Annotated in this window: 91 protein-coding genes (2 of these 91 cut by a window edge); 34 read left to right on the forward strand and 57 right to left on the reverse strand. The window is 45.6% G+C overall.

Annotation, left to right across the window (positions count from 1 at the left end):
* The 8 genes from A3EU_RS0124750 to A3EU_RS0124785 form a co-directional block, all read right to left on the reverse strand.
* On the reverse strand, nucleotides 1–152 hold the 5' portion of the coding sequence (locus A3EU_RS0124750) for a DEAD/DEAH box helicase (protein WP_020538881.1). 994 nt of this gene lie to the left of the window's left edge; only the first 152 of its 1,146 coding nucleotides appear in the window; it begins with the start codon at nucleotides 150–152; its stop codon lies off the left edge, out of view.
* A 131-nt stretch (nucleotides 153–283) separates the two neighbouring features.
* Complete coding sequence (locus tag A3EU_RS0124755; RefSeq protein ID WP_020538882.1) at nucleotides 284–784, reverse strand: hypothetical protein; 501 nt, start codon at nucleotides 782–784, stop codon at nucleotides 284–286.
* A gap of 297 nt (nucleotides 785–1,081) precedes the next feature.
* Entirely contained in the window at nucleotides 1,082–1,579 is a 498-nt protein-coding gene (locus A3EU_RS0124760; protein WP_020538883.1) for a ClbS/DfsB family four-helix bundle protein, read from the reverse strand.
* Nucleotides 1,580–1,602: 23 nt separating this feature from the next.
* Entirely contained in the window at nucleotides 1,603–1,899 is a 297-nt protein-coding gene (locus A3EU_RS0124765) for a chaperone modulator CbpM (RefSeq protein WP_020538884.1), read from the reverse strand.
* Nucleotides 1,900–1,911: 12 nt separating this feature from the next.
* Nucleotides 1,912–2,826: a DnaJ C-terminal domain-containing protein gene (locus A3EU_RS0124770; protein ID WP_020538885.1), complete on the reverse strand. Its 915-nt coding sequence runs from the start codon at nucleotides 2,824–2,826 to the stop codon at nucleotides 1,912–1,914.
* A gap of 80 nt (nucleotides 2,827–2,906) precedes the next feature.
* Nucleotides 2,907–4,574, reverse strand: a complete 1,668-nt coding sequence (locus A3EU_RS0124775) for a hypothetical protein (RefSeq protein ID WP_026211574.1) — start codon at nucleotides 4,572–4,574, stop codon at nucleotides 2,907–2,909.
* Between the two features lie 18 nt (nucleotides 4,575–4,592).
* Nucleotides 4,593–6,275 (reverse strand): ABC1 kinase family protein, encoded by a 1,683-nt coding sequence (locus A3EU_RS0124780; protein ID WP_020538886.1) that lies wholly within the window; start codon nucleotides 6,273–6,275, stop codon nucleotides 4,593–4,595.
* A 5-nt stretch (nucleotides 6,276–6,280) separates the two neighbouring features.
* Nucleotides 6,281–6,886, reverse strand: a complete 606-nt coding sequence (locus A3EU_RS0124785; RefSeq protein WP_020538887.1) for a hypothetical protein — start codon at nucleotides 6,884–6,886, stop codon at nucleotides 6,281–6,283.
* A gap of 205 nt (nucleotides 6,887–7,091) precedes the next feature.
* Between A3EU_RS0124785 and A3EU_RS0124790 the strand changes: the two genes are divergently transcribed.
* Genes A3EU_RS0124790 through A3EU_RS0124800 form a run of 3 tightly spaced genes read left to right on the forward strand, consistent with a single transcriptional unit; the run spans nucleotide 7,092 to nucleotide 10,139 of the window.
* Entirely contained in the window at nucleotides 7,092–8,183 is a 1,092-nt protein-coding gene (locus A3EU_RS0124790) for an efflux RND transporter periplasmic adaptor subunit (RefSeq protein ID WP_020538888.1), read from the forward strand.
* A 1-nt stretch (nucleotide 8,184) separates the two neighbouring features.
* A complete protein-coding gene (locus A3EU_RS0124795) occupies nucleotides 8,185–9,444 on the forward strand; it encodes an ABC transporter permease (RefSeq protein WP_020538889.1) in 1,260 nt (419 codons plus the stop codon).
* Entirely contained in the window at nucleotides 9,444–10,139 is a 696-nt protein-coding gene (locus A3EU_RS0124800) for an ABC transporter ATP-binding protein (RefSeq protein WP_020538890.1), read from the forward strand. Before A3EU_RS0124795 ends, A3EU_RS0124800 begins: the two co-directional genes overlap by 1 nt.
* 26 nt (nucleotides 10,140–10,165) lie before the next feature.
* On the opposite strand, the gene A3EU_RS0124805 is transcribed toward A3EU_RS0124800, so the two are convergent.
* Complete coding sequence (locus A3EU_RS0124805; RefSeq protein ID WP_020538891.1) at nucleotides 10,166–10,600, reverse strand: acyl-CoA thioesterase; 435 nt, start codon at nucleotides 10,598–10,600, stop codon at nucleotides 10,166–10,168.
* A gap of 33 nt (nucleotides 10,601–10,633) precedes the next feature.
* A complete protein-coding gene (locus A3EU_RS0124810; RefSeq protein WP_020538892.1) occupies nucleotides 10,634–11,482 on the reverse strand; it encodes a hypothetical protein in 849 nt (282 codons plus the stop codon).
* 188 nt (nucleotides 11,483–11,670) lie between these two features.
* Here A3EU_RS0124810 and A3EU_RS31770 point away from each other — a divergent pair, with 188 nt between their 5' ends.
* Together A3EU_RS31770 and A3EU_RS0124820 are read left to right on the forward strand one after the other, a co-directional pair.
* The gene (locus tag A3EU_RS31770; RefSeq protein WP_020538893.1) at nucleotides 11,671–13,347 is read left to right on the forward strand and encodes a SulP family inorganic anion transporter; all 1,677 of its coding nucleotides are present in this window, start codon (nucleotides 11,671–11,673) and stop codon (nucleotides 13,345–13,347) included.
* A 78-nt stretch (nucleotides 13,348–13,425) separates the two neighbouring features.
* Complete coding sequence (locus tag A3EU_RS0124820; RefSeq protein ID WP_020538894.1) at nucleotides 13,426–14,433, forward strand: helix-turn-helix domain-containing protein; 1,008 nt, start codon at nucleotides 13,426–13,428, stop codon at nucleotides 14,431–14,433.
* A 122-nt stretch (nucleotides 14,434–14,555) separates the two neighbouring features.
* Here the strand turns inward: A3EU_RS0124820 and A3EU_RS33270 are convergent, their stop codons facing one another.
* Nucleotides 14,556–15,659: a DUF2911 domain-containing protein gene (locus A3EU_RS33270; protein WP_020538895.1), complete on the reverse strand. Its 1,104-nt coding sequence runs from the start codon at nucleotides 15,657–15,659 to the stop codon at nucleotides 14,556–14,558.
* 140 nt (nucleotides 15,660–15,799) lie between these two features.
* Between A3EU_RS33270 and A3EU_RS0124830 the strand changes: the two genes are divergently transcribed.
* The gene (locus A3EU_RS0124830) at nucleotides 15,800–16,684 is read left to right on the forward strand and encodes a phosphotransferase (RefSeq protein ID WP_020538896.1); all 885 of its coding nucleotides are present in this window, start codon (nucleotides 15,800–15,802) and stop codon (nucleotides 16,682–16,684) included.
* 541 nt (nucleotides 16,685–17,225) lie between these two features.
* On the opposite strand, the gene A3EU_RS0124845 is transcribed toward A3EU_RS0124830, so the two are convergent.
* Nucleotides 17,226–18,230: a zinc-dependent alcohol dehydrogenase family protein gene (locus A3EU_RS0124845; protein WP_020538899.1), complete on the reverse strand. Its 1,005-nt coding sequence runs from the start codon at nucleotides 18,228–18,230 to the stop codon at nucleotides 17,226–17,228.
* A 102-nt stretch (nucleotides 18,231–18,332) separates the two neighbouring features.
* Nucleotides 18,333–19,310: an NADPH:quinone oxidoreductase family protein gene (locus A3EU_RS0124850; protein ID WP_020538900.1), complete on the reverse strand. Its 978-nt coding sequence runs from the start codon at nucleotides 19,308–19,310 to the stop codon at nucleotides 18,333–18,335.
* A gap of 119 nt (nucleotides 19,311–19,429) precedes the next feature.
* Between A3EU_RS0124850 and A3EU_RS0124855 the strand changes: the two genes are divergently transcribed.
* From A3EU_RS0124855 to A3EU_RS0124890, 7 genes are all read left to right on the forward strand, one after another.
* Nucleotides 19,430–20,305, forward strand: coding sequence for a cyanophycinase (locus A3EU_RS0124855; protein ID WP_020538901.1), 876 nt, complete (start codon nucleotides 19,430–19,432; stop codon nucleotides 20,303–20,305).
* A 209-nt stretch (nucleotides 20,306–20,514) separates the two neighbouring features.
* Nucleotides 20,515–21,318: an SDR family oxidoreductase gene (locus A3EU_RS31780; protein ID WP_020538902.1), complete on the forward strand. Its 804-nt coding sequence runs from the start codon at nucleotides 20,515–20,517 to the stop codon at nucleotides 21,316–21,318.
* Nucleotides 21,319–21,412: 94 nt separating this feature from the next.
* Nucleotides 21,413–23,101, forward strand: a complete 1,689-nt coding sequence (locus tag A3EU_RS0124865; RefSeq protein WP_020538903.1) for an AMP-binding protein — start codon at nucleotides 21,413–21,415, stop codon at nucleotides 23,099–23,101.
* Nucleotides 23,102–23,254: 153 nt separating this feature from the next.
* A complete protein-coding gene (locus tag A3EU_RS31785; RefSeq protein ID WP_020538904.1) occupies nucleotides 23,255–24,685 on the forward strand; it encodes an aldehyde dehydrogenase family protein in 1,431 nt (476 codons plus the stop codon).
* A complete protein-coding gene (locus A3EU_RS31790) occupies nucleotides 24,658–25,476 on the forward strand; it encodes an SDR family NAD(P)-dependent oxidoreductase (protein WP_020538905.1) in 819 nt (272 codons plus the stop codon). The genes A3EU_RS31785 and A3EU_RS31790 overlap by 28 nt, the downstream gene beginning before the upstream one ends.
* Nucleotides 25,477–26,169: 693 nt before the next feature.
* Nucleotides 26,170–26,778, forward strand: coding sequence for a hypothetical protein (locus A3EU_RS31795; RefSeq protein ID WP_156825902.1), 609 nt, complete (start codon nucleotides 26,170–26,172; stop codon nucleotides 26,776–26,778).
* Entirely contained in the window at nucleotides 26,700–27,353 is a 654-nt protein-coding gene (locus A3EU_RS0124890) for a hypothetical protein (protein ID WP_026211576.1), read from the forward strand. Before A3EU_RS31795 ends, A3EU_RS0124890 begins: the two co-directional genes overlap by 79 nt.
* A 6-nt stretch (nucleotides 27,354–27,359) precedes the next feature.
* On the opposite strand, the gene A3EU_RS0124895 is transcribed toward A3EU_RS0124890, so the two are convergent.
* Complete coding sequence (locus A3EU_RS0124895) at nucleotides 27,360–27,929, reverse strand: Pycsar system effector family protein (RefSeq protein ID WP_156825903.1); 570 nt, start codon at nucleotides 27,927–27,929, stop codon at nucleotides 27,360–27,362.
* Nucleotides 27,930–28,198: 269 nt separating this feature from the next.
* Between A3EU_RS0124895 and A3EU_RS0124900 the strand changes: the two genes are divergently transcribed.
* A complete protein-coding gene (locus A3EU_RS0124900) occupies nucleotides 28,199–29,845 on the forward strand; it encodes a DUF1800 domain-containing protein (protein WP_020538910.1) in 1,647 nt (548 codons plus the stop codon).
* Nucleotides 29,846–29,885: 40 nt separating this feature from the next.
* Nucleotides 29,886–31,442: a DUF1501 domain-containing protein gene (locus A3EU_RS0124905; RefSeq protein ID WP_026211577.1), complete on the forward strand. Its 1,557-nt coding sequence runs from the start codon at nucleotides 29,886–29,888 to the stop codon at nucleotides 31,440–31,442.
* Nucleotides 31,443–31,786: 344 nt separating this feature from the next.
* On the opposite strand, the gene A3EU_RS0124910 is transcribed toward A3EU_RS0124905, so the two are convergent.
* The 19 genes from A3EU_RS0124910 to A3EU_RS0125000 all read right to left on the reverse strand — a co-directional run bounded on the left by A3EU_RS0124910 (nucleotide 31,787) and on the right by A3EU_RS0125000 (nucleotide 58,563).
* Nucleotides 31,787–33,277, reverse strand: coding sequence for a vanadium-dependent haloperoxidase (locus A3EU_RS0124910; RefSeq protein WP_020538912.1), 1,491 nt, complete (start codon nucleotides 33,275–33,277; stop codon nucleotides 31,787–31,789).
* A gap of 68 nt (nucleotides 33,278–33,345) precedes the next feature.
* On the reverse strand, nucleotides 33,346–34,545 hold the full coding sequence (locus tag A3EU_RS0124915; RefSeq protein ID WP_020538913.1) for a molybdopterin molybdotransferase MoeA: 1,200 nt from the start codon (nucleotides 34,543–34,545) through the stop codon (nucleotides 33,346–33,348).
* Between the two features lie 171 nt (nucleotides 34,546–34,716).
* Nucleotides 34,717–36,999 carry an NADP-dependent malic enzyme gene (locus A3EU_RS0124920; RefSeq protein ID WP_020538914.1) on the reverse strand — a complete coding sequence of 761 codons (2,283 nt, stop codon included), beginning with the start codon at nucleotides 36,997–36,999 and terminating at the stop codon, nucleotides 34,717–34,719.
* 192 nt (nucleotides 37,000–37,191) lie between these two features.
* Nucleotides 37,192–37,629 (reverse strand): GNAT family N-acetyltransferase, encoded by a 438-nt coding sequence (locus tag A3EU_RS0124925; RefSeq protein ID WP_020538915.1) that lies wholly within the window; start codon nucleotides 37,627–37,629, stop codon nucleotides 37,192–37,194.
* 337 nt (nucleotides 37,630–37,966) lie between these two features.
* Nucleotides 37,967–38,533, reverse strand: a complete 567-nt coding sequence (locus A3EU_RS0124930) for a carbohydrate binding domain-containing protein (protein ID WP_020538916.1) — start codon at nucleotides 38,531–38,533, stop codon at nucleotides 37,967–37,969.
* Between the two features lie 326 nt (nucleotides 38,534–38,859).
* Nucleotides 38,860–41,811 carry a T9SS type A sorting domain-containing protein gene (locus A3EU_RS0124935; RefSeq protein ID WP_020538917.1) on the reverse strand — a complete coding sequence of 984 codons (2,952 nt, stop codon included), beginning with the start codon at nucleotides 41,809–41,811 and terminating at the stop codon, nucleotides 38,860–38,862.
* A gap of 191 nt (nucleotides 41,812–42,002) precedes the next feature.
* The gene (locus A3EU_RS0124940; RefSeq protein WP_020538918.1) at nucleotides 42,003–42,464 is read right to left on the reverse strand and encodes a hypothetical protein; all 462 of its coding nucleotides are present in this window, start codon (nucleotides 42,462–42,464) and stop codon (nucleotides 42,003–42,005) included.
* 231 nt (nucleotides 42,465–42,695) lie between these two features.
* Nucleotides 42,696–45,545: a CHAT domain-containing protein gene (locus A3EU_RS0124945; protein WP_020538919.1), complete on the reverse strand. Its 2,850-nt coding sequence runs from the start codon at nucleotides 45,543–45,545 to the stop codon at nucleotides 42,696–42,698.
* 212 nt (nucleotides 45,546–45,757) lie between these two features.
* Complete coding sequence (locus A3EU_RS0124950; RefSeq protein ID WP_020538920.1) at nucleotides 45,758–46,327, reverse strand: hypothetical protein; 570 nt, start codon at nucleotides 46,325–46,327, stop codon at nucleotides 45,758–45,760.
* Nucleotides 46,328–46,527: 200 nt separating this feature from the next.
* On the reverse strand, nucleotides 46,528–49,386 hold the full coding sequence (locus tag A3EU_RS0124955; protein WP_044086699.1) for a CHAT domain-containing tetratricopeptide repeat protein: 2,859 nt from the start codon (nucleotides 49,384–49,386) through the stop codon (nucleotides 46,528–46,530).
* Nucleotides 49,387–49,459: 73 nt separating this feature from the next.
* Entirely contained in the window at nucleotides 49,460–50,335 is an 876-nt protein-coding gene (locus tag A3EU_RS0124960; protein WP_020538922.1) for a tetratricopeptide repeat protein, read from the reverse strand.
* The gene (locus A3EU_RS0124965) at nucleotides 50,311–50,835 is read right to left on the reverse strand and encodes an RNA polymerase sigma factor (protein ID WP_156825904.1); all 525 of its coding nucleotides are present in this window, start codon (nucleotides 50,833–50,835) and stop codon (nucleotides 50,311–50,313) included. Before A3EU_RS0124965 ends, A3EU_RS0124960 begins: the two co-directional genes overlap by 25 nt.
* A gap of 144 nt (nucleotides 50,836–50,979) precedes the next feature.
* Nucleotides 50,980–51,396, reverse strand: a complete 417-nt coding sequence (locus tag A3EU_RS0124970; RefSeq protein WP_020538924.1) for a RidA family protein — start codon at nucleotides 51,394–51,396, stop codon at nucleotides 50,980–50,982.
* 4 nt (nucleotides 51,397–51,400) lie between these two features.
* Entirely contained in the window at nucleotides 51,401–52,753 is a 1,353-nt protein-coding gene (locus A3EU_RS0124975) for an FAD-dependent oxidoreductase (protein WP_020538925.1), read from the reverse strand.
* Nucleotides 52,754–52,756: 3 nt separating this feature from the next.
* Nucleotides 52,757–54,025: a kynureninase gene (kynU, locus tag A3EU_RS0124980; protein ID WP_020538926.1), complete on the reverse strand. Its 1,269-nt coding sequence runs from the start codon at nucleotides 54,023–54,025 to the stop codon at nucleotides 52,757–52,759.
* Between the two features lie 99 nt (nucleotides 54,026–54,124).
* The gene (locus tag A3EU_RS0124985; protein ID WP_020538927.1) at nucleotides 54,125–55,207 is read right to left on the reverse strand and encodes an amidohydrolase family protein; all 1,083 of its coding nucleotides are present in this window, start codon (nucleotides 55,205–55,207) and stop codon (nucleotides 54,125–54,127) included.
* Between the two features lie 27 nt (nucleotides 55,208–55,234).
* On the reverse strand, nucleotides 55,235–55,765 hold the full coding sequence (locus tag A3EU_RS0124990) for a 3-hydroxyanthranilate 3,4-dioxygenase (RefSeq protein ID WP_020538928.1): 531 nt from the start codon (nucleotides 55,763–55,765) through the stop codon (nucleotides 55,235–55,237).
* Nucleotides 55,766–55,996: 231 nt separating this feature from the next.
* Nucleotides 55,997–57,445: an aldehyde dehydrogenase gene (locus A3EU_RS0124995; protein WP_020538929.1), complete on the reverse strand. Its 1,449-nt coding sequence runs from the start codon at nucleotides 57,443–57,445 to the stop codon at nucleotides 55,997–55,999.
* Between the two features lie 2 nt (nucleotides 57,446–57,447).
* Nucleotides 57,448–58,563, reverse strand: a complete 1,116-nt coding sequence (locus A3EU_RS0125000; RefSeq protein WP_020538930.1) for a tryptophan 2,3-dioxygenase family protein — start codon at nucleotides 58,561–58,563, stop codon at nucleotides 57,448–57,450.
* Between the two features lie 198 nt (nucleotides 58,564–58,761).
* Here A3EU_RS0125000 and A3EU_RS0125005 point away from each other — a divergent pair, with 198 nt between their 5' ends.
* Nucleotides 58,762–59,409 carry a DUF6089 family protein gene (locus A3EU_RS0125005; RefSeq protein ID WP_083937571.1) on the forward strand — a complete coding sequence of 216 codons (648 nt, stop codon included), beginning with the start codon at nucleotides 58,762–58,764 and terminating at the stop codon, nucleotides 59,407–59,409.
* A gap of 365 nt (nucleotides 59,410–59,774) precedes the next feature.
* On the opposite strand, the gene A3EU_RS0125010 is transcribed toward A3EU_RS0125005, so the two are convergent.
* The 11 genes from A3EU_RS0125010 to manA form a co-directional block, all read right to left on the reverse strand.
* Nucleotides 59,775–60,167, reverse strand: a complete 393-nt coding sequence (locus tag A3EU_RS0125010; RefSeq protein ID WP_020538932.1) for a hypothetical protein — start codon at nucleotides 60,165–60,167, stop codon at nucleotides 59,775–59,777.
* Between the two features lie 60 nt (nucleotides 60,168–60,227).
* Nucleotides 60,228–62,381 (reverse strand): T9SS type B sorting domain-containing protein, encoded by a 2,154-nt coding sequence (locus A3EU_RS0125015; RefSeq protein WP_020538933.1) that lies wholly within the window; start codon nucleotides 62,379–62,381, stop codon nucleotides 60,228–60,230.
* A gap of 43 nt (nucleotides 62,382–62,424) precedes the next feature.
* Entirely contained in the window at nucleotides 62,425–63,477 is a 1,053-nt protein-coding gene (locus A3EU_RS0125020) for an AI-2E family transporter (RefSeq protein WP_020538934.1), read from the reverse strand.
* Nucleotides 63,478–64,043: 566 nt separating this feature from the next.
* Nucleotides 64,044–64,595, reverse strand: coding sequence for a riboflavin biosynthesis intermediates N-glycosidase (locus tag A3EU_RS0125025; protein WP_020538935.1), 552 nt, complete (start codon nucleotides 64,593–64,595; stop codon nucleotides 64,044–64,046).
* Nucleotides 64,596–64,750: 155 nt separating this feature from the next.
* Complete coding sequence (locus tag A3EU_RS0125030) at nucleotides 64,751–65,671, reverse strand: diacylglycerol kinase catalytic domain-containing protein (RefSeq protein ID WP_020538936.1); 921 nt, start codon at nucleotides 65,669–65,671, stop codon at nucleotides 64,751–64,753.
* Nucleotides 65,671–66,681 carry an SPFH domain-containing protein gene (locus A3EU_RS0125035; RefSeq protein ID WP_020538937.1) on the reverse strand — a complete coding sequence of 337 codons (1,011 nt, stop codon included), beginning with the start codon at nucleotides 66,679–66,681 and terminating at the stop codon, nucleotides 65,671–65,673. The genes A3EU_RS0125030 and A3EU_RS0125035 overlap by 1 nt, the downstream gene beginning before the upstream one ends.
* Nucleotides 66,682–67,200: 519 nt before the next feature.
* On the reverse strand, nucleotides 67,201–68,523 hold the full coding sequence (locus tag A3EU_RS0125040) for a hypothetical protein (protein WP_020538938.1): 1,323 nt from the start codon (nucleotides 68,521–68,523) through the stop codon (nucleotides 67,201–67,203).
* A gap of 283 nt (nucleotides 68,524–68,806) precedes the next feature.
* Nucleotides 68,807–69,682, reverse strand: a complete 876-nt coding sequence (locus tag A3EU_RS0125045; protein ID WP_020538939.1) for an AAA family ATPase — start codon at nucleotides 69,680–69,682, stop codon at nucleotides 68,807–68,809.
* Nucleotides 69,683–69,715: 33 nt separating this feature from the next.
* Nucleotides 69,716–70,882: a hypothetical protein gene (locus tag A3EU_RS0125050; protein ID WP_044086702.1), complete on the reverse strand. Its 1,167-nt coding sequence runs from the start codon at nucleotides 70,880–70,882 to the stop codon at nucleotides 69,716–69,718.
* Nucleotides 70,883–70,939: 57 nt separating this feature from the next.
* Entirely contained in the window at nucleotides 70,940–72,241 is a 1,302-nt protein-coding gene (locus A3EU_RS0125055) for a sensor histidine kinase (protein ID WP_020538941.1), read from the reverse strand.
* An 84-nt stretch (nucleotides 72,242–72,325) separates the two neighbouring features.
* On the reverse strand, nucleotides 72,326–73,519 hold the full coding sequence (gene manA / locus A3EU_RS31800) for a mannose-6-phosphate isomerase, class I (protein WP_020538942.1): 1,194 nt from the start codon (nucleotides 73,517–73,519) through the stop codon (nucleotides 72,326–72,328).
* Nucleotides 73,520–73,626: 107 nt separating this feature from the next.
* On the opposite strand from manA, the gene A3EU_RS0125065 reads away from it, so the two are divergent.
* Nucleotides 73,627–74,622 carry a CHAT domain-containing protein gene (locus A3EU_RS0125065; protein ID WP_044086704.1) on the forward strand — a complete coding sequence of 332 codons (996 nt, stop codon included), beginning with the start codon at nucleotides 73,627–73,629 and terminating at the stop codon, nucleotides 74,620–74,622.
* A 47-nt stretch (nucleotides 74,623–74,669) separates the two neighbouring features.
* Here A3EU_RS0125065 and A3EU_RS0125070 read toward each other — a convergent pair whose 3' ends face one another.
* Entirely contained in the window at nucleotides 74,670–75,617 is a 948-nt protein-coding gene (locus tag A3EU_RS0125070) for a carboxypeptidase regulatory-like domain-containing protein (RefSeq protein ID WP_020538944.1), read from the reverse strand.
* Between the two features lie 176 nt (nucleotides 75,618–75,793).
* Between A3EU_RS0125070 and uvrC the strand changes: the two genes are divergently transcribed.
* Together uvrC and A3EU_RS31805 are read left to right on the forward strand one after the other, a co-directional pair.
* Nucleotides 75,794–77,599: an excinuclease ABC subunit UvrC gene (gene uvrC / locus A3EU_RS0125080; protein ID WP_020538946.1), complete on the forward strand. Its 1,806-nt coding sequence runs from the start codon at nucleotides 75,794–75,796 to the stop codon at nucleotides 77,597–77,599.
* 44 nt (nucleotides 77,600–77,643) lie between these two features.
* Nucleotides 77,644–78,402 (forward strand): hypothetical protein, encoded by a 759-nt coding sequence (locus tag A3EU_RS31805; RefSeq protein WP_020538947.1) that lies wholly within the window; start codon nucleotides 77,644–77,646, stop codon nucleotides 78,400–78,402.
* A gap of 15 nt (nucleotides 78,403–78,417) precedes the next feature.
* Here A3EU_RS31805 and A3EU_RS33275 read toward each other — a convergent pair whose 3' ends face one another.
* Nucleotides 78,418–79,125: a CPBP family intramembrane glutamic endopeptidase gene (locus A3EU_RS33275; protein ID WP_020538948.1), complete on the reverse strand. Its 708-nt coding sequence runs from the start codon at nucleotides 79,123–79,125 to the stop codon at nucleotides 78,418–78,420.
* 1,153 nt (nucleotides 79,126–80,278) lie between these two features.
* Here A3EU_RS33275 and A3EU_RS0125095 point away from each other — a divergent pair.
* The 7 genes from A3EU_RS0125095 to A3EU_RS31825 all read left to right on the forward strand — a co-directional run bounded on the left by A3EU_RS0125095 (nucleotide 80,279) and on the right by A3EU_RS31825 (nucleotide 96,135).
* Nucleotides 80,279–82,273 carry a DEAD/DEAH box helicase gene (locus tag A3EU_RS0125095; RefSeq protein WP_425412743.1) on the forward strand — a complete coding sequence of 665 codons (1,995 nt, stop codon included), beginning with the start codon at nucleotides 80,279–80,281 and terminating at the stop codon, nucleotides 82,271–82,273.
* Nucleotides 82,274–82,638: 365 nt separating this feature from the next.
* Entirely contained in the window at nucleotides 82,639–85,629 is a 2,991-nt protein-coding gene (locus tag A3EU_RS0125105; protein ID WP_020538951.1) for a SusC/RagA family TonB-linked outer membrane protein, read from the forward strand.
* A gap of 21 nt (nucleotides 85,630–85,650) precedes the next feature.
* On the forward strand, nucleotides 85,651–87,018 hold the full coding sequence (locus A3EU_RS0125110; RefSeq protein ID WP_020538952.1) for a RagB/SusD family nutrient uptake outer membrane protein: 1,368 nt from the start codon (nucleotides 85,651–85,653) through the stop codon (nucleotides 87,016–87,018).
* Between the two features lie 201 nt (nucleotides 87,019–87,219).
* Nucleotides 87,220–88,953 (forward strand): M28 family peptidase, encoded by a 1,734-nt coding sequence (locus tag A3EU_RS31815; RefSeq protein WP_020538953.1) that lies wholly within the window; start codon nucleotides 87,220–87,222, stop codon nucleotides 88,951–88,953.
* Between the two features lie 166 nt (nucleotides 88,954–89,119).
* Complete coding sequence (locus tag A3EU_RS33280) at nucleotides 89,120–92,563, forward strand: M6 family metalloprotease domain-containing protein (protein ID WP_020538954.1); 3,444 nt, start codon at nucleotides 89,120–89,122, stop codon at nucleotides 92,561–92,563.
* A 488-nt stretch (nucleotides 92,564–93,051) separates the two neighbouring features.
* The gene (locus A3EU_RS0125125; RefSeq protein WP_020538955.1) at nucleotides 93,052–94,815 is read left to right on the forward strand and encodes a PKD domain-containing protein; all 1,764 of its coding nucleotides are present in this window, start codon (nucleotides 93,052–93,054) and stop codon (nucleotides 94,813–94,815) included.
* A gap of 273 nt (nucleotides 94,816–95,088) precedes the next feature.
* The gene (locus A3EU_RS31825) at nucleotides 95,089–96,135 is read left to right on the forward strand and encodes a DUF547 domain-containing protein (RefSeq protein WP_020538956.1); all 1,047 of its coding nucleotides are present in this window, start codon (nucleotides 95,089–95,091) and stop codon (nucleotides 96,133–96,135) included.
* 11 nt (nucleotides 96,136–96,146) lie between these two features.
* Here A3EU_RS31825 and A3EU_RS0125135 read toward each other — a convergent pair whose 3' ends face one another.
* Both A3EU_RS0125135 and A3EU_RS0125140 read right to left on the reverse strand, forming a co-directional pair.
* A complete protein-coding gene (locus A3EU_RS0125135) occupies nucleotides 96,147–97,169 on the reverse strand; it encodes an agmatine deiminase family protein (RefSeq protein ID WP_026211579.1) in 1,023 nt (340 codons plus the stop codon).
* Between the two features lie 47 nt (nucleotides 97,170–97,216).
* A complete protein-coding gene (locus A3EU_RS0125140) occupies nucleotides 97,217–97,969 on the reverse strand; it encodes a hypothetical protein (protein WP_020538958.1) in 753 nt (250 codons plus the stop codon).
* Between the two features lie 110 nt (nucleotides 97,970–98,079).
* Between A3EU_RS0125140 and A3EU_RS0125145 the strand changes: the two genes are divergently transcribed.
* From A3EU_RS0125145 to A3EU_RS0125160, 4 genes are all read left to right on the forward strand, one after another.
* Nucleotides 98,080–101,193 carry a VPS10 domain-containing protein gene (locus A3EU_RS0125145; RefSeq protein WP_020538959.1) on the forward strand — a complete coding sequence of 1,038 codons (3,114 nt, stop codon included), beginning with the start codon at nucleotides 98,080–98,082 and terminating at the stop codon, nucleotides 101,191–101,193.
* A gap of 232 nt (nucleotides 101,194–101,425) precedes the next feature.
* Nucleotides 101,426–102,292, forward strand: a complete 867-nt coding sequence (locus tag A3EU_RS0125150; protein WP_044086764.1) for an AraC family transcriptional regulator — start codon at nucleotides 101,426–101,428, stop codon at nucleotides 102,290–102,292.
* Nucleotides 102,293–102,534: 242 nt separating this feature from the next.
* Complete coding sequence (locus A3EU_RS0125155; RefSeq protein ID WP_020538962.1) at nucleotides 102,535–104,505, forward strand: PQQ-binding-like beta-propeller repeat protein; 1,971 nt, start codon at nucleotides 102,535–102,537, stop codon at nucleotides 104,503–104,505.
* 310 nt (nucleotides 104,506–104,815) lie between these two features.
* Nucleotides 104,816–105,529 (forward strand): pirin family protein, encoded by a 714-nt coding sequence (locus A3EU_RS0125160; protein WP_044086769.1) that lies wholly within the window; start codon nucleotides 104,816–104,818, stop codon nucleotides 105,527–105,529.
* 288 nt (nucleotides 105,530–105,817) lie between these two features.
* Here A3EU_RS0125160 and A3EU_RS0125165 read toward each other — a convergent pair whose 3' ends face one another.
* Nucleotides 105,818–106,621: an MOSC domain-containing protein gene (locus A3EU_RS0125165; protein ID WP_020538964.1), complete on the reverse strand. Its 804-nt coding sequence runs from the start codon at nucleotides 106,619–106,621 to the stop codon at nucleotides 105,818–105,820.
* Nucleotides 106,622–106,674: 53 nt separating this feature from the next.
* On the opposite strand from A3EU_RS0125165, the gene A3EU_RS0125170 reads away from it, so the two are divergent.
* The 4 genes from A3EU_RS0125170 (at nucleotide 106,675) to A3EU_RS0125185 (ending at nucleotide 109,726) form a co-directional block, all read left to right on the forward strand.
* Nucleotides 106,675–107,691 carry a WG repeat-containing protein gene (locus A3EU_RS0125170; protein ID WP_020538965.1) on the forward strand — a complete coding sequence of 339 codons (1,017 nt, stop codon included), beginning with the start codon at nucleotides 106,675–106,677 and terminating at the stop codon, nucleotides 107,689–107,691.
* 251 nt (nucleotides 107,692–107,942) lie between these two features.
* Entirely contained in the window at nucleotides 107,943–108,818 is an 876-nt protein-coding gene (locus tag A3EU_RS0125175; RefSeq protein WP_083937573.1) for a T9SS type A sorting domain-containing protein, read from the forward strand.
* Between the two features lie 109 nt (nucleotides 108,819–108,927).
* A complete protein-coding gene (locus A3EU_RS0125180) occupies nucleotides 108,928–109,341 on the forward strand; it encodes a hypothetical protein (RefSeq protein WP_020538967.1) in 414 nt (137 codons plus the stop codon).
* On the forward strand, nucleotides 109,331–109,726 hold the full coding sequence (locus tag A3EU_RS0125185) for a hypothetical protein (protein WP_020538968.1): 396 nt from the start codon (nucleotides 109,331–109,333) through the stop codon (nucleotides 109,724–109,726). Before A3EU_RS0125180 ends, A3EU_RS0125185 begins: the two co-directional genes overlap by 11 nt.
* A gap of 54 nt (nucleotides 109,727–109,780) precedes the next feature.
* Here A3EU_RS0125185 and A3EU_RS0125190 read toward each other — a convergent pair whose 3' ends face one another.
* From A3EU_RS0125190 to A3EU_RS0125225, 8 genes are all read right to left on the reverse strand, one after another.
* The gene (locus tag A3EU_RS0125190) at nucleotides 109,781–110,356 is read right to left on the reverse strand and encodes a hypothetical protein (RefSeq protein WP_020538969.1); all 576 of its coding nucleotides are present in this window, start codon (nucleotides 110,354–110,356) and stop codon (nucleotides 109,781–109,783) included.
* A 43-nt stretch (nucleotides 110,357–110,399) separates the two neighbouring features.
* Complete coding sequence (locus tag A3EU_RS35320; RefSeq protein ID WP_020538970.1) at nucleotides 110,400–110,522, reverse strand: hypothetical protein; 123 nt, start codon at nucleotides 110,520–110,522, stop codon at nucleotides 110,400–110,402.
* The gene (locus A3EU_RS33285) at nucleotides 110,522–111,571 is read right to left on the reverse strand and encodes an OmpA family protein (protein WP_020538971.1); all 1,050 of its coding nucleotides are present in this window, start codon (nucleotides 111,569–111,571) and stop codon (nucleotides 110,522–110,524) included. The genes A3EU_RS35320 and A3EU_RS33285 overlap by 1 nt, the downstream gene beginning before the upstream one ends.
* A 49-nt stretch (nucleotides 111,572–111,620) precedes the next feature.
* A complete protein-coding gene (locus tag A3EU_RS0125205) occupies nucleotides 111,621–112,487 on the reverse strand; it encodes a hypothetical protein (protein WP_020538972.1) in 867 nt (288 codons plus the stop codon).
* Nucleotides 112,488–112,564: 77 nt separating this feature from the next.
* Entirely contained in the window at nucleotides 112,565–112,828 is a 264-nt protein-coding gene (locus tag A3EU_RS0125210; protein WP_020538973.1) for a hypothetical protein, read from the reverse strand.
* A gap of 123 nt (nucleotides 112,829–112,951) precedes the next feature.
* Complete coding sequence (locus A3EU_RS0125215) at nucleotides 112,952–113,545, reverse strand: tetratricopeptide repeat protein (RefSeq protein WP_020538974.1); 594 nt, start codon at nucleotides 113,543–113,545, stop codon at nucleotides 112,952–112,954.
* Between the two features lie 25 nt (nucleotides 113,546–113,570).
* A complete protein-coding gene (locus A3EU_RS0125220; protein ID WP_020538975.1) occupies nucleotides 113,571–115,163 on the reverse strand; it encodes a tetratricopeptide repeat protein in 1,593 nt (530 codons plus the stop codon).
* Nucleotides 115,164–115,206: 43 nt separating this feature from the next.
* Nucleotides 115,207–115,343, reverse strand: the 3' portion of a protein-coding gene (locus A3EU_RS0125225; protein ID WP_020538976.1) for a hypothetical protein. Its footprint extends 1,066 nt past the window's final position; the window shows 137 of its 1,203 coding nt (coding positions 1,067–1,203); its start codon lies beyond the right edge, outside the window; its stop codon occupies nucleotides 115,207–115,209.

Consider the following 115,343-nt stretch of genomic DNA (forward strand, 5'->3'; position numbering starts at 1 on the left):
TTCCCTGAGCCTGTCTGCGCGATTCCCAAGAGGTCTTTCCCCTCCAGGACAGCAGGAATGGCCATCTCCTGAATAGGATAAGCTTTCGTAAATTTCTGCTTTTCAAGCGTATCAAGTAAATAAGCGGGTAAACCTAGCGGAGAAAATGACATATAGTAGTAAACGATTTTTGCAAAGGTACGAGGAACGGCGGAACTGGAGGAGCTTATTGTGAGATTAGTAAGGTGTGGCTATATAGGATGGAACGCGGATTAGACGGGTTTACGCGGATTTTTTGGATGACTCAACATAACCTGTCATCTTCTGTGTCTACAAGGATTCTTTCCCTGATTAGCTCAGAAATATACGCTGGCCTTACATTACTGCTTCTTATTCCAATAATCGGCGGCCTAACAATCCCCATTTCACTCTCCGCAAATACTTGTCCTGAATGTTGGTCGAAGTAGTAATAAAATTGTCCCTGCCTATCACATAAATCATCTTCAACAAGGAAGGTTATTAACAATTCTACAACTCTGGGAATTATCTTCTGAATGTTATTTCGTGTTGGCTCAAGTGATTGTAACAATACTCTTACTTCGCTTACACCATACTTAGTCGTTGGAATCTCTTGCAGATCACTGGTGTTCATTGCTTCAATCCATAAGACAGGGATTTCGCCCTCAAGGTGCGTTACATTTTTTTCAAGCAAATTTGAAACGCACTTAAGCATTAGGTTTTTCGGAAAATAGGTAGCTTCAAGCAACTCTGCTTTTAATGATTCAAGTCGCTTATTGAAATTCATATTTTATTTTTCTGATCTCCTTTTTAAGAAACGTCAGGTAAAATTGTTTGGTCATAGATTCAACCGCGTAATACAAAGGTACGAGGAACGGCGGAACTGGAGGAGCTTATTGTGAGATTAGTAAGGTGTGGCTATATAGGATGGAACGCGGATTAGACGGATTGAACGGGTTTACGCGGATTTTTTTTGTTAAATCACACGGTGCGCTGCACCTTTTTCATGAGACGACTTCATTAGCTATAGATAGGAAGGTGCTCTGCACCAAGTTTTATAGTCTGTAGAGTCAGAAATCAGAAATCACTTTTTCGCCTTCCTAATCAGCTTAAAGGCCCAATCGTAGTGGCTTGAAGTTGCGGATATGAAGTAAGCTCCCATCGAAGTGGTGCCGGTCCACTTGTATCGTTTCTTTTCGAAAAGCTCCTCGTCGGAATGGCTATCGATTATTTCTCTTACTTGGTAATAGCTTGTGTTTAAATGCTTCTTGGCGCCTTCAAGACTGACCTGCTGGTAGTTTTCCAGAATCCATCTATTAAGGTCAGGAGTCGTTTTCCAGGTGTATCCTTTGGCGGGCATTTCCGGCTTTTCTCCTGCTGATCCTTTTCTATACCAATCCATCATCATGAGGTGCCAGTGGTGGAGGTGCATTAAAACATCGCGAATATTTCGATTCATTGTTCCTGGAGGAAAATCCTTGTTTTGTTCCAGGGCATCCATCTTTTCAATGAAGCCCTTTAGCTTCTCAAAATTCGCCTTGCCCAGGTCCAGTAATTCCGATTTAGATTTTGGCCGTGCCATGCTTTAGCGTTTATGGGTGCTTTTCAGAATATAGATAACCTGTTCATCTGTCGCTGCAAGCGGTTCAGTTCTTCGCGCAGTCTTTTGCGTTCTTCCAGGAGTTCATGTACGACGCAGAGGCCGGCTACATTGATGTCCAAATCCTGGTTGAGGCGGAGTAGGCGTTCCAGTTTGGCCAGTTCATCAATGCCGAGATACCCCTCTTGATTGGTGTATTCTATTTCGATCAGTTCATACTCTTCCAGTGCTACCAATAAAGATGGGCTGACTTGGTAGGAGTGGCAAATTTGCTGGATGCTGAGGTATTTTTTTTCGTCCATTACTTAGGTCTTTTATTGCGCTGTTCCTTTAGCAAGTTGACGGAATAATTCTTTGTCTTCTTCGGAGAGGTTCTTCGGAAGTACTACCTGATAAGTTAGATAAAGATCGCCGAAGCTTCCTTCTTTTTTATAAACAGGGAACCCCTTGCCTTTCAGCTTCACTTTTGCACCGTTATCGGTTTCCGGCTTTACTTTTAGGCGAACCTTGCCGTCCATTGTATCAATAGTGATTTCTCCGCCAAGAAGGGCGGTGTACAAATCGAGCGGCACCTCCAAATATAGGTCATCTCCCTCCCGGTGAAACGGTGTGTCATTGACAATATCGAAGCGGATGTACAAATCGCCAGCGGGGCCGCCATTGGCTCCTGAACCGCCCTGCCCTTTGATTTTAATTTCCTGTTGATCTTTTATACCCGCCGGGATGGTAAAGCGCAGGTTCTTTCCGTTGACCATCACGGTTTGCTTTTGCGTTTGGTAAACATCAGAAAGCTTTAAGCCAAGAGATGCCCGAAAATCTTGTCCGCGAAAACGAGGGCTTCTTCTGCCAAAATTATCGGCACCACCGGTAAAGGATTGCCCGCCAAACATGGACTCAAAGAAGTCAGAAAAATCAGCATTCCCTCCTCCGTTGCTCCTATGACCACGGCTGGAGGATTGATATTGCTGCTGTGCTCTCCGCTGCTTTTCAATTTCATCCGCGTGTTCCCAGTCTTTGCCGTACTTATCGTATTTTTTACGGTTTTCGGCATTACCCAAAACCTCATTGGCCTCATTGACTTCTTTGAATTTCTTCTCTGCTTCCTGGTCGCCAGGATTAAGGTCGGGATGATATTTCCGAGCGAGTTTGCGGTAAGCCTTTTTTATCGCTTTTTCGTCAGCATCCTTGCTAATTCCCAATATTTGGTAATAATCTATGAAAGCTGCCATTTTCTATCTATTGTTTGTCTTTCTTCTTTAGAGTCACTTTGACTTTTACGATCCACGGAGACAATACCAAGTTAGTCAAATTATCCACCACCACCTGATTTTCTGGGCTTATCCGTTGTCGTCGGCTTACGCACCGGAGCGGGTGATTGCTTCGTGGGTCTGGCTGGCGCTTGTTTGGTCGTGCGCGGTGCAGAAGGAACGGGACTTGGCCGTCTTTCGACACGCTCTGCTGGGGGTTGACTTGGCCGTGGTGCTTCCTTCTTGGGTTGTTCCCAGGTGTTCCGGTGGTATTCTTCGGCTTGCCTTGTAGGGGCCGTTCTAGCCGGAATAGAGCGATCTGATGTCGGTAGATTGGTCTTCGCGTCTACATTCCCAGGGCGTTGAGTCGTTGGCACAGGCCTTACTTGCTCATTCCCAATCGGAGATTTTGAAGGAGCTGTCTCCCTAAGCGTTTTGTAAGAACGGGTATTGTGAGCCAAGTACTTATCTGCCGTCAATTCTTTACCAGGATTACGTTGATTGTACCGTTGGAGGTCATATTCAAATTCACCGTATTCCTTGAAATTGGAAGGATTGCGCGTAGTCCCTTCTATCCATTCGTCAGAAATGACCGTCCTTCGGTTGTCTCGCCAAACTTTCACCCCTCCTACAACACCACTGTGATGATTTGGATGATGATAATAATGGTTAACAAAATGACTAGACAAGTGTGGCCACCAAATGTGATGTTCTGCTCTGTTAAAATACCAGTAAGTGAAGTGATAAGAAGGGAGACCTACGATCACCAGCACCTGACTATTCCAGGAAGAGAAACCCCAATCATACCAAAGCGGATAAGGTCGCCAGCAAGGGTAATCGTACCAACTCGGATATCCTAACCAATAAGGATAATGGTAATAATAATGAACATCTACCCGCTGTGGTTCTTCCGTTTGGTAATACACATCATCACCCTCATCGTAATAACTATCATCGTAAGCATACGTTTCTGCATAAGCAGATGCCGCAACTTCTAATTCCTCTGCTAGTTCTGGATTAGCTTCCAGCTCTTGTTTCCAGTCTTCCAACTCTTGGGCATTTTTTCTAGCAACTACAAGATTGAGACTATCCATTTGTGCCATCAGCCAGTCGGGATCACTACGGTACTGTTCTCCCACTAGCAGCGTCAGACTAATATTTTCCGTTAGCAAATCCAACACCTCAGGTAGGGCCAATAGCGCTTGCATTTGATCCTTGACCACATCGGGATAAACCGTCAATACTTGTTGAAAAGCGTTTGCGGCAGCCTCCTGTAAATCATCCGCATCGGCCAATAATCTTGGATAGTTAAGCAATGCCTGAAGTGCCTTTTCCTGAATTGCTTCGGGATAAGTTTTGAGTGCTTCGCGAACAGTGCGGTCATTCGCATTTGTAAGGGTAGCCAATTGGTGGATTAAATCCGGATAACGGGATAAATCCCAGATGACCTCCTGTACCTCACGTGACTGGTTGTTCATTAAATCCTGAAAGGTGGTACTGATTTTTTCCTGAATTCGCTGCAATTTCACGAGTACCTCAGGATAAAGAACAGCTTCCAGAATAATTGTCCGTGTAGTGGCTGGATACAGTACCAACGCTTCGATAGCTACTTGTTCCTCTTCCTGCAATTGGGCAAAAAAATCTTGATCGGTTTGCCCTTGTAGCAAAAATGACGAACAACCTGCAAATAGAAACAACACCAATAATTGACGCAGCAGATTATTTTTCATTTTCTTAATTTTAAAAGGTTATTTCTTCTTTCTCAAAGAAAAAATTGTTCTCAATGCGAGCAGCGCCGCTATCCCAAAACCCACGATTCCCCACAAAGCGAAACCATTGACCAAAGGCGGTATTTTGGCTACAACAATCAACGAGGAAGCAATAATGACAGCCACTACCAGCAGGGTATAGGAAAGGAGCTTGATACTATCGCTCAGTTTATCGGCAGTAGGTTGCAAGCCTTTGTGTTCAAACTCAATATGGAGTTTTCCTTCTTTTACTTTCCGTAAAATTTCGCGCAAATCTTCAGGAAGTTCACGCAAAAGGTTGGTAGTATCTTCGGCTGATCGCATTAGCTCACGCCGGAGCCGGAGGGGGCTGTATCTCTTTGACAACAAGCGTTGAACATAGGGGCCAATATTGGCAATGATATCGTAGTTGGGGTCGAGCTGTAAACCTACGCCTTCCATAATGACCAAAGCTTTCAGCAACAACAGTAAATTGGCCGGCAGTTTGATTTTATAATCAAAAAACAAGGCATTAAGACCCTGCATGACCTCCATCCCATCAATATCTTCCAAAGCGATACTGGCATATTGCCGTAAGACGTAGATGATATCATATTCCAGCTCGCGCTCTTTGTCTTTGCTCAGGCCCGTAGAGAATTTGAGGATCGCCTTTTTTAATCCCTGTACATCCTGATCATAAATAGCGAGGAGCAATTGAGCAAATAATAACTTGTCCCGATCACTCACAGTACCCACCATGCCATAATCGAGGAAGGCGATGCGGCCATCCTCCAGCACGAAAATGTTACCAGGGTGAGGGTCGGCGTGAAAGAAGCCGTGTTCAAACACCTGCTCAAAATACAACCCGATGCCTCGCAAGGCCAATTCTTCTCCCGTGATATTAAATTGAGATAATTGGTCGAGATCCGTGATTTTATAACCAGACACGTACTCCATACACAGCACCTTGTCGGTAGACAATTCCCGGTACACAGCAGGAATCAACACTTTCGAATGGTCGCGAAACATTTGCTGAAAATGCAGCAAATTGGCCGCTTCTCTCCGGAAGCTCAATTCCTCGGTAATGCTTTGTTCAAACATCTTGACCAGCTCACTGGGTTGATAAACCAACAAAGCGGGAAAGTAGCTTTCAATAATGCCCACCAATTGATTGAGGATCGTAATATCCGCAGCAACGACCTCGCGGATGCCTGGCCGCTGCACTTTCAAAACAACCTCTCTTCCTCCTACCAAACGTGCCCTATGCACTTGCGCCATAGAGGCAGATGCCAAGGGCTGGGGATCGAAATACTCGACCATTTCTTGCCAGGGGCGGGAAAATTCCTGCTCCAGGGTTGCATAAATCTCTTCTAGCGCTACGGGAGGTACTTGATCCTGCAATTTGGCCAGCTCCGTAATCAACTCATCGGGCAGTAAGTCCGGTCGATTACTCGCAATTTGAGCAAACTTGATGAAGGTCGTCCCCAATTCTTCACACACGAGGCGGATACGCTCGTAGCGGGTAAACTCACTCACCTTTCGCCCCGCTCGACTGGGCACAAACCGATTAGCCTGCGGTACCAGCTTATTGAGTGGTGGATGAGCGAGAAGGTCTTCGAACCCGTATTTCACAAAGGTTCCAAAAACCTTCTCATATCTCATCAAGGTAGAAGTGGTGGTAATATTTAGGGCTCCTCCCTTCATCGACATTAGTTTGACAAATTAGAAATCGCTCGTTTCAAGTAGTTGAAAGATTCGGAAATATCCTCTACGAAATGGTCCAATTTTGTTTGTTCCGTTTCGCGACGACCGAGGAGCTCGCGAACTTCGATCAACTTCTCTGTAAATTCGCGGCGAATACTAGCTACGCGAGCAGGATCATCTTTATCATGCAGCGCTAAATTGACGCGGAAAGCATCCATCTTGGCTTTGAAAGCATCGAGTGTCTCCTGCATTTGCGTACTCATATCCGGATAACTTACGCGCACCACTTCTTCGAGTTTGTAAACTTTCTCAAGAACCTCTTTCTTGTAGGCGTCATAAGCCTTCACATCAGTAGGCACTTCTTGGAACAAACTCGATTCCAGGTTTTCAATGTTCGTCAGGAAGTCACGACGATCATCAGCAGTATAAGCGGCTGATTTTTTCAATTCCGCTCTTTCCTTATTTATGAAATCCGCAAGCATTTTGCGTTCCCGTTCGATCAAATCCCTGGCTTCGGCCTTTCCTAATGCCATTTGCACTTGCAACTCATCCGATAAAGCCTGAAGGTTACGTGCTTCGTTCTTGATTCTTTCGATTATTGCATTTTCCATTAGTGTAAGATTTAAATGAACAATGTGGAGGGTAATTCTCGCGTCCAAATGACTTTGGGTATGCTCCCCCTCTCACCCGTAATAATCAATTAAAACGAGAAAAAATGTACTGATTAGGATCAGTAATCAAGATGAGAATTATCACTAAAACCAGCAGTTTTTCACTGGAACTTTAAGGTGGTATTTTATTAAACAGAGGAAGCAAATGCGTCTATTTCCAACAGGTTTTATTTTTGTAACGATAGGTTTATTATTAAACAACTGTAGCTCCCCGCCGCAAGAATTCAAAGCGCAATATCAATCACTTACGGAAGCGGTATACAGTACGGCTACCGTAGTGCCGGCGGAAATTTACACGGTGTATTCTCCCGTAAACGGTATTATAGAAAAAAGCTTTCTTGAAGAGGGACAGCTCGTTGAACAAGGGGCTTTGCTCTTTCAGGTCAACAACCGCCAGGGCAACCTCAACCAGGCCAATGCAGCCTTGAATGTACAGCTGGCACAGGATAGTTATCTAGGCGAAAGTGCCCTCTTGAGAGAGCTGGAAGAGCGTATTCGTTCCGCACAAATACGGGTCACCAATGATTCACTCAATTATGAACGTCAGGCGAAACTATGGTCACAGAATATCGGTTCGCAACAAAGTTATGATGCACAAAAATTGGCCTACGAGCTATCACAGAACGACCTAAGCAGCCTTCGCAGCAATTATCTGCGCACGCAAAAAGAACTCGCCCGCAAGCTCGAATTGGCACAAAACAGCCTACAGATCAGCGCCGCCAACAATGAAGAATTTACGATTACCAGTAGGCTTACCGGAACCATTTACGAAGTACTGAAGGAAGAAGGAGAATTTGTAAGTCCTCAATCAGCCGTGGCCGTAGTAGGGAGTACAGACAAGTTTGTCGTCCAGCTATTGATTGATGAAGTGGACATCACTCATGTATTCCCCGGACAGAAAACACTGGTCAACCTTGATGCTTTTGGAGAGCAGGTTTTTGAAGCTGAAATAACGCGCATATACCCTACCAAAGACGAGCGTTCCCAGACATTCAAAATAGAAGCCACCTTCAAAGCACAGCCCGACAGGCTATTTAACGGCCTTAGTGGAGAAGCCAACATCATTATTGCAGAAAAGGACCGGGTACTGTGCTTATCCAGTCAACTGATCAATGAGAACAATGAAGTCAATACGCCCCAAGGTTACGTCAAAGTCACCACTGGGCTAAAGAATCTGGCCTTTACTGAAATCCTTAGCGGTATTGATACTTCTACCGTTGTTTACCAAGCCGAATAAGATGGAATACAAGCTTCTCCTACAAATTGCGAAAACCCACATCACGACCCGCCTCAAACAATCGGCTATTGCGGCCTTGGGCGTAACCTTTGGTATTGCCACTTTTATCATTCTGGTGTCGTTTATGACGGGGCTCAATGGGTTGCTAGATGGCCTGATGCTAGATAGAACGCCTCACATCCACCTGTACAATGAGGTTGCCCCTTCTAAAAAACAGCCCCTTGATTTAGCAACTCCAACCCTTGGCGATTGGAACATTGTACGGTCGATAAAACCCCGCCAGCGGCCCAGCAGAATTCACAATGCCCTCCCACTCCTAAAGCTACTGAAAGACAATCCCGATATCCTTGGCGCCACCGCCCAAGTAAGCAGCCAGGCTTTTTACACCGCCGGTGCGCTAGAGCTCAATGGTCTGGTAAACGGTGTAAACATCCTCGAAGAAGCTCGTCTTTTCAATATCGATGATTACATCATTGAAGGAGATATCAAAGACCTTTATCAAAATGAAAACGCCATCATTATCGGGGCAGGTATCGCCCAAAAACTGAGTATCGGCATTGGTGATCGGATTCAACTGGTGAGTGCCCAGGGTAATCGAATTACTTTGAAAATCACGGGGATTTATCAGAGTGGATTGGCAGAGATTGATAACATTCAAAGTTATACCAATATCAAGACGGCTCAGCGACTGATGGGCGAGAAGGCTAATTTTATTACCGATATTAATATCAAACTGCACGACTTGGAAAAAGCCGCACCGATGGCCCAACAGTTTGCCCGGCTTTATGATGTCACAGCCATAGACATAGGTACTGCTAATGCTCAGTTTGATACGGGGACAACCATCCGAAACATCATCACTTATGCGGTTTCTATTACTTTGTTGATCGTTGCTGGCTTTGGAATTTACAACATCCTCAACATGTTTATCTACGAAAAGATGAACGACATTGCCATCCTGAAAGCAACAGGTTTTTCGGGCAACGATGTCATGTATATTTTTATCAGTCAAGCGCTGATCATTGGCACCCTTGGCGGTATTTTGGGCTTGGTTATTGGCTGGAGTTGTTCTGTTCTCATCAGTCACCTTCCTTTTGAGACGGATGCTTTACCCACCATTACGACCTACCCTGTCAACTTCGACTCATCGTTCTATATCATCGGGATCACTTTTGCTTTGGTCTCTACTTTTTTAGCTGGTTATTTGCCTGCCAAGAAAGCCAAAGGTATTGATCCTGTCACCATTTTAAGAGGCCAGTAATGAAAGATAACCAAGCCGTCATACGGGCAAAAAACATCAATAAGGTTTTCCATGAACCCGTGGATTTCCATGTCCTGAAGGACATCTCCTTCACGGTAAACCGAGGAGAATTTGTGTCCATCATGGGAAAATCTGGTTGCGGAAAATCTACCCTACTCTACATCCTCTCTACGATGGATACCGACTACAGCGGGGAATTGTATCTCAACAACCGCCTCATTACCGGTAATACACCGGAACAACTTGCCGCAGTGCGTAATGAACACATTGGATTTGTCTTTCAATTCCATTACTTATTACCAGAATTCTCTGTACTAGAAAATGTCATGCTGCCCGCCAAAAAGCTAGGCAAAAAAAGCGCGGAGGAGATCGAACACGACGCCATCAAAGTCCTAAAAATGTTAGATATTGATCATGTCGCTCGTAGTAAATCTTACCGTATCTCCGGTGGAGAAAAACAGAGAGTCGCCATCGCCCGCGCATTGATTAACGAACCAAGCATCATCATGGGTGATGAACCCACTGGCAATCTCGACAGCAAAAACTCTGATAATGTACTGGCTATCTTCAGAGAGCTGGCTGTTGAAAAAGGGCTTACCCTTTTAATTGTCACCCACGACCTGGATTTCGCCCATCAAACCGACCGTATTATCACCATGGAAGATGGACGGATAATAAAACACACAAATCAATAATAACCAACAACTTACCTTAATTTACCTCAAGTATTCAATTGATCAACCCCTTTGATCTTTGTCAACCACTCCTCGGGCAAAGCCGCTTTGCGCAAAGCAACATAATCATAAGGCACTATCGACTGTCGAGAGATGGCTGCTATCCGCTGATGCGCCTTCGAAAAAATGGCAGATTCCAGCATAAAGCGGTCTTCTTTTATTTCAATGGCCCTCACCCCTATTATCGCGGTATCTGGATACACCATTGGAAAAATGTATTTGCAGTCTTGCCAGCCTAGAATAGGGTCTACGCCTTCACTGAAGTTGCTATTGATACCCATGTGTTCAAAATAAGCCAATCGTGAAGACTCGGCCCAACGCAAGTACACCAGGTTATTGACATGCCTGGCAGCATCCATATCCCCCCATTGTACAGCGTATTCTATCCTGACTTTAAATTGATCTAGTGAAATTTTAGTCATAACATTATTGATTCTCCAACAAGTGATTGTCGTTTAACGATTCCACAAATAACTAATCCCAAAAGTTACCCGCAGGCCTCCCGTTGTAAACGGTAAAGATTCAAGAGGATCACCATTGTACGTGATAGTGAGGTTGTCATCATCCACTTTGACGGTGGAAGTAGTCGTATTTCCACTATCCGTTCCGATCCCATCTGGCACACTGAACTGAAGGATAGCATCACTGTTTCCCGCAGGAACATCATAAGCTGCTTTTAAGAAAACGTCCACCCTATCAGCAATGATATAGGTAAAATCCAGTCGTGGAGCAAAGGTCACACTCGTTGCTTGCAAGCGAATATCTAGCTCGTTTTCGTAGTACTGCGTTTCGCCAATTTGAATATAGGCAGCGTTGTTTTGAATTTGCCCGATTCGAAAACCACTGCCTGCCAACAAACCTTGGATAGCAGGGCGAATGACAAAGTCGTTCCCATTTAATTTAGTCAAAAAATTCCACCCCCAAGAGTAAGCAAACTTGGCTGTGTAATTCTTCCCTAGTGTTACATCCAGCAGATAATCATGAGAAGTACCTCGGTAATTCCCAGCTTTGTAGCCGATATTCAATGCAAATTGGGTATAACCATCTTTTACCTCAAAGGTAGAGTTGAAGCTATCCATCGAGGGGCTATCGTCCACAAAAGTCGTTTCGATGGTTCCCGGATCAGTATTCAAATACCGTGGCCCGATGCCCAAAAAGGCACTGCGATACCGTTGGAGATATAGACTTTCTTTTGGCGCGGGGATAAATACATCGGCTTCAGATGTCGTAACGACGGGTGTTGCCCATTGGCCAAAAACGAAGAAAGAGAAGAGGCTAAAAAACAAAGTGAGTAGCGCTTTCATAAACAGGAATTCAAGATTAATAATGAGTTGTTATCAAAGAGTAACTGATTGCGTCAAATCAGTTAGTGTACCCCTTGATTGCACAAACATAAGAAAGGAGAGCGTATCACAATATTTTTTGATGCACTGACAATTTTCTGTGCTTAATCATAATCTATATCTTTGCGGAACAACCACCCCTTTTCAGCATGCGTTGGCGAAAATACTTCCCCCTGGCGGAACAACTTAAAGATTACAGCAAAAATCGCTTTCGCTTCGATCTCATTGCCGGACTTACCGTTTGCATTATGCTTGTACCCCAAGGTATGGCTTATGCGTTACTGGCAGGTGTGCCTCCTATTTATGGGCTCTATGCTGGTGTAGTTCCTTTATTTATTTATGGTTTAATGAGCTCTACTCGCCAGGTTTCTATCGGCCCGGTAGCGGTATCGGCTTTACTTGTTTTGGCCGGCGTAAGCCAAATAGCCATTCCCGGCAGTCCTGAATATATCACATTGGTCATTCTGGCTGGCTTACTCATTGGTATTGCCCAATTTACGATGGGCTTATTTCGGCTTGGCTTCTTGGTCAACCTTCTTTCCAACCCCGTGATCATGGGCTTCACTTCGGCGGCAGCTATCATCATTGGAGTCAGTCAGTTAAAGTATCTTTTCGGCATCAAAGTACCTCGTTTCGAACAGCTTTATGAGACCGTCTACTATGTCTTTTCTCACCTTCAAGAGACCCACTGGCTCAGTTTTGCCATCTGTAGTGGCGCTATTCTTATCATGCTTGCCCTGAAAAAATGGGCACCAGCTGTACCAGGAGCTTTATTGGTCACGATCATTGGCATTGTCCTTTCAACTTACTTTATGCTGGAAAGCCGCGGCCTTATCATTGTAGGTGATATCCCGGCAGGTTTTCCTCCGTTCCAATTCCCGGAAATCACCTGGAGCAAAGTTCAACTACTGGGACCTACCATCCTCACGGTGACGATCATGAGTGTAGTAGAAACGATCAGTATAGGCAAAGCCCTGGAGATCAAAAATAAGCAATCAGGTATCCGCCCCAACCAGGAGCTATTTGCCTTGGGGGTCTCCAAAATGCTTGGTGCACTGTTTCAGGCCATCCCCTCTTCGGCCAGCTTTACGCGGTCGGCCGTCAACAATGACAGTGGTGCTAACACTGGATTGGCTTCCATCATTGCTGCTTTGGCAACCAGTCTTGTGCTGGTTTTCTTCACACCATTGTTTTATTACCTGCCCGAAGCCATCCTTGCTGCTATTGTTTTAGTAGCCATTAGGGGCTTGTTTGAGATCAAAGGCATTGCTCAATTATGGAATATTGACCGCAGAGATTTTTACATGGCGGTCATCACTTTTATTGCAACAATTGGACTGGGCATTGCAGAAGGGGTATTTACAGGGGTAGCCCTCTCGCTGTTATCAGTTCTTTTTCAATCATCGCGCCCACACATTGCCATACTTGGCCAACTGCCCAACAGTGATTATTTCCGGAATATCAAGCGCTATCCAGAGGCTATTCAGCACGAAGGAGTACTCATTATCCGCTTTGACGCCCCGCTTTTTTTCCTCAATGCCGCTTACTTTAAAGATAAAATTCAGAAAAGAGTAAACCACTATTCTGGCAACCTCGAAGTGCTAATTCTGGATACTTCCAGTATTATCAATGTCGACTCCAGTGGGCTTAGTGCCTTGCGTGACCTCCACCGTTGGTGTACCGATCAAAATATTACCCTTTACCTATCTGGTACCATGGGCCCCGTTCGAGATAGCCTTGCTCGCGCAGATCTACGATCGCTAATAGGGCCGGATCATTTTTTCCGGCATCCTATCGATGCAATAGAATTTGCACAAAAAGATTAAATGTTCTCGTTATAAAGCAAGTAAATCCCCACTAAGCATCGTTTTAACGTGGCTATTCTCAATGTATAACTATACTATATGGATATCACTGGACTTCTAGGTATTTTAGCAGGTATAGCGGTTGCTATTTGCCTTTTCTTTGCCAAGTATCTTTTTTCCAATAAAAAAGGAAACCGTTTAAATTCCATTTTACTAGGGTTACTGTTAATTGCGGTAGCACTACGAATAGGTAAATCTATCTGGTTCTTCATCTTTTTCGGAGCAGCTCCTTTTGGTCTAGGGGTTGGTTTTTTGGGTTTAGCGAGTATAGGGCCATTGCTATTTCTTTATATTCACAATAACCAGCACGACCGGCATCAAGTAAAGAAAAGTGAATTATTACATTTCGTTTTCCCTGTGCTCGGCACCTTTATCTGTTGGCTCAACACGATGCAAGTAGCCACGTATTTATACCAGCTAGCGACCGTAATATTATCTATTTACCTTCTTTTCTCTTGGCGTAACTATTTTACCAAACCAATTCAATATACAGACTTAAAAATATGGAATCGAAATGTGATTATTACTATCACAATCATATGGGCTGCTTTCGTTTACCAGCACCTTACAGGTTCTTTACTTGACTATGCAATTGGTGCCGGAATAGCAGCAATGCCTATTTACTATCTGTTTATTAAAGCAACCCGTACCCTGCTCGTTTTTTCCAACAAGCAACAAGATCTCCAATTGTCGGAATCACTTATGACCTCTGTAAAACAATTCTTTGAGGAAAAAGAAATATTCACACAACACCACTTAACCCTCAATCAATTTGCAAAAACAGCAGACCTTCCTGCTTATTTAATTACCAAAGCGGTTCAACAGCTTTACAACAGGTCTTTTCCGGAGACTGTAAACTATTTCCGAGTAAAAAAAGCACAACAACTGCTGCTCTCGCCAAAGACTGCCCAGCAAAAAATAACAACCCTCTCTTTTGACGTTGGTTTCCGTTCTACTTCTTCTTTTTACACCGCATTCAAAAAAGAAACAGCTATGACTCCAAAACAATTTCAGAAATCCGCTGCTAAGAAAGAGGCTAATTGCTAATCTTATTTCCGTCCCTCGCTATAACAGCAATTATATATCAACAAAGTGAGTTTAGGCAGACCCCAAACTCACTTCAAAACCGATAGCCTCGAGTACAAGAACTAATAATCACATAGCATAAATTACCGTCCAGGTAATTTGTATTCGCCATTCGTCATCTCTTCCACTATTTCTTCAATCCGATTATGAAAACGCTCTGGTGCTACTACCTTAGCATCCTTAATGGTTAGTAATGCACTAGCCGTATCTCCTAAGAAATAATCACTGATCCCCAAATTAAGCTGAATAAACCATGTGTTTGGAAACTTCTCTAAAGCTGTTTCACAAAAAGATTTCGCCTGTTTATACTGCTCTATATCTAACAAAAACCGAGAAAAGCTATTTGCTTCATATGCCGTATATTCAATATTTTGAACCTCACCAATTGTAAGCTCCAAAGCTTCATCTTGACCTAACTTATGATTAAGCCGTGCCTTAGTTGTTAGGTTTGTACTATTCTTATTAGCAGCAAAACCATAATACCCTCCATTGATTGACCGCTCAGCCCATTCCAGTGCTTCCTCCAAGTTGGTGTCGTGATTCAGGCACCAATTGGCTGCATCGTTCCAAGCTTCCCAGCGGTAGGTATTTATACCACGGAGTTCTTTTCGAAAAGAAGCCAATACTGTCTTTTCTAAATCTACTGAGACAGAAAAAGGAATACGCTTATCAGCCCATTCCAACCCTAAGATCATCTCATTTTCACTCACAGGATAAAACTCGTAATCTAGCTTTTCAGAAAAAGCACAGTCTACCGCATTGACCTCTACCTGCAAGCTTACATCCTGATCCACATCCAAATAATAGCTACCCCATTGCTGGCTGTTATGGGCAAATAACAGTCTAAACTGGTCATCATGTGGAATTACATGAAATCCATAAACCCCAGCAGCCAACGGTTGCCCCTCGATCAAAACATCAGTAGAAAATTCAATCGTTGTATTCATATTCGCTCCTGCTCTCCAAGCTATAGGGTCGCCATTCTGAGGTATAATTCCTGGGTCGTTCCAAACATCACGGTCTCTTACGGTAGGACTATGGTAGGTAACCGTAATGTCTGTGACAGCAAGTCGTTGCATCTCAACGACATAATTACTAGCCTGAGGAATTTTCAATGTATGGAACTGGCCATAAAGTGTGCTATAAGTCAGCATGAGGCTGAACAAAACTAAAACAACAGTACGCATGATTTCTTTTTTTTAACAGTCCTAAATTCCCTGCGAAGTAAGGCCCTCTTCCTTTTTTCCAATAAGAAGTATCTCTTTTTTATCTCCTGATTCGTCAAATCAGGAGAAGATTTTCCCTTTTCACGATTATATTTACAACTATGGAAACTCCCGCAGCAGAAATTATTATTGACGAGAAGCTCGTCCGCTCCTTATTAAAAGAGCAACATCCAGACCTCGCCCAGCTTGATCTTAAGTACGTGGCAGAGGGCTGGGACAATAAAATATACAAATTGGGTCAAGATTTTCTTATTCGTCTACCTCGGCGCCAGCAGGCACTTCCTTATATTATTCGTGAGCAAGAATGGCTCCCTCAATTGGCTCCAAGCCTGCCCATTCCTATACCTTCCCCTATACGTTTTGGTCAGGCCCAGGGTGAGTATCCGTGGCCTTGGAGCATTACGCCCTGGTTTCCCGGACGGCCAGCAGCAGAAGCTTTGCCTGAAGCAAAAGAAGCCCCTCGTTTTGCCCATTTCCTGAAAAAACTCCATCATCCGCCAGCACCTGCCAATGCTCCACACAACGCTTCCCGGGGGTGTACCCTCAACTCGCGGGCTGATAAAACCGAAGCGCGCATTGAACGCTTCATCAGCGAAGGACTCATTTCTGCCAACATTTCTGAAATTTGGGAGGAAGCGCTCCTTGCACTTGATGAGCAAGCCCCCAAGCACCTCATTCATGGTGACCTCCACCCCAAAAACATCATTACCCACCAGGGCAAATTTTCGGCTATTATCGACTGGGGAGATATAACCGCTGGCGATCCAGCCACCGATTTGGCCAGCTTCTGGATGCTGTTTAGCGATCAAAATGCACGCAACATTGGCCTTTCTGATTATGGCACACACCCGGCACTCTTGGCACGAGCGAAGGGTTGGGCCGTTTTTTTCGGAACCATCTTATTGGATATAGGTTTGGGTGGCGATCCCATTTTCCAGAAGGTGGGGCGCTTTACACTACAAAATTTGGAAGAGGGTTATCGTTAGTGATTGAGCTGAAGTTAGCATCAAATGATTTGGGCGCATCCCCTGACGGGGTCGCTCCCTTACAGGGTTCGCTTTGCTCCGCCCCGGCCACCGGCTCCTTCCGATGGTCGTAGCAGGCAGCCGGCACTGCTCACTTCGTTCCCACCTTCCAGGCAGCTTGCGCGGGGTAGCCCTAGAAAGAAAAACATTTTGTACTATATAAAAAAATAGCATTTTTTTTGTTTTATTACTTATCTTTTCTATCTTCGTCTCTCACTTTAGTGGGCTGACAACCACAAAGGTAATCATCGGTACTACCCCTAGCAGTCACTAGGAAATTCAGCGGTTTATTTTTGCGTATTGCTTGGCTGCTGCCGCTCTGGCAGCAGAGATAGACGCACGCCCCGTAGGGTCGTTTTGACCAAGGGCGTTTTTGGCGATCTGGCTGAGGGTGGGCCCTCCACTTGGGGCTCTTATGCCCAGTTTTCTCCCAATCATCCAGCCACATCACAGAATAGCCCTTCTTTCCGATTAGCGTAGTTGCGCCCAAAAACAGTTCCCCTTAATACGCCAAAACGATCTTCCCAAAGTGAGCACCACTGGCTTGATAACGAAATGCCTCTGCCAATTCCGTAAAACCAAAGCTACGATCAATAATTGGCCGCCAATTTGATAGCTCAATCGCACAAACCATGTCTTCCTGCATCATTCGGCTACCTACAGCAAGGCCCGTCATACGCAAATGCTTAAAGAACAGTTTAGGGAAAGTGATCTCCCCCTTGCGACCATTCCCCAATATTCCAATAGAAGAAATATGCCCTCCCATAGCTGCCGCTTCAATAGACTGCTGCATCGTAGAACCTCCACCAACATCGAGCACATGATCTACGCCACCACCACTGATCTTGAAAATGGCTCGACCCCAGCGTTCTTTTTCTCGGTAGTTCACCACTTCTTTTACGCCCATGCTTTTGAGGCGGTCTGCTTTTTCGGAAGAGGACGTTGTGGCGTAAACTTCTGCACCAGCGGCCAAGGCAAACTGTAACGCAAAAATCGACATACCGCCGGTACCCTCAACTAACACCTTATCTCCCATCTTCAACTGGCCTTCAACCACCAGCGCCCGCCAGGCCGTCAGGGCAGCGCAAGGCAAGGTTGCCGCTTCAGCGTAAGAAAAACCTTTTGGAATACGGGTAAGTGATTGTGCAGGCAAACACGACATTTCCGTCAAGTAACCATCCACTGTTTCGCCAGAAATGGCACTAGTCTTTGCAGAAGTAGGTTTGCCATCCAGCCAATTAGGAAAGAAGAGTGACATAACTTTATCTCCTGTCTTCCAAGCGGTCACCCCCTCTCCTATTGCAGTTATCTCCCCTGCTCCGTCCGACATAGGCACACGACCTTCCGGCACCGGAATTCCTCCAACGCCAACAAGGTAATCATGGTAATTCAAAGAAGTTGCGTGCCAACGTACCAATACTTCACCAGCAGCCGGTTCTGGATCATTTTGTTCTATTAGCTGCAAATGGTCAAGACCACCTTTACTCCCTATAGCTATTGATTTCATGATAATAATTATTTTTAATGCGAGACTTGGGTTTTAGGTACATAGTATACCCTTACATTTGGGCATATCAAAGTCCTTTTCACCTTCGATCTACGTTAAAATTCACTTCATCGTAATTACCACCTTACCTTTTACTTCACGATTGAGCAGTGCCTCAAGGGCTTTGGCTGCCAATGGCAATGGATAAGTAGCGTGTATCCGAGGCTTCAAACTCCCTTCAAAAAACCACTGAATCAACTCCATAGTTGCTTGTATGTTTTTTCCAGGACTCTTTTGTGCAAAAGCTCCCCAAAAGACGCCTATAATCTGACACCCTTTGAGCAAGGGCAAATTCAGCGGAATTTTAGGAATATTGCCGGCTGCAAAGCCAACAACCAAGTAACGGCCTTCCCAAGCAATGGCCCTCAAGGCTGCTTCTGTATAATCGCCGCCAACAGGGTCGTAAATAACATCAACACCTTTGCCTCCTGTCAGTTCTTTCGTACGAGTTTTTAAATCTTCCTTGGTATAGTTAATCACTTCATCAGCTCCATACTCCCGGCAAATTGCTAGTTTTTCATCAGTAGATGCTGCTGCAATTACTTTAGCGCCCATTTTTTTGCCCAACTCTACTGCCGTCAGCCCTACTCCTCCTGCGGCTCCCAACACCAGTAGGGTTTCTCCTTCCTTGAGTTTCGCCCGATCATTTAGTGCATGATACGAAGTTCCATAAGCCAGTAAAAAGGCTGCTGCTTGGGTCATATCCATGCCTGGTGGCTTTGGAAAGCAGGCCTTGGCTGGTAAAACCGCTTCTTCGGCAAAGCCTCCGTAAGGTGCAAAACCAACAACCTCATCGCCTACCTTAAAACCTTTTACGTCTGCTCCTAACGCTTTGATCGTACCAGCAATATCACTACCCGGTGAAAATGGCAATTCGGGTTTCACCTGATACAAGCCCTGAATGATCAGCGTATCCGGGAAGTTAACCGAACAAGCATGAACCTCTACAAGTATTTCATCGGGCCTTATACTAGGTGTAGGTAAATCACCATAGCGCAAATTAGAGGGTGGACCATAAGAATCACAGATGATTGCCTTCATTTTTTTATTTTTTCTAACTAAAAGTACAACTTACAGCCTGCAGATTCGCACTTTAGAGCTTATTGGGGAATTTCGTGAACTGATTCTCCTTTTCGAATTTCACAATAAACAAAAATCTTATGAGATCCATCTTCTCCTTCTTTGTTTTACCCCTCTTCTTTATACTTTTTTCTTGCCAAAACTATCCACTTCTTGCTCAACCAACGCCCCTTACCACTGGTCCCGAAACAGGTTCACTTGTCGTAGCTGGAGGTGGGCGCCTTGGTGACGATATACTGCTTAAATTTATTGAATTAGCTGGTGGCATGCACGCCCCATTGATTGTCATACCTACCGCTGCGGGAAATTTCTCTTATAACCAAGATGCGGGGGTAGCCTCGGATTTTCGCCGCTTGGGTGCCCAAAATGTCCAGGTTATACATACAGATGATCCTGACATTGCAAACAGTGCCACTTTTACCCAGCCATTGGAAAATGCCGGAGGCGTATGGTTTGGAGGAGGCCGACAATGGCGCTTAGTCGACGCTTACGAAGGTACCCGTTCGGAAGAACTTTTCCGGGCCGTCCTCAGTCGTGGCGGAGCTATTGGTGGCTCTTCTGCCGGTGCTACCATACAGGGCTCTTATCTGGCTCGGGGTGACACCAAAAACAATCAAATCATGATGGGTGATCACGAAGAGGGCTTTGGTTTTATAAAAAACATCGCTATCGACCAGCACGTACTGGCCCGTAATCGCCAGTTTGATTTATTTACCATTTTGGATAAACGTCCGGAATTACTCGGCATTGGCCTCGATGAAGGAACCGCTATCATTGTGCAGGGGAATAACTTTGAGGTCATGGGACCAAGCTACGTTTTGATCTACGACAAAGGTTTTTGGTCAGGCGAAGGCAGTAGTTTAAAACAATTGCCATCAGCAGAGCGTAGCTTTTACTTTCTCCGTAAAGGAGATCAATATGACATGAAAAACAGGAAGGTCTTACTTAAAGATTAGTGATAAACGAACTTAGCGACGTCGGATTAATAACTGTCAGATTCTCTGGGAGTGAGCTTTACCCAGCGTTAAAGAACCACCTCCCTTAGCTATGGCTAAGGTCGGGAACCTTCGCCTTGGTTAAAACTAAAATCACTGGCCTATTAAAACCCGACAGTTATTTATCCGATGTCGCTTACTATCCCACATTTATAAAATCATTTACGACTATGTTCCATGCCCAACTTTTTGCCGACAAGGTAGCCCTCGTCACTGGTGGACGATCAGGTATTGGCTTTGCCATTGCTAAACAAATGCTCCAACTCGGCGCCACTGTAGTTATCTGTTCACGTAAGGAAGACCTACTTAATAAAGCAACCCAAGAGCTTCAGCAATACGGCAACTGTTCCTCTCTGCCCTGCGACATTCGCAAAAGTGAGGAGCTCCAAGCACTCGCCGAATTCATCAAAACCAAACACGGCCGGCTCGATATATTGGTAAATAATGCTGGTGGCCAATTCCCTTCCTTGTCGGAATACATCAACGACAAAGGCTGGAAAGCCGTTATCGACAACAACCTCAACGGCACCTTCTTTGCGATTCGTGAAATGGCCAACGCCTTTTTCCTTCCGCAATCACAAGGCATCATCGTCAATATCATCGCCAGCATCAATCGTGGTTTCCCGGCCATGGCGCATACTGCTGCTGCACGCGCCGGTGTAGAAAACCTTACCAAGTCGCTCGCGCAAGAATGGGCGGCCTCGGGTATTCGTATCAACTGTGTTGCACCCGGCATCATCGAGTCATCTGGCCTGGAAACCTACCCGCAACCAGTACAAGAGATGTTTGCGGAAGCTCAGAAAGCTATCCCCCTACAACGTTTCGGTCAGGTCGAAGACATCGCCAATGCCGTTTGTTTTCTGGCAAGTCCACTGTCTGCGTATATATCTGGCGTCGCTCTCCACGTGGATGGTGCCCAACACCTCAATTTCGATAATATGGGATTGGCCAATTTGCTGAAGTCTTATTTGTAAAAAGCTTCGTAAATTGTGAATCACCCCTAGAGACCATTGTAAAGCACCCGACCCGCAGATGTATTGCTGTGGCGGTAAACATGAGCGACCTACAATGGATAAAAGTAAATTAACAGAAAACCTCCAGCCATTACTAGCATTTTTCTATCACTGGGAAGAAGAGCAAGCTGATACCGTATTCCTTCGCCAGCCCTACGGCAAGGAATGGAAAGAACTAACCTATGCCGAAGTAGGCCAACAAGCACGTTGCTTATGCACAGCCCTACAAGAACTTGGCTTGAAGCCCGGAGACCATGTAGGCATACTTTCCAAAAATTGCTACCATTGGATCATTACTGACCTGGCCTTGATGATGGGTAATTTTGTATCCGTCCCTTTCTATGCCAGCTTACCCGCCGGACAACTCAAGGAGGTTATTGAGCTCAGCGATATAAAAGCACTCTTCGTAGGTAAGCTCGACGAATGGGGCGAAAAAGCACAGGCGCTACCAGGTACATTAGAAGTCATAAGATTCCCTCATTACGCGGGCAATGCGCTGATCGAAACAGGCCACGAATGGGATGCATTGGTCAATAAATCTGAACCACTAGTTGGCAATCCTCTTCCGGCGCTGGATGACTTATGGACGATTCTTTTCACCTCTGGCACCACAGGCACGCCCAAAGGTGTGATGCACACTTATCGCAACCCTGCCCTCGTGTTACGTATCGAGGAGTTGACAAATTTCACAGGTGCGCTACAGCTGAAACGCAAAAAATGGTTTTCCTTCCTCCCCCTCAATCATGTGGCAGAACGGATAGCTGTAGAAGCCAACTGCCTGGCCAACGGGGGAAGTGTTTCCTTTGCAGAATCTATCGATACTTTCGCCAGTAACCTGCAAAGCGTACAACCTTCTTTCATTTTCGCCGTGCCGCGCATTTGGACCAAATTTTACCAAGCCGTCACTGCTAAAATCCCAGCACCGGTATTAAACGTACTCTTTCGCATCCCATTGCTGGGGAATATGCTGAAAAATTATTTGCGCAAAGCAATGGGGCTTAACCATATCGAGATAGCAGGTACCGGCGCAGCCATCACTCCTGCTTACCTCAAGCGTTGGTACCAAGAACTAGGTATTCATTTGGTAGAAGCCTACGGTATGACCGAGGTCTGTGGCTCTATCTGCAATGGCCCTCAAGCAGATGCCCCCTCAGACGCAGTGGGCGTAGCTGTTCCCTTTTGCGAAGTCAAAATTATGGAAGGCAGCGAAGAAATACTCATGCGGGCGCCTTACCAAATGACGGGCTACTACCGCTCTCCCGAAAAAACAGCTGAAGTCATACAAAACGGTTGGATTCATAGCGGCGACAGAGGAACTATTGACGACCAAGGCTATGTTCGCGTAATAGGCCGTGTAAAAGACGCTTTCAAAACCTCTAAAGGCCAGTTTATTATCCCCAATCCACTAGAAGAGTACCTGGCGAAAAATGAATACCTTGAACAAGTATGTGTCGTAGGCCTGGGGTGCTCCCAGCCCATCGCACTCGTAAATTTATCGCCCGGCGGCTGGAACAGCTCAAGAAAAACAGTCCAGGATTCCCTACAGGAAACTCTAGCTGATATTAATCAACAACTGGCCAACTACCACCGTATTTCCACCATCGTCGTTGATAAAGTCAATTGGTCAGAAGCTAATCGTTTGCTCACCCCTACTATGAAAGTCCGTCGAGCAGCATTGGACCAATCATATGGAGACGAGTATGAACAATGGCATTCAGCGAAGGAGGTAGTGGTTTGGAAATAAAGGTTTGAGGGTTTGTTGGTTTGATTTTTTGGTGGTAGAAAACCTAATATCTGTTCAATACTCTCATTGGAAACAGCAACATTTTACACATTTTTTTGGTTTCAATCTCTGTACCTTAGGGTTAGACAATGAACTTAGATAAGCAATTAAAGCATGATAGAGCAACAATACGACATCAAGGAAGTAGACCGAATTTTTGATCTGCAGCGGCGGACAGAAAACCTCCAGCGGATGAAGAACACCACCGCTGCGGAACGCTTGGAGCACATTGCTAAAATCGAAAAATATATCCTCAACGAGGAGAACCAAACTCGGTTGGCAAAAGCCATGTGGTATGATTTGCGCAAATCCCGCGAGGAGATGCTCGCTACTGAGATTATCCCTATCCTTACGATTCTTGTTCATATCAAGCGGCAACTGAAGGCCTGGATGCGGCCTCAACGGGCAGGTGCTCCGTTGGCCATGTTGGGTATCTCTTCTTATGTTCGCTACGAGCCTAAAGGGCAGGTGCTCCTTATTGCCCCTTGGAACTACCCTTTCCAACTGGCGATTAATCCCCTTCTGCATGCTATCGCGGCTGGCAATGTTTGTATCGTCAAGCCTTCTGAAATATCAGCGGCAACCTCCAGCTTTATCAAAAACATGGTACAAGACCTTTTTGACGAAAACGAGGTAGCCGTGATTGAGGGCGACGTGCCTGTGTCACAGGCCTTGCTCGACAAACCTTTCCACCATATCTTCTTTACCGGTAGCCCTGCTGTAGGCAAGATTGTGATGAAAGCAGCATCAAAACACCTTACCTCTGTCACCTTGGAGCTGGGCGGAAAATCACCTTGCATCATCGACGAGACCGCCAATGTAAACGTCGCCGCCGAACGAATTGCCTGGGGTAAGCTGCTCAATAATGGCCAAACGTGTATTGCACCTGATTATGTATTGGTTCATGAAAGCCAAAAAACTGGCTTCCTCAATGCATATCAAGCCTGGGTAGAAAAGTCCTACAATTCTGACCAGAAAGGCATTCAGGCTTCGCCTTACTATACTCGAATTATCAATGAGAAGAATTTCCATCGGGTAAAAAATCTCATCGACGATGCCGTAGCTAAAGGTGCCCAACTTATTGGTAGTGGAGAAACCGATGCTGATGATAAGTTTATCGCTCCTTGTTTACTTGATCAAGTGACTACTGAAATGACCGTCATGCAGGAGGAAATCTTTGGCCCGGTACTTCCTGTTATTACCTATCGCGACTTGTCTGAAGTCCCTGCTTTTATCCATCAGCTTCCCAAGCCCTTGGCGCTCTACATCATGAGCAAAAGTCGCAAAAATCAGGAGTACCTCTTAAGTAATACCACGGCTGGAGGCACGGCTATCAACGAATTGATGATTACAACCTTGAATCCAGAATTACCTTTTGGTGGTGTCAACAACAGTGGCATCGGCAAATCCAATGGAAAACACAGCTTCATAGAGTTTTCCAACGAACGAGGCGTTATGAAACGACGGTTCCTTGATTTTAAAATGCTATTTCCTCCTTACAAAACCACGATTTTCGAATGGATGACCAAAGCGGCACGTCTTTAAAAACCGTCCTCATTACGGGTGGAAGCAGTGGTATTGGCTATGCCCTCACCCGCTGGTTTGCGCGGGATGGTTACCGGATTTTATGGGTATCCAAGCCAGCGGACGAACTGGAAATGGCAAGTATTGAGCTCAAAAAAGAGTTTCCTTACGTTGCGTTACATTACCTGGCCCTTGACTTGGCCGTGCCAAATGCAGCACAGGCCGTTCTCGAATGGACGAAAGAACTAGACATACCTGTCAATATTCTGGTCAACAATGCTGGGTTCGGCACCTATGGGCATTTCGAAAAAATGCCTCTCGCCACGGAACTATCTATGATCCAACTCAACGCAGCTACCGTCTACGAACTGACCCACTTGTTTCTTCGCGAAATGGAAACTCACGGCCATGGTAAAATCGTAAATATCAGCTCTGCTGCTTCTTACGTCCCCATGCCCTACTCTAGCATCTACGCCGGCACCAAAGCTTTCGTAAGGCAAATGACCGAGTCACTGGCCTGGGAGTTACATGATCGAAACTCTCTGGTAAAAGTATACGCCGTCTGCCCCGGCCCGCTAGCTGACACCAAATTTCAACAACAAGCCGGAATGATGGGCGTACGTACCTTCAAAAGTATCATGGCCAGCACGACCGTAGAAGAAGTCGCCCGCGATGCCTATCGGGGTTTGCAAAAAAACAAAACCATTATTCGCACAGGCTTGGCTTTTCGCATCAATTATTGGGTCGCCAAGTTCAGCCCTGAGTTTCTGGCGCGCTGGATTGTATTGAGGGAGATGGCGAAGAAAGGTTAGTTCAACTTTGAATCACAATGAAATTTATTCTGAGTTTTAAAAACTTATTGCTTAGCTTTTTTTTGACATCGGTGATTTTCTTAATTAATTTTTCCGTACCCAGCCAATCTAATGGGTTTCCTATCGGCGGGTTTAATACGTCTTTGGAAAGTATTTATCAAAACGAAAATTCAACAGCCCTTTTCTTATCCAGATATGGCAATTCTGAGTTCAGGAGGCGACCTTTCATCTTAGAATTACAGAAATGTTTCCTTGAAAAACATAACGTACCTACCCAATTTTCCTTTAACATCCTTAATTACAGTTTTCTATTTCTAGTTTTTCTTTTGCTTCCTCTTCTAGCTAATAAACTGGGAGGTCATAGAGATGATGGTATTTATAGTCAAATGCTGTTTTTTCTTTTCTTTACCGATACTATTCGTGTTTTTCGGAAACATGTGCACCTATGATGATGTCCTCCAATATCTCTTAATTATCATCTTCTTGATCAACCTCTGGAGTCAATATTACTTTATTGCCTTCCTGTTTTTCCTACTTTCTTGTATTTGCAGGGAGACTAGCTTTATGTACTTTCTTTTAATCATTCCCTTCTTTGTCAATAGATATGGATTCACAAAACAAAGCATCCTTATTATAGGAGGATGGTCATCCGCAATTTTCCTGTATTATCTCTACTTAAGATGGTATCTCCCTGTGGAAATCATTAGCGAAGCTCAAGAATATTTATCAGATGTAAGGTTTCTTCATTGGCAAAACAATTTCCTTGGTTTTAACCGATTTAGAGAAAGCCTAACCATTCTATTCATCATGACAGGTGCATACACCTATATGTTATTGATTAAAAAAGGCACCTCTTCTAAAACATTGAAATACTGGTGTCTTTTCTCTATTTTCTTTATCATAATCAATGTTGCAGTAGTCTCTTTTTCGGCCCTAATAAGAGAGGCTAGATTACTCTTTTTGCCCTTGGTATTTATCATTCCCTTTGTTCAAAATGAGTTTAAAAAAACACTTATCCGCATCCCCCAAGAGATTAAGCATTTAGGGATATCAAAGCTCTTGACAACACTTCTTTTCAGTTTTACAATTTCTTTCATTTGGTTTACTCCCAATACAAATGGAACAGGGTATTTTTACAAAACTTATGCTTTTTTCTATATTACAATATTTATTCTAGTCCTATTTAATCATCGAAAACACCTTGAAAAAAAGCCCCTAAAACAATGGATAGAATATTCTTCAAAAATAACCCATACCCAAACGGCCACCGAATACAAGAATTCTGCTGGAGTGGACGATTGATAAAAGGGCGCGGACTCGTATTTGATTTTCATTTAGTAACGGAGAATTACTACGAAGAAGATGACTCCGATGAGGAAGAGGAAGAAGCCAACTCCGACTGGGAAGCAAAAATGGCGTGGGCTAATTTTCACCAATGTACCATGTCTTCTACCTTCTGGAATGGGAATGGAGCCGTAATAGGTACAAAAGACTCGCCACTTGACTTTAGTAACCTGTTAGACAGGACTTTAACTATTGATCCTTTACCTGACGCCAACGACTACCATCCACATGTATTTGCTTTAGACATTTATTTGCTTGGTCATGATAAATGCGCCAACCACCACATTTCATTTACTAAACAATACAATAATTCCACCTTTAATATAGAATGGCGTGGAAATATAGCCTTATTTTATTCAGGCGATAATGAATTCAAATACACCTTTGAAACTAAAATTAGAAATTGCAAATTTGCCGGTATTCACTTGGATAAAAGACTTAGCCTCGCAGAAAACAGTGCGATACTAAAAGCTTGCACCTTAGACAGTAATGCGTTTGAATTAAAGGATGGCAAATTTGAGCTAAAACGGTAAGAAACATCACAATATCAACACCAGTGCTGTAGATAATAGCGTCAAGAAAATGCCAATCCGAAATATTTGAAAACTTCGCCGAATCAGGAGCATTTTTTGGCCAAGGCGGCGACCAATAAAAAACAGGTCTTGGGCTAAAAACTGACGCACACTATTTTTCTTTTCCGTTGTACGAAGAAGATTATCGTAATACGCAGTAAGATCAGTATGATAAGCGGTACCAAAGAAAAAGGGACTAGCTTCCATACCCTCGGGCAATTCTTCATTGAAGGTATCAAAGTTAAAAGGAGCCAGTACCAGCGTCGAAATGTAGATGGTCGCAAAGCAGGTGACGGCCAAAAAGAAGAGCGGCACAAATAGTGTATACGCAAACACTACGTCTAAATTTGACATGGCCAAGGGGACCACAAAAGCGATCATCACTGCGTTTAAACTCAGCAATACATTGGCTTTATTGTCGGCAATGGCAGTCAATTCTATGTTGTTCCGTAGCGTGGTACGGATAACATTAACGGTCTCTTTTGAAAAAGAAAAAGACCTAGGTTGTTTCGGTGAGACCTCAGGAGCCTTCATCATAGTAGGTTGTTAGGCGCGCAAGATACAACAGTCGCTCTTAATCTCCTACCTTGCTTCAGCACGATGGAATGCAAAAAGGTTTCATCATTCTCCGTATCCATCCATTCTCCGTTTAAACGCTCCTAATTTTTAAGTAAATATGTATTTTGAGATTGCAAATTGGATAATTAATAAAGGAACAATTTTCTTTATCCAATTAAACCCAAACTCAAGCTCCTTGTCTCACTCCTGAAAATTTAGACAATGGACAGACGAAAAAATGCTCTAAGATGAAACGTAGATCCTTCCTGCAATTCGGGCAGCAAACCCAAACGGGGAATGTTGCCACAGCAAATACCACTCTTACAACCACCGACCTAGAACCATACACTGGCCAATGGAGTACCGTTGAAGCTGCTTTTCTGCTGCGTAGAACCACTTTTGGGCCTAAGCCTACACAAATTAAGCAAGCCGTTGCGGATGGGCTTAGTGCCACTATTGGACAACTGTTTGCTAACCAGCCATTGCCCGACCCGCCGGTCTATTATGACTACGAAGACGACCCAAATGCTGGGCTAGGTGAAACCTGGGTAAATACACCTATACCCACTCCGAGCCCCCAGGGTATTTTTGGAGGCCGCTATCGCTCCCTAATTGGTTCGCAGATGGGCCTTCTCATCAATGGTGGCGTTTCTATCCGTGAAAAAATGGTACTCTTTTGGCATAATCACTTTGCCCTTGATGATAACAATGCCCAGTTTGGTTATCAATATCTCGATGTTCTTCGTAGAAATGCCCTTGGCAACTTCCGAACAATGACAGAAGAAATCACCGTAGCTCCTGCGATGCTCAGGTATTTAAACGGCCACCAAAATAGCAGGCAAGCCCCTAACGAGAATTATGCCAGGGAGCTGCTAGAGCTTTTCACCATTGGTCGTGGCGATGTGGCAGCACCCGGTGACTACACCAACTATACAGAAGACGATGTTGTACAAATGGCCAGAGCCCTTACTGGCTGGCGTTTCACCACCCCAGACAATGGCCTTCCTCTTGGTGTTTTCGTTGCCAATCGTCATGATACAGGAGAGAAACAACTCTCCCACCGCTTCGACAATGCTATAATTTCTGATGGTGGTGATCAGGAATACAAAGTGGTTATCGACCATATTTTGCAAAAAACAGAAGTCGCTCGTTTCCTGAGCAGGCAGCTTCATATTTGGTTTGTTGGCACAGATATCGACGGTGTGGTTGAGGCCAACATTATCGAGCCTATGGCACAGATGATCATTGATAATAATTACGAGATACAACCAGCCGTTGAGGCATTACTTGGTAGTAACTACTTCTTTGAAGAAACTCATCGGGGCTGTATGACCAGCCACCCTCTCGATTTTATGTTCAAAATCGTGAACACCCTTGATATGGGTGCCGAGGCTGCACCACTTCAACATTACTTTTTATGGAATCAATTGAGGCGACTTGCAGAAAGCCTAGAGATGAAGTACATGGCTTTGCCATCCGTTGCTGGCTGGAAAGCCTTCTATCAGTCGCCACAATTCTATAATACTTGGATCAATTCAGTAAGCCTTCCCATTCGTCAGACCGTAGGGAACACATTGCTTAATGGAATAAATTCCGGCGGTGTTCAGTGGCGAGTAAACCTGTTGGATTTCATTGCAGAGATGGACAACAACCTCGATCCCAATAGTATGTTGGAGCAGATTGCTTTGTATCTGTTTGCCTATCCTATCTCCGATAATCAGCGAGATTTCCTCAAAGAAGTCTTAATTCCTGGCCTACCTGATTTCGAGTGGACGGTTGAATACGCTGATTTTCTACAAAACCCTGATGATCCTGATCTACGAGATGCCATTTTCACCAAGTTAGAATCGCTCTTTGGCACCTTGTTCAAGATGCCGGAATTTCACCTTATTTAATCCCCCAACTATAGGGACAGCACGAAAATACATAGACGTTATGAAAAGAAGATCTTTCCTCCAAAAAAGCTCCTTGCTTTCTGCTCCTTTGCTGTTGGGCGGTGTACCTGTTTCTGCCATTTCCGACAAGTCTTTCCTCAATCTCCTCAATGGCGATGATGACCGGGTACTTGTGCTCATTCAATTGAATGGCGGCAATGATGGCCTAAATACGGTGATTCCTCGTGATCAACAAGATGGCTTTGCTGCTGTGCGAAGTAATATCATGATCCCAGAGAACAGCTTACTCAATATTACCGATACCGTTGCCCTCAATCCCGCCCTAACGGGCTTGGAGGAGGTCTTCAATGACGGTAAGGCCAATATCATCCAAAGCGTTGGATACCCTAACCAGAATCGCTCCCACTTTCGTTCCTTAGACATCTGGCACACGGCATCAGATGCGGATGACTTCCTGGATACGGGTTGGCTAGGACGCTACCTTGACACCCAGTTTCCGGGGTTTCCCGAGGGCTACCCCAACGAAAACTGTCCCGACCCACTAGCCATGACGGTTGGTTCCGTCGTTACAGAAACCTGTCAAGGCATTAGTAGCAACTTTAGCCTTGCTGTTGTCGACCCTGAAAACCTCAGTGCTTTAGCAACCCCTACCAATAATGAGCTCGCCGAAGGCTGCTATGGCAACCGCCTAGCTTTCCTGATCAATACCATTGAGCAAACTAATGCTTACAATGAAGTTATCGAAGCAGCTAATATGAGTGGGGTCAACCTGTCTTCAAAATACGCTGATGACAATGGATTAGCCGTTAAATTACGTACCGTAGCCCGCCTCATTTCCGGTGGTTTAGGCACCAAAATATATGTCGTCAGTCTCGGTGGCTTTGATACCCACGCAGACCAAACGGTCGATGGTGATCCTACCAGTGGCGCGCACGCGGCTTTATTAAAAACACTTGGTGATGCGATCTGCGCTTTTCAGGACGACCTGAAATTGCAAGGGTTGGAAGAACGCGTAATCGGTATGACTTATTCCGAATTTGGTCGCCGGATTCGCTCTAATGCCAGTTTTGGTACAGACCACGGCACAGCTGCTCCCTTAGTTGTCTTTGGTTCTTGTGTCAATGCCGGTGTTATTGGTGATAATCCCGAAATTTCGCCTGATGTTGATAATCAAGAAGGCGTGCCCATGCAATACGATTTTCGTTCGGTATACGGTTCCGTGTTAATGGACTGGTTTTCTGTGCCAGAAGATGATGTTCGCAACTTGCTCTTCGAGGACTTTCAACATCTTCCCATCTTACGCGACTGTTCTGTCACCGACACCACCAACGCCCTAGGAGAATCACTGAAGCTAAATATTTACCCCAACCCTTTCCGTGACTATACTTCCTTGGAGTTGACTACGGGCAACGAGTGGGTTAAAATAAGTATCTACGATGTCATTGGCCACGAGCTACGAGTTGTCAGCAACCGTCTCTTTCCCGCAGGTAACCATCGTATTAGTATCGAGACACACCAGTTGCCTGTTGGTTCTTACTACTGTCGTGTTCAAACCAAACAAGGGCAAAAGACGGTGAGAATGGTGAAGGTGAGGTAAAGGGGCACGGGTTAATTGTTTGATGGTTTGATGGTTGATGGTTGATGGTTGATGGTTTGATGGTTGATGGTTGATGGTTTGATGGTTGATGGTTGATGGACTTTATCATTTTAGGATGAGCGCTTCCGTCACCAAAATACAACAGGCCCTGTTCGGCGTCGGTTGTACCGACGCCTACTATCACATGTTCGGTTTGATTGTTGGTTGGGTTCCGCCCCTATTGCATCAAATACTTCTGACTTCCAACCTCCAACTTTGAAAAGTATAAAATGGTGTTTCGTTAAACAGAACAGGCTCCGCAGGTAAAACCCTTGGAGCCTGTTTTGTTTATTTTGCGTTCCTTGTTACATTTCCTTTGTTTCTTCTTCTCCAATATGCTTGAGGTAGAATTTCCATACTTCATCAGCAACATCACGGCCTAACTGAAGGCCAGCAACGTTATCTGCCTGAATGTGGTAGCCGCCCATTACACGCGACCAACCAGCCATTTCAGCTGTTTCCGTAAACGTAGGAAATTCGATTACCACGGTATCACCAAGATTATCCGGTTCTGTCAGAGCACCTGCAACCAGAGTCACACTGCTACCAAACTCCTCGCTACCTGTCCAGCGCTTAAGGGCCTCAGCACAGCCACCACTGATGGTACTATGACCAGAAGTATAACTAGGGAAAGGAGGACACAAGAAAGTCTCAGGAGAATAAGGGCGCCACTGCTGGCCGTCCATCTCTACCAATCCTTTTCCTTCACCACCCCATGCTTTGATTTTCTGATCTTCATAGTACTTGTGTACCAATGCATACGGACGTGCGTAATCGTAGAACATCTTGGAATCCCAAGAAGCGATGAAGGCGTCCATCGCTACCACTTGGTTGTAGAAGAACATTTTCACGTCTTCGTCAAGGGTGTGGTTGTCACGAACAGACACTTCCTGGGCAAACTTCAGCCAGTGACCAGCCTGCTGTACAGATTGAGGCCCGTCGCGCATAAACTCAACAAGGGCTTTGTCCTTATCGGTGAGGTTAGCCTGAAGTTCCATTACTTCTTTTACTTCTGCCTCCAATTGTTCAGAACCAATCATCGGAGGAGGACCTGGGCGGAATTGGTCGCCAGACTTCAAGGCTATTGGCTGTACTTTGTCCCAGTAAGGAGTCAAACATTCCGGTGCAAAGCGACCTCCTTTGCCATCTGCAAAATACTTAGGCTGCCAACGGTTAGGGTCAACATTTTCATCAGCTGAATTTACAGGAGCATAACCTACGTAGTTGAAATAAGGCTGGCCATTAGAGCCTTCTTCTTCACCATACTGATTAGAACCGTCACCTTTACGAGCTTCGATAACCGCTTTTGCAGCAAGGTTACCTATGCCCACAGGTGTTGTTGGGTCGGTAGACATATCATCTGGATCAAGGCCTAATTCCCGCATGTAATCAGCGAAAATTTCTTTGTCCGTGAAATAATACTCACTTAATGTTCCATAAGCAGCATAGCTGATAGCGATTTCCTTGTTTTTCAAATTCTGCTCTGCATCAGGGCGGCGTTCTACTCCACTGAGATAAACAGGGGTTGCCTTTTCATCATAACACGACCATGCATCAAAAATAGAAACAAAAATCAAACCCAAGTAACGAGACGTGATTGTTGGTCTAGGCTTGAATCTATCGGTGTCATTGGCCGTTCCCAAAATCGCCATCTGACTCCATTTGTAAGCGACATTTTCTGCCCCTTTTGGCTCCTCCATTGTATCAGCAGCCCCATCTGTACCTTCTGCCTCGGAATTACTACAGGAAACCAATAGTCCCAAGAGCATCACAAGTAGAAAAAAATAATTTTTCATAATTCAAGGTGGTTAAAATAAATGGCCGCATTTTTATGCTATTGGCCATTCTAAATATTAGTCAATAATTATCGATAAAAGAATAATTCATGAACAGTACCGGCAGCAAATTGAGTCTGCCCCCTTTCCAGGCGAATAAAAGCATCACCATGTAAAAGGTTAGCCAAATCACCCGATCCATGCCCTTTTTTAGGATGGGCAAGAATGCGGCCGTTCTTATCGTAGCTGATTTTTACTTCTAAAAAATAGGTCAGATCAGGTTTGAATTCTACATCGCTTTGGAGAATTCCACAAGGACGATCAGGGATACGTTCCCCCAATGATGTGCGCATCCAATCCAGTAAATACACCTGGGAACACATAAAAGAGGAAACCGGATTGCCAGGTAAAGCAAAAATCGTTGCTTCCAATTCACTATGATGACCAAACCAAAAAGGTTTCCCTGGCCGCTGTGCTACCCGGTGGAATAATTTGGTAGCCCCCAAGCGATCAAGCGCTGTTGGCAAAAAATCAAACTTGCCTTTAGACACTCCACCGCTCAGTATAAGTACATCAAAATCTCGCAAGTATTTTTGTATTTTTTCAAAAACAACCTCCTCGTTATCAATTAAATGCGCTGTACTTACAGGAACATTTAAACTTTGCAAACCTGCTTGTAACCGATAAACGTTACTACGCCTAATCTGATGAGCTTCCGGTTGTTGATCAACCTCAACCAGCTCGTTGCCCGTTGAAATGATGATAGTTTTAGGCAATCGAGAAACTTTGATGTGTGCTTTTCCTATACTGGCCCCAACACCAATTTCACTGGCAGAAAGTAACGTGCCTTTGGTCACCAACAATTCACCTTTGGCTCTATCTTCTCCCTGGTAGTGAATATTTTGGCCTTTCCTGTAGGACGCATTAATACGCGCAACACCATCAACAATGTCAACATCTTCATAACGAATGATGGTATCACAACCACGTGGCAACACTGCTCCAGTCATTACCTCCAGACATTGAGTAGCATCGAAAAGCTCTGATTGCGGATCACCGGCAGCAACAATGCCCGCGACAGGAAAACGATCTGATTGGATAGCGGTATCATAATGAATGGCGATACCATCCATTGTAATTCGGTCATAAGGAGGCAGCTCCCTATCTCCGTGCCAATCTTCTTGTAAAACTCGGCCAATACCCTGTGCCAATGGAATCGTTTCAATACCAAAATGGCGAGTACTATCCTGAACAACTTGGTAGGCTTCGGCAAAACTAATCATGGGCATTTCTGCTGTTATTGCCCACAAAGTTAAAAACTAAGCTCGATAGGAAAAAGGACATTTGTCACCAGAAGTGATTTTGTGAAAAAGGAGTGTAAAAAGCAACATGCTTTTTACACTCCTTTTTAAGCCTTATGACAATCATGGATTAACCTAAGCTGTCCACTTTTACCTCTATTAATCGATCATTTGCGCATGAATCGCAGCAATTCCTACCATATCGACAATCTGCCGAACGCTGGCACCAATCTGAAGAATATGTACCGGCTTTTTAAGCCCCAACATAACAGGGCCTATAATATCCATACCAGCAGCATTACCCAACAAGTTATAAGCAATATTAGCAGCCGAAAGGCTTGGAAAAATAAGGGTATTCGCTCGTTCGTCACCCAATTTCGAGAAGGGGTAATACTTCTGCCGCAGCTTTGGGTCCAATGCCATGTGTGCCTGCATTTCCCCATCAACCTTCCAATCAGGATGGCGTTCGTGGATGATTGCAGTGGCTTCCCTCATTAGAGTAGCCGACTCTCCGTTGGGAACAGATCCAAAATTCGAGTAAGTTACCAATCCTATCTTAGGTGTAATATTAAAGGTTTCAACTTGCTCTGCAACCAATTCCGTAATACCAGCAATATCTTCCGCACTCAAGAAATGATTAACGGTTGTGTCCGCAAGGAAAAGTGGCCCAAAACGCGTTTGTAAGATGTGGGTACTAGCCACTTTTTTCACCCCTTCCCTAGGCCCAATAATCTGCAACGCAGGGCGCAGGGTGTTGGGATACTTTCTGCTCAGTCCGCTGATCATGGCATCGGCTTCTCCCGCTTCCACCATCATGGCACCATAGTAGTTTTTATCCAGCATCTGTTCTTTGGCCTCCAGCATGGTCACCCCTTTACGCTTGCGTTTCTCATACATCTTATCAATGTAAGTGTTGAGCGTAATCTTTTCTGCTTCAGAAATAGGGTTCCGAGGATCAACAATGCGGATCGTTTCCGGAATTTCGATACTGTGCTCAAGCGTAATGGCTCTTATTACTTCCCGGTTACCCAACAGGATAGGCTCTGCAATTTTATCTTCAATGACCACCTGAGCGGCCTTCAATACCGAAACGTTTTCCGCATCGGCGAAAACAACCCGTTTGCGATCCTGGCGAGCTTTGGTTTCAATGATTTTCGATAAGGTGTTATCGTTACCTAAGCGTTTAGCTAATTCCAGCTCATAATCCTCCCAATCAGAAATGGGATATTTTGCAACACCTGAATCCATTGCCGCTCGGGCTACTGCAGGTGCAACGGTAGTAATCAAACGAGGGTCAACAGGTTTAGGGATGATATAATCCCTACCAAAAGTCAAGTTTGTACTACTGTACGCCAGATTGACAATTTCCGGCACCGGCTTCTTTGCCAAATCGGCCAAGGCCCTGACGGCACCAAGCTTCATTTCTTCGTTAATTTCTGAAGCGCGAACATCCAGTGCTCCCCTAAAGATGAAGGGAAAACCAAGAACGTTATTCACCTGGTTAGGATAATCAGAACGACCTGTAGCCATGATACAATCTGGGCGGGCAGAAGTAGCATCTTCGTAACTAATTTCCGGTGTAGGATTGGCCATCGCAAAAATAATGGGATCAGCCGCCATATCCTTGATCATCTCCTTGTTCAAGACATTACCACGAGACAACCCGATAAAGACATCTGCACCATTAAGGATATCAGTCAAAGAGGTATCTGCAGGCATAGAGTCATTGACGAACTCTGGCTTTTTACCATCAAGATTATCCCGATCCGGATGGATGAGTCCCTTGCTGTCGTACATGAAAATATTCTCCTTCTTGGCACCTAAGGAAACATAAATACGGGTACAGGAGATTGCGGAAGCACCAGCACCATTTACGACAATGCGTGCCTCACTAATGTCTTTCTCTACAATTTCCAGTGCGTTTAGTAATGCAGCCCCACTGATGATAGCAGTACCATGCTGATCATCGTGCATTACTGGAATATTCAGCTCCTCTTTGAGGCGTTCTTCGATCTCAAAACAATCAGGTGCAGAAATATCTTCAAGGTTTACCCCGCCGAAGGTCGGCTCCAGCAGCTTTACCGTACGGATAAATTCGTCAACGTTTTTGGTATCCAGTTCCAAGTCAAAACAATCGATATCGGCATAAATCTTAAATAGAAGTCCTTTACCTTCCATGACGGGTTTACTTGCTTCAGGACCAATGTCCCCCAAGCCCAGAACGGCTGTGCCATTACTAATGACAGCTACGAGGTTGCCCTTAGCAGTGTATTTGTAAACATCATTGACATCCTTTTCAATCGCCAGACAAGGCTCGGCTACCCCAGGAGAATAGGCCAAAGACAAGTCCCGTTGATTGGCCGTTTCTTTGGTAGGAATGACTTCTATTTTTCCTGGTCTTCCTTTTGCGTGATAGTGTAATGCTTCTTGTTTGATATCCATTGATTAAGAATTTCGTCAGTTAGGTAATACGTCTACGAAACATACAATACAAAAGAAAGTTGTTTTCTGTAGGGGCGCAAATATAGGTCTAATTGCTACTTAAAAAACGGTAGGCATAATTTTTAGTTACCGATCCTGCTTAGCTGATGGGGTATCTTTTCAATGAACATTTCTCATTTCCTACATCCAGCGCTAATAAACAAGCTCCATGGTATACAAATCATAGCCAGGTGCCCAATAGTCCTTTTTTATATAGATTGTCTTAAAGCCAGCCTTACTAAAAAAGCCATCCACTAATTGTGATGTACGAACAATAACTTTTTCAATATCCTTATGTACTTGTAACTGTGTCAGGCAAAAATCCAGGATTTTTCTGCCCAAGCCCTGCCCCTGATAGTCGGGGTGAAAAACAAACCAAGAAACCTGCCCCATACAGCTATCTGGCTTATAACCATAGCCTGCACAGCCAACAATAATTCCATCTTGCTCCATTACGAAAAAGTCGGATGGGTTACTCGCTAAAAAAGTTTCAAAGTGAGCCACTTCTTCTTCCCCAAAGTATTTGGGCGTATTCCACTGAAAAAGTTGAAGAAGCGATGCTGTATCGGCAATCTGGAATGGGCGAATCATAAGAGCATGTTTAGGACTTGTTCCTGCTGCGAATTAAGGCTTTACGAACCTGACTTCGCTGCGAAATACTCATTTAGCCCGCTAAACTCGAATTTTGCAGCTTCGCCAGAACCCTAATTCCTTGATTCTCGCTACGAAACCGTCCAAAACAAGCTCTAAAGGCATTTTTTTTCAAAAGTAGAAAAAAACGGCGCTAGATGAAATCGTTTCGGGTTGAATACTTAAGGCGTAGCTTGGACTTCAGTCCGAGCGGGAAGATATTGCGATTGTGGCCGGACTGAAGTCCAGCCTACCCTTTTCCAACCAAACGATTTCATATAGCACCAAAAAAACAATCCTACCTACCTCTATCGTCTACCACTTTTTTTAATTGATACCAGTCTGCCATTTTAGGCATGACGCTGATATTATCTAACGCAACATCTCCATCTGTTCCATTAATTTCAGCGCGGAAGCGGATTCGTTGACTTGTGCTAGTGGCAGTGAACACAGCCGTAAATTGCACCCACCCACTGGGGTGCTCTGGCATTGGAAGCGTCGCTATTTCCTTACCATCAATATCGATTGCCAATACTTGGGTTCCTGGGCACTGGCAATTATTTACAGCGTCTTTGCCCGCACGGTAATCGCCAATAATGGTGTATTGTTTACCAATCGTTAATCCGTAGATTTCTTGTTCCACCGAAGGGTCTGTGTCCCCTCCTTGGTCATTTAACCAAATATAGCCACCAGGATTCCCCCCCTGTCGTTGGCTGACAGTAGCAGACTCAACCTCTTGGATTTCCCAAGCCGTAAAAGCGGGGTTGCCGTTAAAGGCTCCATTGGTTACCAAACTGGCATTTTGTCCATTCACTATAAAAGAACAGCTTAATATAAAAAAGCCGATGAAGAGCGTATTTTTCATGAGTAGTTAGATTTACACGAAAACTGACCATAAACAGATGCAAGATCCAGTCTACCTTATTAAATGTCGAAACAACCTCTAGAGGTAAGTGATAAATGGCATTTTTTTTCAAAAAGAACCTTACTGTAAAACAAAACATCAACCATCCCGAATTTTGGCCTCAGCCATTTATCCGACTATTTATAGAAAGCCCCATGATTTCACTAATAGAAATCATGGGGCTTCGTCTTTAATGATAGGTTTTGCCGTTGGTCAGCACGGATTTTGATGACAATCAAAATTCGGGATGACTCATCTTCCTACTTTTTTTCACAAAGTAAAAACCATTACTTTTTTACCACTTTAGTGGAATAAACTACGCCATCAGCATAGATTTTCAGTAGGTATAATCCGGCAGGTTGTGCTGTAAGGTCAATGGTACTTTCTACGGTGGTACGGTTTAAGACCAATTGCCCGGTAGTATTATAAACTTCTACCCGTTCCATAGCTAGTTGAGGTAGCTGTACCTCGCCGTTTGTTGGATTAGGATACACTTTTAAGTCTGTATTTGCCAAGTCTGTGACACCTACTGACTCCAACAGGGTCACTTCCAGGCAGAAAGTGCCAATGGCGGCGTAATCTGCTGCGGCTACATAACCATCTACCATGAGGAGATATTCAACACCAGGCTCCGTAACGATTTCCATGTAGGAGTTGTAAATAGCGTTATCAAAATCTTCATCGTCATTACACGCTACCGCTACAGGCGTAGTACAATCACCGCTGTACAGCGCAAACTGCGTATCGGTATTGGCCATGGGGTTGATGGTATCACACTGAATAGAGCGGATGCCGTACTTCTCCCCATCGCCCGTAAAGGCATACCAGATGGTATTGTTCAATACAGGGGCATCGCCAAACCAGCACTCGTAACCAGTGCCGGGATCGTTTTCGGCGTTGTAGCCGGTATTGTCCTGGATGGTAGATACTACTGCTTCATTTAGGGGTCCGGTAAACAGAACATTAATATCAATTGCATCCGGACAAATATCGCCGGGGAGTTGGGCGTCTTCCACCGTAATCACATCGCTCTGATTATCTGAACAACCATTGCCATCTGTAAAGGTATAAGTAACGATGACTTCGCCTGTTCCCGCAGCAGCAGGATCAAAAGAGAAGCTCATGCCGTTGCCATCATCAGTGACACCAGGGCCGCTATAGATACCACCTGTTGGGCTACCGCCTGATAGGCTCGTTTGCAGGCCAGCGTCTACCCCGATAGTACTTAAGCTACTGGTGAAGGTGACTGTTGGCGATGCGTTGACGGTAATAATAGAAAAAGCTGCACTAGTACCAATGGTATAAAATATAGAGATTTCTCCGGTGCCAGAGGCAGCAGGATCAAAACTGAAAGAAGTACCATTACCATCATCCGTGACGCCAACACCACTGTAGACACCACCTGTTGGTGTTCCACCTCCCAAGCCTGTTTGTGTCCCTGCGTTGTTGCATATTGAACTCAATGAGAGTGTCAAAGCAACTGCTGGAGTGACGGTGATAATTGCACCTTGTGATGAGGTACAGCCATTACCGTCGGTATAAGTGTAGGTGATGACATTCTCCCCTATGCCAGCAGCAGCCGGGTCAAAAGTAAAAGTGTTGCCATTGCCGTCATCCGTGACGCCGTTACCACTATAGACACCACCACCAGGGGCGCCACCGCTCACGCCGGTTTGTACGCCAGCATCTGCACTGACGGTGCTAATGCTGTTGGTGAAGGTGACGGTGGGTAGTGCAGCCACTGTAAGCGTGCTACTAGCCGTGGAGCTACCTATCGCATAGTTTACGCTCGTTGATCCTACACCTGCAATACTAGGGTCAAAGGAAAAAGAGGTACCATTGCCACTATCCGTGACACCGCTGCCGCTGTAAACACCACCGACAGGGGTAGCACCACCAGTAATGGTTTGTACACCAGCATCTTCACAAACGGTTCCTAGGCCAGGAAAAGTGATAGAAGGTGCTACTACGGTTACGGATACGGAGGTACTAAGGTTACTACAAGCGCCATTACCCGTTCCTGTATTGTAAGTAACACTACTTACTCCTACACCCGCCACAGCCGGATCGAAGGAAAAGGTCATACCATTGCCGTCGTCCGTTACACCGGGGCCACTGTAGGTACCACCGACAGGGGTCGCTCCGCCCAAACCTGTTTGGATGCCATCCAATTCGTTATAAGAAGTAGTGGTTAGACTGAAAGAAGGAATTCCAAAAACTCCATTTGGAGTGAAACTAAAGCACACTTGCTCCGTTACACAATCCCCAACTGCATAAACAACATATTCTGCATCAGGCATCGTAAAAGCCAAGGTGATTGATTCCGTAAAACTGAGGCCATCTTGCCCTGTGAAATTCCCACATACTTCACCCACCTGTACCAGCTCAACATACCAAGAATCCGCTCCATTCAATTCACCGTCTACACCAAAGGTTAAAAAGCCAGTCGGGGTATCTGGGCAAGTGATGGCTATCACTCCATTAATCACCGGCATACAAGCACTACTCAAATCAATCCCTCCCGTAAAAGGAACCGTAGACAAAGCTAGGTTGGCTGGTGGGTTTTCAATGTTCCAGTTGGCCAAATTCATAATGGCCATGGCATCTGCGGGGTTACCGCGTAGGCTGGGGTTGTACTCCGCATCACTAACATCACCGAGGAGCGTAACTACAGCATTGGGATAGTCATCACGGGGATCATCACCTAATAATACCGTGCCATCAAAGGGGTCACCCAGTGAAATGGCAGCGTATATTTCGGTAACATTGTCAAGAGGATCGGAAGGATTGGAGGTTGCAAAAGCATGGTACTTGTCAGAACCAGAGATACTGAATCCACCATTACCTTCTAAGACAGCCGTACCACCACCGCCGGTCACGGTCAGTACATTTGTGCTGGTTTCACTAATGAATACCACTTCTCCGGCGCTGAGGCCATCCATTGGTGCAGTATAGGTGACGTAGGGTTCACCGTCGTCTATTACCTCACATTCATTATCGAAGTGAAAAGCACCACAAGCTGTGCGGTACTCCTCATCCGTGAAGTAGATCACCTCACTGCCGGCTATGTCCTCACCGGCCACAAAGGAGAAGCCATCTAGGCTACCCGTTCGGGTAATTCCCACAAAAGCTACCTTGGGGGCCTGAGCTTGAAGAATCAGCGTCCCGATAAAGAAGAAAACCACCAACAGCGCATGGCTCCGGTGGATAAAGGAGTTTAAAAAAGTAAAAATCTTCATAATTATTTTTTTAATATAAGATTAGGTGAACATTGCTACAAAATACCATTTTGAATTGATGTTTTAAAGACCTTGGTATTATCCCTGAGGCATCATCCGCGCCCAAAAGGTCAACGTACCCTTATCACCAGGATTTGCAACAACCTTTAGTGGTCCCTTGAGGCGGCTGAACTGGTTATTTATCACAAAGATTAATCCAAGCCAAATAACATTCTAAAACCCTTAATAATATGGGCCAATGCTGTTTGTGGGCCTGCTGTTACTTCAACAGAAATATCGAATTCACCCTGTGTCACCCACACATTTCCTGTTGCTTCACTGGTGTATGGTACTACGGCATCAAGAAACTCTACTTTCACTTCGTAAGGAAGCTCTTTCATTTCAATAGAGGGGTTCAACCAATTCTGGTCGCCAAATGGCGCAATGATCGGTAATCTTGATTCAAACACTTCGTTGGTAACCTGTATTTCCGTTTTGTAAATTACCACAGGGTTAACGGTAGTATCTTTAATAGTAATCGTTATTGCCAAGCTACTATCAAAAGGAGTTCCATCCTCCGTTTCCAAGAAAAAGCCAAAACCTGGATCAGCTGCTTTAGGCTGAACGATCTTTATCTTCTTTTTATCTCCACCATCTAGTTTTGAAGTGCTCATCTCTTTAAGAGTTTTATTGAATAATCTGACTGTTTATGTACTTAGGCCTCTAAAAGGTAAGTACCGTAAATGTTTTTATTTGCTTCTTATAATTAAGAATACGTTTTGGCCCTTGATTTCCATGATGAAACAGTCCCAACTTGGAGAAGGGAAAACAATTCAGTCGAACTTGCGACGACCAGCTACGCCAAGAGCTAATTCAGGCTTTTTGTAAAAGCCCTGAAAACGAGTTTATTCCAACAAAACAAAACCCGCCCACAGAAAAGGGTCCTGATAACGTGCTTGCATATAAGCCTGAGCTGCCCGAAATGCTTCGGGAATTGTTTTTCCCTCCTCAAGCCAAGCCAAGTAAAAAGTCGTCATAAAAGCTTGCGCTTGAAAATCAGGAATTTGCCAAAGCGTCATAATCAGGTACCTGGCACCAGCGATTTTAAATGCTCGTTGGAGGCCATAAACACCTTCTGTTCCTTTGATATCCCCCAGGCCTGTTTCACAAGCCGAGAGAATTACCAATTCCGTTTCTTTAAGGTTCATTTTACTGACCTCATAGGCCGTCAATATTCCATCTTCTCCGCCTTGATTCCTTGGGCGGCCAGTTTCCCAGGCATAGTTCCCATCGGCGAGCACCAACCCAGAACGTATCATAGAACGTTCCGAGGCGCGGAACGCCAACTCATCCTCCCCGGCAATTTCTTCGGGATCAGGAAAAAAGAAACCGTGGGTCGCTAAATGAAGTATCCCTGGCGATGGGCTGGCTTCACCAAAAGTCTTTAGTGAAGCCTCTGTCGCTTCCTCTTTCATTAGCACCTGGGTGCTGTACCCTGCTTCAACAAGTAGGTCTTTAGCTGTGGTTATTTCCACCTCCGTCCAGGGAAGTCCCTTCCAGTATCCGTCAGCATTTCCGGACTCCTTATTTGTTTTCCAATCGTCTCCACGCCTACTTGTTTCTGTTGTTTCCGCTGTAGTTAGCCCCTCTGCTTTTATATTTCCATAACTAATCCCCCCATAAAGGGCCGCGGCTGACAGGGTATCTTTGCCATTTTTAGAACTCCCAGGCACCACCAACTGGCGCGTACTACCCAAGACATACAATTCATATTTCCGGGATAAGGTTTTGCCATCAGGTGTGGGGATAGCCCCCAAATTAATTCTATGCAACAAGCCTGAGGGAGAATAATAAATACGCTCTATTCCTTCAAGTTTGTTTAACTCTTTCGATATAGGTTCCCAAATTAATTGATGAAGGACATTTTCAGGAGCCTCCTTACTATACAGTGAATTAATCATTACGGGGGTGGATTCCACCTTGTTGTAAAGCAAACTATCTAAAGAGGATTCTGAAAACAGCGGAATAAACACCGGTTTTTGCGTACCCTTTGCCAACAGTAAAGCCGCATATTTCATAGATTTACGAGTAGTACCTGATCCGCTCGGATACTGGATAAATTCTATAGCAACTTCCGCTGATTGGAGTTGACTTTGCACCTCTTTCCAGGTGACTTGCTGTACTGCATTCCCAAAGTCTGCCGTACGCCTGATTAATGCTTTTTCAAGCAAACCGGCCTCCATTTCCAGGCGCTCTACGTTCTCCTGGACTTCTAATGGTGAGGCATACTGCGCTGCCAATTCCCGGTTAATATCCCGCAACGCCTTATACATTGAATTCGTGGTCGTATCCAATGTTGCCAATTGGTTTAACTGGAGAGCTGCTTGCAATAAGAAGCCCTTGTAAACCATAATTTTGTCATAGGCCAAGTCTGCCAGCGGCGGGTGCTTTTCTGCGAAAGCAAAGTAATAGTATAAGTTCTTTTTATAATCTTCGGTGTAATTGGCCAATTCCTCTTCTGAGAAATGCCGCGTAGCACTGGTAAGCCCTTTTTCTTCCAGTTCACCTAATGCTCTAAGCGCAGCAGCAGCAGCTTGATAATTCTGCAAATACTGCTCACTTTCTGCCATTGCTCTTAAACCTCGTAAATAGCGGGGATGATTTTTGCTCAAGTGAGCGGCCAATATCTCTAGCGCCTGCTGTTGAATATCCTTACTTAACTGAATTTTGTTTTGAGAAAAATAAACATCCCCTAAATTTTGCAAATAATAGCCATAATCAACACCATTTGCTTGGCCGTTATCTATCAAAATTGCTAAAGCTTGATTCAGGTTTTTCTCCGCTTTGCTTAATCGTCCTGTATATTCATATATTACCGCCAGGCTGTTGAGTATTATCGCATAATCCTGATGATCAGTACCGATATATTCGCTTTCCAAACTAGCTGCTTCGTTGTAATACTGTTCAGCAAGTTCAAGCTCATTGAATTGAAAATACAAGGCTCCTAGATTAAGGAGTAGATCGACGTAAGTATACAAATCCAACTCTTCTTGTGCTTCATAGATGGCTTTGGCTTCTAAGTATAGGTTTTTGGCTCTGGCGTTATTACTGGTCAGGTAATATAAGTTCCCCAAGCTGATCAAACTCATTCCATAATCAGGATGCGTGTTCCCTAACAGGCGTTCTCTTATTCCTTTGGCCTCCAGTCCGTAAGCTTCGGCTTGCTCATAATTCCCTAAATTCAAATAAAGTCCCGACAAATTGACCAATGTGTTGGCAAAAGTTACACTTTCGCGGCCTGCACTTTGCTCACGAATATTTAGCACTTCCTGGTAAATAGGCTCTGCCTCTCCATACTCCCCCATCACATCATATACGATGGCCAAATTATTGAGGCTTTTCCCATAATCCGGATGCATCGTCCCCAATAATTCAGCACGCAACTCTTTTGAGTTGATGTACCAGGGGATAGCCTCTCTGTTTTGCCCCATGAAGTATCGAATTCGACCTTCATTAAAACAATAACTCGCATAAGCTACGGAGTGCTCTCCACAGCAGTCTACTGCAATCTCGCCAGCAGCTGCGGAAGCTGTAAGCGCCAAATCAAAGGCAGCCTCAGCGGTATAAGCTCGGGAAACCTGAATAAGGCTATCAAATTCGACAGGATTAGGAGGCATACCCTTTTGGGCATGCACCAATAGCGGAAAGAGCACCTGTAGGCACAGGAGCAAAACTGGGGACGAAAAAGGGTTCATACGGGTCAATACTGGCACTTTTGGGCGCCTGAATGTAAGAAACCAAAAAAATAGGAAACACGAAAACAATATAGAAAAGAAGCTGATAAGTGTCTCTGCGTAATTCTTAGGCTTCAAACTCTCTGATTAACAAAAAGAACAAGGCGCTTTCCATTTTTTCTATAATGAAAAGCGCCCCCAAAAGCCTAATAAGACCTCTATTTATCTGATCATTATCCCTGGCCAAAAAGTGCTTTGAAGCCATTCATGAAATGAGGCATCGCTTTTTGAAACGAGGACCCTGTACTGCTAGCTTCCGCTAACACTGGCTCTTCTAAACTGCGAGCAACCGCCGGAGCAGGATCATTTTGGTAATGGTTAACAACCTCATCAGATGTCATTGGTGGATCGTTTGTAGGAGACATATAACCACTAACCCATCTACTTTGAGAGGTGCCATTTTCACTAATCAATGTGAGGCTAAATCCATACCCCAGTTGTGCTCCCTCCATTTCACAAACCCTATTCCAGTCTTCGATGGCGTCATTAAAATTGATGGGAATTGTGATTTCTGATTTCCTTACGATATCTATTGTTTCGGCATGTCCATAAACTCGCTTATCGTCTACATTACGAACGGTTAAATCAATGCTGATTTTTGCATTAAAATTCCCTCCATCCGTGGTCACCAATTTCACAATATACTGTGGGTCAACAGCTTTTCCTGATTCAACCTTCACCTTTTCGGGAGGGATAGCCGTATTTGCTGCGTCTGCATTAGTTTGTACTGGATCGTTAGCCATTTTTTTCGGTATTAGATAATTTGAAAAATAATTCAATTGTTAATGTCGACTACCTCCTCTAAGGTAAGTCTTGTCGCTTATTTTATTGATTCTCTGACAAATTTTGTGTTCAGAGTCAAGCTAAAGCAGAAATCACGCTCCTGATCAGTCGCTTACGATTTTTGCTTTAGCTTGACCACAAAAATTGTCAGAGAAGGGTTTTATTCAATAAGAATAAAACCGGCCCAATCAAAAGCCTCTTTATAGCGAGCACGCATATAGGTTTGCGCTGCCCGAAACGCTTCGGGAATACTTTTGCCTTCTTCCAACCAAGCCAAGTAAAAGGTAGTCATAAAGGCTTGCGCCTGAAAATCCGGTACTTGCCAAAGCGTCATTATCAGATAGCGAGCTCCTGCAATTTTAAACGCCCGTTGCAAACCATACACCCCTTCTGTGCCCTTAATATCTCCAAGGCCCGTTTCGCATGCAGAAAGGATGACTAATTCCGTTTCTCGCAAGTCCATTTTACTGACCTCGTAGGCGGTAAGAATACCATCTTCCGTTACGGATGCTCGGGGCTGTCCGAAGGCCCAGGCGTAATTACCGTCTGCCAGCACCAGCCCCGAACGGATCATTGATCGGTCTGAGGCCCGAAAAGCCAGCTGGTCTTCTCCTGCTATTTCTTCGGGATCAGGAAAGAAAAAGCCGTGAGTTGCCAGGTGTAGCAGCTCTGGAGATTTACCACTACTGCCCAGTGCTTTGAGCGCACCTTCCGTAGCTTCATTTTTTGTTTTTAGCACCGAAGTATATGCTGCATCTACCAAAAGGTCGTTGGCGGTCATTATCTCTACTTCTGTCCAGGGTAATGATTGCCAATATCCATTTTCTGAATCGTATCCCCGGTGGGCCGGATATTGGTCTGTTTGGTAAGTCGGAGGGGCTGCATTTTGTGCATCAGTAGAAGTAATATTTGTCAATTCTTCTGTTGTTCCATAATCAATGCCGCCAAACAAAAAAGCGGTCTTTTTAGCACCCGCTTCTTGTGAAACTTCAGAATTGAAGTTCACCAACTGCCGCGTGCTTCCCAAGGCTAACAACTGGTACTTTTGTGCCAATACTTTGCCCTCTGGAGTTGGGAGCGCCTCTAGGTTCAAACGGTGAATCAAACCTGCTGCCGAATAGTAAATTTTATTGATATTCGGATGTTTTTCAAGGTATTCCGCCACTGGTGCCCATAACATTTGATAAATCGCTGGCCCATTTAAGGAATACAACGTATTGATAAAAGTAGCTGTCGGTTGATTAGTATTATTCAAGAAACTATCCAACACTTCCGAGTTCCCCAAGGGAATAAATATTGGAAGGTTGGACTGTGGCAACAGCAACAATGCACCGTAGCGTTCCTCCATTTCAAGCCCAGGGGACTCACGCGTGTACTCAGCAAATTCGAGGGCCGCACTTCCAGGCTTTAAGTGATCTCTTACCGATTGCCAATTGACGCGGAGAAGTGCATCGTCGATGTCTGCACTTTCACGGACGATTTGTTTTTCAATAGCATAAGCATCTGCTTCCAGTTCTTGGATTTCTAATGCTGTAGCTGCCGAAGAAGTGTATTTGGCTGCAAGTCGCCGGTGGAGCCGACTCAATTCACGGTAATTCTCGCTGACCTTTGAATCCGCGAGGGCTATCTGCCGTAGTTGAACCGCTTTATTTTGTAAAAACCCTTTATAAAACAGAATATTATCGTAACAAACATCCGCTATTGCGGGGTGCGTTTCCGCTAAAGCAAAATATCGCGTGTGATTCCTTTTAAAATCTATCGTAAAATTGGCAAGCTCTTCTTCAGACAAATGCCGTACAGCACTCGCTAGTGGTTTTTCTTCCAGACCAGACAATGTGCGCAGCATCCGGGCAGCTACCGAATCTTTTCCCAACGCCTGATTCATACTTGCCAAATCCCGTAAGCCTCTAAGGTAGCGAGGGTGATGAGGTTGGAATTGTTTTTCAATAATCCTTAAAGCTTCTTCTTGCAGCGGTATGGCTTTAGTTACTTCCTCCTGAATAAGATAGATACTACTCAAATCCTGTAATGAATAAGCATAGTCATTGTCATTCTCCTGCCCCAGCTTTTTTAAGATAGCGAGACTTTCAATCAATGCTTGCTCTGCCTCTTCATAACGGTCTGTGCCTTTAAAAACAGCTGCCAGGTGATTTAAACTCAAGGCATAATCTTCTGTATTTTCTCCTAATACCTGAAGTCTGAAATCAGCAGCTTCAGCGTAATACGTTTCGGCTTGTTCCCAGTCAGAAAGCTGTTGATACGAGGCCCCTAGATTATCGAGAATAAATACGTAGGTATAAAAAGTGAGCTCCTCCTGCTGCTCATGAATGCTTTTGGCTTGAAGATAAAGTTGTAACGCTCGGGAAAAGTTATTCGTTTGGTAATAAACATTGGCCAAAGCAACAAGGCTGTTAGCATAGGCTACATGGTTTTCCCCCAATAGTTGTTCTCTAAGTGACAGTGCTTGCAAGCCATACATTTCTGCTTTCTCATAATCCCCTAAATCATTGTATAAGCCCGTTAGATTATGTAGCACATTGGCATAACTGGTGCTTTCCCTACCAGCTACTTGCTCTCTCAGGTTAAGAACTTCCAAGTACAAAGGTTCAGCATCCGAAAACCGGCCAATTTCTTCATAAAGAACTGCCAGGTTATTCAAGCTTTTGCCATAATCAATATGCATGGTTCCCAAAAGTTCGGCTCTCAACTCTTTGGCATTAATGTACCAAGGGATGGCCTCTTCATTACGCCCCATAAAGTAATAAATCCGGCCTTCATTAAAGCAGAAACTAGCGTAAGCTACAGATTGCTCACCACAGCAGTCCACAGCTATCTTTCCAGCCGCAGCAGAAGTAGTAAAAGCCAGCTCAAATTCGGTAGCTGCCGTATAATCTCGGGAAACCTGGATAAGGCTGTCAAATGTAGCAGGAATAACTGCTGACTCCTGTTGAGAAAACAGTATACAAGAAAAGAACACCTGCAAGCACAGGTGCAAAATGGGGGACGAAACGGGTTTCATACGGGTAAATGCGGGTGCTATTGTGCACCTATCCACAAGAAAACAAAAAAACGGGGAAGGGCCAAATAGGAACCTATTGGTACAAACTCAAAGCCTTTTTGGCTTGTAACTTATATGGGTGATTTATCTTCTTTGTAATTTTTTCAAAAATAGCCAACGCCTTAGCTTCTTCACCTGCCAATAAGCTTGCCAAACCTCGGTACCATTCCACCTGTGGCAGCCACTCAAAAGGAGGCGTCTCCAGCTGGTCCAGTAAGGTCAAGGCTTCTGGGCCCTGCCCCATTTCCAACAAGGTGTAAGCTTGCAAATAACGCAACGTATCATTGGGCGGAAGCTGCCGGTCTAAACGTTGCAGCCGGACATAAGCAGTCGTAAACGTGCGCTCCCGCAAAAGTTCATCAACAGCAAGGTATGCTTCGGTAGGCTTGAGCCCTGTAAGGGGGTAGCCCGTGTACCAAAGTTGATCCAACAACTCCTTGCCTTCCTTTTGCTCGCTTTGTCCACGTAAATAAGTGTCAGGAGCACCGTAAGGCGGTGGTGGTGGTAGCTCGGCACTGGCAATAGGAATCTCCCTTACAGGAGGGGCGGGCGCTTCTTCCCGAGGTGCTTCTGGCAATACTTCCTCTTCAACATCTATAACAGGTTCTTCTTCAATTGGACCAGGAACCGGTGGCGAGGTGCTTTCTTGCTCAAAAACATCTTCTGTCGTCAAAGGAGGCGTTACGGTTTCCCCCTTTGCAAACCATAGCCAAACAGCTAAAAAAAGGGTCAATAACAAAAGAACGAGACCAATAATATTATTTCTCTGTTGCCGCTTCGCGCGGGCAGCGGCAGCAGCCTTCACCTTGCCTTTTATTCGAAGCGCAGTAAAGCCTTCACTCAAACGATCAACGGCCGCGCGTTCTTCCTCGCTGGCGTCGTCGTTTAAGTATTTATTGATGTCTTCCATTTCGTCGCAATTTCGATCAGTTTCTTCATGCAGGTGCTTCGCTTCATTTTCAAAGAGTTGATCGTCGAATAGGGGGTTAATTTCCCCTTTATCACTTCTTCGTCACTGTAACCATCAATATGGTGTAAGCGAACAACCTTTTCACAAGCCTTCCCTAACTGGCTTAAAAATTGGGTAACTAAAGCTGCTGAATCACTTTGGCGTTCCAGCGCTTCATATTCACTTAAATGCTTTACATGGTGGCTCTCCAGCAATTCAGTACTAGGCTTTTTTCGGCGGATTTTCGCCATTGCCAGCCTTTTTGCTACCTCTACCAAATAGGTCGTAGGAGCATGACCCTTAAATTCATAAGCCCCATCCTCAATTTTTTGTAAAAAAATGAGCGTGCTCTGATTTAAGACATCCTCCATTTCGTCCTTACCAAGGCCCATGTTACTACCTACTTTGCGTAACATTGGTAACGCTTTAGTCTGCAAACATAGAATTGCTTTATTGTCCATAGCCACCAGTCCTTCATACAATTGCTGATGGCTTTTGAACTTTTCACAACCCCGATTCGTAGAAACCCACCTCTTAAAAGGCATAAGTGAATGCTTGTTTATGGCATGAAAACGATCAAAGGTAAGTAGATGTCGTCTTTTTTTTCAAAAAAGTGGTTTATAAGCCACCGCTTTGATCTCAATCAATAGATTTGGGTGGGGTAATTGATGTACGGCAACGGTTGTCCGCGTGGGTCCAGTAGCGTGATCAAAAAAGGTACCATACACTTCATTGTACCCTTTAAAATCCTCCATATTTACCAAAAAAGTGGTCATATCGATAAGGTGCTCCANGCCAGCATCCATACTACTGAGTAGTGCCCCGATGTTTTCGATTACGGCCTGGGTTTGCTCCCGAATATCTTTTTCCACCCGACCATCAGGATGGATAATGACCCCCGCATGGGTGTTGTCTTGGCGACGGCTACTGGTGCCGGATACGTAAATAAAGTCTCCTGCCCGTTTTACATGAGGATAATTTCCTAGGGGTTGTGCTTTGTTTTTTAGTACTTTGCTTGACATGTTTTTATTTGTTTTCCTTCACCTCCCTCAAAACCTCCTCCAAATCCAAATCCTCCACCTCCTTATCCGCAACCAGCTTTAGCAAAAACTCATCTTGCTGCCGGCCTTTCACCATCGCTTCTGCATAAGACAATTCCGGCTTGAAGGTTACCAGCGAATACTTTGAATAGTAATCAGGGAATTGATCTTCCAGCGCCATTTCCAAGCTACGCTTTTTGATAAAGTCGGTATCGTCTACCTTATCCTGCATCTCGTAAAAATTGTCAATAGCCAAGTCTGCAATAGCATCGGTATTGGCAGGTCGCTCTTCTGAGAAAGCCTCAAGAGTAGCCGCCCAATCTTCTCCGTGCTGCTCCAAGGTCTCGATGAAAATTCTAACATCTTCAAAAGCGGCATTCATGCCCTGCCCGTAGAAAGGAACAATAGCGTGAGCGGCATCTCCCATAACGAGCGTCTTGCCATAGGCCTGCCAGGGGTAACACTTGATTGTACCCAGGGTACCTACCGGGTTATCAAAATAATCTTCTTGTAAACCAATCAAGTGAGGTAATAAACTGGGATAATGCTCCTCAAAAAAGCTTTTCACCTTGGCGAAAGTATCTAAAGTATTAAACCCTGCTTCGCCATCATAAGGATGAAACATGGTCACCGTAAAGCTACCGTCCATATTCGGTAACGCAATCGTCATGTAGGCTCCTCTGGGCCAAATATGCAGGGCGTTACTATCAATTCGGTAACCACCATCCGGCGCAGGAGGAATGGTTAACTCCTTGTAGCCACTACGCAGGAAATGTTGAGAAAAATTAAACAACAAACGGGAAGAACGGCTCATCATCGCCCTTCTCACTACCGATCCTGCGCCATCTGTTCCTATCAATACCGTCCCGGCAACTTTCACCAAAGTGCCATCGGCACGCTGAAAGGTAGCCGTAGCATTTTCAATATCAGCACTGGTGCAGGAATGCTCAAAGAATACTTGCAGGTTATCATAAGTATCTGCTTTCTCCAATAAGGTCCGGTTGAGGCCACTGCGTGATACCGAGTTGATGTATTCGTCCTCGCGCCCGCTATAACTGCTAAAGCGCGCATCCTGACCAATAGAATGTATCATTCGCCCACGCATCGGGATACAGTATTTCAATACTTCCTCTCTCATACCAGCAGTATCCAGCGCCATGAGTCCCCGATGGGATAAAGCCAAATTGATGGATCGCCCTCCTTCTTCGGTAGTCAATCGCAAGTCTGTACGCTTTTCGTACAATTCTACGGTATAGCCTTTTTGGGCCAGGCGGATACCCAATAAAGTGCCGCAAAGGCCAGCACCGATGATAATTACTTTATGTTCTTTATTGCTCATAATTTAAGCTTCCATTTTCTCACCCAAAATTTTCACAAAATCGTAGACCTCCGTAAAGGTGTTGTAAAGCGGCACGGGAGCTACCCGAATCACATCAGGTTCGCGCCAATCGGCAATAACACCAGCGGCACTGATGGCTTCATATAAACTTTTATCCGCATCCTGTACCTGAATAGAAAGCTGGCAACCTCGCCGCTCCGGATCACGGGGCGTAATAATACTGATTTTACCACCCGGTAACTGATCAACCAAGTACTCCAGATAGCCAGTAAGTGCTAATGATTTCTGGCGAAGATTGTTCATTCCTGCTTCAGCAAATACCTCCAAGGAAGCCTTGATGGCCGCCAAGGATAGAATGGGAGGATTACTCAACTGCCAAGCTTCAACACCCGGAATGGGGTCAAAATCATCGCGCATCCCAAAGCGGGTAACTTTATTGTGCCCCCACCAGCCGGTAAAACGAGGTAACTCCTTATCATGTGCATGCCGCTCATGTACAAAGCACCCTGATACACTTCCGGGGCCGGAGTTGATGTATTTATACGAACACCAAACTGCAAAATCGGCTCCGCTATCATGTAAATCCAGCGGCACATTTCCTGCTCCGTGAGCACAATCAAAGCCCACCATACAGCCCTGTGCATGTGCCAACTTCGTGATCTCCGGCATATTGAAAAACTGGCCCGTATAGTAATTGGTGTTACCCAACAGCACCAATGCAATCTCAGCACCTTGCTCTTCCAAAATGTGAGCAATATCTTCTTCTCTGATCAAAACTTCACCATCACGTGCCTTGAGTTCTACCAAGTGTTCAGCAGGATCATAACCATGAAACTTTAGCTGTGAACTGATGGCATAGCGGTCCGAAGGAAAAGCATCAGCCTCCATCAAAATCTTAGTACGCTTCCCTTCCGGGCGATAAAACGACACCATCATGAGGTGCAAGTTCACCGTAAGGGTGTTCATCATCACCACTTCAATGGGTTTAGCACCCACTATTTCGGCCATCTTTTCGGTTAAAAATTCGTGGTAGGGTAACCAAGGGTTCTTTGCATGCAAGTGGCCTTCTACCCCCAAGTTTTGCCAGTCGAGCAATTCTTGATCGATAGCAGCTTTCGTGGATTTTGGTTGCAACCCCAGCGAGTTTCCGCAAAGGTAAATGAAGGGCTCTCCATTGGCTTGGCGAGGTAGATGAAATCGTTCCCGAAACCCGCGCATTGGGTCTTTATCGTCTTGGCTTTGGGCGTATTCCCGAGTAGCTTGGTAAGTCATAATAACAAATGTGAGATTTTCAATACCCCTCACTTCCTGCTCCGTAGGATAGGGTTTTAAACCCTATCCTACGGAGCAGGAAGTGAGGGCAGGGCAACATTAAGCAGGTGTCGCTTGAGAACCTCTAATACGGTTCATCATCGCTTCATTTTTATCAGCTCCCAACCAGCGGAGGACATTATCTTCCCACATCTCTTGCTGTTGTTCGCGGGTGATAATACCTTCCTCCACTGCCAAATCCAGTAATTTACCAGGGTAAGAAGATTGTGGCGTGCTCTCCATTTCCCCTAACGGGTAGGGATCATCCAGCCCCACCATGATTTGATCAGCGCCTTTATTGCGCTTCATCATCAAGTCCAGTGACAGCGTATCATGCACTAAAGTGTCAAAGAAAATATTGGGGTGACCCACTGCTTTGCGAGGGTGTGCCTTGCCTTCAAACAGATCCGGGCGGCCATCGAATCCTTGAATGCGGCGCCCGAGACTGATCTGGGCCAGTTGCCCGCCGTGGGCAAAACAAGTGCGCATATTAGGATAGCGAATATGGTAGCCATTCAGCGTAAAGAAGTGATAGGAATCAGCACATTGGGCCAGCATCCACACGAGGTGAAAACGCCAGGCGGTATTCTCTAGCTGGATGAATTTTTCACCGTCGTAAGGATGAATTTCTACGGCCAAACCGTAGTGGTTGGCCAACTCAAAGATGGGTTCGGTTTCTGGGTCAAAAATGGTTCGCCAGGTTCCTGTAGAATCCAGATAATGGGTGGGTAGGCACAAAACACGCAGGTCCAGTTCTTCTACACAGCGTTCTATCTCCCAAAGGGCCGAACGCACAAAGCCGGCGTGAATCACAAAACCACAGGTGAATTTATCCGGATGATCAGCCTGTACCTTGGCATTGAAGTCATTTTGCCAACGCAAGACTTGCTTCATCTCTTCCATCCGCAGGCCGTTGCCGTACAACTGCGACAGGTTCAAGACGACAGCATGGTCAATCTCGTTTTTGGCCATCCATTCCAGCTTCTCGTGCAGAAAGAAACTGGAGTCCGTCACCGGGCGTTTCCAGTTTTTCTGCAACATGAATTTGCGATCTTCATCAATCCAGAAGATTTCTTTTTCCTTCATAAATGCCGGAACCTCTTCCGGGTAAGGAAGCAAATGAGAATGTCCGTTTATACGCATGGTTAGGGGCTTTTTTAAAACGCTTAATTAAGCTTTTTTCTTAACAGGAGGCTCCATTACTGTACCACAATTATCACAGGTACGAAGAGGAACATCAGAATAAAAACGGTCAAAGATGACAGGCATATCTGTCTCGATATTTTCTAGCGTGAAGGCCTCCCGATAGAGTTCATTTCCGCAATTTTCACAGAACCAGGCGAGTCCATCATCCATCCCCTCAGGGCGCTGTTGTTCGATTACCAAACCTACAGTATTGGGACCGCGCTGAGGCGAATGCGGGATATTGGCGGGCAGCAAGTAAATTTCTCCTTCATAGATATGAATGTCTTTGGGCACCCCTTCATCGATGACTTTCAGGGTGATATCTCCTTCTACCTGGTAGAAAAACTCAGGCGTTTCGTTGAGGTGATAATCCTTTCGGGCATTGGGCCCACCCACAACCATAACGATGTATTCGCCATTGGCCCAAATTGCTTTGTTACCAACGGGTGGCTTAAGCAAGTGGCGGTTTTCCTCAATCCATTCTTTGAAATTAAACTTGGGNAGTAATTTTGACATAATTATTGATTGATTCTCTGACAATTGCTGTGTTTTAAGTCAAACTAAAACAAAAATAGTCAGAGAAAGGTGATTTTTTTTGACACGGGTTAAGGAACAACAGAAGCTCAAGCCTTATCTCAAAGAATTGCACTGAATTCATAGTATCAGTTGTTTGTTATAATATAACAATTATCTTGTTTTTTTAGTTATGCTCAACTCATTTTTTGCACAACATCAAGTCCCCAGTAGCTATTCATCAAAATCCAAACAAACATTCTTCGGCTCCGTAAAAAAGCGCAATGCTTCAAAACCACCTTCCCTGCCAACGCCGGAATTCTTTACCCCACCAAAAGGCGTTCGAAGATCCCGCTTTAGCCAGGTATTGATCCATACAATCCCTGCTTCCAGCTGACGAGACAGCTTGTGCGCACGGTCCAATTGCTGCGTCCAGATGGTAGCAGAAAGTCCGTATTCCGTGCTGTTTGCGTAAAGCAACACTTCTTCTTCGGTTTCAAAAGGCATGATCGTAACCACAGGGCCAAAAATCTCTTCCTGGTTGGTGCGGCAGTCATGGGCCAGACCTTCGACAACCGTGGGGGCAATGTACCAGCCAGCGGCGTGTTCTCCTTCCAGTTTCACTGCTTCTCCGCCGCATAAGATACGGCCGCCTTCTTCCTGTGCCAGTTTAATATACGAAAGAATTTTATCATAATGCGCCTGCGAAACCACGGCCCCAACTTTTGTATCGACAGCAGTAGGTGGGCCCACTTTTAGCGCTTTTACTTTTTCTACAAAATCCTTTTTAAACCGCTCGTATAGTGGTGCTTCTACAAAAACACGCGATCCGCAGAGGCAAATCTGCCCCTGGTTGGCAAACGAAGACCGAACCGTCGTTCGAAGCATCTTATCATAATCACAATCAGCAAAAATAAGGTTCGGGTTTTTGCCGCCCAACTCTAGTGAAAGCTTCTTGAAGAGTGGCGCCGCTATCCTTGCGATCTCTGCGCCCGTGCGGGTGCTTCCTGTAAAGGAAATCGCCTTCACCTGAGGATGACTGGTAAGGGCAGTTCCCAAACGATGGCCATAGCCATGCAGGATATTGAGCACCCCTGGCGGTAAACCTGCCTCTTGGCAAATTTCGCCCAGCAGATAGGCCGTCAGAGGCGTCACCTCTGAAGGTTTGGCCACCACAGCATTACCTGCCGCCAGTGCTGGCGCAATTTTCCAACTAAACAAATACAAAGGAAGGTTCCAAGGCGAAATACATACCACAACTCCTAACGGAGACCGAAGTGTATAGTTAAAACCTCCTGGCCCATTATCGTGAGACTGGCTGGCAAATTGCGTAATCGCTTGCGCAAAGAACCTGAAATTGGCTGATGCCCTCGGGATATCGACCTGCTTGGCTAACCAAACGGGCTTACCATTGTCTTGCGATTCGGCAGCAGCCAGTTCGTCTGCTCTTTTTTCAATCCCCAACGCAATGTTGTTCAGTACACGGTAACGCTCGTCGATGCTGGTATTCGCCCACTGTTCCTGAGCCGCTTTAGCAGCACTCACCGCCAAGGCTACATCCTGCTCATCACTATCAGGTGCCTCTGCATAAGGTTTCCCCTTTGAAGGGTCAAATACTGGAAGGTAGGCTCCACCTGCAGGTGCCTGAAATTCGCCATTGATAAAATTCGCTAAGCGTTTCATACCTAATCCTCTTTTTTCTGCGTATAGAAAAAGCCCAATTCCTTGACCAAGCGTGGAGGTAAGGCTGGCAGCTCAGAACGGGGTATCAACAGGGTGGAAATATTATGTAAATCGGTGAAGATATGATGCTTGATGGCGGTTTCCCGCAAATAAGCATGCCCGGAAGAACCGCCGGTACCTGTTTTCCGGCCCAGCATCCGCAATACCATCTGAGAGTGCCGATACCGCCAAGTGGTCAGTAATTCATCAATATCAATCAGGCACAACAAGAAGCGATACGGCATCTGCAATAACGGCTCTTCGTTGTAGAGATTAATCATCAGGGCTGCCAACATCGCATCGTAGCTCAAGCGGAAAGTACCTTTACCTTTTTCTTCACTATGCTGATGGGGATCGAGAATAGATTGAAAATAAGGGTCGGTGTTCCCCATCATTTTCACCCGCATTTCCTTCTCCTTGTCCGTGAGGTAGTCCGAGGCCATAATAGCTTCCGCTTCGCGAGCAACCATGCGTTCGACCGATGCCTTGTAGTGCTCCAAAAATTCGAAGTCGCCAAAACGCAAGAAGGGAGTTCTTTCCAGCCAATCTTCAACCGCTGCAAACAAGTTATTCCCCTGCGAAATGTGATCGAGTTTTGCTTGTTGTTCTTTGGTAAAAAAGGCAGCGTAGTGATAATTATTGTAGGTCATCCTTTCGCTTTCCGGCAGTCCCAGCATATTCTCTACCAGCCTAAACTGGAAGCTTTGAAAGCCCGAGGCCGGGAAAAGAAACTTGCGAAAATCCAGAAAATCCAGCGGCGTCATCGTCTCCATCACACGGATGTGTTCGATAAGCAGCTTCAGGATTTCAACCACTCGATTCAAGCGGGCGACAGAGGTTCCCATGTTTCGTTCATCTACCCGATTCGTCTGAAACATATCCACCACAGAATCTACTTCGTGAAGGATCTGCTTAAACCATAGTTCGTAACTCTGATGAGTGATGATAAAAAGCATCTCATCGTGAGCCGGTTCAGGTTCCAACTCTCCACTCCGAGGGCGCTGCGAACCTAGTAAATCGTCCAAACCCAGATACTGTTGGTAATGGACGGGGCTATATTTCTTCTGTTTTTCGCTCATTTATAGTTCCTTAACGATCAATTATTCTGCACTTCTTTGCCCCAAGATATAACGCTTTTCCAAGATAAGGGTAAAGCAAAGGATACTCTTTTTCAATCTGGTAATCTATACATTAAGTTTATGTTTTACGATTGACTTCTATCCCAAAAAAACGTAACTTCCTTATTTGAAAAACAATCTTCTTAACAACTTTTCCTTATGATGAAAAATTACCTTATTCTCTTATTAACCATTGCAACAATCACCAGTCTGAAATCACAATCAGACCATGATTTAGGTGTAAACCTGGGGTTAATCACCTATCAAGGAGACCTTTCTCAATCCGCTATCAATGCCGGACAGTTAAACTTCTCCACAGGGGTGCAATACCGCAATTTTCTTTCGCCCAAAATAGCCCTTAAAACAGGCTTGAATTTTGGCAAAATCTCTGGCAGCGATTTGGATTACAATATCAGTCGCGGCATTACGATGGAGAACAAGCTTGTAGAGGTTGCCCTCCAGGCCGAGTGGCATCCTCTTGGGCAAAAAAGCTTTGAGGAGTCCGGCCGTTTTGTTCGAAACTTCTCTCCTTTTGTAGGGCTTGGCCTGGGGATGGTATTCACCAATGAAACTGTCAATTATTCAGGTGATGGGACTTTCAAAACAGAGGAAGACACTGGTTCTCTAATTGTGGTGCCTATCGATTTAGGCATCCGCTTTGCGATCAGCCCCAATGTTTCGGCAACCCTGCACGGCGGCACCCGCGCTACTTTCTCCGACCTACTAGACGGTGTTAGCGAAAACGGCAATGCTGATGCTGATGACTGGTACTTGCTGGGTGGCCTGGGGATACTGTATACTTGGTAGTTTTTTGGTGCGAAGTGCGGGGTTACAGCACTAACGTTTACCCCCTTACACCCACCCAACCTTTATACTGTTCAAGGGTGCGGGGTAGGATGCACAATTTGTAAGGCCGCTGCTGTAACCGTTTACACAGTATTGCTCAAAACATGAGTCATCCCGATTTTTGGTTCTCATCAAAACCGGTGCTGACCAACTGCAAAACCTATCGTTAAAAACGAAACCCCATGATTTTACTAGTGAAATCATGGGGTTTTCTACAAAAAGTCGGATAAATCACTCTTTTTAGCTATTTACGGACTCTTTTTAAGTTAAAGTCAGGCTGGATTTTGGCCTTAGCCAAAATTCGGGATGACTTATGTTTCCTGTTCCTAATACCGCTGAATCAAATCAGCATTAAGATCCTTTTCGGAGGACACTGTTCTTTCTTTAGAAAAATACTGATAAAGTCCCCAGAACAATAGTGCCTCTCCAGTATTACCTGCCAAACCAATTCCGCTAAAGATCATGCCCAACATCGTATGATCAACATCACCTCCCACGTAAGGAAGATAGATCATACTGATGGAGTAGCTGAGCAGATGACTCAATAGAAAAAGAACAATCCCCGCAACAATTATTCCCCGATGCTTACTCGCCCTGGTAGACCAAACATTGTGGCCCAAGCGAATCAAAAAAATAATAGCAATGATGCCAGGAACCACTATTAGCAACTGTAAAGCAATTTCTGGCTGGCTGAAAAACATTTTTAGTAGGTTGCCCATGAGTATCGAGTTTTAGTTGTGATTATTTGAATCTCCTGTTAACAGTGCCTAAATTAACAATTACCGCAACAACATCACATCTCCCGAAAACACCTCTGTCGTCCCATCTTCGTACTCCACCTCCAGAAAGTAGATGTAGATACCTTGTGTAAGCTCTTCCCCCAAGCGATTCCCATCCCAGCGGTATTTGACATCGCTCAGTAGGCCACTGCCCTGCTCAAAAACAAGGCCTCCCCAGCGGTCGTAAATTTGCATCCGCAAAATTCTAGTCTCGCTATTGCTCACACCTTGCGGCGCGAAAAAATCATTGACACCGTCCTGGTTAGGGCTAAAAACATTGGGCAAGTAAAAAGGGCAATTACCCGATCCTATAGTCACCGTCAGGCTATCGGTGCAACCTAAACTATCACTGACAATGTACTGATATGCACCGGCTGCTAAGCCAGCAATCTTCTCTTCTGCTGGAATCATCACACCATTCTGACGTAGACTCAACGGCTCAGTGCCTCCATCAAAAGCCAGCGTAACTTCTCCGTCTTCTTCGAGACAGGAAGCAGATTGCTGGTTTTGCAAAGCAATCCTCACAGGAGGCGTATCCACCAATGTAACGGTCGTTTCTGCAAAACAGCCCGAGGCATCTTCTGCATGAACGGTATAGGTTCCGGCCGCGAGGTCGCTAAAAACCGGACTTATTTCATTACCAAGATCATTAATTTCATAAGAATACGGCGGTATGCCCCCAGTGGCGACGATTTCGATGCTCCCGTTGTTCTCTCCACAAGTGGCATTCGCGACCAACACTTCGTCTATTTCAAAAATCCCACTCGGCAAAACAGTCGCAGAAGCAGTCGCGGTACATCCTGCCTGATCCACCAAGTTGAGGGTATATTCCCCTGCCGCCAAGCCAGAAAAATTGCCATTATTTTGCACAGGTCCACCATTCAGAGAAAACTGAAAAGGCAGCAGTCCTGCTGTCACTAAAAACGACAGAAAACCGTTGTCTTCCCCACAGCTTGTAGAGACAATATTGACATCAGAAATAACGGGTATCCCTGCACCGCCCAGGTTGGCCTGCGTCATTGCAGTACATCCGGCAGCATCGATAATTTCCAACTGGTAACTCCCAGCGGGCAAATCAGTAACGGTCAAACTATTACTCAGTATTCCATTTACATAATATTCGTAGGGTTCCAAACCACCGGTAACGACTACTTCAATCTGGCCATTGGTCAGCCCACAGGTAGTGTTTGTTATTCTGACTTCATTAAAAGCGGGTACATCAGCAATAGGAACAAGCTCTTGGGTGCGTATGCAACCGACTTCATCCGCCACATAAATGGTGTACGCCATTAGTGATAGGTTGGCAAAATCAGGGCTCGCTTGAAAATCCATTCCATCCAACGAATAGGTTAGTGCCCCTACCCCACCGCTGGCGGTGATACTGATGCTCCCGTCGGCATTTCCGCAGTTAAACCCATCTACTATCACGTCATCAATATACACGGGATTAGATCCAAAAAACTCGAAAGTGCTCGCGCCACCGCTCACTTGCAGCGGAATAGAACAGTAAAAATCAAGGCTATTGTCGGCAAAGTTCACTTCGTAGACATTGGCGGCATTGTCTGTCAGGGCATACACCGATATTTCATCACAGCTTTCCGCAAAGGATACAATGCCAAAAATACGCCCCGGCACACTGCCATTTACAGCAATGCTACTATTTGAGAGCTCCTGCAGATCAATCTGAACGATATTATCGTTTTCTGATGCCATGTACAATTCGCCATCGAAGAAAGTCAGATCACCCTCGGCACCAAAACCTACATCGCCAACAAATATTCCGGTGTCCGAAATCAGATCATAGCGCCACAAATCGCCTTCCAGACCGCAAACGTAGAAGATACCTTCCGCAGAAATCGTCAGTGCGGTATACAATTGGGTAGCGCCGGGCTCAAACATGTGCAAAAACGTACTGGCACCCGTCAAGGGGTCTATTTCGTACAACTGCCCAGTAGACGTAACACAGTACAGATTGCCGTTGGGGTGAAAACTAATATCGGTAGAACTGACCGGCATCGCACCAATCAGCTGGTAGCTACAATCAGACAAATCCAGGCTATACAACTGGTTATTGAGGGTACTCAAAAAGATATCCTGCGCCTTGAGGGAGGTCGACAGCAGCAAAAAAAAAGAGAGGCTCAGTAGGGTACGCATTGGCTTAGGAAGATGTTGATTCACAAAGATAATCACAACCCTTTTATCTGCCTTTAAGCGGTATCAATTCTGGCCCTGCCATTAACCTTGCTATGACTTTAGTTTTGGGAAATTGTTCCAATATTATTTTTATAAATACCGTAATTGGTATCGATAGTATCATCCCGGGAACTCCCCAAAGGAATCCCCAAAACATGAGCATTACCAAAATGGTTATCACGTTGATTGAAAAGGATTTACCCATAAAAATAGGTTCCAGTACCCCTCCCATGACCAGTTGAACAAGCGTTATGGTGAGTATAAAGAACAATAGTGTTCCTGTGGTGTCTACTTCTACAAAAGCAAACAATGCCAATAGTATAACAGAAATAACAGAGCCTATCATTTGAACAAAATTAATTACAAACGCAAAAAGCCCCCAGAAAACGGGGAAACTTACCCCAAAGAAATAGCAAGCAAGGGTAAATCCTAAGCCCGTAAAAAAGCTGATAATAAACTTTACTTTGATGAATGTTATCAAGTCATTTTCAATGCGCATGAAAACTTTAATAGAGGAGAATTTCTGCCGAATAACGGTTTCGTTTAAGATCATCTGAAAGTTCAAAGACTCGGCAAGAAGTAATATCGCAAAGAAGAAGGTCATCAAGGTCATTGAGATCGTGTTGCCGATCAAATCAATGGTTGAACCAAAGGTCTCGCTTACATCTATTTTCTCAAAATAGTGCTGCACAATACCTTTGCCTCCTCCTCTTTCAATACCAAAAAAGTTTTCTAAAGGCGTAATTAATCTTTCTAACTTCCCTTCTGCCTTTTCAAATAGATTATTTTCGGACGCCAGAATTTCTCCACTTGAAATATGAATCACCTCCCCTGTCAACTTAATAAACACCCCGATAATCACTACAACGATTAAAATGCTAATTACTTTAGGTACATTTTTCGTCCTCAACCAACGAACTAAAGGCCAAAAAAGTAATGCTATAAACATTGAAAAAACAAGCGGGATAAATATAAAAGACAATAGCTTTAGCACGTAAAAAACTACTGGCAGTGCTATTATCAGCAACAATATATTTGTTGTTCTTCTTTCATTCATTTTTTGTGTACGCCTTTATTTTGTGATTCTCTGACATTTTTTGTGTGTTGAGTCAATCGAAAGTGAAAATAACGCTCCTTATCAGTCGCTTGACATTTTCACTTTAGCCTGACCACAGAAAACATCAGAGAAGGTGTTTTATTTCGGCTGCCTCGTCATGACCATGTAGGGGGTTACGCCCCCTGAGCTACGAAACACCTGCCTACTTGCACCTGGTTCGCAGGTGACAACCATAAGTGGCCTTCCACAAAACATATCAGGAACCAAAAAGATTAATAGGGGGCATGCTGGCACCAGACTATTCGCCGCTCCTTCGTGCAGGATATGAAACCCTGCCCTACGGAGCAGCTACTATCTCGTGTTGGTTCCTGTCGGGCCACGGCCCGCCCATGTACCCCGCTGGCGGGGTCGGCTCGTAGAGACGGGGGTGGTTTACCGCTCGGGCGGAGGTGGGGTATTCGCCCACAGGATCAGCCCGTAGAGACAGGGGCTTTTGCTGCTAGGTCTTTCTCCCTCGATCCTTCTAGCAGGACACTTCCTGTTGCGGATAGCTTTTCATCACTGCTTTATTCCATTTTCAACCTATCCCGCACCTCCATCAGTGCGAAGCCTAGCCAGTTGGTGCCCATCCACTGAGTAGGGTCGCTGGCGCGAGGGTCTTCTGCTACCATACCTATTCCCCAAATTGCATCATTAGGTGCCGCCTCTACCAGTACTTGGTCGCCCGTACTGAGCAAGAAGGATCGCAAGCGTTTTGATTTGGAGAATTTCAAATAGTTGCCTTCTATCACCAACTCCATAGCGGCAGTGCTCCATTGCTCCTGCTTAAAATCTTTGACCTTACGACCAAAACGCTTGGCTTCAATAGGAGAACCTGCTTTGAGGATACGCTGGCGCATTTGTTCGTCCTTGAACAAGCGTGCTTTTCCGGCCATCATCCAGTGCTCAGCGGTGGGAAAATACTCGTCTTCGAAAGCAAACCCGCTGGCATACCATTGCGAGAGGCAGCTCTTGCCAATACTTCCATCCTTGCGCGGGCGATGCCCCCAGAAGTACAGAAAGTCAACGGCTTGACCGCTCTCAATGGTTTCGATTATTTTCTGAGTGTTGTAGCGCATTTTTTTTAAATTAAGCTATACTTTCGGCATTCGCCGAAGGCTGTAGAGGGATTTCTGGTAGATGGTATAGGGATGTAAATAGGCTATACCCGTTACACTAGGGACGCGAAGCGGACCGCGTCCTTCTGCGGACTTTCATCGAAAGCCCTCTAAGATTACTGCTGCACCAACATCGCTTTCTCTGCTGCGACGCCAATAGTAGCTACAGCACCACTATTGAATTGAAGAAAATCCTGTTCGATGCCATCACTAAAGATAACGCCTTGGCTGGGCATGAGCGAACTTAAACGCAAATGCTGTTGCTCGCCCAGCTTCCCGGCCACCATATTGATTTGGGTTTGCTTCGAAGCAAAGGGCTCTCTCACCGCAAAGATCAGCTCGTTGGAGGCTACTTTCGGCGGCTCAAAGCCCGTAGGCACCCCAAAAATTGCCGGCACGCGCTGCACCATATTGAACACCGAACTTAACCAAGCCGTGGAGCCTGCCCGCGTAGAGACCAGCAAGCCGCTAGAAGAATGTATCTCTTGCTCCTGTCCCATCACAATCTCATAACGTGCTGACACATGGCTGGCCGCACCGATAAACAGTTCATTGAACGCCAACAGCCGCTGCCCATCTTGTAGGCGGGCTTCCGCCAGGCTGACCTCCTCTACAGGAAAGTCATTGCGCTGAATGCGGCGGACCCCGTTCAGGAAGTTGTTCACTGTGTAGGGCAATAAGACCCCATCGTAGCGATCTTCATCCGGATTGATGGCCAGAATGGGGCAGCTCCCGGCGTATTTGGCCGTATTAGCCACCAAGCCATCCTGCCCTACCGTGATGATCAAATGCTGTTTGGCAAACAAGTATCCCGGCAGGAAGGAGCGATCAAGCAACTTGTACTTCAACACTCCTGCCAGCTGGCGTTGCACTTCCGTCAAAGCATGGTGAAAATTGAGGTGTTCCTTTTCGTATTCCGCAAAATCGCCGCCGTTTCGTTCCAGATAGAACTGGGCCTGGGCCTTGGTGTTGAAGCGCTCAATGAGTTGCTCCAGGCGGGTCTTGCTTTTTACAATCAGGGCATATTCGTAACTCATTATCTTCCTTTTTCCAAGAGGTTTTCTAATAGGTCCGGGCTGATATTGAGGTTGCCAATCTTACCTGCATTCTCTGCCAGTTCACGGAACGCGAGCGTCATGTTCAGGCGAGGATCAGGGTTGTTAGACAGCGCGGTGATCATCTTCCAATCCAGGTCTTTGTAAGGTTTCAGTGTGGTATCTACAACGTAGGCTTTCGTATCGGCGAGCTTGCGGTCGTTGATGGCTTTTTGCTCCACCAGCGATTGGCGTTGCTGCTCTAACTCAATGTTACCGGACATCACCATTTCGTTGAGTTTACGCTTATTTTCTTGACGAAGCACCTCCGACTCCATCTTCTTTTCCGTGATTTGCTTCTGCTTTTCTTCAACAGCAATCTCGGTATTGAGCTCTGACTCTTTGATCTTCCGCTCCTGCTCAACCGCAAAATTGCGGCGTTCGTAAATAGCTTGATCAGCCTCTTGTTGGAGTTTCTCACGCGTAGATGTCTCCAAGGCCCGCGTCATTTCCGGTACTGCCCGAACTGCCAAAATATTGACGCCCATGATTTCGATGCCCAGCATGCTAATCATCGGAGACGATTGGAGCCCGCTCAGGATGCGCTGCTCCAGTGTGGAAGCAGCACCAAGCGTATCCTGCAAACTCAGGCCATGAATAAATGCCGTCACCGCCGTCTGCGCCTCGTTGATGGTACGCTGATTGAGCTTTTCCAGATCATTCTTTTTATACCTCCCCTCTTCGTTGACGGTGAAGTCGAGAACGTCCGCTAGTTTTTTAGGTTCACTGATCTGGTAACTGATCTGTCCCTGGATGGTAACCGTTTGGTAATCGGCACTCATCTCCTTGAAGACGAAAGGCAAGTCATTGCCCCCCATCGGGATCGCAACAATAGAACTATTGGGGGTAAAATAGAAAAAAGAGAGACCGCGTCCTTCTTGGTTGATGGCGCCGTTTTTGTAGTGCATGACGTAGGTCATTGCGTCAAACTGAATGTGTTTGAAACCGAACATATTATTTGGGGTTTTTAGTTTGTTTTATTTCTAAACGAAGTATCAATGCGACAAATATACAGGCACTTAGTTTAAAAAGCAAACTAAGTGGTAAAAAACTTCAACTGCAATCCATAAAATCAGGATTTGACCACTAAATCTGGAAGGTATTGGGTGTTGCTTGAAAGCTCTAATGTGCCTATAGCGGGTAGTAATGCTGGTCAGGGGACCAGCGGGATATCGCATGTTAGTCTGGGGACTAACATGAGCAGACTAACATGAGCGTCTGGATTTGTGTCTAATAAAGTTGAAAGGCATCTGCAGGATTCCTTCCAGCAGGCATAGAAATTTAAGGACCTCAGCAGAGGTCGTATATCAGACTGGGCAACTATGCTGCGGTTCGAAAAACGGGTGGCCGCTAGCCCCCTACTCCGAGCCCCTGTCGGAAACAATCAACCTGGTCTTAGAAAACCCACCTCCGACGCTCTGCGTCGACCCCGCCAGCGGGGTACATGGGCGGGCCGTGGCCCGGAAACAGCTCTATACCTTCTTAGAATTGAGGTAAAGGACGGCCTTTTCTAAACCACCTACGGTGAGGGGGTACATGGGAAAGAAACTTTTGATGATGCTAACGGTGAAGGCGTACTCCCAATAACGCTCGCGGAGGGGGTTGAGCCAAACGGCACGGGGGAAACGGGCATGGATAGACTGCCACTGGGCGATGCTGGACTGAGAGAGTTCGTAAGGGGCCATGTCTGCATCACCAATGACGAAAACCTGATAGTCTTTGGCGTTGGCCAATATCTTGTCTATGGGTTCGAAGTTGCGGCGGGCGGGGTCCGTATAAGCGCCGCCGTAGATGGTGTTGTGGAAGTAGTAGGTTTTGAGGTCGTGGGCAAAACGACGTTTCATTTTGGAAAACAGCTTGAGGATCATCCGCACGTAGGGAGTCATGGAGCGGCCACCGTTGTCGACCATGAGAATAGCTTGGAGCTTTTGTTCTTTCTTGTCTTTTTGTACGGGTAAAAACAAGCCTCCTTGACGCACGCCTTCGCGGACGGTCTCGGGGATATCGAGGATGCTTTGGGCTGATTCTTCCTCAATGCCTTTCAAAAAGGAGAGGGCAACATCGATATTGTCATCCTGAAGGGGCATTTTGCGATCAACGGGGTAATACTGGCGGTCGCCGATGACTTTACGGGCCATCTTTCCGCCTCCCGGGCCTCCGAGACGAATACCTCCAGCGGCAGCACCACCATGACCGTAGGGAGACATGCCCCCCTGCCCTATCCAGTGGCTACCTCCCCGATGTTGGGTTTTCTGCTGCTCGGCGATCTGCCGCATCCGCTCCAGCAATTCCTCTAAGGACATATTGCTATAATCTGCTCCTTGCTGGATGGGGCTGTCATCGGTGTCGGCCATACCCTGCTCGTCAGGAATATCATCGGTGTCGGCCAAATCGGGATTGTCTTCCCTGAAAATGGCTTCGCCATCTAGCATCTGCTGAATATCGTAGCTGCTCATGTGAATCTCATTCAGGAAGCGGTCTACCAAATCTTCGTCGGTCTCTTCATCTAGCAGATCTTCGCGTTCTAGCCACTCTTGATATACGCGGGAGCGCTGGATCGCTTGCTCTAGTTTTTCTCCCGGCTGGAAGTCGATGGTCAGAAAATAGGCGTAAAAAGCCTCTGAGAAAGGGCCGTAATCCTTGGGGTCATTGGTGACCAAACCTTTTAGCACCAGATACAAATCACCCAGCGTGCGCACCAATCCACGCTCCAGGCTTTTGCGAAGCAGCAAGAGCGTACGCACATCTGCCTGTAGGCCGTGCTCGCGAAAGGTATGTGGGAGGGTGGAGAACATGATTTAATGGTTAGATGGTTAGTTGGTTGTTTGTTAGATAGTTGGGTGGTTTCGCTAGCATCAAATATACCAGAACCTAGCATTTCCTATAGGTTAAATCCACGAATTTCAGCCGTGGCAAAAACTAACCTAAACATCCTCGCGCATCAAGCCTCCCTTCCCCCTTTCAAACACATCCCGAAACGAAGCAGTTCCAACAACGGGAAGAGCCGGGGATTGGGCTAATGGTTGTTGGAAAAAACTTTTACACTTTTACCCCCTTACACTTTTATAACAGAAAAAATCATTTCCCGTAGAGGCGTAAGACCTTTTCCATATCCTTTTGGGTTTTCACGAGGACGCCCATACCGCTACGTTCTTGTATGCGTGATTGTGCTTCTTCGGGAGAGAAAGCCTGGAGGTATTTGATCCAGTTGAGGAGTTCCCTGGTGGAGGGGGCTCGTTCCAGGCCCATTTCGCGGAGTTGGTAAAATAAATCGAGGCACCTGTCCAATAATTGGGGTTCCAGTTTGGTAAAGTGTTTGGCGATGATTTGGCGCATGGTAGCGGGTTCCGGAAAGCGGATATAGTGGTAGATACAACGCCCCTTGAACGCTGTGGGCAGCTCCTGCTCACGGTTGCTGGTAATGACTACAGCTGGCATATCTGTTTCTGACACTTCGATGGTTCGGCCGGACTCTGGGAGGATGAATGCTCGGTGGCTCAGGGCATAAAGCAAATCATTGGGAAATTCACGAGGTGCCTTATCTATTTCGTCAATCAGCAACACAGAATGGGGTTTTAGGTAGGCTTTTGCGCCTGGCCCTAGCTGTACGTAATCATCGAGATTTTCGGTCATTCGCCCGCTACTACTGAGGGGTTCCAATCCTTTTTCCTCTCGTTGTGCATTGAGCACCTCCACCTGAGAATCACGTAAATAGCGTACATGGTCAAAGTTGGCGACAAACTGCTCGACGGTACTCTTCGAACCTACAGGAAAAACAAATAGCTCCAAGCCCTGTTCTTTTGCGTATTGTAATGGAAGCTCTGTTTTGCCTGTTCCGGGTTCACCTTCAATGAGCAATGGCATCCCCAGCACTCTGGCCATGTGAAAAGCCTGGGCCAGTTCCGCGTCGCATAAATAATTTTCAGATCCCGTCCATAAGGAAGTCAGTGCCATAAGATAGTTGTATTGCGCAAAAATAAGTTGAGCCTAAAATTGTCGTTGCAAAAGTAACTCCCAGCGCTGCCATTCCCCAATGAGCAGGGCATTATCCTGATTAAAAAACAAACTCCGGCTACCTCCCGACAAGTCGCCGTAATCAACATCTACAAACATGCCGTCTCTGGATATTTGCAGTAAAACCGCCCACTTTTCATTGTATTTGGCTTTTAGCCCGTAGGCCCAATAGATGCCATAGCTGGTCTTCATTCCACCTTTCACACTACTTACAATGGGATATCCCGGACTTTGGGGTTCCCCTTCTTTCAAAATAGCATATCGCTGGTGTGAGAAAGGAACCACCATTCCAAAGCCTAGTTCTGCAAAAGGAGAAATGCGAAAGGTAGGAAAGGGTTCTAGTTTACCACCTACATTGGTTTGAAGGGCACTCATCTCCCATTCTTGTGCGTAAGTTCCATTCAATGGCCCCAAAGTCAGGTTAGAAGTTTGTCGATAGTAATAAGGTTGCAAACCTGCCGTAAGATGGAAACCATTAAACAAGCGGCGAAAATTACGCTCAGCCGCAACGCGAACGCCCCAATAAGCCCCCAGGTTATCTGACTGATTAATCAGGTTGATAGGAGTTATCAAACCAAAATTAAGTCGCCACTTAACAGGCTTTCCCAAAAAGGAATACCGAAGAGCATCTGGCCCTACACAATGATTAATTTCCTCTGTGGCTAACAGTAAATTGTAAGTAGTTGGTTTATCCTTAGACTTTAGCTCAAAATTTGGACACCCTTCCCCTACCATAGTCCTCATTTGAGCTGATAAATCAAAAAGATCGACTTGCTTATATCCAAGAGGTGAATGTAGCTGCCAATCAAATGCCCCCTTGCGAGCAATCCCATGATAAAGATCAACCTCACCTCCTACTACTTGCTGGTACAAGGTGCTGGTTCCAATATCGTAGTGCTCGCGATAAAATAGCGTATCTCCATTGGTTACCAGCCAATCTATGTTTTCTCCTTCCAGGGGAATACCCGTTTGTGAACGATACCGGATTTGCCAGGCCTTGGTCAACATTATTTTTGGAACCTTAACGTCTCCGCTGTCTAACTGTCCGGTTGTGGTTTGCCAATGTGCGGGGGTCCAGTTTTGGGCATTACTGAGAATACCCGTAAATAAAATTAGCGCTAGTAGTAAATAGGACTTCATAATATTCCGGTTGGCTAAGAAGAAAGCGAATTACAGCCTTTTTTAATGCACCATTCCTTATTCATTCGGGAAAGCACAGAAAAAACTCGCACCTTCCCCTGGTTTACTAATCGCCCAAAATCGGCCAGAATGCAACTCCATGACTTGACGAACAATAGATAGGCCAATGCCCGTTCCACTGAACTCACTGCCATGCAGTCGAGTAAAAGGCTTGCCTAATTCGGTGCTGAAGTCTTGATCAAAGCCTACTCCATTGTCTTTAATCTCAAGGATCGTTTCAGTGCCTACCCGGTTAGATCGGATGATAATCAAGGGTGAGTCTGTTTTTTGAGAAAACTTAATCGCGTTACTGATTAAGTTTTGTAAAACATGCCACAATAGTTTCTCATCAGCAGCGAGAACAGGGTCTTCCAATTTGTAATCAAAAGTAAACTTCTCTTTATCATCAAGCGCTGCTGTAACTTCTGTTATAATTTCTTCACTCAAGCTAGCTAAATCTACAGAGCTTTTCACGATGGGGTCTTTGCCTATTTTTGAATAGGTCAAAAGATCACTAACCACAGCTTGCCCTCTTTCCAAATAATGCCGAGCAAGATCGAGATACTCTTGGGTATCCTCAGGAAGTCTGTTTTTACTACGCTGTTCGTATAAATCCAGAAAAGAGCGAACACTTCTGAGTGGGCTTTGCAAATCATGAGACATTGCCCTTGTAAATGTCATCATGTTATCATTGGCAAGCTGTAAATCTTCTGCTTGTTTTTTAATCGTATCCCTGCTATCCTCTAAGGCATAAACACTAAAAGCACGCTCACGGTCATACTTGGACTGAATCATCATCAAGATGATCGCAATAATACCAGCCATAAGCATGGATAAAATATACCCAATTCCGGTGGTTATATTTCCTAACGAATAACTAACCAGCAAGGTCAAAATCAATATTCCTCCCCCCACAAAACTGATTGGCCTACGGCCACCAAAAGCAATTACAGCAATCAATACCCAGACGGTCGTATATCCTGTTGTTATTGCAAACAACTGCCTATCAGTTGCATCAGGATCAATAAAAATATGGGCAGCCATTATAGACATCATCGCAATGATTAACAACATCATTAGGCTGTAGAAAAAGACCACCTTATCTTGAAGAGGAACAATCATGCGAGAGCACAGGTAGAGCACAGGGCCAGCAAGTCCTAAGAGTCGCCAAGGCAATGTATTTTTTAATTGGAGATCATATATATCACCAAAATAAAACAAGACGATAAACACAATTGCTATAAATGCAATGTACTTACCCCAATTCAGGGTTTTATGAGCTAGTTCTAGCTTATAACGTTGCTGATAATCAATTGTCATGCCTGGTATTACAAAAGGGTGCTAAATAAAGGTAATAATAAAAAAGATATAAAACCAATTAACATTCAATCATCTATTCATGCTTCAACATGCACCAGCAACAAAGAAATGTAGGTTTTCCTCTCCTGAATTCATACAATGAAGTGTTCTACCCCCGGGGATAAAGGCCACCTCTCCCTGTTGAAAAAACTGCCCATTTAAGCTTGCTTTTCCGCTGATTACCAATAAAATTCGTGGGCCATTTTCCATTCCCGTAGTGATTTCTCCTTTTGCCAAACGGCACTGCTTCAATGTAAAATCTGGTACCGGCACCGGATAGTCAAGCCCCTTATCATGATCCTTCTCCCCAAGTAATATTTGAGGCACAACTGCTTCAAAATTAATATTGTCGAGTAGTTCAGGTACATCAATATGCTTCGGCGTGAGGCCTCCACGTAGCACATTGTCACTATTTGCCATTAATTCGACGTTCACGCCCCGCAAATAAGCATGAGGAATGCCAGCGTCTTGGAAGATGCCTTCCCCCTTGGCCAGATACACCAAATTGAACCAATAGATAGAGAAGATACCTCGATCGTGATGTCCTTCGCTACTGTATTGCAAAAAGGCTTGCCAAGCCCAATAGTCAGGATGACTAGGCGTAAGTTCTTCCTGCTTTTCTCTTAGGTGATGGTACAATGGTTCCAATAAAGAGAAAACCTCTTCCTCTGTAGCTGTCATCACCTTTTCGTATAAACCGGGCACTCCTTTCGCCGCTAATTCCGGGACCAGTTTGTCCCAACCAGGTAAGGTGTGTAATGATTTTTCAATAGCATCCCTATGCCGAAAACCATGGAGAAGCCAAAAGTCCGTCAAAGCAACCATGACCTCTGGCTTATGGTTTTTGTCCTTATAATTTCGATGCGCCGCCAGGAGTGGTATGCCTGCCGCTTCTTCTTTTTCAAAGCGTTCAACGGCTACCTCGCGCGTAGGATGCAACTGGATAGAGAGCATCTCCTTTACGTCAAGAACTTTGAAAAGAAAAGGCAGTTCACCAAAAGTATTTCTTACTTCTTCTCCTAAAAATTCGGGATGCTCTTGGAGCAGAACCGATAAATCCTTAGCGCTTTTCTCTGTTAATACTTTAGCGGTTCCTTTTGGGTGAACGCCCATCCAGTATTCGGCCCAGGGTTCATTATCTTCGTTGGTTTCATGTAACAATCTGGGTAAAAAATCCGTTCCACCCCACTGGTAATGCTGGACAACGCCACGAAGTTTGTATATGTGATTTTCTTTCATTGTCAATCAAACCATTTATGATAAAAGTGTAGAAAGTCAAGTTGAGATACCTGAAAAAAAGATAAAACTTGGTATCATTGTTTCCCCAGCCCATAGATAATAATAAAATGACGATACCGCAAATAAAGGATTTACTCCGAAACGCTAAACTAGGCCGTGCCATCAATGCTGCCGCTGAATTACCAGCAGTAGTCAACGATACAGATAATAGCACAACTGTTACCATTTTCCAAAGTAGGTATAATACCAACAAAAAAAATAAAATGATTGGTATCATCGATGATGATGATTTCCGTAAAGAAGAAGCACAGCTTACCCACGGTTTACTCGGCCTTTTATCTGGCCTGAGTGATCAACCTGCCGGAAAACCGGTCGCAATACCTGCTCCTCCTCCGGCAAACCCTGTGCCTGATGCAGCAGTTGATGATGGCATCACCAAGATTTTGTTCCTGGCCTCTAACCCCTCTGATACCGCTAAGTTGCAGCTTACCACCGAGCATAGCCGGGTTTCTGCACGCCTGCAAGAAGCATTGGAGCCCGAAAAATTCCCCTTAAAGTTCAGACAAGCCGTTACGCCTTCTGAATTTGCTGAATACCTCTTCTTAGAAAAACCCGATATCGTTCACTTTTCCGGCCACGGTGACCGTAAAGCACCTGAGGTGCAGAGCATGATACAGGAAAGTCGAGCAGGCAGAAAAGATACCACTTCAAAATCAGCGGCTAAACAAGAAGAAGAATCCGGTATTTTCCTACTAGATGAAGACAAACGCCACGCTCATTTCGTAAATACGACCTTTCTGAAGCGTACCTTTAAGAGTATGGTGAAGCGGCAAAACATCCCCATCAAAGCCGTTGTTTTTAACGCTTGCCATTCCAGCCAGCAGGCCGAAGCTATCTCCAAAATTGTTCCCTATGTGGTCGGTACCAGTTGGAGTGTTGGCGACAAAGCCGCTACCGCCTTCGCATCAGGCTTCTACTTTGGCATTGCCCAAGGCATGGACATCGAGGGTGCCGTTGATTTCGGTATCAACCAGGCACTGGCTTTCAACGAACCCGAAGATCGCTTCCTGCTTTATAAGGATGGGGTGAAGGTGGAATGGTAGAATAGGTTCGAGGGTTCGAGGGTTTGATAGTTGGATGGTTGGATGGTTCATTTAAGGGCTTGGATATTAATATTGTAATCGGATTCTACCCCACCCGTGATTTCAATAACGGAGGTTGCTGCTCGTGCAGCTTTAGAACGAGGTACAACCAATTCATAGCGGCCCGGTACCAGATCAATAAAATGATACTCGCCCTGTAAATCCGTAGTTACTGAGCGGATTTTTGCACCATTCTTCTTCAATGTAATTTCAGTAAAAGAACAAGCTTCTCCGTTCACTGTATTGCTGACAAAACCGCTTAGGCTACCCAATGAAAGCGGCGAAAAAGTGCTGTTACTGACCACCGAATGAGGGGTAACATTTTCCCAGCGAAACCAATTGAGCGCATTCCCCCCTATTTCTGAACCGCCACCAGCAAAGCAAATATCAATGTCCACCAGCGGAACACGATAGGCTCTTATTTCTACAGGCGCTATCGTAACTTCTTCTTCTGGAAAGGGCTCTTCCTTCTGCTCTTCACTATAAAGGTCATTATCCACGGGGGCCCAACCGTTAATTTGCCGCGTTGGTAAAGCCCTGATTTGTTCCGCAGTCAATCCTCCTCCGTTTTCAGAAATATCTGCAACTTCTGAAGGCTCGTATACGACTACAGCGGGTACTTGCCCGCTATGGGTCTCCTTTGCTAAAACAATGTCAACCTTGATTCTCTTTCCAGGCAAGACGGTTATATCAACGACCTTTTTCGTTTGAAACCCTAAATAACTAGCTTGCAAAACATATATACCAGCTGTTACATTACGAAACACATAATTTCCATCAAAATCAGTTTCTGTACCTGACTTCAGGAGCCCATCTTGATAGAGTTCAACAGTGCCAAAGAGAACATTTTCATTCGTTTCAGCTTCTTTTATCTTTCCAAAAAAATCGGAGGATTGTGCCCATAAGCCCTCTACGAATAGCCACCAAAATAAAAGCAGGAATAGTAATCGCATCATTAGTATCTTGAAAACTTCAATAAAAAAGTAAGGTCTTTCTTTTTACAATACTTTTGCCACCAATGCCGGCCATAAGTCAGGAGGCTGATGCCTTTGTAAACTAATTTTCCTGTCTGCCTCAACTTTTTCCCAATCATTTGTTTTATTATTGTTCCTAATTATTTCCTACCTGATTAATGATCACAGCTGACTACCAAGCCATTTCGGATACCATCCCCAAACAACCAGGGGTTTACCGCTTTATTGATAGTGAGGATAATATCCTTTATGTAGGGAAGGCCAAAAGCTTGCGGAGTCGTACTGCCGATTATTTCGGAGACCGTAAGGACCGAATACATCGTACCCGGATCATGGTAAAAAACGCTGCTCGGCTGGAATTCACTGTCGTTGAAACAGAAACAGACGCCCTACTCCTGGAAAGCGCGCTGATCAAACAGTATCAGCCGCGCTACAATGTGATGCTCAAAGATGGCAAGACCTATAGCTACATCTGCATCAAAAAGGAGCGTTTCCCAAGGGTGTTTTTCACCAGAACAGTCATCCGTGATGGTAGTACTTACTTTGGGCCCTACACCAGTAAAGGCAAGATCAAAATCATCTTTGATCTCATCAAACAATTGTTTCCGCTACGTACCTGCACCTTCAACCTCAGTGAAAAGAACATTGAAGCCGGTAAGGTAAAAGTGTGCCTGGAATACCATATCAAAAACTGTATGGGCCCCTGTGAAGGATTGGAGTCAGAAGAAGATTACAACGAAAAGATCGATCAGATCAAGAACATCCTCAAAGGCAATTTCGGGCCAGTAAAGCAGCATTTTACGGATAAAATGCAGCAATATGCCGAAAACCTCGAATTCGAGTTTGCGCAGAGACTGAAAGAGCGCCTCACCGCTTTTGAAGACTACCAGGCAAAAAGCACAGTGGTCAGTACCACTATTCGTGATGTTGACATTTTCAGTCTGGCTATTGATGAAAAAGAAGCCTATGTCAACTACCTAAAAGTAGTGAATGGTGCAATCATCCATACCCATACCCAGGAGTTGATCCCCAATTTGGATGACGAAGAGGAAGATTTGCTCCAATTTGTGATTCCTCGCCTCCGGGAGCGCTTCAACAGTATCGCCCCGGAAATCATCCTCAGCGCTGAGATTGAAATTCCAGATACGGAGGCAACCGTTGTTGTTCCCAAAATTGGTGACAAGAAAAAACTGCTGGAACTCAGTGAAAAAAACGTCCATTACTACCTGCTGCAAAAACGCAAACAAGCAGCCACCTACGCTACCAAACAAACCCCAACGGAGAGAATTCTAAAAACCATGCAGGAAGACCTGCAAATGGATCAGGTGCCTTTCCACCTCGAATGTTTTGACAACTCCAATATCCAGGGAACCAACCCCGTAGCCGCCTGTGTGGTATTCAAAAATGGTAAACCCAGCAAGAAAGATTACCGCAAATTCAACATCAAGACAGTCGTCGGGCCTGATGACTTTGCGAGTATGGAGGAAGTCGTCTACCGCCGCTACAAGCGCTTACTCGACGAAGAGCAGCCCCTCCCCCAGTTAATCATCGTAGACGGTGGTAAAGGCCAACTGAGTTCTGCCATGAAAAGCATTATCAAACTAGGCCTGGAAGGGAAAATTACCGTAGTTGGTATCGCCAAAAAGCTGGAGGAAATCTTCTTCCCCAATGATTCGGTCCCTTTATTAATCAATAAAAAATCAGAGAGCCTTAAAGTCATTCAGCATGCTCGAAACGAGGCCCACCGCTTTGCGATCACCTTCCACAGAGACAAGCGGTCCCAATATTTCACCAAGAGCGGACTGACAAATATCCCAGGCATCGGTGAAAAGACCGCCGAAAAGCTCCTCATCCATTTTGGGTCATTGAAAAAAGTGCAGGAAGCCCGCGCTTCAGAGATTGCCAGTGTCACCAACCTCAATGTAGCCAAGAAGTTATTGGATTACTGGAAGGAAAACAGCTAATTTTTATTAAATTCAGGCGTTCCAAGTAAAACCTAAAACACATTATGCAAACCCTTACTCGGCTCCTCGTTGCTTTGTCCTTGGTGGCCATTGTCAGTTGTTCACCCCGCCTTTTGACCAAGGATTACGATGAAGTAAAAGTTCAAAAGATATATTCAGACGTCGTTGGTGATGCTGCGAAACCTCAACCTTGGGAGATTTCTCAAACGCTGACGCAAGTTATCCCTACCAATGATGCGCTTGTCCAAAAAACCATCAATGGGATTAAGCATATCCTGGTTGCTACCTGGCAAAATGACACCACCTATTACGTCCCCAACCCCTCTACTGGCTACTACAATACAGGCAACTACCCTATTTGGGTAACACTCGCGCCTCAGCTTCAACAACAATGTCAAACGCCTGCTTTTGGGCGCAGAGAAGGATTGGATTTGCGGTTAAAGCAATTATTAGGTTTACCCCCTGATACTAAAAAGCAGTATTTCGTTGAATTTTGGGTGCAACCCAAAGACCTCTTCCGCCCCTGCCCCGATCCGGAAATAACCGATGGCTCCTGTGACTTAGCCTTCCCTGCCGATGTCAGTGAAGACCACAAGGAATGGATCAATGATTTGCGGCTGGCCTCTTATTACAACCCAGACTGGAACAAGAATTACCCTTGGACAGAACTCGGCTATACCTACGATTGGAACCGGAAAAACAAAACCAATATAGGACTCAGTGAGTTTGTTGTTCAGAAAAACAGCAATCTTGTCATCCATAATATTAGTCGTACGGAGGAATATTGTGAGGTAAGTAAGTAGTGGTAATAATTCTCTCTACCGCCGCCGCAACAACTGCCAGGCAATTAACCCACCCAGCAGGTCAATAAATGCGTGTACCATCATCAGTACCCACAGGCTGCCCGTATGCACAAAAACATAGCCAAACATAATGGCCATCGCTGTGATTTTAACAACCGCCCGCCAGCCTTGATAAAAGTGAACCGCACCGAAGATCAACGCTGGTAGCAGGATGGCCAACGTATACGTCTCCTCCGACCCTAGCAAGCATTGGAAATAGCGAATGAAATAACCTCGAAAAATGAATTCCTCACAAATCCCCGCCGTAAGCGCTAAAAAGATAAAATGGAAATATTCGTAGGCCGTAGTGGGCAGAAAGCCCAATTCTGATTGAAGGTTTTCTGCCGTCACCTCACGATGTTGCTGGCTGTTGACCTCGCTGATGGTATCCCAAACGTACAACAACGCAAAAACAGCAAAAACGATCAAGGGCCATCCAGTTGGCCATTGCAGTTCGCTTTGCAGACCAATCAACTCCCAGGAGCGGTCATTGAACCACCACACCCCGGCTACTGCACCACACAACAGCCATAGCCAGAGGTTATTGCCCCAATATAACTGAATTTTCATCCGGGTATTGAAGCGCATTTTGGCTAGCTGGGGTTGCGTCCCCAAAACCGTTCGCAACGGAATGATGATCCCCACAATGATAAACAGTAAATGATCTGACCAGTGCAATAGCATATACAGGATTGAATGCCAAAACTAACAAATATACTATATCTCTTCCCTATTGCAGGCGGAAAGTAATTTTATTTCCAGCCTGCTCAAATTTCTTTTTTCCTGAGCTGAGACAAAGAAGCATTTTTAGTATTCTTGCAGTTTGTCTTTAGTCAATTGCTTATTTTTTACGCTCACTTACCTCGTCCCAACCTTTATGTTCAAACCTACCGTAGTACCAAAAGAAGTTGTTGATGTTGTCTACAACCTCAACGAATATGCCAAGGAGCTTTTCCTCCCAGAGGCCTTCGTGGTTACGCGTGATCAGGATGGCTACCTCGCACACATTAAGCAAAAAGCCACCACGGCTACTATTGGAGCCTTTGAACTGGAACTTACCCCTACCCGGGAAGTCATCTTTCGCCTGATCGACGAACTTCAGCCGGATGTTATTCTTAAACATTTCCACAAAGGTCGCCGAAAGCCCCCTCCCCTGGTGCAAATGCTGGAAGACCGAGAGCTTTTTAAAGCAATTCAAAATTATGTTCATCGTCGGTTAGACCAGATTCTTCAGCTGATCTTCAGACATGACCTCCCACTTAGCTGGCAGGTAGAACGGCGGGTATTGGTCAAAGACTTTATCGTAGAACTCGTCAAAGAGCCACTCGAACCACAGCTCTATTTCAAGAAGACCGACGATGCAGTGCTCTACCAATTACGCCTTTTTACAGGAGAAAAAGAATGGCCCATCCGGGAAAAAGAGGTCGTAGCACTCACCAACCAACCTACCGGATGGATTTGTGCCGACTATAAATTGTATCGCCTCAATCACATCAACGGTTTTCTGGTAAAGCCTTTCCGGCAAAAATCAGAGGTCCGAATCCCCGCAGCTTCTGTCAATGCCTACTTTCGCAATTTCATCATGAAAATTGTCAACAAAGTCGAGGTTGAGGCCGAAGGCTTCGCCGTTGTACAGCATAATGAACTCTTGGCTTGCCGCCTAAAAACGGTCAAACATTTATTCGAAGAACGCTGGATACTAGCCGTAGAAATGGTCTATCAAGACGCCTTCTTCGGCTGGCAGGAAGCCAGAAAAAGTCGGACTTCGATGGATATGTCAGGGGAAGAAATCAAGATTTCACAAATCAGGCGAAACCCCGTAGCCGAAGCAGCCTTTATGGAGCGCCTCGAAGAATTTACCCTCGTTCGCAAGGAGCACCAAAGCCATTTTGAAGTAGCTGGCCCCGAAGACAATGCCTACGGCATCCTGGAGTGGCTGGCCCAACAAAGGGAAACCCTGCTCGCTGCCGGTTTCACCATTGAAACCCCGGAATTAGACGAAAAGTCTATCCAGCTGGCCCTCCCCAAAATCGACCTGGAAGTACAAACGGAATCCGACTGGTTTGACCTCAAAGGCGAAGTGGTTGTAGAAGAGCATCGCTTCCCATTTCTGGCCTTAACCAAGTACATCCGAAATAACAACCGCTTTTTCCCGCTCCCCGACGGAACCTATTTCCTGATCCCCGAAGAATGGCTCAACCGCTATAAGCAGGTCGTAGATTTTGGCAAAACAGAAGGCGGCAACCTGCGATTGACCAAAAGCCAGTATACCTTACTAGAGACCCTCGATGTTCCTGACACCACAGATTTACAGGTAGAAACGGTCAATTACACGCCATCTCCGCTGCTGAAAGCACAGTTGCGGCCTTATCAATTGGAGGGCGTAAAATGGTTGGCACAGTTGCACAAAAATGAATTGGGTGGTTGTTTGGCAGACGATATGGGCTTGGGTAAAACCCTGCAAACCATCGCCATGCTGCTTTACGCCAAGGAGCAACGTGCAGTACAGAATGCCGCTAAAAACGAAGAAAAACCACAGCACGCTACCGGTCAGCAACTCGGTTTATTTGCGCCCCCTGATGACGAAGACTTCCTCCAGCCGCTGAACGCCCTGATTGTACTGCCTTCTTCCCTTTTGTACAACTGGGAGAGTGAAATCAAGAAATTCGTGCCGTCCTTGTCTGTCTACCAACATTTTGGGCCAAAACGCCACAAGGATATTCGCTTGCTCAAGCGCTTCGATACCATTCTGACCACCTACCAAACCGCCTTGCGCGATGTAGAACTGTTAGAACAACTGGAGTTTGAATACATTATTTTAGACGAAAGTCAACAGATCAAAAACCGCGAAAGCAAAGTCTTCAAAGCCCTCAATAGCCTGCAAGCACGCCACAAACTCTCCCTTAGTGGTACGCCCATCGAAAACTCGTTGAGTGACCTGTGGTCTCAAATGCAATTTATCAATGAAGGCTTATTGGGCAGCTACAACTTCTTTCGCAAAGAGTTCATCCTCCCTATCGAACGACAACGGGATGAAGAGCAAAAAGACAGGCTTCGCAAGCTGGTTCAGCCCTATTTACTGCGGCGAACCAAGGAAGAAGTAGCCAAAGATTTACCGCCACTCACTACCCAGGTGTTTTATACCGAAATGACCAAGGACCAAAGGAAAATCTACGAGCGCGAGAAATCAGCCGCCCGCAATTACCTCCTTGAAAATTTCGATGCCTCCAACGCTAAATACCGGATACTGGTTGTACAGACGCTCACCAAACTCCGGCAGCTCGTTAATCANCCAAAATTGGTGGATGACACCTACACCAAAGGCAGCGGCAAATACCAAGACATCCTGGAACAGTGGGAAACCATCCAGCGCAGTGGCCACAAGGTGCTCATGTTCAGCTCTTTCGTCAAGCACCTGGAGCTGTTTCGGCAGGAATTAGAACAACGTGAAAGCCCTTATGCTTGGCTCAGTGGCAGCCTTACGGCCAATAAACGGAAAAGCGAGATTGCCCGTTTCCAGGAAAACTCCGATATACAATCCTTCCTCATTTCCATCAAAACCGGAGGTACAGGCCTCAACCTCACAGCCGCCGACTACGTATTCATCCTCGACCCCTGGTGGAACCCCACGACCGAGCAACAAGCAATAGCACGGGCGCACCGTATCGGCCAAAAGAAGAATGTCATTGCCCTGAAATTTATCACACGCGACAGTATCGAGGAGAAAATCCTACAGCTCCAAAATCGCAAACTCCAACTGGCAGAAGACATCCTGGGAGCTAGTGGAAAGCTTTCGCTAGAGCGCGGAGATATTGACTACCTACTCAGTTAAACAGTAGCCTGGGCTTCAGCCCGAACGTCTAACGTACTAGTTAAAAAAGGTTTGATGGTTTGATGGTTAGATGGTTGTTTGGTAGATGGTTGGTTACCTCGCACCTAAAACAAAAAAACTATCTTTTGTTTATTAAGTATAAAGCACAACAACTTACTAATATTCAGGCCCTTATTCATCAATGAAAAATAAAATCGAATTAAAAAAATAAAATTTCACATACAAAGCCGCGTACGATATGGTATTTTCGTTATAGCTTTACCTTACGAACAAATATTCGCTCTCCCTATAAATCTCAAACCCCGAGATTACCAAATGACCGCAAAAAATAGGAAAAACGCATTTACTAATCAAAACCAATTTGTATGAAAATTTGTTTTACCCGTGCCAGTATGATGCTGGTTGCCATGCTGTTGTTAGCAGCTCCTGCTATGGCACAGTACATGGTGAAGGGTAGTGTGAAAGACGCCGCTGGTGAGCCCTTGATCGGGGTATCCATTCTCGTCAAAGGCACTACGACCGGTACCATCTCCGATTTTGACGGTAATTTTGAACTCAACGTCCCCGGAAGCTCTGAGAACATAGCTATCTTCTCGTATACCGGATTTAAATCACAAGAAGTAGCTGTTAGCCCAAGCTCAGGCCAGCTAGCTATTGTGCTAGAAGATGACATTGCTCGCCTCGATGAGGTGGTAGTAACAGGTCTTGCTTCTGGCGTTAAACGCTCGAACTCAGGTAATGCTGTAGCCACTATCTCTTCAGGAGAATTGACCGGCAATACCACACCACAGACCGTTGACAATGCCTTATATGGCAAACTTACCGGTGTTAATATCACTGCCAATGGTGGTGCACCAGGTGGTGGTGTCAACGTTCAGCTCAGAGGTATCTCTACGCTGGGTGCTGGCTCTAGTCAGCCACTTTACATCATTGATGGTGTTTATGTCAACAACTCTACCATCCGTACTGGTCGTAGCCAGTTAAATGGTGCTACTGGCGGTGCAAGCTCAGCAACCCAGGATGATGGAGCCAACCGTATTGCGGATTTGAACCCTGATGACATTGAACGTATCGAGATACTGAAAGGTCCTTCAGCAGCTGCCATCTATGGTACACGTGCCAACGCAGGTGTGATCTTGATCACCACCAAAAAAGGTAAAGCTGGAGAAACCCGTGTATCATTCAGCCAAGATATTGGTGTTGCACGCGGCCAAAACTTCCAGGGCTTCGATGTTTGGGATGAAACCAAGATTAACAACTACTACGGTGACCCCGCAAGACAAGCAACAGAACTTGCTGCTTTTAATGCTGCTAAGGCTGAAGGCCGGGAATCAACAGACTGGGAAGAGTACTTCTACGGTGAAACACCTCTTTTGCTTAACACACAAGTAAGTGTTAGTGGAGGAAGCCAGAAGACGCAGTTTTTTGTTTCTGGTAGTGTACTGTCAGAAGATGGTATCATTAAAGGTACTGGCTTTGATCGCTACTCACTCCGTGCTAACGTTGATCACCGTATCAGTGACCGCATCAAAGTGAGTGTTAACTCTTCTTATATGAAGAGTGATAACGACCGTGGTTTCACTGGTAACCAGAACAATTCGGGTGGTAGTATTGGTTATGCTTTGGCATACCTGCCTACTTACGCTGACCTGGAACCAGATGAAAATGGTAATTACCCAGATAACCCTTACTTCAATGACAACCCTATTGCGATCAGAGACCGTGGTGTCAACAATCAGCAAGTAGATCGTTTTGTATCTGCTGCCAGTATTGACATTGACCTCTATCAGTCGGCTAATTCCTTCTTGAAGTTTAAGATCAATGGTGGTATTGATTACCTGAGTGGCAACTCACTTGTTTACTTCCCGGAAGATTTGCAGCACCAACGTGCTTCTGCGACTCCTGGTGATGTGATGCGTGGCCGTCAGGATGATCTGAACTACAACATCCAGGCTTTCTTGACCTACAACACGAACCTAGGTAAGATCAACTCCAACACCAGTGTCGGGGCAGTACGCCTAGACGAGCGTGGTGACTTTGTGCTCAACCGTGGCCGTGGCTTGATTGCCGGTCAGAACAACCTGCAATGGGCAAATGTACAGAGTGTACTTGAGCAAACTAAAACCACTGTAACTGATTTAGGTTTTGTTATTCAGGAAGACCTGAACTGGGAAGACAAAATCATCGTTTCTGCTGGTATACGATTCGACCGTTCTACGCTCAACCGTGATCAGGAGAAATACTACGCTTTCCCTAAGTTATCTGGTGCATTCAACCTGCACGAATTTGATTTCTGGGGCGACAATCTCTTCAGTCAATTCAAAGTACGTGCTGCCTTTGGTCAAACAGGTGGTTTACCACGTTTCGGTACAACCTTCGAATCACTGACCCCTCAGCTACTTGGTGGTCAGATCGGCACACAAGTAGGTACCCGTGCTGTAGATCCGGACCTAGAGCCTGAGACCGCACAGGAACTCGAATTTGGAGTAGACCTGGGTATGCTGAACAACAGAATCACCTTGGAAGCTACCTACTACGTGAAGGACGTGTTTGGCCTTATCCTGGATCAACAACCCGTAGAATCTTCTGGTATTTCGGTACTTGCTACCAATGCTGCGGAATTACGTAACACTGGTATCGAGCTTGGCTTGGGTGTCAATGTTGTGAGAAGAGAAAACTTCAACTGGTACACTCGTTTACTGTACTGGTCAAACGAGTCTGAGATCACTAAGCTAGATATCCCTCCATACCTGCAAGGTGGTTTCGGTGCTTCATTAGGTCAATACCTGCTCGCAGAAGGCTACTCCCCTACTACGATTATCGGTACACCTTCTGGTACAGATCTGCCTGCTGGTGGTTTCACCATTCACGGCGATCGTCAGCCAGACTTCACCATGGCTTGGTCTAACAATATCACCATTATGAAGAATTTGGACTTCAGCATTGTTACGCAGTACCAGAGTGGTGGTGCAGCGATCAATCTTTCTGCATTCTTGTGGGATGATGGTGGTACTTCACCAGATTGGGATGGAGATGATGACGGAGATGAAATTTTAAACGGTAATGAGCGTTTTACTGCTCGTGCAGGAGATGCTGGTGCTGGTGCATTCATCGAAGAAACCAGCTACTTCAAGTTACGTGAAGCAGGATTGTACTATACTTTCCCTCAGGAAGTAGGGGTATTCAAGCGTCTGAAACTAGGTGTCTCTGCCAACAACATGCTACTATGGACCAACTATGGCAGTTATGACCCAGAGGTAAGTAACTTTGGTTCTCAGGCCGTTACCGGTAACATTGAGGTAACTCCTTATCCTTCTTCTCGGCGCTTCTTCTTCCACTTGAACGCTGATTTCTAAAAAAACTTTAAAAAATTAACTATGCGATATACCATGCATAAATTTATCATGGGTCTGAGTATGATTGGTTTACTGGCATTTACTGCTTGTGAGATCGATACTGTCGTCGACCCAAACAACCCTTCTCTGGGTGGTGTAACTTCCGATGCTAGCCCAGTAGCTATGCAAGGGCTAGTCACAGGCTTAGAAGCTCGCCACAGAGGTTACGTAGAGAACGCAGGTGAACTATTTGGTGTTTTAGGCCGCGAAGCTTATGCTTTCTTCGGTTCTGACCCTCGTTTTATTGCTGACTGGTTAGGCCTGGAAGTTGATGATACTTATCCTGACTTTTTTGCTTCTGCGGGTACTTATGTCAATCCTTACCTTGCCGTAAAACAGGCTAACGTTATGATTGAGGCTGCTAACAACAGTAGCCAGTTATCAAATGAAGATGTCTTTGGCTATACTGGTTTTGCAAAAACCATTAAAGGTTACCAGCTTTTATGGCCATTGATGCAACAATACGAAAACGGTATTCGGGTAGATGTGGAAGAGCCACTCAACCCTGGACCAACTCTTAGCTACGATGATGCCTTAGCGGCTATTCGTGACATCCTCGACGAAGGCTTTACCGATCTAGATAAAGCAGGAGGAACTTTCAATTTCACTTTGAGTAGTGGATTTGCCGGTTTTGACTCTCCTGATGGCATGAAGCAAATCAATCGTGCTATTGCTGCAAGAGTTGCACTGTATCAAGAAGATTACCCTGGTGCCCTAACTGCACTTCAGGGTTCTTTCATGGATCTTTCTGCCGCTACTGCTGAAGCAATGAATGTAGGACCTTCACACCCTTACGGAGAATCACCTGATGTGAACAATCCTTTATTCTACAATATTGACGCTCCTAGTTCTACTGTTCTGTGTGTACATCCCAGCATGCTGGAAGATGCGCTACCAGGTGACCTACGCGTGGCAAACAAGTTTGCTGAGCGCGTAAACAACCCAATCTCTGATCAGGGCTTGGTTGATGCAGGTACCGGACAGCCAATCATTGGCCAGTACCAGGATGCACGTTGGGCTTCTAATACCAGCAGTGTACCTATGATGCGTAACGAAGAACTGATACTCATCTACGCCGAAGCACAAGCGCGCCAGGGTGGTGATGCCGTTTCTGCGATCAATACCATTCGTAACACTTGGGGTGTAGGCAACTATACCGGTGCTACCGATACGGAATCATTGATTGATGAAATCGTTTTCCAACGCCGCTACTCCCTTTGGCTCGAAGGCCACCGCTGGGTAGACGCTCGTCGCCTTGGTCGTCTAGATGAAGTTGACAACCGCGAAGGTGGAGTCGTCTTCACCCAAATTTCTCGCCGTGTAAGCGAAATTTCTTGGGACGAAGGGTAGATTGTAAAGTACTAGGTACTACGTAGTTGGTACTAGGTATTTGAAAGACTTTGGGCATTTCCATCCTTTGGGTGGGAATGCCCATTTTTTATGCCCGCTGAGCGTATTAGTCTTCTTATCTTAGCATTGCGCAGAAAATAAAATGATTTTATTTTCGTGCTGTTCCTTAGCTACACTTAAAAAGCAACTATCACTATTTTTATGAAATACTTCTACTACATTCTTCTTTTCCTACTCAGTAGCCAACTTAACAGCCAAACAAACCTGGTCATCACCAACCCTCTGGCAGAGGAGATTCTAAGAGGGAACTTTACGCCCGACGACTACCTTCCCCCTTTTCCTGTTACTACCCCTTCTTTCATTGCCGAAAATATTGATGCCAATATCAGCCCCGACTCTCTAAAGTCCTATCTGGAGGTTATGCGCAGCTTTCGCACCCGTCACACCAGTTCAGATACCACCTCTGCAACCGAAGGTATGGGGGCCGCCCGCCGCTGGGCCCTGGCTAAATTCCAATCATTCAGTGATCGCCTAATCCCCTCTTACTTCCAGTTCGACTTTGAAACGTGTGGGGTGGGTCAGCATCGGAATATATTTGCAGTGTTACCGGGAACAGGGCCACATTATCAGGAAGTAGTATTGGTTGAAGCACATTTTGACAGCCGCTGCGGCGAACTTTGCGATACCGAATGCACCGCCGAAGGCATGGAAGACAATGGTAGTGGCTCTGCCGCCGTGCTGGAACTAGCCAGAGTGATGAGCCTCTATACTTTTGACCGCACCATCCTTTTTGTATTAACGACCGGAGAGGAACAAGGCTTGCTCGGTGCAGAAGCATTCTCTTCTTTTTTCTTTGATGAAGATCTTCCACTCAAGGCTGTTTATAACAATGACATCGTTGGAGGTATTATTTGTGGTGCTACTGCTTCCCCTCCTGGTTGTCCTGGCCTAAATGACATCGACAGCACCAATGTCCGTATTTACTCTTCCGGCAATTTGAATTCTCGAAACAAGATGCTTGCTCGTTTTGTAAAGCTGGAGTACGAAGAAATGATAGCGCCAATTGCTGCGCAGACAAATGTGATCAACATCATGTCAACCGAAGACAGAACCGGGCGAGGTGGCGATCATATTCCTTTCCGAAGTCAAGGATTTCCGGCAATACGCTTTACCTCTGCTAACGAACACGGTGATGTGAGTACAAGTGACCCCGACTATCATGATCGCCAACACACCTCCGACGATATTTTGGGTATAGATACTGATGGAGATGAAATATTGGATTCATTTTTCGTCGACTTCAACTACCTGGCCCGTAATACCGTCATCAATGGCAATGCCATTGCGATGACTGCCCTGGGTCCCGAGCCTGCTGCTGCCTTTGAACTCAACCCTATTGATGTTGGCTTTGAAGTGGTAATTGATGACCCCAATAATTATGGCACTTACCGGGTGGGCGTCCGACAATTTTCAGGTCTTGATTTTGACACGATCTACACCCTACAGCAAGCAACAGACACCCTTCTGGGGCTCATCCCTGATCAACTTTATGTCGTATCTGTAGCAACCGTTGATGAAAACGGTGTAGAAAGCCTTTTTATCGGAGAACGCTTCAATGACTTTGAAACAGGCTTAGCAACTATAGCAGCGGCGCAAGAAAACATAAAATTGCTACAAAACCGACCAAATCCTTTCGATGAGGCTACCTATTTCGGCGTTTGGGTTGATGAAGTTCCTAACTACAGTACTGCCGAAATTGTCGTACGCGACCTTCAGGGACGTACACTTAGCCTACTTCCCATCACCCTGAATCCCGGACTCAATGAGGTCTTATATAATTTTGAGCATCACAGTTATCAGCCTGGGGTTTATACTTACACCCTCATGCTGGATGACTACCCACTAATAACCAAGCGAATGATGTATGCCTACTGATACATATACTTCGACAACCCTAGATTTGCCGAAGTATAGATAAATTTATGCTGTCACAAAGGTTCTATTTTATTTAAAAAAGAATCCATGAGGTAATATTTTATTTGTTAAGGATTTATTGGTGGCCGATTCTTTTTTGGGCCTCCCCCTTAACACATGACAAAAAATGCATTTACATCATCTAACTTCTGCTCTTTGCGGACTATCTCTGGTATTTTTCAGTTTCTCTTGCCAACAAATTTCCACAGGGGATGAACAGCCACCTTCGTCCAACGCGGATCAAGTGGCTGTTCATTTATCGCATAGTGGCAACACTTATTGTGGCGTAGCTCCCTACCCTGACCCCATAGAATTGGTTCAACCTGATGGCAGCAGCTTTATGGCTTACCTCTTCACCGAAGGTCCTGCGGCTTATCTAGAAACCCTTGATGGTTATAGTTTGCTACAAGATCGTAGTGACAACTTTTATAGGTATGCTACCCGTGGCAAAAAAGGAGACTTGTACCTAACAGGGGTACCCGTTTCTGCACTTGACAACCGCTCTAGTACAGAAATCACCCTTTTACAAGTTATTCGCCCCCACTTACGTTATGAAGGGATTCGGCTAGCAGAGCTTACCGCAACTGATCAGCTGAGGAATTATGATGATGGACCGGAAATTAGCAGTGTTTTTCCTCCTGCTGGTGTTCAAAAGGCACTACTCCTTTTAATTGATTACCCCGACCAAGCGTTTACTTACCCACAGGGTGATTTTGACAATATGGCCAACCAAGTAGGCTATAATGTAAATGGTAGCTCCGGGAGTTTCCGTGACTACTATCTTGATATTTCTTACGGGCTATTAACCGTAAATACCGATGTAGAAGGTTGGTATACTGCTGCCAATAATCGGGCGACCTATGGTATTGAAAGCATGGCCAATCGGAATTTCAATAATGCAGTGCCCTTAATTCGGGAAGCCGTTGATGCTGCTGAAGCTGCTGGCATAGATTTCTCTCAATACGATGGCGATGGCGATGGCCGGGTTGATGTAGTCGAAGTGATCCACTCTGGCAGAGGCGCGGAGGAATCAGGTAATGTAGACGACATTTGGTCGCACCGTTGGGTACTTGCAGCGGCCAGCCTAAGTGTCACATATGACGGAAAACTAATCAATGATTACATCATCCAACCAGAAAAATACGGCGCCAATAACATTGCTAACATCGGGGTATTTGTACACGAGTTTGGTCACGCGTTAGGCTTACCTGACCTTTATGATATTGACGGTTCCTCTCGTGGCCTGGGCCGCTGGTGCTGTATGGCTGGAGGCACTTGGAACAATAGTGGAAAAACACCCGCTCAGTTTTCTGCTTGGTGTAAGAAAGAACTTGGTTGGATCTCACCTACCGTCCTAAGTGGTAACGGAGATATCAGTAACATGGACTACAGCGATAATGACGACGAAGCCTATCAATTTGACACCCCAGATGCTGATGAGTACTTCCTTTTGGAAAATCGGCAAAAAATTGGCTGGGATGCCCATATATCGGGTGAAGGATTAGCCATTTACCACATCGACGAAAGTAGAAATTCCAATAGTGACGAAAGCCGTCCATGGGTTGACCTGGAACAAGCAGATGGTGATCGAGACCTGAACCTGAACGTAAATAGCGGCGACAACGGTGACCTGTACCCTGGGTCGAGCAACAATACTGAATTCAATTGTAGTACCAGTCCAAACTCCAACAATTACAGCGGTGGAGTATCCAATATCAATATATTCGATATCAGTTCGTCTGGTGATTTGATCAATTTTAGCTACGACTTCTGTAGTACGGACTGTTCTGTAGCTGATATAGCTACCGATGGTAGTCCCTCTAATATTGCAGGTGGCACTTATGACCAAGCTTTTACGATCAGCTATTCTTTCCCACCTGCTAGTGGAACCCTTGATGTATCAGCAGCGGGGATAACCATAAATGAAGCGATAACCGGCAGCCCACAGACCGTGACCATAAATGGCTTGCCTGCTGATGGCGAATCTGTAACGGTAAGTGCTAGCTTTTCAGAAGAGCCAAGTTGTACCTTCACTGCCAATGACCTGTACAACGCCCCAAGTACCTGTGACAATGATGATATTTGTGATGCGCTGGATATCACGGCAAACATTGATGGTGAAGCAGTAACCTGTTCCAACTATGGCGCTACTGCCCAAAACAATGAACCCAGGCCAAATGCAGCCGGCTGTGACGTACAAAATGGATGGTGTGAGAACACCTTACACAATACCGTTTGGTTTAAGTTTACCGCACCAGCTTCAGGGAGTATCGACATCGACTTTAATACCGCTATAGATATGCAGATGGCGCTATGGGAAGCTGGCAATTGCCAAGAGCTATTAAATAGTAATACCCGGATGATGGTGGCTGCCAATGACGACTCAGGAAGTGCTGGCGGATACAGTCCGCGTATTGAAAACCAAAGCTGTCTCATTCCCGGAAAAACTTATTTCTTGCAAATTGACGGTTGGAGCGGAACCACAGGCAGTTTCAGCTTCACCATTTCTGATCCGGGCATTAGCTGTGACTCGGCTCCGATCAATAGCGGAGATTGTGGAAACGTATACACTGCAAGCTCTGATGGCAATGGCGAATGGATTCATATTGTTGATGGCAGTGGAAATCGTATTGCCTCTATCAATGACGAGTTTAACAACCTGGGTGAAATCTCTTTGGAATACAATATCAATACCAGTGCCGTGCGTAAAGATGGTGACAACTACCCTCTCCTTGATCGCGACTGGTTTATTAGTGTTGAAAACAATAATGCTGCTACGGTCCGGCTTTATTTGACGGAGCAGGAGCTTCAAGACCTCATTGCTGCTGGTGGACCAAACGACCTCGATGAGATTGAATTACTTAAAGTAAGTGGCAGCACTTGTGGCGACTACAACAATGGAACGCCCCAAGTATTGGCAACCAACTATGCGATGGAGGACTTCTCGGGTAGCACGCATTTGCTAGAGTATAAAGTAAGTGGCTTTTCAGGCTTCTTCCCGCGCTCCAATGCGGCGATCTTGCCCATTGAGATGAAATATTTCCGTGGAGCGTCAATGGATAAAACCAATCTACTAAGCTGGGCCAGTAGCCTCGAAGAAAACACAAAACTCCACGAGATTGAGCGATTGCTACCCGGCGAAACTACTTGGGAGCAAATTGGAACGACACCTGCCGCTGGCGATAGTCAGCAAGAGGTGAAGTACGAATGGTCCGATGTCTATCCTCTGCCCAAAGCTTACTACCGCATCAAGACCGTTGATTTGGATGGCAGCTTCCAATACTCGGATATTATCCTACTGGAAAGGGAGGGTCTTGGCTTTCAACTTACGAGAGTATTCCCCAATCCAGCTAAGGGGCAAGTGACCACAGAATACTATACCGAGCAACCGACGGTTTTGCAATGGCAGCTCGTCAACACGCAAGGACAGATTGTCGCCCAAAATAGCACAACGTTGGCTTCCGGGAGGAATTTCGTAGCTATTGACCTAGATTCGTATCCTTCTGGAATCTACTTCCTGCGGAGTAAGAACGGGGCCGAACAGCGGGTGACGAAGATTGTGAAGGAGTAGTTTTTGGTGCGGGGTGGGTAATCTAACTTTTACACACTTACACTTATCCAACCTTTACACCTTTTTCGGTGCGGGGTGCGCTTTTTGGGTGCGTGGTGCGGAGTGCGATGGGGTGCGCAAAATACTTCCCACTTCAGGTGCGGAGTGCGCTTTGGTGAGGGCTGCTAGAAACAACCAACGTTTACACCATTACACTTTTCCAACGCTTACACCTTTTGCCAAGTGCGTAGATATAACCGACGCAGAACAGGAGAAACAACAGATCCGGGGTAAAAAACAGGATGAAAGCTGCTTATTGGAGGGAGAAAGCATTGGCTTTCTTGATTCTTTAATGAGTAGAATGACGCTACCGCTACCAGCTCAAACACCTCGGAGAGGTGAAATATTGGTAGTTTCAATCCATTTCAACCTATTTCGACCTCAGATGAGGTCGCATATATTGGTACGGTTATGCTATCTTTATGAAAAGGCCATAAATCGCTCTCAGAATGAAGTCTATCCGTTTACTTACGTCTATACTGCTGTTTTTGGGGTCAGCTTTGAGTGCCCAAAAACATGATTATCACTGGATTACTGGCTATGGAGGCGGGGAAATATCAATTGACCAACCCTGGTTTGGGCTATCAGTACTGCGGTTTTCTGATTTTGGAAAACTGGATACCACAAACCTTCAAGAACCAACTATGCACATGGGATTCTTCAACACTAGCATTAGTGATGAAGCAGGCCGTCTAAAATATTACTCGAATGGAGTAGGACTTAATAATCACTTACATCAACTTATGCAAAATGGTGATGGTATGAGTGGTAACCCTGGTAGTACAGGAGAAGGTGGTGGATATGCAATGATGCAGGGAGGTGTGAGTGCTCCCTGGCCAGGAATCCCTAGCCAATATATTCTTCTACAAAACAAGGGCAGGTATTTCGCAAACGATGATGATCATAATTGGAAGGTTACGGAGTTACTTTATTCACGGATCGAAATGAATGCAAATTCCGGGGAGGGGGAGGTCTTAGAGAAACTGATTCCTTTCCTAAACGACACGGTACTCTGGGGAAAAACTACACTAGTCAAACATGCAAATGGTCGTGACTGGTGGTACCTTGAGAATAAACTAGATAATAATGCATTTTATCGTATCCAAATAACTCCAGATGGTCCTCAAGTTGACGGACAACAATCTATAGGCGTACCTATTTATCAGGGCACTGGACAAGCTGTTTTTTCACCTGATGGGAGTAAGTATATTATTCTAAATACGGTTAGTAACGACTCTGGAGGAGTCTTAAATATTTATGATTTTGATCGATGCTCCGGATTACTGAGCAACCCACTTTATATCGCCGTTGACAATGACAATGGTACTGGAGGAGTGGCTATTTCACCTAACAATCGCTATCTCTATCAATCCTCTGACTGGTACATCTACCAATTTGATCTTTGGGCGGAGGATATTGAATCAACAAGAGACACCGTTGCCGTTTATGATTTGAATGTAGACTGGTTCCCTACTACTTTTTTTGCTGCACAGCTTGCACCAGATGGTAAGATTTATGTGATCTGTCCAAATGGGGTGCCCGTTATGCATAGGATCAAATACCCGGACAAAGGCGGTGATGCTTGCATGGTAGAGCAACACAGCGTACGGTTACCTACGCTTAATGCTTTTTCAATACCTAACAACCCCAATTACCGCCTCGGGCCAATTGACGGTAGCCCTTGTGATACGCTCGGTATTGACAACATGCCACTGGCAAACTTCCGAGCGGATCAGGACAGTACAAATTACCTGGATTTCTATTTTCAGGACTTGAGTGCTTATGAGCCCGACACTTGGCAGTGGACGTTTGGTGATGGCCAAATGAGTCAGGATACCTCACCGGTACACACCTATTTGGAAGATGGCGTTTATGAAGTTTGCCTGACGGTGAGTAATGAAAATGGTAGCCATACCGCTTGTGATACTCTTTTTCTAGGTGTCGTAAACACTACAGCGCAGCTTGATTTGGATGTTGCATTACAGGTTTTCCCCAACCCGTTTCGAGATCAGTTTTCGGTGGTGATGAATGATTACTATCCTAAAAACGCGCAGCTTATTGTTTTTGATGGTTTGGGAAGGCCTATCCACCAGCAGCGAATTCAGCATGGTTGGAATACCGTTCTTGGAGATGCTTGGCCTGTGGGAATTTACTATTACGAGCTTTGGGATAAAGAGATCAAGCTGAGGCAAGGCAAAATAATCAAACAGTAGTGCGCAAGACGGAGTCTGGAGCACGCCGGACGGAGGAGGAGGCCGAAGGATGGGCAGCGGTTCTGCTCCTTAGGGGCGGGTTTGAAACCCGACCCTAAGGAGCAGAAAGAGCAGACAGCCTGGTGCCGATCCCGTCCCGACTAGAAAAGTCGGGACGGGAGACGGCACGGCCCCAAAAGAGCAAAAACTGTCCGCGGCAGAACAAGTGAGATAAGGGAGGACAACTTATTGTACTTTTGAGCAGTTTTATTTGAAAATCATACGATACAGATCATGCGAACACTATCCCTGCTAAGTCTACTGTTTTTGATGCTGAGTTGCAGCCCTACCCCACCTGACAGTAATACGACTGAAGAAACTACCGCCGAGCAAGCCCCTGAGGTAACAGCAGCTACAGCAATGCCGGTTTCGAACACAGAAGAAGCAACGCCGATAATGGCTGAACCACGCCCGCGTACTGCGACTGTAGAAACAAAAGCCGACCCTGGCAGCAGCCAACCTCGCCCCACTGTACGACCTGATGTGGTACTGAAAGAGACGGCTAGTCAAGATCTACCAAAGGAAAAGGTAGCAAAAGGAATAGAGATCACCGAAGCACCGATGGTGGAAGAAGTACCACAACCAGCGGCACCAAAAGTAGAGGAAGCACCGGCACCGGTAGCCGTAACCAAAACAACACCCGACCACAGTGGCTGGGATGCCTTTTTGCAAAGTAATGTAAGCAGCAGCGGGCAGGTGAATTACCGCAGCATAAAAGCCAATCCGGCTCCCTTGAACGACTACTTGGCAGAACTGGAACAGTATCCACCCCAAAGTAGCTGGAACCGTAATACTGCGATGGCCTACTGGATAAATGCCTACAATGCTTATACCGTGAAATTGATTGTAAACAACTATCCCGTGAGTAGTATCAAAGACATTGACAGCGGCAACCCCTGGGGTACCAAGTGGATAAAACTTGGCGGGCAGACTTACTCGCTCAATCAGATAGAGAACGATATTTTGCGTCCCCGTTATGGTGATGCACGCATCCACTTTGCGGTAAACTGTGCGGCGGCCTCTTGCCCACCTTTGCACAATCGCGCATTTACGGCTGATAACCTCAACAGCACACTACAGCGGCTGACCCGCAAGTTTGTGAACAACAAGGACTACAATACCATCACGGCAAAGCGCGTAGAAATCTCGAAGATTTTCGACTGGTATGGCTCCGACTTTGGCTCCGTAGTTAATTATATCAACGGGTATACGGATACTGCTTTGAACAGCGATACCGTAGTCACTTTTAAGGAGTATGACTGGAAGTTGAATGAGAGGTAGTCTTTTTTTTGCTAAGAAACAAAAGCAGGGTACTGCATACTTATACAGTGCAGCGAACCATGCTGCTCGATGAGCAAGCGGCAATCTATACCGATGATCTCGCGGTTGGGGAAGCAGTTTTGTATGATGCCCAGCGCGAGACCATCTTCGGGTACGCCGTAGGTAGGTACCAAAACGGCTTCGTTGATGATCAGAAAGTTGGCATAGGTGGCTGGCAGGCGGTGCCCATCTTCGGCAAAGCAGGTGGTGGGCCAGGGCAGTGGCACCAAGTTGTAGGGTTTTCCCTCACGGGTACGAAAGGACTGAAGCTCTTGCTCCATCAGCTTCAGTTCGGTGTAGTGCTCGTCGGTTTCATCGGTGCAACGCACGTAAGCGATGGTATCCGGGCTACAAAAGCGAGCCAGCGTATCGATGTGAGAGTCGGTATCATCGCCCGCGAGGAAGCCGTTGTCTAACCAAAGGAAGCGATCTACACCCAGTTGCAGGGTGAGTTCTGCTTCGGTTTCGGCGAGCGATAAATGGGGATTGCGATTGGGCGAAAGCAGGCACTCGGTGGTTGACAGCAATGTGCCTTGTCCATCGGTTTCCAGGGCGCCACCTTCGAGAACCATTCTCATTTGCTGCATAGGCGTTTTACCAAAGATACCCCAGGTGTGCAAGGTGCGCGTGATGAGGTTGTCGCGGTTGGCAGCAAACTTCAGGCCCCAGCCGTTGAAAATAAAATCCAACAAAAGGGGACGGCCATCTTCAATGACGGTGATTGCGCCATGATCGCGGGCCCAGGTGTCATTGCTGGGACAAACGATGATTTGCACCCGTTCGGCAGGCAGATGCGCTAAAAGTCCTTCTACCCTCTTGCGGTCATCTGCAACGACGAGTACCTTTTGAAACCGGCTAACGGCTTCGACACAGGCCACAAAACAAGGGGTGACTTCCTCCAACAGTTCTGCCCAGTCACTATCCGCATGCGGGAAGGTAAACTGAACCATGGATTGAGGTTCCCATTCGGCGGGAAAGCGGCGGGTGGTGGTCATAGTAATAACAAAATAAGAAGCGTAAAAATAAGAAGTACAAATCTACATCATTCGTATTCGTATTTCCACATAAACCTTAAGACATTTGCGGGTGAAGCCAATTCCTTACGGTAAAACTTACGCCGCACCAGCACTCCACGACGATAGCGTAGTCGTACAATAACTTCGGGGTTATCGGTAGCATAAGGGTTATAGACTTTCCATGCCCCAGATCGTTGACCTTTTTTAAAGCCACCTGTTAAAATGGGTAGCTTTCCGGCATCATACTCATAAGTGACAAATGCCTCTTCCTGGCGACCTTTCAGCAACAGAAGTAGTTCTTTTTCTTTTTCAAAGTGCTTACTACTTTCTGGTATTTTCCGCTGACAAGCGCTGGTAATAACAAGTGCCGAGTGGCCTTCCTGTGTTGCCAAACCATCTGCGTAGACCAAATAACGTTGGCCAGCCTGGGGAGCACCAAAGCAACTTGAATTTTTATTGCTAGCTCTCAATAAATGGATATTGGTTTCATCGCCTTTGAAATTGGTCAGCACTCGGATATTGAAATCCTCGTAATCATGTGGCGGGGGTGGCGGTAAAGGAGGTGGTGAAGGTACTCCATCCGTGGTCGTAGCAGCAGGAGATTCTTGCAAAACATGAACAGGTGGCTTTATTTGACTAAGCACCTCAATTTCCATTACATAAGTATGCTGATCGTAAGCCAATAAATCGAACCAAGGTTGGTATCGGCACTCGCAAGCAAAGACCTGAAAGGGAAGTGAAAAACTTATTAGCCCTAAAAACTGAGACCGTTGTATCATTATTTTCAATTCAAATCAAGTGATTTTCAACGCAATTGTGCCCATAAAATAAACTAATCTTTCCGCAACTTCTTAACTTAGAGAAATATGTTCAACTAGTAAACGAAAAAATGCTAAAACAATTCTCCTTTGTCCTTACCATGCTTAGTCTGTGCTGGCTAGCGATTCCTAACCTGGCAGCCCAGCAAATTGCGGAAGATCACTACAGTAGCCTCGAGTGGCGGTCTATTGGCCCTTACCGGGGTGGACGATCAGCTGCGGTTACCGGTGTACCCGGAAAACCTAATCTCTATTATTTTGGCGCTGCCGGTGGTGGTGTATGGCGCACCACTGATGGTGGTCAAACCTGGGCCAATATTTCCGACGGTTCCTTTGGCGGTTCTGTTGGTGCAGTAGCCGTCAGTGAAGCCGACCCCAACGTGATCTATGTCGGTGGCGGTGAAGTGACTGTACGCGGTAATGTCTCCTATGGTTATGGCGTACACAAAAGTGTGGACGCTGGTAAGAATTGGGAGCACATTGGTTTACCCAACTCTCGCCATATTCCGCGTATCCGCATTCATCCTAAAAACCCAGATTTGGTTTATGCTGCTGTGCTGGGTGACCTTTTTAAGCCCACAGCCGAACGCGGTGTTTACCGCTCGAAAGATGGTGGCCAAAACTGGGAAAAGATTCTTTTTGCCAACGAAAATGCCGGTGCTGTAGACTTACTGCTCGACCCCAATAATCCACGGATTCTTTATGCTTCTACCTGGCGTATTCGCCGGACCCCTTACAGCCTCGAAAGTGGCGGCGAAGGTTCTGCCCTTTGGAAAAGTACCGATGGCGGAGACACCTGGACCAACATCTCGGCCAACAAAGGCCTGCCTGGTGGCGACTGGGGTATCAGCGGTGTAGCCGTTTCACCGGTCAACAGCAACCGCGTTTGGGCGATTATAGAAAACGATAAAGGCGGTGTCTACCGATCAGAAGACGGTGGCGAAAACTGGCGAAAAGTCAACGATAGCCGTGCCCTGCGTCAGCGTGCTTGGTATTACAGCCGTATTTATGCTGACACCCAAGATGAAGATATCGTATACGTAATGAATGTTCGCTACCACAAAAGCACTGATGGTGGCGCGACCTTCAAAGCCTACAATGCACCTCACGGTGATCACCACGACCTGTGGATTGCGCCGGAAGACAACCAGCGGATGGTCATTGCTGATGACGGTGGTGCACAGACCAGCTTTGATGCTGGTGAAAACTGGAGTACCTACTACAACCAGCCCACCGCGCAGTTTTATCGCGTAACGACCGACAATCACTTCCCCTATCGCATCTACGGTGCTCAGCAAGACAACAGCACCTTGCGGGTATTGCACCGTACCGATGGTCGCTCCATTGGTGAGCGTGACTGGGAACCTACCGCTGGTGGCGAGAGCGCTCACATCGCAGTTGATCCACTCGACAACGATGTAGTTTATGGTGGCAGCTACGGCGGCTACCTCACTCGGTTCAACCACCGCACCAAGCAAGAGCAAGCCATCAATGTGTGGCCAGACAATCCTATGGGCTATGGCGCCGAAGGGATGAAATACCGCTTTCAGTGGAACTTCCCGATCTTCTTCTCTCCGCATAACCCCAAGCGGCTGTATGCGGCCTCTAACCACCTGCATGTAACGGAAGATGGTGGTAAGAGCTGGGAGATCATCAGCCCTGACCTAACCCGCAACGATGCCTCGAAGCTGGGCTCTTCTGGTGGCCCGATTACGCAAGACAACACCAGTGTAGAGTATTACTGTACCGTATTTGCGGCGGCAGAATCTCACCACGAGGAAGGTGTCATCTGGGCCGGCTCCGACGATGGTTTACTGCATATCACGCGCGATGGCGGGAAGAATTGGTCGAACGTTACGCCCAAGGGGATGCCCGAGTGGATGATGTTTAACAGCCTGGAGATTGATCCATTCCGCAAAGGTGGTGCTTATGTAGCTGGCACACGCTACAAGCTGGGAGATTACACCCCTTACTTGTACCATACTTCTGACTACGGCGCTACCTGGAAGCTGATCACCAAAGGCATCGACAAGCTTCACTTTACGCGTGTATTGCGTGCGGATCCTGAACGCGACGGCCTGCTTTATGCCGGTACAGAATCAGGCATGTACATCAGTTTTGACAATGGTGCAGCTTGGCAGCCTTTCCAGATGAATTTGCCAATGGTCCCCATCACAGACCTTACGATAAAAAACAACAACCTCATTGCTGCTACCCAAGGCCGGAGCTTCTGGATTATTGATGACCTGACCGTACTCCACCAACTGAGCGACGAAGTACTAGTAGCCGACCAGTACCTCTTCCAACCGCTTGATGCTTACCGCATGGATGGCTCACAAGGAAGGCCCAGCAAGACGCAAGGTATGAATCACCCTGGTGGTGTGACCTTCCATTTCAACATCAACGAAGTACCTGCCGATAGTGTAGCTGTAGCCATTGAGCTTTACGAAGAAGGCGGCAATTTGATTCGCACCNATACTTCTGATGCCAAAGAAAAGGGCGAAAAGCTCGAATTCGAGAAAGGAGGCAACACCTTCAACTGGAACATGCGCTACCCGGATGGTGTCGATTTTGATGGCATGATCATGTGGTGGGCAGGTGTAGGTGGCCCCAAAGCACAGCCCGGCACTTACGAAGCACGCCTAAAAGTAGGTGACGAAGAGCAGGTGCAAACCTTTGAAATTCTTCCGGATCCGCGCTCCGAAGCGACAGCTGAGGATATGGCTGCACAATTTGAATTCATGAAGTCAGTGCAAGACAAAGTCAGCGAAGCTCACCAAGCCATCATCGACTTGAGGGATGTGAAGAAGCAAGTCAATGGCTTTATTGAGCGCTTGCCAAAAGGGGACAACTACGCCGCTTTGCGCGAACAAGCCAAGGTGATTACGGAAAGCCTGACAGAGGTAGAAGAAAACCTGTACCAAACGAAAAACAGTAGTCGCCAGGATCCCCTGAATTTCCCTATCCGGTTGACCAACAAATTGGCACACCTCAATAGCCTTGTGGGCATTGGAGATTCACGGCCAACGGCCCAGGCTTATAGCGTAAAGGAAGAAATTTCTACCCTGATCGATGAAGAGCTGGCTGATTACCGCCGGATCATGAATCAAGAGATTCCTAAATTCAATCAGTTGATCCGCGAGAATCAGATTGATTTAATTACAGGGCCGAAGGCGAAGCCGTAGAGGGACTCGGGCTGCTTCGGACGCTTTAGGGATCGCGCATTTTGGTAGCGGAGAAAACGCATGCGGGCTAAAGCCACGCGGCACCTGGTTTTCTACTAAACCGGATCCTTACCTGAGAGATTCGAAGTCGACCTCCCTGCTGAAAAGAGAAAGTCAAGATCAATAGGTACAACTCCTTGATTTGGGCTTTCTCTTTTTTTACTCTCATATTCATTCGCGTTTATTACCCCTTATGATTGACCTTGACACTACTCGTATCCGGCCTGCGGCCTTTATCTTCAACATCCAGCGGATGGAGGATATTCACGAAGCTGCAGATGGACAAGTAGATGTAGCTCATAGCCATGATTACTACACGGTTATTTGGATACAGGAAGGCAGCGGCGAGCACTTGATCGACTTTAACAGGTATCCGCTGGCCGTGAATGATGTGTTTTTTGTTTCTCCCAGGCAGGTACATCGGCTCCTTCCCTCGGAAAAGCCCTACGGCTGGGTGATTACTTTTTCTCGCGACTTTCTGGCGCATAACCATATCAACGAAGATTTCATCACGGAGATGAACCTGTTTGGTCATTTTGAAGAACGCCCGCCGCTGCAATTGCCTGTAGAGGTAGCAAAACGGGCGCAGGTCCTCCTCTCCTATTTGAGTGAAGTCTACAAATCTGACGCCCCTTACCGGATGGCCAGTATGAGTGCGTACCTGAAACTGTTCCTGATTGACTGCCATGCCCAATGCCAGTTGCCAGCGCCTCTTCCTGGTAGCGACCAGGGAGGAAGTACGATTTTGCGGGAGTTTAAGAAACTGATTACGGAGCACTTCTACGAGCAACACCAGGTGCAAGAATATGCCCAGCGATTGCACATCTCTGCTAAGTACCTGAACCAGGTTGTAAAAAGCCTACTGGGCAAAACCGCCAAAGAACTCATTCAGGAAAAGATTATCCTGAACGCAAAACGTAGCCTCCGTTTTACCGATCACAGCATTAAGGAAATTGCCTACGAACTGGGGTTTCAAGACCCGCTTTACTTCAGTAGCTTCTTTAAGAAGTGTACGGGGGAGTCGCCGAGTAGGTTTCGGAAAGGAGGAACTGGGTACTAGGTACTTAGTATAGGGTATAGCGTATAGGGATTTTGAAATGCCTAAATTGAAAAAAATCGACCATCTGATTTTCCAAAAGACCAGTTAACCATTCTTTTGGTTTAAACCAATGTCAAACAAAAAATAGGCAAATCAACTTACCTATCGAAGAATAGTTGACATATACATTAGTAGAAATTGGCCTAGACCATATTCTTAATCAAATGGGGAAACCAATGGTAGCTCCGCTAAATCTCAACCTAATGTATACATTATTAAAAAAAGTGCTAGTAAAACCAGGAGTATTCTTGCTCTCCTTGCTGTTCCTCCTTTTGGCTAGCCCTGGTAATACCCAAGTAGCCGTAAAGTGGGAAAAAGAACTGTCGGGCGACTTACGCTGGCAACAGGTAACCTCTTTAGGCAACCTCATTGCTAGTACCGAAAATGGCCTTGAGCGCATTGATACAGAAACAGGGGAATTGAGCTGGGAGATAGAAGAGCTTGCGAACCTTGGAAGAGAACAATTTACGGAATTGCCGGATGGTCCTTTCTTTAAGGTAGAGACCTCTGATGCTTTTTATCTTATTGATCAATTTAGCGGGGATGTGGTTTTCGATTCCCGAAAAACAACTATTGTCAATATCCAAGGCTACTATACTTTATATAACCTGGGAGGTATACTCGTAGCGGGCCTGAATGACGCAAGAGAGCCCGAGATGATATTCGTGAGTATGGTAGATGCTAGCGTGCAATGGTCGCTCAATGAAGAGTTTGGCAGAATCGTTGCTGTTAACGAGCTTACTGATTATTCGATACTCGTGGTAACCCTGTTCAACAACTACAAAATCAATACCAAGACGGGGGATATTATTTGGAAAGTAGCCAATTCGCAAGAAGCCGAAGATTTGGACAAGCTAGGTAATTTTGGCGCATTGGTAAAAGACCTCGCTGAAGCATCAGCCGACGAATTGATTACCGATATTCAATTTCATAGAAAGCCTAATAGTGATTATTTCTATCTCGTCTCTTGGTATCCTAAAGAGACCTTTGATGACCAACCCACCGGGAAGTTTGAAAGCTCAATGATTGCCTATCGTTTAAGCGACGGAACTCGTGTATGGGATAGCCCATTGGAGTTTCCAGGAAGGCTTGATTTTCTGGTTTTCAAAGAGGATGGATTTATCCTGCTTCCTAACAAAGGAGACTACAACAAGATCAACCTTTACGATTATGAAACGAAAAAAGGACTGTGGGGCAAGCGAGGAGCTGGTCATAGCCCAAGAGGAAATATTTATACCTACCTGGAAACGGATAGCGGGATTATGATTGTTACGGATGGTATTAATCAAAAGGACTTACTTACCTACATTGATTATTCAACTGGTGAGCCGGTTTTTAAAAGACCTTCCAAAATAAGTGGAAAAGTTGAAGGAGTGGTACCCACTGCTACATCGGTATTCCTGATCACTAATGCAGGTCTGAACATCATTGATCTGAGTACAGGTGAACTGAAGTGGAAAAGAAACCTGTCTACTCGGCCTGCTCTGACTGCCGAAAGAGATGGTAATCTCTATGCCTTTGATTTAAAGGAGGAGGAGTTGAAAGTTATCAACCTGGAAAGCGAAGCAGTAAGCACGCTTTCTTCATCGTCTTTATCATTTGAAGGTAAGGAAGCCCCTATTCGCCTAGAGTTAATGGAAGATGGAATATTGTTGTCTTCTGACCAGAACATCGCTAAATACGCAATGGACGGCACCCTCAATTTTAACCGCTACTACCCTGCTCCTCGTGAAGCTGCATGGAAGCAGGTACTTCTTTACGCCTCAGCAGCGTATGCAGCCTTGGCAGCAGCAGATGCTTACTATACCGCCGCTGTAATATCAAATGCCGAGGACGAAATAAAAGGCGAGAGCCCTGTAACAAGTGAGCTTCTGGGCCAGCTAAAAGAAGGATATGCTGAATATGGAGATGATGCATCTTCCTACTTTTTGGAAGCCGTAACTACTGCAAGTGCTCGTAAGAAAGCTACGACTGGTGGTCTTGACTACAACCTTGTAATGAGCAAGGAAGGCAGAGAAATACTACTGCTACAAGTGAGCAAAGCAACCGGAGAAGCAGAGAGCCAAATATCTCTGGGCCGCGACCGCGAGCCTAGATATACCGTTGATTTTGTAACTAATCAAATCTATTACCAGAAAGGCTCCAGGGTTTTGGCGTCGTATCAGGTGAAATAATAAGCCTTGTAATAGGCATAGAAATATACTGAGGGTTGGCCATGAGGCCAGCCCTTTTTGTTTTTCTGTGATTTTCCAATGCCTTGCAGCTATTTTTACATGTACCAACACTTATTTTTGCCCGACCTTTGGTACAAACAAATGAAAGATGAAGCGAAAACAATTTATACGAAAAAGCTTACTAGGCGCTGCGGGGCTTACATTGGGTGCAAAGGCTGCCAATAGTAAAGCCACTGAACGGCCATCGACCTATGATAAATTGATGGCTCCGATAGGATTCAATCATTTGCCAAACCAAGAAATTAAAACAATGAAAACGATATTGCATAAAGCCGATACACGCGGCCACGCCAACCACGGTTGGTTAAACAGTCATCATACCTTTAGCTTTGCCAATTACTACAATCCCGAGCGGGTACACTTTGGTGTGCTACGTGTACTGAATGACGACACGGTAGCACCAGGTCGGGGCTTTGGGCGCCACCCTCATGACAACATGGAAATCATCTCTATTCCGCTGGCTGGCGCACTGGAACACAAAGACAGTATGGACAACGCTGCGGTCATTCGCCAAGGCGATGTACAAGTAATGAGTGCCGGCACCGGCGTATTTCACAGCGAATACAATAAGAGTAGTGAGGAGGAAGTACGCTTCTTGCAAATCTGGATGTTTCCACGCGAAAAAGGCGTAGAGCCCCGCTATGACCAGATTACACTAGTGAATAGCGACACCAAAAACCAGCTCCAACAAGTACTTTCGCCCAGCAAAGACGACGCTGGTGTGTGGGTACATCAAGACGCATGGTTTCACCTGGGCGATCTGGAAAAGGGATGGAACAGCGAATACACTATAAAACACTCAGGCAATGGTGTTTATGCCTTTGTTATTGAAGGAGAAGTTAAAGTGGCTGGCCAACAACTTGGCAAGCGTGATGGCTTCGGCATCTGGGACACGGAAGCCTTTGAAATCAAGGCTACCGCCGATACTAAATTACTACTAATGGATGTACCGATGGGGATTTAAGGGTTTTTATGGGTGTAAAGGTGTAAGGGTGTAAAGGTTGGGGTTCTGATTTCCAGAGAGTGTTCGGAATTGTGGTCTTGGCATCCATCCCTACTGGGTGCGCAGCGCCACAAGTCCGCAGAGATTTTTTATCGCTGAATATCAAGTAGATACATTTCGGTAATTATTCATCAGACACACATAATAAATAGTCTCAGGTCAGAAGTGTTTGATGCTACATGTGAAATCACCCAACTCTTACACCCTTACACTTACCCAACTTTTACACAAAAAATGCTTACCCAATTTTCACACCGATACCACCACCTCCTCACCTACTGACAAAGCGGCCTCGCCTGTACCTTCCCAGCAGGCGTTCATACCGAAGAGGACTTTCTTTTCCTTGCTATGCATTTGAGCCAAAGTGGCAAAGACACGTGGATTTTTGACCGTCGTCTCTGGATCAATGGTAATGACAACACAGCGAGCGCAGGGTTTCGGTAAGCGAAAAGCCTCTTCACCGATTTCCAAGGCCTGCCATTCATCTTCCGCAAAAGCGGGGGCGCCTTCTACCACAACATTAGGTCGGAAGCGTTGCATCGTCAGCTCCTCTCCTACTTCGGCAGCCAAAGCATCGAGGGAAGCCTGGTTGGCAATCAAATAAGGGTAACCATCGGCGAAGCTCACTTGCTCTTGCCCTTTTGCGTAGCGGGGGTCTAATGGCCGGTTGCTGTCTTCAGCCATATACACCAAGCGACAGGGAATTCCCAACGCCGCATTCAACTCCTCAGTGGATACTGTTTCTACCAAGCAGGCAGAAAACTGATCGTTCCAAACTTGTACTTCCACCAGCGGGCCCTCGTCTGCACGAGCTTCTTTGATGCGTAGTTGTTCGCCGGTATCGAGGTGCTTCAAGACCAGGTCTTCCTCTTCCGCCTGTGCCTGCCAACGCGCCAAATGGGCATGCTGCCGCTGGGAAATAAAGCGCCCATTCTCGTCGATCAGCATCCAGCGGCGATCGTCGATGAAGCCGCGACCAGCCAGGGTTGCAGAGGAAACGGCATTACCTGCCAATGCTTTTACGGGGTAAACCCAAAGTTCTTTGATCTTCATCTGGCTAAATTACGTAGTTTTTTATTGGGTAGACTTTTTATCTTCGCCCTCACATGAAGGATCATCGTTACATCATCCGCGAACAAGGCCGCTTTGGATTTATGGATCGCAAGGGGCAAGTTGTTATTGAACCGCAGTACCTGGCTGCCGAAGACTTCCACAATGGTTTTGCGCTGGTGGAGCTGATCGACCATTGGGTGCCGCTTGACACCTTGGGTAGGCCGCTGCTCAGGCACCTCTTTCGGCATATCTCTCCTTTTGAATCCGAACGAGCAAGGGTTCAACTGGCTCAAAACTGGGGCTTCATTGGCCCCAAGGGGCGTATTCGCATTCCTTGTATCTATGAATTCGCGATGGATTTTAGCGATGGGCTGGCGGCCGTCAAAAGCCAGCAGTTGTATGGCTTCATTGATCCAGAAGGTGCCGTAGCCATTGATTTCAGCTTCGACCTGGTAGCGTCTTTCCTGCATCAGCGTGCACCAGCCAAGCTGGGCAACCATTTTGGTTATATCGATACATCCGGGCAGTGGATGGTAGACCCCGACTATGACCTCACACTACCGTGGATGGGCCAGGTAGGCGTCTATATCGAAGATGGCCGCTGGGGCTTGCTCAACCGTGATGGCGAGGTGGTGACGACGGCGCGTTGGCGATGGTCGCCCGAGCATCCGCCCCAATTTACCGAGGGGGTAGCTGCTATTGTGATCAACGACCATTGGGGATATTTACAAACCGACGGCGAGTGGCTCGTGAAGCCGCAGTTTCTGGCCGCCGAGGCTTTCCATAATGGTTTTGCTCGCGTGAGTGATGGCATGAAGATGGGTTTCCTAGATGCGCGGGGGGATTTGGTCATTCCTTGCCGCTATAGTCAGGCGCTCGACTTTGCGGAAGGGCTCGCCCCCGTACGCGAAAAGGGCCAATGGGGCTTTATTGATGCGCTGGGGAAAACGATCATTCCCTTCCAGTATGATCATGCCCATAGTTTTCAGGATGGCCTAGCCTTGGTGGCCAAAGATGGCAAGTGGTCGTACCTCGATACCACGGGTGCGGTAATTTGGCACGAGGGCTAGGCTTTTCAACCACCAAAGGCACTTAAGTTTTTTTTGAACCATATCAGGGATTATAAGAGAATTTAAGAAGAGGAGATTTGCTAATGAATTTAGCCTAGCAAGGGGTGCTAAACGACCTTGAACAGAACATTTCCTTGTATTAATCCTATGTCTTTCAATTACCAAATTGAAAGGTTCTTGAATTGCGAGTAGTTATTTTCCCTATTTTTAAATAGACTGAAATTTTAACGACGCTCTAAATTTTTCAAACCATGGAAAACATCTCCTTACCTCTATTCTATTTCACGCTTCTGCTCCTTTTCTCAAGCAACACACTTTCTAGTCAACGGATGGTTGAGCAAAATAAGCTCTGGTCCTATTATACAGACACCGGCCTAATAGGGAGCTCGCCTGATACTCACCCTACAGGCTACACAACTATCTTCACTTTCGGGGCTTCTGAAATGGTAGATAACGAGACCTACTACCGCCTCCAAACCAGTTATCAGTTTGATTATTCCGCATATTGGAACAACAGCCCTTTTTTGATGCGAGAAGACAGTTTGGGCAGAGTTTACTTAAAAGAGGGAGGCCTTTCTGAAGTTGTTATTTATGACTTCTCTTTAGAAGTAGGTGACCTCTTCGAAGACCAAATCAATGGTTGTACTTATCAACTTACTTCCAAAGATTCCGTTACCCTAATTTCTGGAGGACGCTGGGAACGCTTCAATTTTGATGACGGAGACGCCTGGATAAAGGGACTTGGTAGCACCAGCTTCATCATTCCTAATTGTATCAATTCACCCACGGAATTACTCTGTTTCCAAACGGGGGTAGACATGGAATACATGGTCGACTTGGCCAACCAAGAAATTGAACTATGCTATTTTGTTCCTGTAAGCACGGAGGACATAAACCCTGCTGGCGTTTCAATATTCCCCAACCCTGTATTCAGCGCTTTCACGATTCAGTCGGAAGAAGAACCACTGCAAGGAAAATTGATTATCTACAATTCGATGGGCCAACGGGTGTATCAGGAAGAGGTGCGCCAAACACTACGGAAAGAAATAGACCTAGGTGCATACCCAGCAGGAATTTATTACCTGACATTGGGTAACATAAAACAAAAACTGATCAAGGCTAATTAGGAACCTCTCCTCACGGAATCCAAGATCATTGTATTCTTCGCCGGAGCCTAACCTCTTTTTTTCAACAAAAGCCCATTCTTTTTGTCTTAAGAGCCAGGATAATCTTACCATGGATTTAGAACTCTTAAAGATCATAGTGAACACTGGGCTTTGTGTCCTTATTTGGACCGTTCAGCTGGTGGTATACCCTGGGCTTTGTTACTACAATGCTACCGACATCAAACGCTGGCATCGGGTATATACCAATAGAATCACGCTAATTGTGTTGCCCTTAATGCTGAGTCAGTTGGCATTATATGTCATTTCTTCTTATCTCAGCCCTAGCTACGTTTCTATTGGTCTACTGGTACTGATACTCCTCAACTGGTGTGTTACTTTTTTGCTTGCTGTACCGCTGCACAACGTCATTGGCAGTGTAGCACCATGCAAGCAAGAAAGGCAGCAACTCGTAAAAATCAATTGGATTCGTACGGTCATCTGGACCTTAATATTAATCATTAGCCTCGCTTATTATGGAAAGTAAACCTTGGATGAAAACAGTCATGCGCTTAGCCGCAGTTTACAATCTTCTTTGGGGAGCTTGGGTAGTTTTATTTCCACTATCCTTTTTCCGGCTCACCGGCATGGCCGACCCCATTCACCCCATGATCTGGCAAGGCATGGGCATGGTCATCGGCGTTTATGGCCTAGGCTACTGGTGGTCGGCAGCTAACCCCGTCAAGCATTGGCCCATTGTAGCCGTAGGTTTTATAGGTAAAATCTTCGGCCCCATTGGCTTTGTTTTCAATTATCTCAACGGCCAAGTGCCCGCTTCTTTTGCGTACACGCTCATCACCAATGATCTCATATGGTGGGTTCCTTTTTTCCTGATCCTCAACGAAGCGAGAAAACATCAGTGGGAGTTGTAATCTTCTCTTTTACACAAGACATATACAAGACACATACAAGGATACAAGGCAAATTCATGAATTTGCCTTGTATAGTTGGGTTTCCAGCTGTTCCAAAACATCGTCTTCCTTTTCGGACAGGCCATAGCAATACATCAATTGTTCCCTGGCCTCGCGGCAAGATTCTCCCGCTGCGGCACACTTCCCTACGAAGGCCTTGGCCAATCCTATATTGACGGACCAGTTTTCGGGGAAGGTTTCCTTTAGGCGGCCAAAGTCATCAATGGCGTCGTCCCAGTAGCCGCCAGCAAGGCTTCCTTCGGCCAATTCCAACAGCTTATTGTAGTTACCACTGCGTTGCTCCTCCATGTCCCTCACTATTCCCGCGTGGTACCGATCCACCGTTTCGACCGATTCTCCCCAAAACTGACCTGCAAAAAACAGTACGATTAAGCCTGCCGCCACCAATAGCGAGTAGTACACCCAGCTGGGGTAGCCCTTAGCTTTTTCCCGTGGCGCATAGCCTCCTTCTTTCACCTTTCCCTGCGTACGCATTTTCTCTTGCACCCAATGTTTGCGGCGTTCAAAACCCTTCTTGTGCTTAAACTGGGTGCCACTATGGCCGCTTATTTTTAGTCCGTTCCATCCCATAATTTTGGTGTTTTTATTTTTGGGCGTGTCCCCTACGGGGTCGTTACGTTACAGGGCTCGCTGCTCGCTCGGCCAGCTCTCTACGGTCGCTGTCTGGCCCTTCTGCGGCGGGCCACCCTTGCACATCACTCACGCGGGGGCTTGCCTCAAGGTGTTCGCGGAGCATCAATTTGTAATAACAATTTCTACCCGCCTGTTTATCCTTCTACCTTCTTCGGTAGCGTTCGTCTCCAAGGGCACGGAGTCTCCTTTTCCTATCGCTGTTAACCGGTCACGACGAATGGCTTTCTCTACCAAATATTCAAGCACTGCATTCGCTCTGTCTGAAGACAGCTTTTGGTTATCCGCCGAGGTCCCAACATTATCCGTATGTCCTTCTATTCTGATCTTCTTGTCGGGATGATCTTCAAGAAAGGCGACCAATTTATTCAACTCACCAAAAGCATCCGGCTTCAAATTGGAGCTATTGGTTTCAAATTGAATATTCTTGGTATTCATGATGCTCGATATCCCATTACAGTCTTCTCCTACTTTTACCAACTGCACATCATCAAAGAGATAGTAAGCATAGTTGATCCCACCGGGTTCCCCCCTTGTTTGTGTTTGCCTGTCTAGGTAAAAATTGCCTATCGCAAGGTATTGGTAGCTACTATCTATACAAATAGTATCCGAAATTTTGACCCACTCATTGTTTACACTATTATCCAGAACACTATCAATATTCAACGTTGGTTGGTAATCAAAGATGCCTTTTCCGAATCTTTCAATCTTATCCACAGAGAAAAGCATCCCGATATTATTGACCTTCATTGATGTACGGATTGGCTTCGTCCATACTTCAAAATAATATTTTTCGCCTATTTCAAGGCGCTCCTTCAGTGCTACCTGTAAGTACTCTTTGCAGTGGTCACCATCATTGCAGCCCACCAGCTTCAAGCCGATCATCACCTTGCCGGTTCTGGGGCTATAGGAATCGATATCGACGTTGGGGCGTTCATTCCTCATTCTCCCCAATTCCGGTTTTTGCAAAATATCCGGAGACCCCGAATTCGGAGAAAACCAGTTGATCATCAATTTATTAAACGAAATATCTGATAAGATCCAATTATTAATCGGGGTTACACTGTATTCAAAGCTCGGATTCGGCACTAAATTCTGCCCAAACGCGGCTTGCTTAACAAGGAAGAGAAAGCAAAAAAGGAGGATGTTTTTCATGTTTTATGTATTCGTTATATACCACAGCTTTCCCCCACAAGCTCCAAGCTTATTGATAATCAATATATGCCTTTTCCTTTAGCCACTGTATTTCACCTGGTGGCTTAGCAGATATTTTCAGGCAAGCTTCTCGACCTTCTATCAAGCTGTCATTTTGAAGGCCACTTATACTAGTTGTTGCATCGAACTGATAATCGACCAGTAGGTATTTGTAACCCAGCAGGCTATCAGTCAACGCTAATATCATATGTTCTCTACAATCTTCGCCCCTGAACATTTTAATGATTTTACCGCTTGTACTTTCTTCCTGATCGCCTATTCTTAATAGCTTATCATTAAACTCATCATAAATTTGCACTATACTCCCTAAGCGAGGCATCAAATCTGTTTTTTTAAAGATCGTATCTGGAACGAAAGTCGTATTTATTATTTGCCCTTCATAAAACCTGTAGTAGGAGTAATGAGTCTCATCTAACTTATTCCTCGCTTCTACGATCAACATAGGTTCATCAAACCAATAGTCATAACTTATTGATGAATCCTTATCCAAATCAATGATCAGAAAATCACCTGCCAAAGAATCTCTTTTAAATGACCTGATCCGCACTTGACTAAGCATAGGTTCTATCCTTGATAAACCATACATAAAGTAAATGATAGCATCCTGATCATTCTTCAGCTGATAGGCCGCTTTTCTATAGACTCTATCTTTAGGATCAAATTCCAGGATCTTCTTTATTTCAGCACCGATGGTATCACCAAAAAGAAGGTCAGAATTTACAAATCTTGGGTACCGGCCCTTGCTATTAAAATATTCGACCACGTCTTCATGGTTGTATATTTCAGTTTTTGTTTCACATCCAAGTACAATGACTAGGCTTAGTATTAATAGAATGCCATTCGTATACCTAATCATTGCTTTATTCTCTCGCTTTCAAAGCACAAACAGCTCATTTTCTAGATATCATCTTCCATTATCTATACTTATTTAAATCAATCTTCTTCTATTGATACTTCCTGTGTTAGACTAAAGAAATGGTCCCTATCTAATGGCTTATAATTCTGTTCCTCTGCTAGTTCTTTAACACTAACATTTTTCCGCATAGGTCTAATCACCATGTCCCATATTTGATCATGTGAAGTCACTTCTTGATCTTGGGCAAGGCGATTTTCTAGATCAATGATCAGATTTTCATCTTCTGTCTTGATCAACTCCTGAATAATTTTATACTTTCTATCATCCAAATTCTTTGTCATATCATCACTTGGCTTTGATTAGACTTATTCAAATATACCTATTTTCATCATTATAACGTCCGAATATCTGCCGAAGGTTTCCTGTTTAGGCTGAAAATATAAATAATATTATCCTTTTATTTTTCATCGTTTCCTTCTATTTCTGCCCAAATTATCAGCCAATCCATCCAACAACCGCTCATCTCTATCCGACAAGCTTCTACAGAATTCCAAATACTCCTTTGCCTCCTCACAAAACTGGCCATTTTCGGTACACATTTTGGTGAGGGTCATCGTCAGGCCAGCATTGGCATCCCAGGTGTAGGGAAAAAGTTCAAGTGCACCTTGGTACAATCGCCGGGCATAGGCATAATCACCGCTATTCAGGTGTACCTTTCCCAGCTTTACCATGTTCCAATATTCTACCGACTCGTTCTCGTACCTCTCTTGTTGGTACAGTTCGTGTTTTTGCTGTGTTTCCTGCCTCACCGTTGTCGTCAGCAGCTGAGAAAATTGCCAACCGAAGTATATCATCACTGGCAAAACGAGCAACAACAAAACATAGAGCACTACCCTTCTGCGATTATTACGCTTGCCGAGCCTATTGTCCCACTCCCCTACTCGGTTATTTCCTCCTTTCAGTTTTTTGCGGAGCAATTCCTTTTGCTTCACAAAACCCTTCCGATGTTTAAACTGAGTACCCGTGTGTCCTGGCACTGAACCTGACCATAGTCCCATGTTTATATGGTTTTATCTAATCACCTTAATTCCCATAATACTCTTCAAGCATCTTCCGTTTCCTCAAAATCTCTTCGTTTCCTGGCAGTACTTTCAGGCCTTCCTCCAACCAACGGAAGGCCTCCTTTTTATCGAGAATTCGGAAATAATAGCTGGATGCATTCGTAAACACCTCACTGATGGCCATTATCGAAGCTTCTGTCCCGTCATTCAAGGAGGCTATTCTTGGCTTTAATTCTTCGTAAGCGGCCAAGGCCTCCTCTTCTCGATTCTCCTGGAAATTTTCAATTACTGGGGCCAGTTCGCTAAACATAAAGAGCTGTCGAAAGCGTTCGTTCTCCTTCAAAAAAGGAAACCTGCGGTTTTCTGCTTGCAGGTAATCCATCAAGATGTAGGGGTCTTCTTCATTCGCTTTCTTGTTAATGTTCCCGAACACCAAATCCCGTAACATCGACTGCACCTGCAAATGGTCCGGCTGTAGCTGATAAGCGCTATCCAGGTAAACATAAGCTTGCTCATACTGCTCCAGTAAACCGTGGTGGCGGCCCATTTGCACGAAGTGATTAAAATCAATTTTTGCCCTGGCTTCCGTAGCTGTTGGCAACAAATGGATCAAGAAGTATTCTCGCAGCGTCCTGTACTGGTCTTTCTTATTATTGGCTATCAAAAGCTGTTCACTCGCATTACCATAATTCATGACCAAATCTTCCATCGCCAAGACTTCGTAATCCGGAAAATACTGAAGCGTAAACAAGGCCCTGAAACTCTCCGGTTTCTCAAAGAGCATATTATCTAGTTGCACTAAAAGGCTATTGCTCCACAACTCGATCTTCACCTCGTTACTGGCCAGATAAACGGCCTTTTCTGCCAACGCTTCCGCCTCGGGGTAGTGTTCTTCATACATAGCCAGTACGCCCGCATTGAAATAGAGGTCACTCAATATGCCCGTCAAATCGATGATCTTGTCTTCCGACTCAATAAAGTCAGCGTAGAGCTGGTCCGCCGTTTTTCGGTCATACTCCGCCTGACTGATTAGCTTTTCAGCCAACAACTCTTTAGCGATATCTTCCTTGTCCAACTCAAAAATGCCGGTGCTCGGGGCAGTGCTTTCTACGATCAAATACTCCCCAACAGGATCATAGACTAGGTAAACGTGGGTAGGTAATTCGTGCAGTTCGTAAGGCAAACCCAACTCTTCCAACACCAAAGCATACAAGGCCGAGGCCGTCACACAATTGTAGTTACCACTCGTAAAGATATCCGCGAACTGCGCATCTTCGTCGTACTTGGTCAACAGCCTTTCGTGGACGGTAGCATACAATAGTTTTGCAGCCTTCAAGGGTTTCTTCTTCTTCAGGTTTGCAGCTTCCAGATCGGCCACAATTTGCTCAATCTGTGCCGTCAGGTCGGTAGCTATTGCTTCTGTAGCGGTACTGTCTACGGCTTGCAGAAACCGGACCTTCGACTTTAAATCTGGTAGCTTCTCAAAAAAGGTCGCCGTCAAAACTTCCTCTTCCAGCTCAGAGTGAAAATCAAGATCTGTATAATCAACCGATTGACCAACAGACCAAGTCGTGATAAAAAGCAGTATCAGAAGTGCGCAAATACAACGTAACATTCGTGTTTATTTTTCTTAACGCTAATCAATACAAAGGGCTCTACTACCAATCATAACGAAAACTATACACAGAAATTCCGTGCTTTAGTTTCCAGTATAAATCAAAGAAATCACTATCGGTAGCAAGAGAGGTATCAACGGTATCAGAAGCAACATAGACATAAAAGCGGGCAGATCGCG

Origin of the sequence: Lewinella cohaerens DSM 23179, assembly GCF_000379805.1 — a bacterium.
GTDB lineage: Bacteria > Bacteroidota > Bacteroidia > Chitinophagales > Saprospiraceae > Lewinella > Lewinella cohaerens.

Coding starts and splice junctions, on each gene's coding strand:
- A3EU_RS0124755 (WP_020538882.1), bottom strand. CDS start 784: ATGAATTTCAATAAGCGACTTGAATCATTAAAAGCAGAGTTGCTTGAA.
- A3EU_RS0124760 (WP_020538883.1), bottom strand. CDS start 1,579: ATGGCACGGCCAAAATCTAAATCGGAATTACTGGACCTGGGCAAGGCG.
- A3EU_RS0124765 (WP_020538884.1), bottom strand. CDS start 1,899: ATGGACGAAAAAAAATACCTCAGCATCCAGCAAATTTGCCACTCCTAC.
- A3EU_RS0124770 (WP_020538885.1), bottom strand. CDS start 2,826: ATGGCAGCTTTCATAGATTATTACCAAATATTGGGAATTAGCAAGGAT.
- A3EU_RS0124775 (WP_026211574.1), bottom strand. CDS start 4,574: ATGAAAAATAATCTGCTGCGTCAATTATTGGTGTTGTTTCTATTTGCA.
- A3EU_RS0124780 (WP_020538886.1), bottom strand. CDS start 6,275: ATGAAGGGAGGAGCCCTAAATATTACCACCACTTCTACCTTGATGAGA.
- A3EU_RS0124785 (WP_020538887.1), bottom strand. CDS start 6,886: ATGGAAAATGCAATAATCGAAAGAATCAAGAACGAAGCACGTAACCTT.
- A3EU_RS0124790 (WP_020538888.1), top strand. CDS start 7,092: ATGCGTCTATTTCCAACAGGTTTTATTTTTGTAACGATAGGTTTATTA.
- A3EU_RS0124795 (WP_020538889.1), top strand. CDS start 8,185: ATGGAATACAAGCTTCTCCTACAAATTGCGAAAACCCACATCACGACC.
- A3EU_RS0124800 (WP_020538890.1), top strand. CDS start 9,444: ATGAAAGATAACCAAGCCGTCATACGGGCAAAAAACATCAATAAGGTT.
- A3EU_RS0124805 (WP_020538891.1), bottom strand. CDS start 10,600: ATGACTAAAATTTCACTAGATCAATTTAAAGTCAGGATAGAATACGCT.
- A3EU_RS0124810 (WP_020538892.1), bottom strand. CDS start 11,482: ATGAAAGCGCTACTCACTTTGTTTTTTAGCCTCTTCTCTTTCTTCGTT.
- A3EU_RS31770 (WP_020538893.1), top strand. CDS start 11,671: ATGCGTTGGCGAAAATACTTCCCCCTGGCGGAACAACTTAAAGATTAC.
- A3EU_RS0124820 (WP_020538894.1), top strand. CDS start 13,426: ATGGATATCACTGGACTTCTAGGTATTTTAGCAGGTATAGCGGTTGCT.
- A3EU_RS33270 (WP_020538895.1), bottom strand. CDS start 15,659: ATGCGTACTGTTGTTTTAGTTTTGTTCAGCCTCATGCTGACTTATAGC.
- A3EU_RS0124830 (WP_020538896.1), top strand. CDS start 15,800: ATGGAAACTCCCGCAGCAGAAATTATTATTGACGAGAAGCTCGTCCGC.
- A3EU_RS0124845 (WP_020538899.1), bottom strand. CDS start 18,230: ATGAAATCAATAGCTATAGGGAGTAAAGGTGGTCTTGACCATTTGCAG.
- A3EU_RS0124850 (WP_020538900.1), bottom strand. CDS start 19,310: ATGAAGGCAATCATCTGTGATTCTTATGGTCCACCCTCTAATTTGCGC.
- A3EU_RS0124855 (WP_020538901.1), top strand. CDS start 19,430: ATGAGATCCATCTTCTCCTTCTTTGTTTTACCCCTCTTCTTTATACTT.
- A3EU_RS31780 (WP_020538902.1), top strand. CDS start 20,515: ATGTTCCATGCCCAACTTTTTGCCGACAAGGTAGCCCTCGTCACTGGT.
- A3EU_RS0124865 (WP_020538903.1), top strand. CDS start 21,413: ATGGATAAAAGTAAATTAACAGAAAACCTCCAGCCATTACTAGCATTT.
- A3EU_RS31785 (WP_020538904.1), top strand. CDS start 23,255: ATGATAGAGCAACAATACGACATCAAGGAAGTAGACCGAATTTTTGAT.
- A3EU_RS31790 (WP_020538905.1), top strand. CDS start 24,658: ATGGATGACCAAAGCGGCACGTCTTTAAAAACCGTCCTCATTACGGGT.
- A3EU_RS0124890 (WP_026211576.1), top strand. CDS start 26,700: ATGGATAGAATATTCTTCAAAAATAACCCATACCCAAACGGCCACCGA.
- A3EU_RS0124895 (WP_156825903.1), bottom strand. CDS start 27,929: ATGATGAAGGCTCCTGAGGTCTCACCGAAACAACCTAGGTCTTTTTCT.
- A3EU_RS0124900 (WP_020538910.1), top strand. CDS start 28,199: ATGAAACGTAGATCCTTCCTGCAATTCGGGCAGCAAACCCAAACGGGG.
- A3EU_RS0124905 (WP_026211577.1), top strand. CDS start 29,886: ATGAAAAGAAGATCTTTCCTCCAAAAAAGCTCCTTGCTTTCTGCTCCT.
- A3EU_RS0124910 (WP_020538912.1), bottom strand. CDS start 33,277: ATGAAAAATTATTTTTTTCTACTTGTGATGCTCTTGGGACTATTGGTT.
- A3EU_RS0124915 (WP_020538913.1), bottom strand. CDS start 34,545: ATGCCCATGATTAGTTTTGCCGAAGCCTACCAAGTTGTTCAGGATAGT.
- A3EU_RS0124920 (WP_020538914.1), bottom strand. CDS start 36,999: ATGGATATCAAACAAGAAGCATTACACTATCACGCAAAAGGAAGACCA.
- A3EU_RS0124925 (WP_020538915.1), bottom strand. CDS start 37,629: ATGATTCGCCCATTCCAGATTGCCGATACAGCATCGCTTCTTCAACTT.
- A3EU_RS0124930 (WP_020538916.1), bottom strand. CDS start 38,533: ATGAAAAATACGCTCTTCATCGGCTTTTTTATATTAAGCTGTTCTTTT.
- A3EU_RS0124935 (WP_020538917.1), bottom strand. CDS start 41,811: ATGAAGATTTTTACTTTTTTAAACTCCTTTATCCACCGGAGCCATGCG.
- A3EU_RS0124940 (WP_020538918.1), bottom strand. CDS start 42,464: ATGAGCACTTCAAAACTAGATGGTGGAGATAAAAAGAAGATAAAGATC.
- A3EU_RS0124945 (WP_020538919.1), bottom strand. CDS start 45,545: ATGAACCCTTTTTCGTCCCCAGTTTTGCTCCTGTGCCTACAGGTGCTC.
- A3EU_RS0124950 (WP_020538920.1), bottom strand. CDS start 46,327: ATGGCTAACGATCCAGTACAAACTAATGCAGACGCAGCAAATACGGCT.
- A3EU_RS0124955 (WP_044086699.1), bottom strand. CDS start 49,386: ATGAAACCCGTTTCGTCCCCCATTTTGCACCTGTGCTTGCAGGTGTTC.
- A3EU_RS0124960 (WP_020538922.1), bottom strand. CDS start 50,335: ATGGAAGACATCAATAAATACTTAAACGACGACGCCAGCGAGGAAGAA.
- A3EU_RS0124965 (WP_156825904.1), bottom strand. CDS start 50,835: ATGGACAATAAAGCAATTCTATGTTTGCAGACTAAAGCGTTACCAATG.
- A3EU_RS0124975 (WP_020538925.1), bottom strand. CDS start 52,753: ATGAGCAATAAAGAACATAAAGTAATTATCATCGGTGCTGGCCTTTGC.
- kynU (WP_020538926.1), bottom strand. CDS start 54,025: ATGACTTACCAAGCTACTCGGGAATACGCCCAAAGCCAAGACGATAAA.
- A3EU_RS0124985 (WP_020538927.1), bottom strand. CDS start 55,207: ATGCGTATAAACGGACATTCTCATTTGCTTCCTTACCCGGAAGAGGTT.
- A3EU_RS0124995 (WP_020538929.1), bottom strand. CDS start 57,445: ATGAAACGCTTAGCGAATTTTATCAATGGCGAATTTCAGGCACCTGCA.
- A3EU_RS0125000 (WP_020538930.1), bottom strand. CDS start 58,563: ATGAGCGAAAAACAGAAGAAATATAGCCCCGTCCATTACCAACAGTAT.
- A3EU_RS0125005 (WP_083937571.1), top strand. CDS start 58,762: ATGATGAAAAATTACCTTATTCTCTTATTAACCATTGCAACAATCACC.
- A3EU_RS0125010 (WP_020538932.1), bottom strand. CDS start 60,167: ATGGGCAACCTACTAAAAATGTTTTTCAGCCAGCCAGAAATTGCTTTA.
- A3EU_RS0125015 (WP_020538933.1), bottom strand. CDS start 62,381: ATGCGTACCCTACTGAGCCTCTCTTTTTTTTTGCTGCTGTCGACCTCC.
- A3EU_RS0125020 (WP_020538934.1), bottom strand. CDS start 63,477: ATGAATGAAAGAAGAACAACAAATATATTGTTGCTGATAATAGCACTG.
- A3EU_RS0125025 (WP_020538935.1), bottom strand. CDS start 64,595: ATGCGCTACAACACTCAGAAAATAATCGAAACCATTGAGAGCGGTCAA.
- A3EU_RS0125030 (WP_020538936.1), bottom strand. CDS start 65,671: ATGAGTTACGAATATGCCCTGATTGTAAAAAGCAAGACCCGCCTGGAG.
- A3EU_RS0125035 (WP_020538937.1), bottom strand. CDS start 66,681: ATGTTCGGTTTCAAACACATTCAGTTTGACGCAATGACCTACGTCATG.
- A3EU_RS0125040 (WP_020538938.1), bottom strand. CDS start 68,523: ATGTTCTCCACCCTCCCACATACCTTTCGCGAGCACGGCCTACAGGCA.
- A3EU_RS0125045 (WP_020538939.1), bottom strand. CDS start 69,682: ATGGCACTGACTTCCTTATGGACGGGATCTGAAAATTATTTATGCGAC.
- A3EU_RS0125050 (WP_044086702.1), bottom strand. CDS start 70,882: ATGAAGTCCTATTTACTACTAGCGCTAATTTTATTTACGGGTATTCTC.
- A3EU_RS0125055 (WP_020538941.1), bottom strand. CDS start 72,241: ATGACAATTGATTATCAGCAACGTTATAAGCTAGAACTAGCTCATAAA.
- manA (WP_020538942.1), bottom strand. CDS start 73,519: ATGAAAGAAAATCACATATACAAACTTCGTGGCGTTGTCCAGCATTAC.
- A3EU_RS0125065 (WP_044086704.1), top strand. CDS start 73,627: ATGACGATACCGCAAATAAAGGATTTACTCCGAAACGCTAAACTAGGC.
- A3EU_RS0125070 (WP_020538944.1), bottom strand. CDS start 75,617: ATGATGCGATTACTATTCCTGCTTTTATTTTGGTGGCTATTCGTAGAG.
- uvrC (WP_020538946.1), top strand. CDS start 75,794: ATGATCACAGCTGACTACCAAGCCATTTCGGATACCATCCCCAAACAA.
- A3EU_RS31805 (WP_020538947.1), top strand. CDS start 77,644: ATGCAAACCCTTACTCGGCTCCTCGTTGCTTTGTCCTTGGTGGCCATT.
- A3EU_RS33275 (WP_020538948.1), bottom strand. CDS start 79,125: ATGCTATTGCACTGGTCAGATCATTTACTGTTTATCATTGTGGGGATC.
- A3EU_RS0125105 (WP_020538951.1), top strand. CDS start 82,639: ATGAAAATTTGTTTTACCCGTGCCAGTATGATGCTGGTTGCCATGCTG.
- A3EU_RS0125110 (WP_020538952.1), top strand. CDS start 85,651: ATGCGATATACCATGCATAAATTTATCATGGGTCTGAGTATGATTGGT.
- A3EU_RS31815 (WP_020538953.1), top strand. CDS start 87,220: ATGAAATACTTCTACTACATTCTTCTTTTCCTACTCAGTAGCCAACTT.
- A3EU_RS33280 (WP_020538954.1), top strand. CDS start 89,120: ATGCATTTACATCATCTAACTTCTGCTCTTTGCGGACTATCTCTGGTA.
- A3EU_RS0125125 (WP_020538955.1), top strand. CDS start 93,052: ATGAAGTCTATCCGTTTACTTACGTCTATACTGCTGTTTTTGGGGTCA.
- A3EU_RS31825 (WP_020538956.1), top strand. CDS start 95,089: ATGCGAACACTATCCCTGCTAAGTCTACTGTTTTTGATGCTGAGTTGC.
- A3EU_RS0125135 (WP_026211579.1), bottom strand. CDS start 97,169: ATGACCACCACCCGCCGCTTTCCCGCCGAATGGGAACCTCAATCCATG.
- A3EU_RS0125140 (WP_020538958.1), bottom strand. CDS start 97,969: ATGATACAACGGTCTCAGTTTTTAGGGCTAATAAGTTTTTCACTTCCC.
- A3EU_RS0125150 (WP_044086764.1), top strand. CDS start 101,426: ATGATTGACCTTGACACTACTCGTATCCGGCCTGCGGCCTTTATCTTC.
- A3EU_RS0125155 (WP_020538962.1), top strand. CDS start 102,535: ATGTATACATTATTAAAAAAAGTGCTAGTAAAACCAGGAGTATTCTTG.
- A3EU_RS0125160 (WP_044086769.1), top strand. CDS start 104,816: ATGAAAACGATATTGCATAAAGCCGATACACGCGGCCACGCCAACCAC.
- A3EU_RS0125165 (WP_020538964.1), bottom strand. CDS start 106,621: ATGAAGATCAAAGAACTTTGGGTTTACCCCGTAAAAGCATTGGCAGGT.
- A3EU_RS0125170 (WP_020538965.1), top strand. CDS start 106,675: ATGAAGGATCATCGTTACATCATCCGCGAACAAGGCCGCTTTGGATTT.
- A3EU_RS0125175 (WP_083937573.1), top strand. CDS start 107,943: ATGGAAAACATCTCCTTACCTCTATTCTATTTCACGCTTCTGCTCCTT.
- A3EU_RS0125180 (WP_020538967.1), top strand. CDS start 108,928: ATGGATTTAGAACTCTTAAAGATCATAGTGAACACTGGGCTTTGTGTC.
- A3EU_RS0125185 (WP_020538968.1), top strand. CDS start 109,331: ATGGAAAGTAAACCTTGGATGAAAACAGTCATGCGCTTAGCCGCAGTT.
- A3EU_RS0125190 (WP_020538969.1), bottom strand. CDS start 110,356: ATGGGATGGAACGGACTAAAAATAAGCGGCCATAGTGGCACCCAGTTT.
- A3EU_RS35320 (WP_020538970.1), bottom strand. CDS start 110,522: ATGCTCCGCGAACACCTTGAGGCAAGCCCCCGCGTGAGTGATGTGCAA.
- A3EU_RS33285 (WP_020538971.1), bottom strand. CDS start 111,571: ATGAAAAACATCCTCCTTTTTTGCTTTCTCTTCCTTGTTAAGCAAGCC.
- A3EU_RS0125205 (WP_020538972.1), bottom strand. CDS start 112,487: ATGATTAGGTATACGAATGGCATTCTATTAATACTAAGCCTAGTCATT.
- A3EU_RS0125210 (WP_020538973.1), bottom strand. CDS start 112,828: ATGACAAAGAATTTGGATGATAGAAAGTATAAAATTATTCAGGAGTTG.
- A3EU_RS0125215 (WP_020538974.1), bottom strand. CDS start 113,545: ATGGGACTATGGTCAGGTTCAGTGCCAGGACACACGGGTACTCAGTTT.
- A3EU_RS0125220 (WP_020538975.1), bottom strand. CDS start 115,163: ATGTTACGTTGTATTTGCGCACTTCTGATACTGCTTTTTATCACGACT.